This window comes from Allobosea sp. 05T438, assembly GCF_056396025.1.
In genome coordinates this window covers 51,335-164,701 of record NZ_JBFTKQ010000002.1, presented here as the reverse complement: position 1 = coordinate 164,701, position 113,367 = coordinate 51,335, and the positions used below count along the sequence as shown (strand labels likewise).

The 113,367-nt window shown below is 66.0% G+C and carries 97 protein-coding genes, 1 tRNA gene and 1 riboswitch (1 of these 99 running past the window's edge); of the genes, 56 read left to right on the top strand and 42 right to left on the bottom strand.

Features of this window, described 5'->3' with window-relative positions; translation table 11 throughout:
* The 6 genes from selA to AC1DIN_RS04550 form a co-directional block, all read right to left on the bottom strand.
* A protein-coding gene (gene selA, locus AC1DIN_RS04575) for an L-seryl-tRNA(Sec) selenium transferase (protein ID WP_476808857.1) crosses the window boundary here: on the bottom strand, positions 1-590 show its beginning. 817 nt of this gene lie to the left of the window's left edge; 590 of the gene's 1,407 nt are visible here — the first part of the coding sequence; the start codon lies at positions 588-590; its stop codon lies beyond the left edge, outside the window.
* A 187-nt stretch (positions 591-777) separates the two neighbouring features.
* Entirely contained in the window at positions 778-1,695 is a 918-nt protein-coding gene (gene fdhE, locus AC1DIN_RS04570) for a formate dehydrogenase accessory protein FdhE (RefSeq protein WP_476808856.1), read from the bottom strand.
* A gap of 64 nt (positions 1,696-1,759) precedes the next feature.
* A complete protein-coding gene (locus tag AC1DIN_RS04565) occupies positions 1,760-2,455 on the bottom strand; it encodes a formate dehydrogenase subunit gamma (protein WP_441468480.1) in 696 nt (231 codons plus the stop codon).
* On the bottom strand, positions 2,439-3,359 hold the full coding sequence (gene fdxH / locus AC1DIN_RS04560) for a formate dehydrogenase subunit beta (RefSeq protein ID WP_476808855.1): 921 nt from the start codon (positions 3,357-3,359) through the stop codon (positions 2,439-2,441). The genes AC1DIN_RS04565 and fdxH overlap by 17 nt, the downstream gene beginning before the upstream one ends.
* 10 nt (positions 3,360-3,369) lie before the next feature.
* Positions 3,370-6,453, bottom strand: coding sequence for a formate dehydrogenase-N subunit alpha (gene fdnG, locus AC1DIN_RS04555; protein WP_476808854.1), 3,084 nt, complete (start codon positions 6,451-6,453; stop codon positions 3,370-3,372).
* A 430-nt stretch (positions 6,454-6,883) separates the two neighbouring features.
* Positions 6,884-7,915 (bottom strand): LacI family DNA-binding transcriptional regulator, encoded by a 1,032-nt coding sequence (locus tag AC1DIN_RS04550; RefSeq protein WP_476808853.1) that lies wholly within the window; start codon positions 7,913-7,915, stop codon positions 6,884-6,886.
* A 164-nt stretch (positions 7,916-8,079) separates the two neighbouring features.
* Between AC1DIN_RS04550 and AC1DIN_RS04545 the strand changes: the two genes are divergently transcribed.
* The 12 genes from AC1DIN_RS04545 to AC1DIN_RS04490 all read left to right on the top strand — a co-directional run bounded on the left by AC1DIN_RS04545 (position 8,080) and on the right by AC1DIN_RS04490 (position 21,345).
* Positions 8,080-9,357, top strand: a complete 1,278-nt coding sequence (locus AC1DIN_RS04545) for an ABC transporter substrate-binding protein (RefSeq protein ID WP_476808852.1) — start codon at positions 8,080-8,082, stop codon at positions 9,355-9,357.
* 5 nt (positions 9,358-9,362) lie between these two features.
* Positions 9,363-10,385: a carbohydrate ABC transporter permease gene (locus tag AC1DIN_RS04540; RefSeq protein ID WP_441468475.1), complete on the top strand. Its 1,023-nt coding sequence runs from the start codon at positions 9,363-9,365 to the stop codon at positions 10,383-10,385.
* A complete protein-coding gene (locus AC1DIN_RS04535; RefSeq protein ID WP_476808851.1) occupies positions 10,382-11,452 on the top strand; it encodes a carbohydrate ABC transporter permease in 1,071 nt (356 codons plus the stop codon). The genes AC1DIN_RS04540 and AC1DIN_RS04535 overlap by 4 nt, the downstream gene beginning before the upstream one ends.
* Before the next feature lie 16 nt (positions 11,453-11,468).
* Positions 11,469-12,536: an ABC transporter ATP-binding protein gene (locus AC1DIN_RS04530; protein WP_476808850.1), complete on the top strand. Its 1,068-nt coding sequence runs from the start codon at positions 11,469-11,471 to the stop codon at positions 12,534-12,536.
* 19 nt (positions 12,537-12,555) lie between these two features.
* Positions 12,556-14,853, top strand: coding sequence for a glycoside hydrolase family 31 protein (locus AC1DIN_RS04525; protein ID WP_476808849.1), 2,298 nt, complete (start codon positions 12,556-12,558; stop codon positions 14,851-14,853).
* Between the two features lie 422 nt (positions 14,854-15,275).
* On the top strand, positions 15,276-16,307 hold the full coding sequence (gene adhP / locus AC1DIN_RS04520) for an alcohol dehydrogenase AdhP (protein ID WP_476808848.1): 1,032 nt from the start codon (positions 15,276-15,278) through the stop codon (positions 16,305-16,307).
* Positions 16,308-16,657: 350 nt separating this feature from the next.
* On the top strand, positions 16,658-16,852 hold the full coding sequence (gene napE / locus AC1DIN_RS04515; protein ID WP_476808847.1) for a periplasmic nitrate reductase, NapE protein: 195 nt from the start codon (positions 16,658-16,660) through the stop codon (positions 16,850-16,852).
* A 9-nt stretch (positions 16,853-16,861) separates the two neighbouring features.
* On the top strand, positions 16,862-17,371 hold the full coding sequence (napF, locus tag AC1DIN_RS04510) for a ferredoxin-type protein NapF (protein WP_441468469.1): 510 nt from the start codon (positions 16,862-16,864) through the stop codon (positions 17,369-17,371).
* Complete coding sequence (locus AC1DIN_RS04505) at positions 17,364-17,651, top strand: chaperone NapD (RefSeq protein WP_441468468.1); 288 nt, start codon at positions 17,364-17,366, stop codon at positions 17,649-17,651. Before napF ends, AC1DIN_RS04505 begins: the two co-directional genes overlap by 8 nt.
* Positions 17,648-20,149, top strand: a complete 2,502-nt coding sequence (gene napA, locus AC1DIN_RS04500; protein ID WP_476808846.1) for a periplasmic nitrate reductase subunit alpha — start codon at positions 17,648-17,650, stop codon at positions 20,147-20,149. The genes AC1DIN_RS04505 and napA overlap by 4 nt, the downstream gene beginning before the upstream one ends.
* Positions 20,116-20,619 (top strand): nitrate reductase cytochrome c-type subunit, encoded by a 504-nt coding sequence (locus AC1DIN_RS04495; RefSeq protein ID WP_441468466.1) that lies wholly within the window; start codon positions 20,116-20,118, stop codon positions 20,617-20,619. Before napA ends, AC1DIN_RS04495 begins: the two co-directional genes overlap by 34 nt.
* Positions 20,620-20,631: 12 nt before the next feature.
* Positions 20,632-21,345 carry a cytochrome c3 family protein gene (locus AC1DIN_RS04490; protein ID WP_476808845.1) on the top strand — a complete coding sequence of 238 codons (714 nt, stop codon included), beginning with the start codon at positions 20,632-20,634 and terminating at the stop codon, positions 21,343-21,345.
* A gap of 139 nt (positions 21,346-21,484) precedes the next feature.
* On the opposite strand, the gene AC1DIN_RS04485 is transcribed toward AC1DIN_RS04490, so the two are convergent.
* Positions 21,485-21,733, bottom strand: a complete 249-nt coding sequence (locus AC1DIN_RS04485; protein ID WP_476808844.1) for a hypothetical protein — start codon at positions 21,731-21,733, stop codon at positions 21,485-21,487.
* A gap of 322 nt (positions 21,734-22,055) precedes the next feature.
* Here AC1DIN_RS04485 and AC1DIN_RS04480 point away from each other — a divergent pair, with 322 nt between their 5' ends.
* The 6 genes from AC1DIN_RS04480 to AC1DIN_RS04455 all read left to right on the top strand — a co-directional run bounded on the left by AC1DIN_RS04480 (position 22,056) and on the right by AC1DIN_RS04455 (position 26,849).
* Positions 22,056-24,425 (top strand): Orn/Lys/Arg family decarboxylase, encoded by a 2,370-nt coding sequence (locus tag AC1DIN_RS04480; protein ID WP_476808843.1) that lies wholly within the window; start codon positions 22,056-22,058, stop codon positions 24,423-24,425.
* A gap of 15 nt (positions 24,426-24,440) precedes the next feature.
* A complete protein-coding gene (locus tag AC1DIN_RS04475; protein ID WP_476808842.1) occupies positions 24,441-24,986 on the top strand; it encodes an N-acetyltransferase family protein in 546 nt (181 codons plus the stop codon).
* Between the two features lie 157 nt (positions 24,987-25,143).
* Complete coding sequence (locus AC1DIN_RS04470) at positions 25,144-25,440, top strand: TetR/AcrR family transcriptional regulator (protein WP_476808841.1); 297 nt, start codon at positions 25,144-25,146, stop codon at positions 25,438-25,440.
* 35 nt (positions 25,441-25,475) lie between these two features.
* Positions 25,476-25,928: a hypothetical protein gene (locus AC1DIN_RS04465; protein WP_476808840.1), complete on the top strand. Its 453-nt coding sequence runs from the start codon at positions 25,476-25,478 to the stop codon at positions 25,926-25,928.
* The gene (locus tag AC1DIN_RS04460; RefSeq protein ID WP_441468460.1) at positions 25,925-26,182 is read left to right on the top strand and encodes a hypothetical protein; all 258 of its coding nucleotides are present in this window, start codon (positions 25,925-25,927) and stop codon (positions 26,180-26,182) included. The genes AC1DIN_RS04465 and AC1DIN_RS04460 overlap by 4 nt, the downstream gene beginning before the upstream one ends.
* A gap of 25 nt (positions 26,183-26,207) precedes the next feature.
* Positions 26,208-26,849 carry a hypothetical protein gene (locus AC1DIN_RS04455; RefSeq protein WP_476808839.1) on the top strand — a complete coding sequence of 214 codons (642 nt, stop codon included), beginning with the start codon at positions 26,208-26,210 and terminating at the stop codon, positions 26,847-26,849.
* An 11-nt stretch (positions 26,850-26,860) separates the two neighbouring features.
* On the opposite strand, the gene AC1DIN_RS04450 is transcribed toward AC1DIN_RS04455, so the two are convergent.
* The 5 genes from AC1DIN_RS04450 to AC1DIN_RS04430 form a co-directional block, all read right to left on the bottom strand.
* Positions 26,861-28,939: a transglycosylase domain-containing protein gene (locus AC1DIN_RS04450; protein ID WP_476808838.1), complete on the bottom strand. Its 2,079-nt coding sequence runs from the start codon at positions 28,937-28,939 to the stop codon at positions 26,861-26,863.
* 309 nt (positions 28,940-29,248) lie between these two features.
* Entirely contained in the window at positions 29,249-29,575 is a 327-nt protein-coding gene (locus AC1DIN_RS04445; RefSeq protein ID WP_476808837.1) for a hypothetical protein, read from the bottom strand.
* A gap of 11 nt (positions 29,576-29,586) precedes the next feature.
* Positions 29,587-30,504, bottom strand: coding sequence for a 3-hydroxyacyl-CoA dehydrogenase NAD-binding domain-containing protein (locus AC1DIN_RS04440; protein ID WP_476808836.1), 918 nt, complete (start codon positions 30,502-30,504; stop codon positions 29,587-29,589).
* Between the two features lie 19 nt (positions 30,505-30,523).
* Positions 30,524-31,498: a Bug family tripartite tricarboxylate transporter substrate binding protein gene (locus AC1DIN_RS04435; protein WP_476808835.1), complete on the bottom strand. Its 975-nt coding sequence runs from the start codon at positions 31,496-31,498 to the stop codon at positions 30,524-30,526.
* Positions 31,499-31,575: 77 nt separating this feature from the next.
* Positions 31,576-33,249 (bottom strand): IlvD/Edd family dehydratase, encoded by a 1,674-nt coding sequence (locus AC1DIN_RS04430; protein ID WP_476809368.1) that lies wholly within the window; start codon positions 33,247-33,249, stop codon positions 31,576-31,578.
* A 116-nt stretch (positions 33,250-33,365) separates the two neighbouring features.
* On the opposite strand from AC1DIN_RS04430, the gene AC1DIN_RS04425 reads away from it, so the two are divergent.
* Positions 33,366-34,085: a GntR family transcriptional regulator gene (locus tag AC1DIN_RS04425; RefSeq protein ID WP_476808834.1), complete on the top strand. Its 720-nt coding sequence runs from the start codon at positions 33,366-33,368 to the stop codon at positions 34,083-34,085.
* A 325-nt stretch (positions 34,086-34,410) separates the two neighbouring features.
* On the opposite strand, the gene AC1DIN_RS04420 is transcribed toward AC1DIN_RS04425, so the two are convergent.
* On the bottom strand, positions 34,411-36,054 hold the full coding sequence (locus AC1DIN_RS04420; RefSeq protein WP_476808833.1) for an MFS transporter: 1,644 nt from the start codon (positions 36,052-36,054) through the stop codon (positions 34,411-34,413).
* Between the two features lie 685 nt (positions 36,055-36,739).
* Between AC1DIN_RS04420 and AC1DIN_RS04415 the strand changes: the two genes are divergently transcribed.
* From AC1DIN_RS04415 to AC1DIN_RS04390, 6 genes are all read left to right on the top strand, one after another.
* Positions 36,740-37,042 (top strand): hypothetical protein, encoded by a 303-nt coding sequence (locus AC1DIN_RS04415; RefSeq protein ID WP_476808832.1) that lies wholly within the window; start codon positions 36,740-36,742, stop codon positions 37,040-37,042.
* Between the two features lie 87 nt (positions 37,043-37,129).
* Positions 37,130-38,299 (top strand): beta-keto acid cleavage family enzyme, encoded by a 1,170-nt coding sequence (locus tag AC1DIN_RS04410; RefSeq protein ID WP_441468451.1) that lies wholly within the window; start codon positions 37,130-37,132, stop codon positions 38,297-38,299.
* A gap of 83 nt (positions 38,300-38,382) precedes the next feature.
* Entirely contained in the window at positions 38,383-38,772 is a 390-nt protein-coding gene (locus tag AC1DIN_RS04405; RefSeq protein ID WP_476765985.1) for a VOC family protein, read from the top strand.
* Positions 38,773-38,783: 11 nt separating this feature from the next.
* A complete protein-coding gene (locus AC1DIN_RS04400; RefSeq protein WP_476808831.1) occupies positions 38,784-39,518 on the top strand; it encodes a carboxymuconolactone decarboxylase family protein in 735 nt (244 codons plus the stop codon).
* Positions 39,519-39,534: 16 nt separating this feature from the next.
* Positions 39,535-40,122 carry a hypothetical protein gene (locus tag AC1DIN_RS04395; RefSeq protein ID WP_476808830.1) on the top strand — a complete coding sequence of 196 codons (588 nt, stop codon included), beginning with the start codon at positions 39,535-39,537 and terminating at the stop codon, positions 40,120-40,122.
* Positions 40,123-40,274: 152 nt separating this feature from the next.
* Positions 40,275-40,400, top strand: a complete 126-nt coding sequence (locus tag AC1DIN_RS04390) for a hypothetical protein (RefSeq protein WP_476808829.1) — start codon at positions 40,275-40,277, stop codon at positions 40,398-40,400.
* 21 nt (positions 40,401-40,421) lie between these two features.
* Here AC1DIN_RS04390 and AC1DIN_RS04385 read toward each other — a convergent pair whose 3' ends face one another.
* Positions 40,422-41,708, bottom strand: a complete 1,287-nt coding sequence (locus AC1DIN_RS04385; protein ID WP_476808828.1) for a hypothetical protein — start codon at positions 41,706-41,708, stop codon at positions 40,422-40,424.
* Positions 41,709-42,758: 1,050 nt separating this feature from the next.
* Positions 42,759-42,849 (bottom strand) — tRNA-Ser (locus AC1DIN_RS04380).
* Positions 42,850-43,046: 197 nt separating this feature from the next.
* Positions 43,047-43,148, top strand: a riboswitch (TPP riboswitch).
* Between the two features lie 77 nt (positions 43,149-43,225).
* Between AC1DIN_RS04380 and thiO the strand changes: the two genes are divergently transcribed.
* The 4 genes from thiO to AC1DIN_RS04360 are packed head-to-tail and all read left to right on the top strand — an operon-like array spanning position 43,226 to position 45,806.
* The gene (gene thiO, locus AC1DIN_RS04375; RefSeq protein WP_441468954.1) at positions 43,226-44,221 is read left to right on the top strand and encodes a glycine oxidase ThiO; all 996 of its coding nucleotides are present in this window, start codon (positions 43,226-43,228) and stop codon (positions 44,219-44,221) included.
* Positions 44,205-44,402 (top strand): sulfur carrier protein ThiS, encoded by a 198-nt coding sequence (gene thiS / locus AC1DIN_RS04370; protein WP_441468445.1) that lies wholly within the window; start codon positions 44,205-44,207, stop codon positions 44,400-44,402. Before thiO ends, thiS begins: the two co-directional genes overlap by 17 nt.
* Position 44,403: 1 nt before the next feature.
* The gene (locus AC1DIN_RS04365; RefSeq protein WP_476808827.1) at positions 44,404-45,174 is read left to right on the top strand and encodes a thiazole synthase; all 771 of its coding nucleotides are present in this window, start codon (positions 44,404-44,406) and stop codon (positions 45,172-45,174) included.
* A 14-nt stretch (positions 45,175-45,188) separates the two neighbouring features.
* Positions 45,189-45,806, top strand: coding sequence for a thiamine phosphate synthase (locus tag AC1DIN_RS04360; protein WP_476808826.1), 618 nt, complete (start codon positions 45,189-45,191; stop codon positions 45,804-45,806).
* A gap of 148 nt (positions 45,807-45,954) precedes the next feature.
* Here the strand turns inward: AC1DIN_RS04360 and AC1DIN_RS04355 are convergent, their stop codons facing one another.
* Together AC1DIN_RS04355 and AC1DIN_RS04350 are read right to left on the bottom strand one after the other, a co-directional pair.
* The gene (locus AC1DIN_RS04355; RefSeq protein ID WP_441468442.1) at positions 45,955-46,269 is read right to left on the bottom strand and encodes an Rdx family protein; all 315 of its coding nucleotides are present in this window, start codon (positions 46,267-46,269) and stop codon (positions 45,955-45,957) included.
* A 91-nt stretch (positions 46,270-46,360) separates the two neighbouring features.
* Positions 46,361-47,179, bottom strand: coding sequence for an IclR family transcriptional regulator (locus tag AC1DIN_RS04350; RefSeq protein WP_476808825.1), 819 nt, complete (start codon positions 47,177-47,179; stop codon positions 46,361-46,363).
* A gap of 171 nt (positions 47,180-47,350) precedes the next feature.
* Between AC1DIN_RS04350 and AC1DIN_RS04345 the strand changes: the two genes are divergently transcribed.
* The 7 genes from AC1DIN_RS04345 to AC1DIN_RS04315 are packed head-to-tail and all read left to right on the top strand — an operon-like array spanning position 47,351 to position 54,000.
* Positions 47,351-48,400, top strand: coding sequence for an ABC transporter ATP-binding protein (locus AC1DIN_RS04345; protein ID WP_476809367.1), 1,050 nt, complete (start codon positions 47,351-47,353; stop codon positions 48,398-48,400).
* Positions 48,397-49,251, top strand: coding sequence for an ABC transporter permease (locus AC1DIN_RS04340; protein WP_476808824.1), 855 nt, complete (start codon positions 48,397-48,399; stop codon positions 49,249-49,251). Before AC1DIN_RS04345 ends, AC1DIN_RS04340 begins: the two co-directional genes overlap by 4 nt.
* A 10-nt stretch (positions 49,252-49,261) precedes the next feature.
* On the top strand, positions 49,262-50,056 hold the full coding sequence (locus AC1DIN_RS04335) for an ABC transporter permease (RefSeq protein WP_476808823.1): 795 nt from the start codon (positions 49,262-49,264) through the stop codon (positions 50,054-50,056).
* 5 nt (positions 50,057-50,061) lie between these two features.
* Complete coding sequence (locus AC1DIN_RS04330; protein WP_476808822.1) at positions 50,062-50,367, top strand: (2Fe-2S)-binding protein; 306 nt, start codon at positions 50,062-50,064, stop codon at positions 50,365-50,367.
* A complete protein-coding gene (locus AC1DIN_RS04325) occupies positions 50,364-51,752 on the top strand; it encodes an FAD/NAD(P)-dependent oxidoreductase (protein ID WP_476808821.1) in 1,389 nt (462 codons plus the stop codon). Before AC1DIN_RS04330 ends, AC1DIN_RS04325 begins: the two co-directional genes overlap by 4 nt.
* The gene (locus AC1DIN_RS04320) at positions 51,749-52,951 is read left to right on the top strand and encodes an NAD(P)/FAD-dependent oxidoreductase (protein WP_476808820.1); all 1,203 of its coding nucleotides are present in this window, start codon (positions 51,749-51,751) and stop codon (positions 52,949-52,951) included. Before AC1DIN_RS04325 ends, AC1DIN_RS04320 begins: the two co-directional genes overlap by 4 nt.
* Entirely contained in the window at positions 52,948-54,000 is a 1,053-nt protein-coding gene (locus tag AC1DIN_RS04315; RefSeq protein WP_476808819.1) for an ABC transporter substrate-binding protein, read from the top strand. The genes AC1DIN_RS04320 and AC1DIN_RS04315 overlap by 4 nt, the downstream gene beginning before the upstream one ends.
* A gap of 254 nt (positions 54,001-54,254) precedes the next feature.
* Here the strand turns inward: AC1DIN_RS04315 and AC1DIN_RS04310 are convergent, their stop codons facing one another.
* Positions 54,255-55,748 carry a carboxypeptidase M32 gene (locus AC1DIN_RS04310; protein WP_476765988.1) on the bottom strand — a complete coding sequence of 498 codons (1,494 nt, stop codon included), beginning with the start codon at positions 55,746-55,748 and terminating at the stop codon, positions 54,255-54,257.
* A gap of 161 nt (positions 55,749-55,909) precedes the next feature.
* Positions 55,910-57,001 (bottom strand): NADH:flavin oxidoreductase/NADH oxidase, encoded by a 1,092-nt coding sequence (locus AC1DIN_RS04305; protein ID WP_476808818.1) that lies wholly within the window; start codon positions 56,999-57,001, stop codon positions 55,910-55,912.
* A gap of 224 nt (positions 57,002-57,225) precedes the next feature.
* Here AC1DIN_RS04305 and AC1DIN_RS04300 point away from each other — a divergent pair, with 224 nt between their 5' ends.
* From AC1DIN_RS04300 to AC1DIN_RS04290, 3 genes are read left to right on the top strand one after another with little or no spacing between them, the layout of a single operon-like run.
* Entirely contained in the window at positions 57,226-57,675 is a 450-nt protein-coding gene (locus tag AC1DIN_RS04300) for a MarR family winged helix-turn-helix transcriptional regulator (RefSeq protein WP_441468432.1), read from the top strand.
* A gap of 15 nt (positions 57,676-57,690) precedes the next feature.
* Complete coding sequence (locus AC1DIN_RS04295) at positions 57,691-58,881, top strand: efflux RND transporter periplasmic adaptor subunit (RefSeq protein WP_476808817.1); 1,191 nt, start codon at positions 57,691-57,693, stop codon at positions 58,879-58,881.
* Positions 58,878-62,012, top strand: coding sequence for an efflux RND transporter permease subunit (locus AC1DIN_RS04290; protein ID WP_476808816.1), 3,135 nt, complete (start codon positions 58,878-58,880; stop codon positions 62,010-62,012). The genes AC1DIN_RS04295 and AC1DIN_RS04290 overlap by 4 nt, the downstream gene beginning before the upstream one ends.
* A gap of 74 nt (positions 62,013-62,086) precedes the next feature.
* Here AC1DIN_RS04290 and AC1DIN_RS04285 read toward each other — a convergent pair whose 3' ends face one another.
* Positions 62,087-63,325: an aspartate kinase gene (locus AC1DIN_RS04285; RefSeq protein ID WP_476808815.1), complete on the bottom strand. Its 1,239-nt coding sequence runs from the start codon at positions 63,323-63,325 to the stop codon at positions 62,087-62,089.
* A 143-nt stretch (positions 63,326-63,468) separates the two neighbouring features.
* On the opposite strand from AC1DIN_RS04285, the gene ubiG reads away from it, so the two are divergent.
* On the top strand, positions 63,469-64,230 hold the full coding sequence (gene ubiG, locus AC1DIN_RS04280) for a bifunctional 2-polyprenyl-6-hydroxyphenol methylase/3-demethylubiquinol 3-O-methyltransferase UbiG (RefSeq protein ID WP_476808814.1): 762 nt from the start codon (positions 63,469-63,471) through the stop codon (positions 64,228-64,230).
* Here the strand turns inward: ubiG and AC1DIN_RS04275 are convergent.
* Complete coding sequence (locus AC1DIN_RS04275) at positions 64,227-64,688, bottom strand: MarR family winged helix-turn-helix transcriptional regulator (RefSeq protein WP_476808813.1); 462 nt, start codon at positions 64,686-64,688, stop codon at positions 64,227-64,229. The two genes, ubiG and AC1DIN_RS04275, sit on opposite strands and share 4 nt — an antisense overlap.
* 71 nt (positions 64,689-64,759) lie before the next feature.
* Between AC1DIN_RS04275 and AC1DIN_RS04270 the strand changes: the two genes are divergently transcribed.
* A complete protein-coding gene (locus AC1DIN_RS04270; protein WP_476808812.1) occupies positions 64,760-65,701 on the top strand; it encodes a PLP-dependent cysteine synthase family protein in 942 nt (313 codons plus the stop codon).
* A gap of 3 nt (positions 65,702-65,704) precedes the next feature.
* Here AC1DIN_RS04270 and AC1DIN_RS04265 read toward each other — a convergent pair whose 3' ends face one another.
* A complete protein-coding gene (locus AC1DIN_RS04265; protein ID WP_476808811.1) occupies positions 65,705-66,007 on the bottom strand; it encodes a hypothetical protein in 303 nt (100 codons plus the stop codon).
* A gap of 214 nt (positions 66,008-66,221) precedes the next feature.
* On the opposite strand from AC1DIN_RS04265, the gene ccrA reads away from it, so the two are divergent.
* The 5 genes from ccrA (at position 66,222) to AC1DIN_RS04240 (ending at position 71,846) form a co-directional block, all read left to right on the top strand.
* On the top strand, positions 66,222-67,493 hold the full coding sequence (gene ccrA / locus AC1DIN_RS04260; RefSeq protein WP_476808810.1) for a crotonyl-CoA carboxylase/reductase: 1,272 nt from the start codon (positions 66,222-66,224) through the stop codon (positions 67,491-67,493).
* 80 nt (positions 67,494-67,573) lie between these two features.
* Entirely contained in the window at positions 67,574-68,233 is a 660-nt protein-coding gene (locus tag AC1DIN_RS04255) for a glutathione S-transferase family protein (protein WP_476808809.1), read from the top strand.
* A gap of 96 nt (positions 68,234-68,329) precedes the next feature.
* The gene (locus tag AC1DIN_RS04250; protein WP_476808808.1) at positions 68,330-69,208 is read left to right on the top strand and encodes a DMT family transporter; all 879 of its coding nucleotides are present in this window, start codon (positions 68,330-68,332) and stop codon (positions 69,206-69,208) included.
* 94 nt (positions 69,209-69,302) lie between these two features.
* Complete coding sequence (locus tag AC1DIN_RS04245) at positions 69,303-70,991, top strand: acyl-CoA dehydrogenase family protein (RefSeq protein WP_476808807.1); 1,689 nt, start codon at positions 69,303-69,305, stop codon at positions 70,989-70,991.
* Between the two features lie 117 nt (positions 70,992-71,108).
* Positions 71,109-71,846: an SIMPL domain-containing protein gene (locus tag AC1DIN_RS04240; protein WP_476808806.1), complete on the top strand. Its 738-nt coding sequence runs from the start codon at positions 71,109-71,111 to the stop codon at positions 71,844-71,846.
* Between the two features lie 915 nt (positions 71,847-72,761).
* Here the strand turns inward: AC1DIN_RS04240 and AC1DIN_RS04235 are convergent.
* The 3 genes from AC1DIN_RS04235 to AC1DIN_RS04225 all read right to left on the bottom strand — a co-directional run bounded on the left by AC1DIN_RS04235 (position 72,762) and on the right by AC1DIN_RS04225 (position 77,884).
* Complete coding sequence (locus AC1DIN_RS04235; RefSeq protein WP_476808805.1) at positions 72,762-73,802, bottom strand: aspartate carbamoyltransferase; 1,041 nt, start codon at positions 73,800-73,802, stop codon at positions 72,762-72,764.
* Between the two features lie 42 nt (positions 73,803-73,844).
* Positions 73,845-75,788, bottom strand: a complete 1,944-nt coding sequence (locus AC1DIN_RS04230; RefSeq protein ID WP_476808804.1) for a putative bifunctional diguanylate cyclase/phosphodiesterase — start codon at positions 75,786-75,788, stop codon at positions 73,845-73,847.
* Between the two features lie 125 nt (positions 75,789-75,913).
* A complete protein-coding gene (locus tag AC1DIN_RS04225; protein ID WP_476808803.1) occupies positions 75,914-77,884 on the bottom strand; it encodes a bifunctional 2',3'-cyclic-nucleotide 2'-phosphodiesterase/3'-nucleotidase in 1,971 nt (656 codons plus the stop codon).
* 113 nt (positions 77,885-77,997) lie between these two features.
* Here AC1DIN_RS04225 and AC1DIN_RS04220 point away from each other — a divergent pair, with 113 nt between their 5' ends.
* On the top strand, positions 77,998-78,624 hold the full coding sequence (locus AC1DIN_RS04220; RefSeq protein ID WP_476808802.1) for a glutathione S-transferase family protein: 627 nt from the start codon (positions 77,998-78,000) through the stop codon (positions 78,622-78,624).
* A 10-nt stretch (positions 78,625-78,634) separates the two neighbouring features.
* Here the strand turns inward: AC1DIN_RS04220 and AC1DIN_RS04215 are convergent, their stop codons facing one another.
* Positions 78,635-79,780, bottom strand: a complete 1,146-nt coding sequence (locus AC1DIN_RS04215) for a CaiB/BaiF CoA transferase family protein (RefSeq protein WP_476808801.1) — start codon at positions 79,778-79,780, stop codon at positions 78,635-78,637.
* Between the two features lie 202 nt (positions 79,781-79,982).
* Here AC1DIN_RS04215 and AC1DIN_RS04210 point away from each other — a divergent pair, with 202 nt between their 5' ends.
* Positions 79,983-81,416 carry an aldehyde dehydrogenase family protein gene (locus AC1DIN_RS04210; protein ID WP_476808800.1) on the top strand — a complete coding sequence of 478 codons (1,434 nt, stop codon included), beginning with the start codon at positions 79,983-79,985 and terminating at the stop codon, positions 81,414-81,416.
* A gap of 153 nt (positions 81,417-81,569) precedes the next feature.
* Here AC1DIN_RS04210 and AC1DIN_RS04205 read toward each other — a convergent pair whose 3' ends face one another.
* Positions 81,570-82,097: an Lrp/AsnC family transcriptional regulator gene (locus tag AC1DIN_RS04205; RefSeq protein ID WP_441468414.1), complete on the bottom strand. Its 528-nt coding sequence runs from the start codon at positions 82,095-82,097 to the stop codon at positions 81,570-81,572.
* 48 nt (positions 82,098-82,145) lie between these two features.
* Between AC1DIN_RS04205 and AC1DIN_RS04200 the strand changes: the two genes are divergently transcribed.
* Positions 82,146-83,345 (top strand): MFS transporter, encoded by a 1,200-nt coding sequence (locus tag AC1DIN_RS04200; protein WP_476808799.1) that lies wholly within the window; start codon positions 82,146-82,148, stop codon positions 83,343-83,345.
* Here AC1DIN_RS04200 and AC1DIN_RS04195 read toward each other — a convergent pair.
* The 6 genes from AC1DIN_RS04195 to AC1DIN_RS04170 all read right to left on the bottom strand — a co-directional run bounded on the left by AC1DIN_RS04195 (position 83,335) and on the right by AC1DIN_RS04170 (position 89,379).
* On the bottom strand, positions 83,335-84,459 hold the full coding sequence (locus tag AC1DIN_RS04195) for a zinc-dependent alcohol dehydrogenase family protein (protein WP_476808798.1): 1,125 nt from the start codon (positions 84,457-84,459) through the stop codon (positions 83,335-83,337). The two genes, AC1DIN_RS04200 and AC1DIN_RS04195, sit on opposite strands and share 11 nt — an antisense overlap.
* A gap of 197 nt (positions 84,460-84,656) precedes the next feature.
* On the bottom strand, positions 84,657-85,394 hold the full coding sequence (locus AC1DIN_RS04190) for an ABC transporter ATP-binding protein (protein ID WP_476808797.1): 738 nt from the start codon (positions 85,392-85,394) through the stop codon (positions 84,657-84,659).
* Between the two features lie 100 nt (positions 85,395-85,494).
* Positions 85,495-86,238, bottom strand: coding sequence for an ABC transporter ATP-binding protein (locus AC1DIN_RS04185; RefSeq protein WP_476808796.1), 744 nt, complete (start codon positions 86,236-86,238; stop codon positions 85,495-85,497).
* The gene (locus AC1DIN_RS04180) at positions 86,235-87,242 is read right to left on the bottom strand and encodes a branched-chain amino acid ABC transporter permease (protein ID WP_476808795.1); all 1,008 of its coding nucleotides are present in this window, start codon (positions 87,240-87,242) and stop codon (positions 86,235-86,237) included. The genes AC1DIN_RS04185 and AC1DIN_RS04180 overlap by 4 nt, the downstream gene beginning before the upstream one ends.
* The gene (locus AC1DIN_RS04175; RefSeq protein ID WP_441468408.1) at positions 87,239-88,117 is read right to left on the bottom strand and encodes a branched-chain amino acid ABC transporter permease; all 879 of its coding nucleotides are present in this window, start codon (positions 88,115-88,117) and stop codon (positions 87,239-87,241) included. Before AC1DIN_RS04175 ends, AC1DIN_RS04180 begins: the two co-directional genes overlap by 4 nt.
* 125 nt (positions 88,118-88,242) lie before the next feature.
* Positions 88,243-89,379: an ABC transporter substrate-binding protein gene (locus AC1DIN_RS04170; protein WP_441468407.1), complete on the bottom strand. Its 1,137-nt coding sequence runs from the start codon at positions 89,377-89,379 to the stop codon at positions 88,243-88,245.
* 270 nt (positions 89,380-89,649) lie between these two features.
* Between AC1DIN_RS04170 and AC1DIN_RS04165 the strand changes: the two genes are divergently transcribed.
* Positions 89,650-90,915 carry an alkyl sulfatase dimerization domain-containing protein gene (locus AC1DIN_RS04165; protein ID WP_476808794.1) on the top strand — a complete coding sequence of 422 codons (1,266 nt, stop codon included), beginning with the start codon at positions 89,650-89,652 and terminating at the stop codon, positions 90,913-90,915.
* Positions 90,916-90,933: 18 nt separating this feature from the next.
* On the opposite strand, the gene AC1DIN_RS04160 is transcribed toward AC1DIN_RS04165, so the two are convergent.
* On the bottom strand, positions 90,934-91,458 hold the full coding sequence (locus AC1DIN_RS04160; RefSeq protein ID WP_441468405.1) for a DUF4142 domain-containing protein: 525 nt from the start codon (positions 91,456-91,458) through the stop codon (positions 90,934-90,936).
* Positions 91,459-91,589: 131 nt separating this feature from the next.
* On the opposite strand from AC1DIN_RS04160, the gene AC1DIN_RS04155 reads away from it, so the two are divergent.
* Entirely contained in the window at positions 91,590-92,345 is a 756-nt protein-coding gene (locus tag AC1DIN_RS04155; RefSeq protein WP_476808793.1) for a hypothetical protein, read from the top strand.
* Between the two features lie 52 nt (positions 92,346-92,397).
* On the opposite strand, the gene AC1DIN_RS04150 is transcribed toward AC1DIN_RS04155, so the two are convergent.
* The gene (locus tag AC1DIN_RS04150; RefSeq protein WP_476808792.1) at positions 92,398-93,666 is read right to left on the bottom strand and encodes a GGDEF domain-containing protein; all 1,269 of its coding nucleotides are present in this window, start codon (positions 93,664-93,666) and stop codon (positions 92,398-92,400) included.
* A 267-nt stretch (positions 93,667-93,933) separates the two neighbouring features.
* Between AC1DIN_RS04150 and AC1DIN_RS04145 the strand changes: the two genes are divergently transcribed.
* The 5 genes from AC1DIN_RS04145 to AC1DIN_RS04125 all read left to right on the top strand — a co-directional run bounded on the left by AC1DIN_RS04145 (position 93,934) and on the right by AC1DIN_RS04125 (position 105,591).
* The gene (locus AC1DIN_RS04145) at positions 93,934-95,946 is read left to right on the top strand and encodes an autotransporter assembly complex protein TamA (protein ID WP_476808791.1); all 2,013 of its coding nucleotides are present in this window, start codon (positions 93,934-93,936) and stop codon (positions 95,944-95,946) included.
* A complete protein-coding gene (locus AC1DIN_RS04140; RefSeq protein WP_476808790.1) occupies positions 95,946-100,388 on the top strand; it encodes a translocation/assembly module TamB domain-containing protein in 4,443 nt (1,480 codons plus the stop codon). The genes AC1DIN_RS04145 and AC1DIN_RS04140 overlap by 1 nt, the downstream gene beginning before the upstream one ends.
* Before the next feature lie 404 nt (positions 100,389-100,792).
* Complete coding sequence (locus AC1DIN_RS04135; protein ID WP_476808789.1) at positions 100,793-102,181, top strand: porin; 1,389 nt, start codon at positions 100,793-100,795, stop codon at positions 102,179-102,181.
* A 272-nt stretch (positions 102,182-102,453) separates the two neighbouring features.
* A complete protein-coding gene (locus AC1DIN_RS04130; RefSeq protein WP_476808788.1) occupies positions 102,454-104,808 on the top strand; it encodes an OmpA family protein in 2,355 nt (784 codons plus the stop codon).
* Positions 104,809-104,817: 9 nt separating this feature from the next.
* The gene (locus AC1DIN_RS04125) at positions 104,818-105,591 is read left to right on the top strand and encodes a hypothetical protein (RefSeq protein ID WP_476808787.1); all 774 of its coding nucleotides are present in this window, start codon (positions 104,818-104,820) and stop codon (positions 105,589-105,591) included.
* Between the two features lie 2 nt (positions 105,592-105,593).
* Here the strand turns inward: AC1DIN_RS04125 and AC1DIN_RS04120 are convergent, their stop codons facing one another.
* The 7 genes from AC1DIN_RS04120 to AC1DIN_RS04090 form a co-directional block, all read right to left on the bottom strand.
* Positions 105,594-106,487 (bottom strand): alpha/beta fold hydrolase, encoded by an 894-nt coding sequence (locus AC1DIN_RS04120; protein WP_476808786.1) that lies wholly within the window; start codon positions 106,485-106,487, stop codon positions 105,594-105,596.
* A gap of 78 nt (positions 106,488-106,565) precedes the next feature.
* Positions 106,566-106,994: a MarR family winged helix-turn-helix transcriptional regulator gene (locus AC1DIN_RS04115; RefSeq protein ID WP_441468396.1), complete on the bottom strand. Its 429-nt coding sequence runs from the start codon at positions 106,992-106,994 to the stop codon at positions 106,566-106,568.
* Between the two features lie 10 nt (positions 106,995-107,004).
* A complete protein-coding gene (locus tag AC1DIN_RS04110) occupies positions 107,005-108,300 on the bottom strand; it encodes an MFS transporter (RefSeq protein ID WP_476808785.1) in 1,296 nt (431 codons plus the stop codon).
* Positions 108,297-109,454, bottom strand: coding sequence for an amidohydrolase (locus tag AC1DIN_RS04105; protein WP_476808784.1), 1,158 nt, complete (start codon positions 109,452-109,454; stop codon positions 108,297-108,299). The genes AC1DIN_RS04110 and AC1DIN_RS04105 overlap by 4 nt, the downstream gene beginning before the upstream one ends.
* A gap of 256 nt (positions 109,455-109,710) precedes the next feature.
* Entirely contained in the window at positions 109,711-111,789 is a 2,079-nt protein-coding gene (locus AC1DIN_RS04100) for a lytic transglycosylase domain-containing protein (protein ID WP_476808783.1), read from the bottom strand.
* Positions 111,790-111,889: 100 nt separating this feature from the next.
* Positions 111,890-112,960 (bottom strand): tyrosine-type recombinase/integrase, encoded by a 1,071-nt coding sequence (locus tag AC1DIN_RS04095; protein ID WP_476808782.1) that lies wholly within the window; start codon positions 112,958-112,960, stop codon positions 111,890-111,892.
* A complete protein-coding gene (locus AC1DIN_RS04090) occupies positions 112,947-113,216 on the bottom strand; it encodes a hypothetical protein (RefSeq protein ID WP_476808781.1) in 270 nt (89 codons plus the stop codon). Before AC1DIN_RS04090 ends, AC1DIN_RS04095 begins: the two co-directional genes overlap by 14 nt.
* Between the last annotated feature and the right edge of the window lie 151 nt (positions 113,217-113,367).

Sequence of the window (113,367 nt, the reverse complement as noted above, 5' to 3'; positions counted from 1 at the left end):
GTCGTGCCGACCTCGCGCAGGATGGCGCCGGCGCGCGCCATGATGTCCGGCATGCGGAAGGCGCCGCCGATCTCGATCAACTCGCCGCGCGAGACGATGGCCTCGCGATCTCTGGCGAAGGTGTTGAGCACAAGMAGCACGGCCGATGCGTTGTTGTTGACGAGGACAGCGTCCTCCGCCCCGGTCAGCTCGCGGATGAGATCACGCACATGAGCGTCGCGCTCGCCGCGCTGGCCGGCCTCGATCTCGTATTCGAGATTGGTCGGAGCGCGCATCGCGGTGACGACGGCCTCGATCGCCTCCTCGGCCAGCAGGGCGCGGCCGAGATTGGTGTGCAGCACCGTGCCGGTCAGATTGATGACGGGGCGCTGGGAGGGGCGCCCGCGGTCCTCCAGCCAATCCAGCGCCATGCTGCCGACTTGCTCCACGGAGGGGGCTGAGGGGTCGCCGCCGGCACGCAATTGTTCCAGCACCAGTCGAGTGGCGCCGGTCGTCGCGGCCCGTCCATGGCGGGCGATGGCGAGCTCGCCCCCGGCACTGCGCAGCACAGTGTCGACCGATGGCGGGCGGAAGCGTTCGGGCTTGTTCATCAGGCTCCCTCCGGGAGACGCTTGATCACGCTGGTCGCCTTGCTCGGAAACACGCCCGTCATCCCGGGCTTGACCCGGGATCCATGCCAGAGCACTTCCAACAGAGGTTCAAGCATGGCTCCCGGATCGGCGCCGCTGGCGCGGCTTGTCCGGGATGACGGTGTGTTCCCATAAAAAAGCGGCAACTCTAGTACCCTAACAGGAACGGGTTCACCCCCGCGCGTCGCCAGCCGGCCTCGGTCACCAGCAGGTCGAGGCCGAGGCTCGCAACATCGTCCGCTACCGGCTCCAGCTCCATGTCCTTGCGCTGGTTCAGGATTTTCACATAGGTCCGGCATTCGTCGCAGGTCTCGGCCTTGATCGTGTCGGCGATGCCTTCGATCGCCTGATAGGCGATGCCCTTGGTCGAACCGCACGAAACACACTTCACACGGACATGGTTCCATTGCGTCGCGCAGAGCGAGCATTGGACATAGCGCACGCCCTCGATGTTGGCGTCGCCCGCCACCGTGCTGCTGACGGGCGGCCCACCGCAGCAGGGGCAGACGCCGTCGGCGACCGGCTGCGGCAGAACAGGGTCGAGTTGCGCGGCGCGCTGCGCGGCGACGATCTGCAAGGCGGCGGCGGCGAAGATGTGCTCGGCCACCGCCTCGACCGGGACGGCATCCGCGAGAACCGCCGCGAGCATCGCCCGCCGGCCTTCGTCGTCGGCTTGGCCGGCGCGATCAAGCGCGGCGCGGGCGAGATCGGGCATTGCGACGTCGGCGAGCTGCGTCACGAGATGCGCAAATGCCTCCGAGGCCGCGGGATCGTCGGCCAGCTCCTCGCGCGGCAGGATCGGCATGGCATGGCCGGCGCGCTGTCGCATCTGCGCCTGCGACGGCAGGGCAGGGGGCGGCAGCTCGCGCGCCAGCTTGTCCTGCACCTTCGACAAGGCGGAGAGGAAGAGGAGATAGGCTTCGAGCTGGTGCCCCGGAGCGAGTGCAGCGAAGCGCATGGCGCGCAGGCCGAACAGGTTTTCCGGCTTCGGCAATCTGACGAAGGGCGGTTTGTCGCGCTCGGCAATGCCGACATCTTCGAGGGCGAAGCCGGGATCCTCACTCATTCACTGTCCTCTCGAACCGCACGGGTCACGGGAGGCGGAGCGGCCGGGCCGCCCCGCGATCGAACTATTCGGCCGGGCCAGCACTATGGCCGCGCGGTGGGGTTTGGCGCTCGTCGATCACGCCCTCGCGCGCCTCCTGCCGCAGCCAGAGCCGGTGGTGGCGGAAAGCCCAGCCGCCCGTCACCTTGCCCTCCGTCATCGCGTTGATCGTACCGCGCACATAGAAGCCGGCATAGATATGGACGATGACGACGAGCAGCATGGCGATCGCCGCCAGCGCATGCAGGATATGGCCGAAGCGCTGCTGCTCGATGGTGAAGCTCGCGCCGAAATACTCGTACCAGATCATGAGCCCCGTGCCGAACAGGACAAGGATCAGGAGCGTCATCAGCCAGAAGACGATCTTCTGGGCGCCATTGTACTTGCCGACCTCGGGGACGTTCTCCTCCCTGCCCGACATGACCTCGCGGATATGGCCCATCCACCGCGTATCGGCCTTCGTCCAGAAATTGTATCTGACCATCTGGACGAAGAGGATCGCGAAGCTGGCGAGCAGCACGACGCCGATCCAGGGATGCAGCATCCGCGTCGCCGAGCCGCCGCCGAACAGGCTCGACAGGAAGAACAGCGCCGGATGGAACAGCGCGGCACCGCTGAGAGCGAGCAGGATCAGCGAGATCGCGGTGACCCAGTGATTGACGCGCACGCGGCCGGGGTAGCGGTCGACGGTCGTGCGCTCCTCTTCACGCCTCACGGCCACGGGCAGCCTCCTCGTCGATCAGATGCTCGGCCTCGCGATCCTCCGCGCGGCTGACATCGTTGCGTCGCGCCACCGTCGCATGGACGAAGGCGAAGGCGGCGGCGAAGCCCACCAACGCCATTCCGGCATATTTGGTCAGCCCCTTCCAGAGCTCGACCACCTGGCTGATCCGCGGGTTCGCCGGCAGGTTGGCGTAGAGCTGCGGCTGGTCGGCATGATGCAGCACATACATCACATGGGTGCCGCCGACGCCCGGCGGATCGTAGATGCCCGCGTTCCTGAAGCCGCGGGACTTGAGATCCGTCAGCCGCGTCTGCGCGTAGTCGAGCATCGCCTGCTTGGTGCCGAACACGATCGCGCCGGTGGGGCAGGCCTTGGCGCAGGCCGGCGCCTGGCCGACCGAGACCCGGTCCGAGCAGAGCGTGCATTTATAGGCCTTGTGGTCGGTCTGGCTGATGCGGGGGATGTTGAAGGGGCAGCCCTTCACGCAATAGCCGCAGCCGATGCAGTTCTCCGAGACGAAGTCGACGATGCCGTTGTTGTACTGCACGATCGCGCCGGGCGCGGGGCAGGCCTTGAGGCAGCCGGGATCGGCGCAGTGCATGCAGCCGTCCTTGCGGATCAGCCATTCGAGGTTGCCGCTCTCCGGGTTCTCCCATTCGGTGAAGCGCATCAGCGTCCAGGTGTTCGGCGTCAGATCGTGCGGGTTGTCGTAGACGCCCCGGTTGATGCCGATCTCCTCGCGCAGATTGTTCCACTCGAGGCAGGCCGCCTGGCACGCCTTGCAGCCGATGCACTTGGAGACGTCGATGAGCTTCGCCACCTCGATGTCGTGGCGGACATCCGGCGGCCTGAAGGTGGTCGCCGAGATGCGGGCGAAGTCCTGACTCTGCAATCCAGCCATGAGACTCTCCCTAGCTCGTCGCCGGTCCGTTGGACGGCTCGACATTCACCAGGAACGCCTTGAACTCGGGCGTATCGGTGTTGGCATCGCCGACGAACGGGGTGAGGCTGTTGGGACCGAAGCCCTTCCTGGCCGCACCGGTGAAGCCCCAGTGGAGCGGGATGCCGACCACGTGGACGGTCTTGCCGTCGCAGATCAGCGGCTTGATGCGCTTGGTCACCACCGCCTTGGCATAGACCGAGCCGCGGTTGGAGGAGACCTTCACCCAGCCGCCCTTCTGGATGTTCTTCTCGGCTGCCAGTTGTTCGCTGATCTCGACGAAGAACTCCGGCTGCAGCACCGCATTGACCCAGACATGCTTCGTCCAGAAGTGGAAGTGCTCGGTCAGGCGGTAGGACGTCGCCGCATAGGGGAACTTGTCCGAGGTTCCGAGCGCGGCGAGGTCTTCCTTGAAGATGCGCGCGACCGGATTGCCGCGGATCTTCGGCGCGGTCACGTTGACGACGGGGCTTTCGAACGGCTCGTAATGCGCCGGGAAGGGGCCGTCCCGCATCATCCCGCGGACGAACAGGCGGGCCGTTCCCTCGGGGTTCATGATGAACGGGCCGACATCCTGCGGCTTGGCCGTCGGCGCGATGTCAGGCACGTCGTAGCCGGTCCAGGCCGTGCCGTTCCATTCGATCAGCTTGCGCTTGGGATCCCAGGGCTTGCCGTCGATATCGGCCGAGGCGCGGTTGTAGAGGATGCGCCGGTTGGCCGGCCAGGAGAAGGCCCAATTGGAATAGGCGCCGGTATTGCCGGGATCGCTGGTGTCGCGCCGGGCCATCATGTTGCCCCGTTCGGTCCAGCTGCCCGAATAGATCCAACAACCGCAGGCTGTCGAACCGTCATCGCGCAACTGGCCGAAGGTATCGACCTGCTTGCCCTTCTCCAGCAGCACCTTGTTCGGATCGGCCGGGTCGGCGACGGTGGAAACGACGTAGCCGTTCAGCTCCTTGGCCATTTCGTCGGGCTGCGGGTCCTGCGGATCGCGATAGGGCCAGTGCAGATTGACGATCGGGTCGGGGAAGGCCCCGCCCTCGTTCTGGTAGAGCGCCCGCAGGCGCATGTGGAGCTGCGCCATGATCCAGGTATCGGCCTTGGCCTCGCCCGGAGGTTCCTGACCCGGCCAGTGCCATTGCAGCCAGCGGCCGGAATTGACCAGCGAGCCCTCGTCCTCGGCGAAGCAACTCGTCGGCAGTTCGAAGACCTCGGTCTGGATCGACTCGGGCTTGACATCGTTATGGACGCCTTCGTCTTTCCAGAAGCGCGATGTCTCCGTCTGCAGCGGGTCCATCACCACCAGGAATTTCAGCTTCGACAGAGACGCCGTGATCTTGCCGCGGTTGGGGGCGGACAAGAGCGGATTGAAACCCTGGCAGAAATAGCCGTTGACCTTGCCCTGATACATCAGGTCGAAGGTGCGCAGCATGTCGTAACCGGCCACGTCGAGCTTCGGCAGCCACTGATAGGAGAAATCGTTCTCCGCCGTCGCTGCCGGGCCCCACATCGACTTCAGGAAGCTCACCATGAACTTCCTGTAGTTCTGCCAGTAGCTCATCTGGTTGGGCCTGAGCGGCTTGAAGCCGCGCGTCGACATGTAGGTCGCGAAATCGGTCTCCCTGTCCTTCGGCAGGGTCAGATAGCCCGGGATGAGGTCCGACATCAGGCCGATATCGGTCAGACCCTGGATGTTGGAGTGGCCACGCAGCGCATTCATCCCGCCGCCGCGCACGCCGATATTGCCGAGCAGCAGCTGCACCATCGCCATCGAGCGGATGTTCTGCGAGCCCTTCGAGTGCTGCGTCCAGCCGAGCGCATACATAGACGTCATTGTCTTGTCGCGCGCCGAGCACTCCGAGATCATCTTGCAGATCGCCAGGTATTTGTCCCTTGGCGTGCCGCAGATGCGCTCGACCATCTCCGGCGTATAGACAGCGACGTGCTTCTTCAGGAGCTGATAGACGCAGCGCGGATGCTGCAACGTCTCGTCGACCTGCACATAACCGTCCGGGCCGAGCTCATACTCCCAGGTCGAGCGGTCGTAGTCGCGCTTGGCCTCGTCATAGCCGGTGAAGAGGCCGTCCTGATAGCTGAAGCCCTCCTTCACGATATAGGGGGCATTGGTGAACATGCGCACGTAGTCGTGCTGGATCTTGTCATTGTCGATCAGGTACTTCATCACCCCGAGCAGGAAGGCGATGTCGGTGCCTTGCCGGATCGGCGCATAGAAATCCGCGACCGAGGCCGTGCGCGTGAAGCGCGGATCGACGACGATCAGCTTTGCGCCGCGCTGAGCCTTGGCCTCAGTGACCCATTTGAAGCCGCAAGGGTGCGCTTCCGCGGCGTTGCCGCCCATAACGATGATGAGGTCGGTGTTCTTGATGTCCGTCCAGGAGTTCGTCATCGCACCGCGACCGAATGTTGGGGCCAGACTGGCCACCGTCGGTCCGTGTCAAACACGCGCCTGGTTGTCGAACGCCAAAACTCCGAGGCTTCGCACGACCTTGTAGGTCAGGAAGGCCGTTTCGTTGGTAGTCGCCGAAGCGGCCAGGAAGCCGGTGGTCAGCCAGCGGTTGACCGTCGCGCCGTCCTGGTTTTTGGCGACGAAGTTCTTGTCGCGGTCGTCCTTCATCAGCCGCGCGATGCGGTCGAGCGCCTCGCCCCAGCTGATCTGCTTGAACTCGCGCTGGCCGGGCCCGCGATATTGCGGGAATTTGGTGCGCGTCTCGGAATGGACGAAGTCGAGGAGGGCGGACCCCTTCGGGCATAGCGTGCCGCGATTGGTCGGGTGGTCCGGGTCGCCCTCGATATGGATGATGGCCGGGTGAGCGTTCTTGGAGTTGTCACCCAGGCTGTACATGATCACGCCGCAGGCGACGGAACAGTACGGACAGGTATTTCGCGTTTCCGTGGTGCGCGCCAGCTTGAAGGGCCGCACGGCCTGGGCAAGTGCCTCCTCGGCACCCCCGAACCCCAGCGCGGCGACGGCAGAACCGCCCAAACCCACGCCTGCGGCTTTCAGGAACTGGCGGCGCGAGAGCTCATGCAGCATCTCAACCTCCCAGGCGAACAAGAGCGTCTTGTTCCTCTTTGGAATAGTGAAACTCTGCCCTGAGGGCGTCAAGCTGCCCATCCGCTGGGCAAAGAGGTGCGGAGTTAGACTTTAGGTGTACGTCTTCGTCGCCCGAGAGAGCCGGCTGGAGGGCGGCGTGCGGTCGCCGCTTTCATGGACGGCGCGTATCGCTTCAAAAGCCGCGTGGGCGATCCGATAATCCGTCATATTAGAGATGGTTAGCAGGCGTGCCGCGCTCTTTCGCGGCTCGGAAGCGAGGTGCTCTCCGCGAATGGACTGAGACCGAAGCGATCGAAGGGCAGGAGGATGCGCCGGGCGCGGCACGCGACATGACGCGATCGTGACTGCGGACGCGGCTCGCTGGAGCCTCGCGCTATGTCGGACCCCGCGATGGGCGGACCCTGTGGAATCAGGCGCTGAGCCGCTCGATCATCGGTGGCGGGTCATGAGGCACATTGACTTCCTGCGTCGCTGCGCCGCTCCACAATGATCTGAGCTGCGCGACGACGTACTGGCCGAAATGCTCGTAGGGGATGCGGATCGAGGTCAGCCAGGGCGCGATCCAGCGATTGATCGCGTTGCCGTCGATGCCGATCAGCGCGCAGCGCTCGGGAATGGCGACGGCGCTTTCTGCCGCCAGGCGATAGGCGCCATAGGCGATCATGTCGCTGACGCAGAGGGCGCTGTCCGGCCAGCCGCCGGCCGCGACCATATTCCGCGCGGCGGCATAGCCGATCTCGATATGCGACAGGCCGGGCGCGCTCGCGCGGCGGATACGATCGCCCGGAAACCCGCGCGCGATGAGCCTGTCGACGAAGCCGTCGGCGCGCTCGGCTGTGCTGGAGGCGTTCTCGGCGGCCATCAGCACGGCCGTGCTGTCGATGCCCTGCGCGAGGAGGTGATCGGCTGCGTCCGCTCCGGCGGCGCGGTTGTCGATGCCCACATACGCCCCGCCGCCCAGCGGGTTGCGCCGCGCCACGAACACCATCGGATCGCCGCGCTTCAACGCATCGGCAAGGCCGGGGCTGCGTACCGCACTGACCATGACGTAGCCGGCGACGAACTGGTCGCGCATCGCGCGCAGGTAGTCGTCCTGCAGGTCGGCCCTGTCATGCGTGTCGCAAAGGATCATGACGAAGCCGGCGTCACGCAGCGCGGCCTCCGTCGAGACTGCGATCGCCGCCATGGCGGGGTTGTCGAGATTGGGCGCGAGCATCGCCACGACGCGGCTGGCCCGACGTTTGAGCGCTCGCCCGACCGGGTTTGGACGATAGCCCAGCCGGACGATCGCTTCCTCGACCCGCGCGATCGTATCGGCGGAGGCCCGGCCGGCCTTGCCGTTGACGATCCGCGAAACGGTTGCGACCGAGACGCCGGCGTCGCGTGCGACGGTCGCCAGCGAGGCCAGGCTCTGCTGCGGTCTTGCGGCCTTCGCCGTCATCGTTCTCCCCGGTCCCTTCGCGCGAAGCCGATGCCGGCTGGTGGGTATAAGCCGGCGCACGCAGCAATGGTGCGTGCTTCGCCCGTTGACAAGCAAGGCAAACGTTTGCCTTACTAGTTGTCAAGACGCTCATTGAGGCGTCGTCATTCAGGGATGGAACGCAGATGCAGAGGAAGCACTGGATTTCCGCGCTCGCGCTGACGGTTGGCCTCGTCGCCGGGAGCGGGGCCTTCGCCCAGACCACGGTGCGCATTGCCTGGTACTCCGACGGCAATGAGGGCGAGGTCGTTTCCGATCTGCTGAAGCGCTTCGAGGCTGAGAACAAGGACATCAAGGTCGTCCTCGATCAGGTGCCCTACAAGGCGATCACCGAGAACCTGCCGGTCCAGCTCGCCTCGGGGCAGGGCCCGGACATTGCCCGCGTCGTCGATCTCGGCGGCATCGCCCGCTATGCGCTGGATATGCGTCCCTATCTCAAGGACGCCTCCTATTGGGAGAAGAATTTCGGGCCGTTCCTGCCCTGGATGCGCCCTGAGGGCGATTCCAGCGCGATCACCGGCTTCATGACGCAGCTCACCGTCACCGGTCCCTTCGTCAACAAGACCCTATTCGAGCAGGCCGGCATCGCCATGCCCGGCGCCAAGGCGACCTGGGAGGAGTGGGGCAAGGCGGCGAAGGCCGTGGCCGACAAGGTGCAGGCGCCGTTCCCGCTCGCCATGGACCGCTCGGGCCATCGCTTCTTCTCGGTTGCCGTCTCGGAAGGCGCCAAGGTCTTCGACGACAAGGGCGAGCCCGCCGTGGTCGACGAAGGTTTCAAGCGCGCCGCCAAGCTGGTCTATGACTGGCACAACAACGGCGTGATGAAGAAGGAGCTCTGGGGCTCGGTCTCCGGCACCGCCTATCGCGGCGCTAATGACGAGTTCAAGAACGCCCAGGTGGTGATGTACCACTCCGGTTCCTGGCAGATCGCCCAATTCGAGAAGACGGTCGGCGATGCCTTCGACTGGGTCGCGGTTCCCTCGCCCTGCGGCGCGGGCAACTGCTCGGGCATGCCCGGCGGTGCCGGCCTCGTCGCGATCAAGACGACCAAGAGCCCGGAAGCCGTCGCCAAGGTGATGGATTATCTCGCGAGCGAGCCGGTGCTGAGCGAATTCTATGCCCGCTCGCTCTTCGTTCCCGGCCATCTCGGCATTGCCGCCAAGGGGCTCGACTACAAAGATGCCAAGCCGCAGGCGAAGGCCGCGCTCAAGGTCTTCTCGGATCAGGTCGCGCAGCTCTCGCCGGTCGCCTACAAGCTGCAGGGCTACGTCAACAACCGCGTGATCTTCAACGCGACGATCAGCCGCCTCGGCCAGGCGATCTCGGGTGAGGGCACGCTCGACGAGGCCTTCAAGCGGATCGAATCCGACATCGCCCAGCAGATCGCCGAGCGCAAGAAGTAAGACGGATGGCCTCCGCCGATACCAACCCGCGCCGCGAGGGCGCGGGCGCCGCCGGCGCTCTCGCCGCGCCGCTCGCGTTGCTCATGCGTTTCGTCGACTGGCCGATGCGGGCGCTCCAGCGCCTGATCGGCGAGCGGCGGATGGCCTATGTCTTCATCCTGCCCAATCTCGTCTTCTTCTCGCTCTTCGTCTTCCTGCCGCTCGTCATCAACTTCATCTTCTCGGTGACGGGCGGGGCAGGCCTCTTCCCGACCGAGCGGCCTTTCGTCGGGGCGCAGCAATACGCCTATCTCTTCGACTGCGGCTCCTTCGTCGACCCGTCGTCCTGCCGCGAGGATCATTTCTGGCGCGGCGTCTACAACACCGCCCGCTTCACCGCCTTCCAGGTCACGGCGATGGTGCTGTTCTCGCTGCTGACGGCCGTCGTCCTGAACATGAAGATCAGGGCGCGCGGCTTCTTCCGGGCCGTCTACTTCTTTCCGGTGCTGCTCTCGCCTGTGGTGGTGGCGCTGACCTGGAAATGGATCCTCCAGCGCGACGGCCTGCTCAATGCCGGCATCACCTCGCTCGGGGGCGAGCGCATCCTCTTCCTGGTCGATCCGAGCTGGGCGATGTTCTGGATCGTCTTCGTCTCGGTCTGGGCCCATATGGGCTTCTACACGCTGATCCTGCTCGCCGGTCTGCAAGCCATCCCCGCCGATCTCTACGAGGCGGCCGAGATGGACGCCACGCCGCGCTGGCGCATGTTCTGGCGCATCACCTTGCCGCTGCTCTGGCCCAACATGATCGTCGTGATCGTGCTGGCGCTGATCAAGGGCGTACAGACCTTCGACGAGGTCTTCGTGCTCACCGGCGGCGGGCCGGGCACGGCGACGCTGATGATCGTGCACTACATCTACGAGACGGCCTTCGCCAATCAGGTCCAGAATTTCGGCCTGGCGGCAGCAGCCTCCGTGGTGCTCGGCGTCGTTCTCTTCGCGCTGACGCTGGCCCAGCTCGCGGCGAGCCGCCGCAAGGGGGCCGCATGAGCCAGGCTGTTCACACCAACAGGGCCGTCGCCATGATGACCGCCCGCCGCAAGCCCGGCCGCTGGCATTGGACCGATATCGCGGCATACGCCTATCTCGCGCTTGGCGTCGTGTTGATGTTCGGGCCGGTGCTCTGGCTCGGCATGTCTTCCTTCAAGACGCAGGCCGGCCTGCTCGAATTCCCGCCCTCGCTGCTGCCGATGTCGCAGAAGGAAGTAGTGGTGCCGGGCCAGTCCCAGAAGCTGCCGCTCTTCGAGGTCGAGATGCCCGATGGCAGCAAGCGCGTGTTGGCGCAGGTGCGCCGCATCGGCATCCAGGCGCAGATGGTCGACCCGGCCAATCCGGGCGAGACCATCCGCGTGCCGATCGACAAGCGCACGCCGGTGCGGGAGTTCAAGCTCGCCACCGAGAACTATACCGAGCCGCTGGAGCGCTTTGCCTTCACGCGCTTTCTCTGGAATTCGGTCTTCGTCACGCTGGTCGCGACGATCATCACGCTGATCATCAACTCGATGGCGGCCTATGCGCTGTCGATCTATGAGTTTCGCGGCAAGACGGCGGTGATGCTGATGGTGATCGGCACGCTGATGATCCCGATCACGATCATCCTCGTGCCGGTCTATCTGGTCATCACCAAGCTCGGCCTCGTCAACTCGCTCTGGGCGGTGATCCTGCCCGGCGCGGCGACGCCCACCGGCGTCTTTCTGCTGCGCCAGTACATGCTCACCCTGCCGCGCGACCTGATCGAGGCTGCGCGCATGGACAAGGCCTCGGAGTGGCAGATCTACTGGCGCATCGTCATGCCGCTCGCCATGCCGGCGCTGGCCGTGCTCGCGATCTTCTCGATCATGTGGCGCTGGAACGAGTTCCTCTGGCCGCTCGCCGTGCTGACCAAGACCGAATCCTACACGCTGCAGATCGGCCTCAACGCCTTCCAGGGCGAGTTGCAGACGCAGTGGCACTACCTGCTGGCGATGACCGTGGTGACGCTGCTGCCGGTCGCGCTCGTCTTCGTCTTCCTGCAGCGCTTCATCACCACCGGCATCGCCAATACGGGCATGAAATGAGGGAAGTGAGTTCCGCATGGCCGAACTGAAGCTCGCCGCCGTTCGCAAGGCCTATGGCGCGACGACGGTGCTCCATGGCATCGACCTGCATGTCGCCGACGGCGAGTTCGTCGTCTTCGTCGGCCCTTCCGGCTGCGGGAAATCTACCTTGCTGCGTTCGATCGCCGGGCTGGAAGAGATCACCGGCGGCACGATCGCCATCGACGGCGCTAACGTCACCGGCTTGCCCGCCTCGGAGCGCGGGCTTGCGATGGTTTTCCAGTCCTATGCGCTCTATCCGCATATGACCGTCTACGCGAACATGGCCTTCGCGCTGGAGAATATGGGCTTCAAGCGCGACGAGATCGACAAGCGCGTCAGGCGCGCGGCCGAGATGCTGCGCCTCACCGACTATCTCGAGCGCAAGCCCAAGGCACTCTCCGGCGGCCAGCGCCAGCGCGTCGCCATCGGCCGGGCCATCGTGCGCGACCCGAAGATCTTCCTCTTCGACGAGCCGCTCTCGAACCTCGACGCCGAATTGCGCGTCGCCACCCGCAAGGAGCTCGCCGGGCTCCATGCCGAGCTTGGCGGCACCATGATCTATGTCACCCACGACCAGGTCGAGGCGATGACGCTGGCCGACCGTATCGTCGTGCTTCACGGCGGCAGGATCGAGCAGGTCGGCACGCCGCTCGAACTCTACAACCGCCCGGACAATCTCTTCGTCGCCGGCTTCATCGGCTCGCCGCGCATGAACCTCCTGCCCGGGCGCGTCACCGCTGCCGGCAAGGTCGCGTTGGGCGAAGGTGGTCATGAAGTCGCCTGCGCCACAGGCGATCTCGCGGCCGGATCGAAGATCACGCTGGGMATCCGGCCGGAGCATCTGGCGCTGGCGCCGGAAGGGCAGGGGCTGCCGCTGGCCGTCGATCTGGTCGAGCGGCTCGGCGGCGAGAGCTACCTCTACGGCGCGAGTGCAGGCCTGCCCCAGATCACGCTCCGGCTGGACGGCCAGAGCGAGCATCAGCGCGGCCATACGGTCCCGCTCGCCTTCCCGCAGCAGAGCCTGCACCTGTTCGACGAAGCCGGCCGGGCGATCCGACCCTAAGACTCCGAGAGAGATCCCTATGAAAGCCCTCACGCAAGGCCGCTATCTCGGCCGCGATGGCGAAGCCGCCCTGTTCGATGTCGGGCTCGGCCATACGCTCGCCGTGCGTATCCTCGAAGGCGATATCGGCCGCGTGACGCTGAAGCCGCAGGACGGCTACCGGCTCGACCGCGGCTGGTCGATCGCGCCCGGCGGGTTGGAGCCGGCCTATGAGGGCCGTCCGCGCGACAGCCTTGCCGGCTTCGCATGCCCGAAGGCGAGTGTCAGCGAGAGCGGCGGCGCGGTCACGTTGTCCGCCGGCGGTCTGACGGCCGAGGTCACGCTCTCCCCCTTCGGCATCGCCTGGCGCCGCGACGGCGAGGACAAGCCCTTCCTGCAGGACCGCACGACGCAGGCCTATCTGGTCTCGCCGCGCACCGGCGCGGTCGCGCATTTCATGGCGCGCGATTACGCGGAGCGTCATTACGGCCTCGGCGACAAGGCCGGCCCGCTCGACCGCACCGGCCGGCGCTTTGCCATCGACGCGGTCGACCCCTGCGGCTTCGACGCGGAATTGTCCGACCCGCTCTACAAGATGCTGCCGTTCTTCATCGTCGACGGGCCGGCTGGCGCGCACGGCATCTTCTACGACAATCTCTCGACCGGCAGCGTCGATCTCGGCTGCACACTCGACAACTACCACGGCCTGTTCCGCTCCTGGAAAGGCGACGACGGCGACCTCGACTATTACGTCATGGCGGGCCCGACCGTGCCGGACGTGGTCAGGCGCTTCTCCTGGCTGACCGGCGGGCAGGCCTTCGCGCCGCTCTGGTCCTTCGGCTTCGGCGTGACCTCGATGGCGATTGCCGATGCCCCGGACGCCGATGCCCGCATCAGCGATTTCATCGGCAAACTGGAGACGCATCGCATCCCCTGCGACAGCTTCCATTTCGGCTCGGGCTACACCCAGATCGGCCATCGCCGCTACGCCTTCAACTGGAACCGCGACAAGTTCCCGGATCCGAAGGCGACGATGCAGCGGCTGAACGATGCCGGCATCTTCACGGTCGCGAACCTTAAGCCCTGCCTGCTCGACGACCATCCGCGCCTGCAGGAGGCGCTCGACGACGGCTTTCTGGTCAAGGACGGCAAGACCGGCGAGCCCGCCGTCGCCCAGTTCTGGGACGGGCTCGGCTTCCACCTCGACTATACCAATCCGAAGGGCCGCGCCTGGTGGCGCAACGGCATCGAGACTGCGCTGCTCGACTACGGCTTCACCACCGTCTGGAACGACAACAACGAATACGAGATCTGGGACGAGGATGCCGTCTGTGACGGCGACGGGACCCCATTCCGGCAGGCTTTGGCGCGCCCGGCGCAACCGCTGCTGATGACCAAGCTCTCCTATGAGGCGCAGGCCGATCGTCAGCCCGGCAAGCGGCAATATGCGATCACGCGCGGGGGCTGCGCCGGCATCTCGCGCTACGCCCAGACCTGGTCGGGCGACAACGAGACCGCCTGGAAGACGCTGCGCTACAACCTGACGCAGGGGCTCAACATGAGCCTGTCGGGCATGTTCAGCATCGGCCACGATGTCGGCGGCTTCCATGGCCCGACGCCCGGCCCTGAGCTCTTTGTGCGGTTTAACGAGTTCTGCAGCCTGTGGCCGCGCATGGTCATGAACTCCTGGAACGATGACGGCGTCGTCAACCTGCCGTGGATGTACCCGGAGATGGTGCCGCAGGTGCGCGAGGCGATTTCGCTGCGCTATCGACTGATGCCCTATCTCTACACGCTGATGTGGCGCGCCAGCCGCGACGGCACTCCGGCCATCCGCCCGCTGCTCTGGGATTTCCCGCAGGACGCGCAGGCGGTCAAGACCGACGACGCCTTCATGCTGGGGCCGGACGTGCTGGTCGCGCCGGTGCTGGCGGAGGGCGCTCGCGAGCGCAGCGTTTACCTGCCCGCGCATCCGGGTGGTTGGTACGACTGGCACGAGGGCAAGCATTTCGCCGGCGGCGCCTTCGTCACGGTCGCGGCGCCGCTCGGGCGCCTGCCGGTCTTCGTCCGGGCCGGCGCGCTGATCCCGCTCGGCAACCCCGAAGGCATCGACGGCCAGCGCGAACTCCTCGTCTGCGGCGTGGTCGAGGGCGCCTCCGGCGAGCTTTACGAGGATGATGGCGAGACCAGCGACTGGCGCGGCGCCGGCGCGACAATCATGCGCTTCAACGTGCGCGGCGGCGAGATCGAGATCCATCAGGAAGGCCAGACGGAGCCTCAGTTCGATCGTATCGCGATCCGGCACATCGGTACCGACGGCACCGGTTCCGGCGCCTGAAGCCTTGGGAAATGCCAAGCCCTCCCGCCTGACCTTCGTCAGGCGGGAGGGCTTGTTTTTTGGCCTGCCCGCAACAGGCCCGCCGGTGGAGCGGAATTTGACGCCTTCCCGGTTTCGGCTAGCCTGTTGCCGAAATGGCTTGCGCGCGTCATGCCGCAGACGTGAATTCATGCTTGACGACGCACGGCCGAGGTCTGGTCCGTTTGATGTCGGTCAATGGCGGCCCGGCCGCGTGCTGATATCCATCAGGGCAACCCGATTGTCCGCATTCATTTCTGAATAGCATTTGAGGATTTCTCGATCGGGCCGCAGCCGCGCTGAAGACTCCACATTCGCACCGAGTTCCCGCGGCTAACCGGGCCGTTTGATCGCAGGCGGGCATGCCTGCATCAGCGGAGTCGCATCGAAGGAGATGACGGATCATGGCGAAGACGATGAAGGCCGCCGTTGTGCGGATGTTCGGCAAACCGCTGACGATCGAGGAAGTGCCGGTGCCCGAGCCCGGCCCCGGCGCCATTCAGGTCGCGATCCAGGCATCGGGCGTCTGTCATACCGATCTCCATGCGGCCGAAGGCGACTGGCCGGTCAAGCCGAACCCGCCTTTCATTCCGGGACATGAGGGCGTCGGCTACGTCTCGGCCGTTGGCGCAGGCGTAAAGCATGTGAAGGAGGGGGATCGTGTCGGCGTGCCCTGGCTCTACACCGCCTGCGGCCATTGCCGGCACTGCCTCGGCGGCTGGGAGACACTCTGCGAGAGCCAGCAGAACACAGGCTACTCGGTCAATGGTGGGTTCGCCGAATACGTCATCGCCGATCCCAACTATGTCGGCCATCTGCCGGACAATATCTCCTTCACCGAGATCGCGCCGGTGCTCTGCGCGGGCGTCACGGTCTACAAGGGGCTCAAGGTCACCGATACCAAGCCCGGCGACTGGGTCGCGATCTCCGGCATCGGCGGCCTCGGCCATATGGCGGTGCAATACGCCAGGGCGATGGGACTCAACGTCGCCGCGATCGACGTCGACGACGCCAAGCTCGCCCTCGCGCGGCGCCTCGGCGCCACCGTCACCGTCAATGCGCGCAACGAGGACCCCGGCACCGTGATCCGTCGCGAGACCGGCGGCGGCGCGCAGGGAGTGTTGGTGACTGCGGTGAGCCCCAAGGCCTTCGAGCAGGCGATCGGCGCGGTGGCGCGCGGCGGCACCGTCTCGCTGAACGGCTTGCCGCCCGGCGGCTTCCCGCTCGACATCTTCGGCATGGTGCTCAACGGCATCACCGTGCGCGGGTCGATCGTCGGCACGCGGCTAGACCTGCAGGAATCGCTTGATTTCGCCGCCGCGGGCAAGGTGAAGGCCACGATCGCCACGGCAAGGCTCGAGGAGATCAACGATATCTTCGACCGGATGCACAAGGGCCAGATCGAAGGGCGCATCGTGCTCGACATGACGAGCTGATCGCGGGGACGGCCCGGTCCCAGGCCGAGCGGTCCACGCTTGGCCTGATGCAATCGATAGAACGGCGCAACCCGTCCATGCAGGCGCCGTTTGAGCCCGATCTGACCGCCGACAAGACGAGGTGTCTTGTCGGTGGAATGAGATATATTTCGTGCAAGCAAGAAAAGCGCCAAGCAATCCGCGTCATCTCCGTCGCGAAGACGTCTTTGCGCTAGATCAAGGCCCTGAGGCGGGTGCGTTCTTCGTCAACGAAGACAGTAGACAAGCACGATCATTTCAGTTTCTCTATTGTCGATCTCAAATCTGGTGGCGGTGCGATTTGTGAACGCCCGCACGCGAAGGGAGGAGAGATGACGACTGAGACCGCAGGGGCGAGCGACCGGAAGACCGCTCCGGAAGTGCCGACGAGACGAGCCGAGTTGTTGGCTTTCCTGACGCTGGCTGTCTTTATCTGGCCGATCGTCGCGGTCGGCGTCGTCGGCGGCTACGGCTTCCTCGTCTGGATGTTTCAGCTCCTTGTCGGTCCGCCCGGACCTCCGCATTGAGGCCAGGCCATGGAACGCACCGCCATTGATCGCGGGCGCCGCAACTTCCTGACCGGCCGGCGCCTCTCATTGCCCGACAGAGTTCGCCCACCGTGGTCCCGCGCCGCGTCGATCGCTGCGGCCTGTACCGGCTGCGGCGCCTGCGTGCCTGCCTGCCCGCAGCACATCATCGCGCTCGACGAATCCGGCCGGGCCGCCCTCGATTTCAGGGGAGGCGAGTGCAGCTTCTGCGGTGCCTGTGCTGAGGCCTGCCCCGAACCGGTCTTCGACCGCGCCATTTCCGCCTTTGAGCATGTGGCCGTGATCGGGCCGGAATGCTTCGCCGGCCGTGGCATCGTCTGCCAGAGCTGCGGGGATGCCTGCCCTGAGGCCGCGATCCGTTTCCGGCCGCGCCTGGGCGGGCCGGCCTTGCCGGAACTGGCTGCCGATCGCTGCAGCGGCTGCGGCTCCTGCGTCGCGGCCTGTCCCGCCTCGGCCATCGGCGTGAATGCGCGCCCGCCGGAGACTGCCCATGGCTGAACCCTCCCGCCCCCGCTTCCATCACATTTCGAGCGCCGTCGTCTCGGCCTTGCCGGCGCGAGTCGATGAGGTGCTCGCCCGTATCGGCGAGATGCCGGAGACCGAGGTGCACCGCGTCGAGAACGGCAAGATCGTGATCGTCCTGGAAGGCGCGAGCACCGGCGTGATCGGCGACCGGCTGGCCACCATCAGCCTGCTGGACGGCGTGCTTTCGGCCAACATGGTGTTCGAGCAGATCGAAGACCTCGAGACCCTCGACGACCCTGGAGTAGACCCATGACCCTGTCCCGTCGCGAGATGCTGAAGGCGCAGGCGGCCGGCGTCGCCGTGCTCGCCGCCAATATGAGCGTTCCGGCGCAGGCCCAACCGGTCACGGGCGGCGTCGATACCCTGCAGATCCAATGGTCGAAGGCGCCGTGCCGCTTCTGCGGCACCGGCTGCGGCGTCATGGTCGGTGTCAAGGAAGGGCGCGTCATCGCCACCCATGGCGACATGAAGGCCGAGGTCAATCGCGGCCTCAACTGCGTCAAGGGCTATTTCCTCTCCAAGATCATGTATGGCGGCGACCGGCTGACCCAGCCGCTGCTGCGCAAGAAGAACGGCGTCTATGCCAAGGACGGCGAGTTCACGCCGGTTTCCTGGGAGGAGGCCTTCGACACCATGGCCACCAAGGCCAAGGAGACGCTCAAGGCCAAGGGGCCGACCGCGCTCGGCATGTTCGGTTCCGGCCAGTGGACGATCTGGGAGGGTTATGCCGCGACCAAGCTGATGCGGGCCGGCTTCCGCTCCAACAACCTCGATCCCAACGCCCGCCACTGCATGGCATCTGCCGCCTACGCGTTCATGCGCACCTTCGGCATGGACGAGCCGATGGGGGTCTATGACGACATCGAGGCGACCGACGCCTTCGTGCTCTGGGGCTCGAACATGGCGGAGATGCACCCGATCCTGTGGACGCGGGTGACCGATCGCCGCCTCGGCCAGCCGCATGTCAAGGTCGCGGTGCTCTCGACCTATACCCACCGCAGCTCGGACCTCGCCGACATTCCGATCGTCTTCAAGCCGGGCACGGATCTGGCGATCCTGAACTACATCGCCAACCACATCATCTCGACCGGGCGGGTGAACAAGGACTTCGTCGGTAAGCACACCACCTTCGTGAAGGCTGCGACCGAGATCGGTTATGGCTTGCGCCCCGACGACCCGCGTGAGGTCAAGGCGAGGAAGGCGGCAGACGTGGCCGCGACGTCGCCGATCGACTTCGAGGCCTATGCCGCCTTCGTGAAGGACTACACGCTGGAGAAGGTCTCGGCCCTGACCGGCGTCGAGCCCGGCTTTCTGCAGCAACTGGCCGAGCTCTATGCCGATCCCAAGCGTAAGGTCGTCTCGTTCTGGACCATGGGCTTCAACCAGCATGTGCGCGGCGTCTGGGCGAACCAGCTCGTCTACAACCTGCATCTGCTGACCGGGAAGATCTCCGAGCCCGGCAACAGCCCGTTCTCGCTCACCGGCCAGCCCTCGGCCTGCGGCACGGCGCGCGAGGTCGGCACCTTCGCCCATCGCCTGCCGGCGGACATGACGGTGGTCAATCCCGAGCATCGCAAGCATGCCGAGGAAATCTGGCGGGTGCCGGCCGGAACCATTCCGGAAAAGCCCGGCTACCACGCGGTCGAGCAGGACCGCATGCTCAAGGACGGCAAGCTCAATTTCTATTGGATTCAGGTCAACAACAACCTGCAGGCGGCGCCGAACAGCAGCAACGAAACCTTCGTCGGCTACCGCAACCCCGAAAATTTCATCGTGGTGTCAGACGCCTATCCGACTGTAACCGGCATGGCCGCCGACCTGATCCTGCCGACCGCGATGTGGGTCGAGAAGGAGGGGGCTTACGGCAACGCTGAACGGCGGACGCATTTCTGGCATCAGCTCGTCAAGGCGCCCGGCGACGCCCGCTCCGATCTCTGGCAATTGATGGAGTTCTCGAAGCGCTTCACCACGGACGAGGTCTGGCCGGCGGAACTGCTCGACGCCAACCCCAACTTCCACGGCAAGACGCTGTTCGACGTGCTCTACCGCAATGGAAATGTGGACCGCTACGCAGCGGAAGAGATCGATCCGGCCTATGACAACGTCGAGGCCAGGCATTTCGGCTTCTACGTCCAGAAGGGCCTGTTCGAGGAATACGCCACCTTCGGCCGCGGCCATGGCCACGACCTCGCACCCTTCGATACCTATCATCAGGTACGCGGGCTGCGCTGGCCGGTCGTCGACGGCAAGGAAACGCTCTGGCGCTACCGCGAGGGGAGCGATCCCTACGTGACACCCGGCAAGGGCGTCGAGTTCTACGGCAACAAGGACGGGAAGGCCCGCATCATCGCGGCGCCCTACGAGCCGCCGGCGGAATCGCCTGATGGCGAGTACGATCTCTGGCTGGTCACCGGCCGCGTGCTGGAGCACTGGCACTCCGGCTCGATGACCATGCGCGTGCCGGAGCTCTTCAAGGCCTTCCCGGGCGCGCGCTGCTTCATGCACCCCGAAGACGCCCGCAAGCGCGGGCTCAACCAGGGCGCCGAGATCACGGTGATCTCGCGCCGGGGCGAGATGCGCACCCGCGTCGAGACACGCGGGCGCAACCGCATGCCGCCAGGCGTGGTCTTCGTGCCCTGGTTCGACGCCAGCCAGCTCATCAACAAGACGACGCTCGACGCCACCGATCCCATCTCCAAGCAGACGGATTTCAAGAAATGCGCGGTCAAGATCGTTCCGGTCTCGGGCTGATGCGCTCGCGGACACTTCTCGGGGCCGCCATGGCGGCGTGCCTCGTCCTCGCCTTCGGCGCCGCCTCCTCGCAGGAGGGCGGTCCGATCAAGATCATCCCGCGCCTCACCGGCGTCGTCCCGCAGCTCTCGCTGCAGCCGATTCCGCCGCTCGACCGGCCGATCGTCGACGATATCCGGCGCATGCGGAACTGGCCGGAGCAGCCGCCGGTGATCCCGCATGCCATCGACGGCTACCAGCTCACCCTCCACACGAACCGCTGCATGGAGTGTCACAAGCGCGAGTTCACCGAGGGGTCGGGCGCGCCGATGATCAGCGTCACCCATTTCCAGGATCGCGACGGCCAGGTGCTCTCGGACGTGACGCCGCGGCGCTATTTCTGCACCGCCTGCCATGTCCAGCAGACCGATGCCCGCCCGCTGGTGCCAAACCTGTTCCAGGACGCGAACGCCATTGGCGGCAAGCGGTAACGAGGCGCCGACATGGGAAAGCTCAAGACGCTGTTCCTTCGCCTGTGGGGCTGGGTCGTCTGGTTCTGGCACATCGTCAGCCGGCCGAGCGCCTATCTGCCGCTCGGCTTCCTGACCCTCGGCGGCTTTGTCGGCGGCGTGCTGTTCTGGGGCGGCTTCAACACCGCGCTGGAGATCACCAACACCGAGAAGTTCTGCACCTCCTGTCACGAGATGCGCGACAACGTCTATCAGGAGCTGCAGTCGACGGTGCATTTCTCGAACCGCTCGGGCGTGCGCGCGACCTGCCCGGACTGCCATGTGCCGCATAACTGGACGGACAAGATCGCTCGCAAGATGCAGGCCTCCAAGGAGGTCTGGGGCAAGATCTTCGGCACGATCTCGACGCGCGAGAAGTTCCTCAATCACCGGCTCGAGCTCGCCAAGCACGAATGGGCGCGGCTCAAGGCGAACGACTCGCTCGAATGCCGCAACTGCCATTCCTCGGTCGCGATGGACTTCACCAAGCAGACGCGCCGGGCGGCCGAGATCCACAGCCGCTTCCTGATCACCGGCGAGAAGACCTGCATCGACTGCCACAAGGGCATCGCCCATCTGCTGCCGGATATGACCGGCATCGAGCCGGGCTGGAAGGACGCGCCGGAGCTGCAGGGCAAGGGCAGCGCCTCCTGGCACGGGCCTGAACGGGCCGTGCGGACCTATCTGGCGGAGATCGAGAAGCACTGAGCCGAGCGGCGCCTTCGCGGCTGCCCGCAGCGGTCGTGGCGGCGGTCGGGCATGTGTTCGTCCCACGCAGTGCAGATCACCATGGCGGCGAAGGCCGCCATGGCAAGGACGCGAAAACCGCGCCGGGCGCGGCACGGTCTCATCCGCCGATGGCAACCTTGATCCCGCCGAAGGCGCCGAAGCCGGGAACCAGGAAGCCGACCGGGTTCTCCCAGCGCTTGTCGAAGAGGTCGTCGATCCGCCCGAACACGGCAACCTTGTCGGTCGGCGTCCATGTCGTGGTCGCGCTCGCCTTGTGGCGCGGCCGGCGCAGCAGTTCCTGCCGCGCGATCTCGTCCTTGGCGAGGGTGAAGGTGTAGTCGGCCCAGATGCGGAACTGCGGCGACACCTCCGGCGCGGGGGCAAAACTCCGCCCGCACCGCGCTCCCTTTTGATCCCGTGAGGGAACCGTCGCAGCGAGGATCAGGGCGGAAAACTGGCGCGGTCAAACCGGGTTGGCACGCTGCGGCGACAGCAGGCCATCATCTGCTACAGTCGCCGGCGAGGCGGGATGGGCGCCAGCCGACGTTCTGGCCAACGGTGCGCATCATTGGCTTGCCTTCCCGGGGAGGGGCGGGGGCACCGGGGTCTCACGGATGCAGCCGCATCGTTGGTCGCCGGATTGTCGCAAGACTCGCTCAGTGTCGTAAGTTCACGCCAGCGGAGACGGCATGGATTATTTCAGGCGCTTCACCTTTCTGTTCGCGACGCCGAACTTCGATGCCGAGGATCTCGAAGGGATCCGCTTCAACCAGATCATCGAGGAGATCGAGCGATCGGGCTTCGAGGTCGTCAAGGCGCGCAAGCTCGAAGATGCCGAGATCGCGGTCCAGACCGATGCCGCCATCGGCTGCATGGTGGTCGATTGGGGCAAGAAGGGCCTTGAGGGCAAGACCGCGGCGCTGATCAATCTGATGCGCCGTCGCGGCCTCGACTTCCCGATCATCCTGCTCATCCGCCGCAAGCGCTTTGAGGACGTGCCGGTCGAGGTGCTCGATTTCATCGACGGCTACATCTTCCTCTCGGAGGAGACCCCGCCCTTCATCGCCAAGAGCCTGATCAGCCGCCTGAAGCAATATGCCGAGACGCTGAAGACGCCGTTCTTCGGCGCGCTCGTCGATTATGCCGAGGAAGGCAACCATCTCTGGACCTGCCCCGGGCATAATGGCGGCGTCTTCTACAGCCGCAGCCCGATCGGTCGCGTCTTCATGGAGCATCTCGGCGAAGCTGTGTTCCGCGACGACCTCGACAATTCGGTGCTCGATCTCGGCGACCTCCTGACCCATGAGGGCCCGGCCCTGAAGGCGCAGAAGGAAGCGGCGCAGATTTTCGGGGCGGAGAAGACCTATTTCGTCCTGAACGGCACCTCGACCTCCAACAAGGTTGCGCTCGCCGCGCTGGTCTCGGACGGCGACCTCGTGCTGTTCGACCGCAACAACCACAAGGCGGCCCATCATGGCGCGCTGCTGATCGCCGGCGGCATCCCGGTCTACATCCCGACCGCGCGCAATGCCTGGGGGCTGATCGGCCCGATGCTCTGGGAGAGCTTCGACGAGAACGCGCTGCGCGAGCGCATCCGCACCAATCCGCTGGTCAAGGACCCCGACGCCTGGAAGAGACCGCGCCCTTTCCGCGTCGCCGTGGTCGAGCAGTGCACCTATGACGGCACGATCCACAGCGCGCAGATGATCCTCGATCGGATCGGCCATCTCTGCGATTACATCCTCTTCGACGAAGCCTGGGCCGGCTTCATGAAATTCCATCCGCTCTATGCCGGGCGCTTCGCCATGGGCCTGTCCGGCCTTGGCCAGGACTCGCCCGGCATCATCGCGACCCAGTCGACGCACAAGCAGCTCGCGAGTTTCAGCCAGGCTTCCCAGATCCACATGAAGGATCGGCACATCAGGGGCCAGAAGCGGCGCGTCGAGCACCGCCGCTTCAACGAGAGCTTCATGCAATATGCCTCGACGTCACCCTTCTACCCGCTCTTCGCCTCGCTCGACGTCGGCGCGCAGATGATGAAGGGCCGTTCCGGCGAGGTGCTCTGGGACGATACGATCCGGCTCGGCATCGAGCTCCGCAAGAAGATCCGAGCCGTGCGGCGCGAATTCGAGGAGAAGGAAATCCGGCCAGAGCGGCGCTGGTTCTTCGAGCCCTTCGTGCCGGACCGGGTCCGCATCGCCGACGCCTCGCGCGAGGGCGCCGTGCATGACGTCGCCTGGGAAATGGTCGCGACCGATCAGCTCGCGAGCAATCCGGCCTATTGGGAGCTCGCGCCGGATGCGAGCTGGCACGGCTTCACGCAGATGGAGCCGGGCTTCGCGATGACCGACCCCAACAAGCTGACCTTGTTGACGCCCGGCTTCGACCGCGAGACCGGGGCCTATGCCGAGCACGGCATTCCCGCACCGGTCGTCGCCCAGTTCCTGCGCGAGAACCGGATCGTCGCCGAGAAGAACGACCTCAATTCGTTGCTCTTCCTGCTGACGCCCGGCGTCGAAGCCAGCAAGGCCGGCACGCTGATCAGCGGTCTCGTCGCCTTCAAGAAGCTGCATGACGACAATGCCCTGCTGGAAGACGCGATCCCCGAATTCTATCGGCGTCGCCCGGGCCGCTATGGCGGCGTGCGGCTGCGCGACCTGTGCGGCGAGATGCACCGCTTCTTCCGGGATCATGACGTCAGCGGGCTGCAGAACCGGCAGTTCTCCCCCGAACACCTGCCTGAGATGGCGCTGTCGCCGCATGACGCGGCACGCTGCCTCGTGCGCAACGAAGTCGACTATCTGCCGATCGATGCCATCGATGGGCGCATCGCGGTGACGCCATTCGTCGTCTACCCACCCGGGATTGCCGCCATCGTGCCGGGCGAGCGGCTGACCGGGCGAGCCAAGCCGATGGTAGACTATCTCAAGATGTTCGAGGCCTGCTTCAACGCCTTCCCCGGCTTCGAGGTCGAAATCCAGGGCGTCTATCGCGAGATCGACTCGGCCGGGCGGGTGCGGCTCTACACCTATGTCGTCAGCGAGCAGGCGCAGGGCTGAAGGCATCGACGACTCATGGCGAGCGAACCGTCGATTGTCATCCGCCCTTCTCGCGACGACGATGTCGAGCCCATGCTGGCGATCTACCGCCGGCATATCCGCCGCGGCATCGAGGCCGGTGTCGAGGACGCCGGCACGCCGCAGCCGGATGATCTGCGCGACCGGCGCAAGAACCTCCGCAATCGGCGGCTGCCGCATCTGGTCGCGACACGCGCCGGGGAGGTGGTGGGCTATGCCTATGTCGTCCAGTTCCGCAAGCGGCCGGCTTATCGCTTCACCGTCAAGCATTCGATCTACGTCCACCACGAACATCTCGGTAGCGGCATTGGCCGGCTGCTGATCCAGGTCTTGATCGATGCCTGTGCGGCGGCGGGCTTTCGCCAGATGATCGGCTACATCGACGCGGAAAACGTTGCGTCGTTGGCGTTGCACGAGCGCTTCGACTTCGCGCGAGTGGGCCTGCTGCCGGGGGTCGCTTACCGCTATGGTCGGTGGTCCGACAGTGTCCTGGTTCAAAGGTCGCTCGGTGCGGGCGCCACGCAGCCTGTCCTGTCGGGCTGAGCCTGGCGCCCGGTACTGGCATTATCGCCTACGCCGCCGGAAGCAACGAACGCGATCACCGACATTTGGCAGGCCAGCCCGGAACGTCCGCCTTGGCGCGGCGCTGCCGAGCCGCGTGCTGCGTGGCTCCAGTGCGTTCTTATGCGATAGGTCACATGTGGCTCGCCGCAGCAGCGAGCATCCTGGACGCGGATTGCGGTTCCCGGGAAAATCGGGGCAAGAAGACGATACGCTGAATCGTCAGATCGCCGCGATCGCGAACTTTGAGGATCTGGCGGACAACCGGGCAATCTGGATGGTCACACGCGCAGAGCTCGTATCACGGCTGGAACAGGCGTTCCTGGACCATGGCTACGCGCATCTGACGATGATCACCATCGCGGACACCTTCGATGTCACGCGGCGCACGCTCTATAATTATTTCAGCAGCAGGAAGAAGCGTTTCGATTTCTGATCGAGCATGCCAATGCGAATGCCGTCGCGGCCGGCATGGCGGCAGGGCGCGCTGCACTCGCGGAAGGGCAGGGGGCAGTCGAGATTCTCGCATCCCTTCTCGACGTTCGCGACGGCAACACCCGTCGCCGGCTGGCTAGATCGCCCCATGCGATCGAGATCAATGATCAGGCATTTAGACGCTGCCGAGACATCATGGTCGGTTCCGCCGTTGCCTTTCAGGCCAAGTTGGCTGCGTTAATCGTGGAGCTCGAGCAGCAAGGCATTCTTCGCGTCAGGAGCGGCGTGAGTCCCGAAGACCTCGCACAACGGCTGGCCGACGGCGCGCGTGGCACCAATCAAAGCCTGGCGCCGATCGCTCCGGACCAACTGCATTTGCGTTACCGGGGCCTATCCCGGCATGAGTTTGTCGAGGCATCGCTGGCCCATCGACTGGCCAGCCGCAACACGGCGACGGCCTTTTTGCGGAGGCGCTGCAATACGGCGTGATCCAGCCGACCGGAGCTGCCGGCGGCAACTCGGAACTGGTAGAGCCTGGCCCCTCGACGCTGTGGGCGCTGACCGAGTGGTACGCCTTGCACCTTGCGGCGCTCGATGCGCTCGACGGCTGCGGCCGTGTCGAGCGCCTGCGACGGACCGACCTGATGCGGCTCGCGGAGATGGAGCCGCTGGTCGCCGATGGCCTGCTAGCCTGCGAACTGATCCGCGTCCCAGCACCAATCTGTATTCGCTTCGGTGGATGACGGCGGCAGCGTGATGGATCGACTCATGGTCGGGCTGAGCGTCGATGCCTCATCCACCGAGGAGCGGGCGATGACGAACGTGACCTCGGTCTCCACGCTGGCCCGGCCGCTCAATCTGTCGCGGACCCATACGGGAAGGACGCTGGCGGCGGCCGCTGCGCTCGGCGGATTGGGCTGGAGCGGCGCGCGCGGGCGCTCCCCGATCTGGCTTTCAAGGAGCTTTCGCGCGCAGTACGCGCAGGTTCAGGCTGCGAAGCTCGCGATCATCGGCGCGGCATTCGACGCAGTCGAGGGAGTGCCTGATCCCAATCACGCCGCCGGCCACTATGATGGTGCCGGATATGGTTCGCGGCCACTGGAGCGAACCGGCATGCTGAAGAAATTGGAAGAGGCTGCCCCTTCTCCGGGGAGGCCTTCGGAGACCACGATTGCCGCTCGTCTCGACGCGCTGCCATTCTGTCGGCTTAGACTGGCGATCTTCGCCGTTGCCACGCTATGGCCGATCAGCCGTGCCGCTCGGTCCGTCGCTGCCGATTGTGAACATGCCGCCTGTCGGACCGCCGACACCCCCTGGTGCGAATGTCCGCTTCTGAGCGAGGCACAAGAGTCCGCTCCTGGCGCAGCCTGGACGCGGCTCGTGGAAACAATGAGTTTGGCTCCGGGCTGAATGATTGAGCCTCAGAGCCCGAACAGCCTCTCGAAGAAGTTCTTCTGGCGCTTGGCGCGCTGCCGCGGTTGGCCGCTGCCGTTTTCGCCTGCATTGGCGTAGCGCGGATCCCGTCCGGCGCCGGCCACGCCCGCCAGGGCGACCGGCTTCTGGTCCTTGAGGGCGATTTTCATGAAATTGTGCCAGATGTCGGTCGGCAGGTTGCCGCCGGACACGCCATTGGTGGGCGTGCTGTCATCGTTGCCCAGCCATACGCCGGCAACCAGATTGCCGGTGTAACCCACGAACCAGGCGTCCTTGTAGTCGTTGGTGGTGCCGGTCTTGCCAGCCATCGGCCAGCCGGGCATCCGCGCCCTTTGGGCCGTGCCGATGACGAAGATGTTGTGCATCATCTCGTTCATCATGGCATCGGTGCTTGGATCGATGACTTGCTCCAGATCGCCCGAAGCCGGGCGGCTGAAGACGAGCTTGCCATCCGCGGTCTTCACCTCGGTGATCACGTAGGGCACGGCCGCGAGGCCCCCGTTGGCGAAGGTGGCATAGGCGCCGACGAGCTCGAGCGGCGTGACCTCGGAGGTGCCGAGCGCGATCGAGGGGGCGGCCTGGAGCGGCGAGGTGATGCCGAGGCGCTGCGCCGTTTGCACGACCGCGTTGGGACCGACCTCCATATTGAGCTTCACCGCCACTGTGTTGAGGGAGAGCGCGAGAGCCCTGCGCAGGGTGATCGGCCCACGATAGCCCCGGTCATAATTTTCCGGCTTCCAGCCGTTGATGTTGACCGGTGAATCCGTGCGCACGGTGTCGGGGCGAAGCCCCCGTTCAAGGGCCGTCAGATAGACAAAGGGCTTGAAGGACGAGCCCGGCTGGCGGCGGGCGGAGGTCGCCCTGTTGAACTGGCTCGCCTCGTAGTCGCGGCCACCCACGAGCGCTGTCACGGCCCCGTCCGGCCGCATCGCCACGAAGGCGCCCTGGCTCACATTGAACTTCGGGCCCTTCGCGTTGAGCTCGTCCACCAGCACCCGCTCGGCCGCCGCCTGCAGGGATGGCTCGAGGGTGGTCGAGACCACGACGTCGGAGTCGATGGTGCCGACGACGGCGTCGAGCACGTCCATCACGTAGTCAGCGGCATAATTGGCCGAGCCGGCTCCTTTTGGAGGCATGAGCTCGGCCGGTGCATCGAGAGCCGTCCGGGCCATGTCGGGCGTGATGAAGCCGAGCTCCTTCATCGCCGCGATCACGCGTTCGGCGCGGGCCCGCGCGGCCTCGCGGTTGCGGCTCGGGGCCAGGCGCGACGGCGACTGGACGAGGCCGGCGAGCATGGCGGCTTCCGGCAGCGAGACGTTGCGGGCCGACTTGCCGTAATAGCGCTGGGCCGCGGCCTCGACACCGTAGGCACCGGCGCCGAAATAGACCCGGTTGAGATAGAGTTCCAGAATCTGGTCCTTGCTGTAGCTACGCTCCAGCCAGAGCGACAGGATCGCTTCCTGGATCTTGCGCGAGACCGTGCGCTCCTGGGTCAGGAACAGGTTCTTCGCGAGCTGCTGGGTAAGCGTCGAGCCGCCCTGGAGGCCGCCGTCATGGGTCAGGTTGCGGTGGGCCGCACGGACGAGGCCCATCAGGTCGATGCCCCAATGGTCGTAGAAGCGCCGGTCCTCGATGGCGACGAAAGCCTGGGGCAGGGAGGGCGGCAGCTCCCCGAGGGAGACCTCGCGGCCGCCCGTCTCGCCGCGATTGGCCAGAAACGAGCCGTCATGCGCCAGGATGGCGATGTTCGGGGGCCTTTTCGGCACCGTGAGCTGACTGAGCGGAGGGAGCTGCAAGGCGTAGTAGGCGACGACGCCGCAAAGGCCGATCAGGCCAGCCAGACAGAGCGCGAGCCCGGCATATGCCAGCCTTCTCAGGAGCGAGCCGGCCCCCGCAGGCCGGGCCGCTCCGGGTTGGCGAGACGCGTCATCGCTGGTTTCAGAGGCCGGCCCGTGAGCCGCGGCCCCACCCTCGCGATCCTCGGAGGCGGGGCGAGAAACGAGCTCCTGAGCTGCCGTCGCCAGCGCGTCGACAGCGGGCTCGCGCCGGTCACCTTCGTTCGCCACCTGTGGTCAGCCCCCATTCCGTGCAGCCGGTGCAATCGGGTGCTTCTGGCATCGGCTCTTGGCACAACTAAGACCAGGGGCGGACATGCATGTCAGGCTGGAGATCGGGAGGGCGACGGCGCTCCATCCTCGAAAGGGGGCCGCCGGCTCATCCGCGCCCCGGAGCGAAACTCAGCGCATGTTCCACAGCACGGATCGCTCCTGCCGGCCATCTCCTCGAGCTCGCCGGTCAGTGACGCCAGCGACGGAGCGAAAGTCACGACCAGGCCGATGCGGTCGCCTGCTGCCAACGCCTCCGTGAAGGCGGATTCATTGAGCCGCAACGCGGGAATCGGCAGCGCGCTCGACCGCATCGATTGCCGGGCCGAAAGCCGAGCAGGTGAACAGTATCGCCTTGGCCGGCCCGGCCGTGCCCTCGGTCGCAGCGGCATAGCGTCCGAGCGTCAGGAAGCGCTCGGTCATCGCCTCGTCTAGACTGCCGCGGGCTGCGAGATCGGTCGCGAGCGAGGTATCGAGCAGGTCGAAGATTTTCGCTTTTGGCCAGTGCGCAGCGAAGGCGGCCCGCGCCGGCAGCACGGATTCCTCGAGCGCATGCAGGAGCGCGATGCGCGGGGCGGCTTCGATCGTTTCGACCATGGCAGATCCTGTCAGTCGCTGACCGGCGTGCGCGCCTTCAGGAGGGCGAGCAATCCTTCGTCGCGGCGCAGCTCCAATTCGGCGATGGTGCGATCGCCTGCCTCTTCCGCGACGCCGGCGACGATCTTCGCCTGAACATCCGCGTCGAGCGACGGATTCCCGAGCGATTGCCAGCGCCGGACCTGGCTCGGCCCGAGATGGGCGAGGTAGCCGGCGATGCCGCCTTCGCCGCCGCCGAGGTGATAGGTCATATGCGGCCCCATCAGGGCCCAGCGCAAACCGGGCCCATTGCAGAGCGCCGCATCGATGTCGGCGACGCTGGCGACGCCCTGCTCGACCAGATGCACGGCCTCGCGATAGAGCGCCGAGGCCAGCCGGTTGGCGATATGGCCCGGCATTTCCCGGTTGAGCACGACAGGGCGTCGGCCGAGCGCGCGATAGAAGTTCGTCGCGCCGGCGACCACCTCGGGATCGGCCCCGACGATCTCGACCAGCGGCACGAGATGCGGCGGGTTGAACGGGTGCGCCACGACGATCCGCTCCGGCCGGGCGCAATCGGCGACGATGGCGCTGCGGACCAATGCCGAGGTTGAACTGGCAATGATCGCTCCGGGCGGAAGCAAGGCGTCGATCTCGGCGAGGAGCTTGCGCTTTACTGCCTCGTTCTCCGGCCCGTTCTCCTGGACAAAGCTGGCGCCCTTCAGCGCCATCGCAAGGTCGGTGGAGAAGCTGACGGAGCCGCTTCCAGTCAATCCCAACTCGGTCAGCTGCGCCCGCGCCCGCTTGATATAGGACAGGAAGCGTGCCTCGGCCTCGGGATTGGGGTCATAGGCCGAGATCGTCACGCCATAGGCGCTGGCGAGCGCCGCCCAACTGGCGCCGATCATGCCGGCGCCGACGATGGCGAAGTGCTGGACGGTGTCGCTCATGAGCTTTGGTTCCGGACTGTCATTCGGCCTTGATGCCGCTCGTCTTGATCAGATCGTCCCATTTCGCGATCTCGCTGTCGATCAACCTGGAGGCCTCCGCAGGCGTGCTGGGCTTCGGATCGACGCCCTGCAGCGCCAGCGCCTCCTTCAGCTTCTGGCTCTTGAGCGCCTTGTTGAGCTCAGTGTTGAGCTTGTCCAGGATCGGCTGCGGCGTGCCGGTCGGCGCGAGCAAGCCGAACCAGGATGAGACCTCGAAGCCTTCGAGCCCCTGTGAGATCGCGGTCGGCACATTCGGCATGAAAGGCGAGTTCTCGTGGCCTGTGGTCGCGATCGCCTTCAGCGAACCGGCATTCACATGCTGCAGCACCGCGGGAATCGTGTCGAACATGATCTTGACCTGCCCCGCGACCATGTCGGTCATGGCCGGCCCGGAGCCGCGATATGGCACCACTGGCATCTTCGTGCCGGCCTTGAGGTTGAACAGCTCGCCCGAGAGATGCTGCGGCGAACCCTGTCCCGAGGAGGCGTAGGAATAGCCGTCCGGACTGGCCTTGATCAGCGCGATCAGCTCCGGGACCGTCTTGGCGGGAACCGACGGATGGACGACGAGCGCCAGCCCGACATTGCCGGCCAGGCCGACCGGCACGAGGTCCTTCCTGAGGTCGAAGCCGGGCTTCGCCTGCAGGCTCATATTGATCGAGTGGCTGGTGAGGGCGCCCAGCAGCAGGGTGTAGCCATCCGGCTGGGCGCGCGCGACCGCGGCCGCGCCGACGCTGCCGCCGGCACCTGCGCGGTTCTCCACGACGAGGCGCTGGCCGAGGGTGTTCGACATTTCCTCTGCGACGACGCGTCCGATGATGTCCGTCGCGCCGCCGGGCGCATAGGGGACGACTAGCATGATCGGCTTCTGCGGATAGCTCTGGGCGAAAGTCGCGGCGGGGAAGGCCAGCGAAAAGCTGGCGAGCGCGCCGATCAGGTGGCGACGGTCGAACATGGGATTTCCTCCTGGAATGGGCATGCGGACTGGTTGGTTCCAGCCTCGGCGGGACGTGTTGGGCGTGGTGTGACCGATCAGCAGAAGTCGAAGTCGCAGCCTTCGTCGGCCTGCAGCACCGTCGTGAGATAGAGGTGGCGGTAGCCGCGGGATTCCTCCGCCAGATGTGCCGGCGGCCGCCATTCGCTCTTTCGGCGTTCCCGCTCGGCATCGTCAACGAGCAGCGCGATCTCGCGGGCCTCGACATCGAGCCGGATCATATCGCCGTCGCGGACAAGCCCGAGCGGGCCACCGACGGCCGATTCCGGCGTGATGTGCAGCACGATCGTGCCGAAGGCGGTGCCGCTCATGCGGGCATCCGAGATGCGGACCATGTCCTTGACGCCGGCCTGAGCCAGCTTCTTGGGGATCGGGATATAGCCTGCCTCCGGCATGCCGGGTGCGCCCTTTGGACCGGCATTGGTCAGCACGAGGACGTCGTCCGCCTTCACATCGAGGTCCGGATCGTCCATGCGCCGGACCATATCCTCGACCGAGGCGAAGACGACCGCGCGACCGGTATGCTTGAGCAGAGCAGGCGAGGCGGCCGATTGCTTGATCACGGCTCCGCCGGGCGCGAGGTTGCCGCGCAACACCGCCATGCCCCCGGTCGGCTTCACCGGGCACGCGGCGGTGCGGATTATGCTTTGGTTGGGCACGTCCTCGGCTGCGTCGGCGACCTCTCCGATGGTGCGGCCGTCGATGGTCGGGGCCGAACGGTCGAGATGGTCACCAAGCTCCTTCATCAGCTTGGGCACGCCGCCGGCCCAATGGAAATGCTCCATGTAGTGGTCGCCTGAAGGCTTGAGGTCGATCAGCACCGGCACCTTGCGGCCGATCGCATCGAACTCCGCGAGATCGATCGAAAGACCGGCCCGGCGCGCGATCGCAGCCAGATGCACGAGACCGTTGGTCGAACCGCCGATGGCCTGCAGGACTGTCAATGCATTTCGGAAGGCGGTTTCGGTCAGGATCTCGCTCGGCTTCGGCCCGCCCTTGGCGAGCCTGACCGCCTCGCGCCCGCTCGCCTCGGCGGCGCGGATGCGGTCGGCATGGGTGGCGGGGATCGTGCCGGAACCGGGCAGGGCGATGCCGAGCGCCTCGACGAGGCAGCCCATCGTGCTGGCCGTACCCATCACCATGCAGGTGCCCTGCGTCGGCGCGAGACGGCCGCTCAGCACTTCGATCTCGGCCGCGTCTATCTGCCCCGCCCGATGCTGGCCCCAGAGCCGCCGGCAATCGGTGCAGGCGCCAAGGATCTCGCCCTTGTGATGGCCGACGAGCATCGGACCCGTGATGAGCTGGATCGCGGGGATATCGGCGCTGACGGCACCCATGAGCTGAGCCGGCACAGTCTTGTCGCAGCCCCCGATCAGCACGACGGAATCGCAGGGCTGGGCCCGGATCATCTCCTCGGTGTCGATGGCCATGAGATTGCGCAGGAACATCGAGGTCGGGTTCGCGAAGGATTCGTGGATGGAGATCGTCGGGAACTCCATCGGCAGGCCACCAGCCAGCATGACGCCGCGCTTCACCGCTTCGATCAGCCGCGGCACGTTGCCATGGCAGGGATTGAAGTCGCTGAAGGTGTTGGTGATGCCGATGATCGGCCGGTCGAGCGCATCATCCGAGAATCCTGCCGCCTTGATGAAGGCCTTGCGCAGGAACAGCGAGAAGCCGGGGTCGCCATAGGTCGCGAGATTGCGGCGCATGCCGCGTTCAGCCGGCCATGAGGATGAAGTATCGTCGTCGCGCTTCGTCATGGCGTTATGCGAAGCAGGTTGTTGCCATGATTGTCAACAATTGTGTTGAGGGGTTATAATCTGGCATGCGGACGACCACGTTGAAGCTTCAGACGACCGATCGCGTTCGTGGCATTGCCGCGACGCTGGAAGAGGAGATCGTGCTCGGCTGGCTGATGCCCCGCGAGCGGTTGGTCGAGGAAGACCTGGCAGAGCGGCTCGATGTGAAGCGCCATGTCGTGCGCGAGGCTTTGGCCGAGCTCGAGCGTGTAGGACTCGTCGAGCGCGTGCCGAATCGCGGCGCCTTCGTGAAACTGCTCGAGCCGCTGGAGGTACGGCAGATCTATTCGGTGCGAGAGGCGCTGGAGACGCTCGCTGCCGAACAGATTCCCTTGCCTGCACCCGACCGGCTACTGACACAGCTGCAGCAAATTCAGGATGCTCACAGTGCAGCCGTCTCCTCCGGCGACGCTCGCGCTGCTTTCCGCGCCAACATGATCTTCCACGAAGCCCTCTTCGCCGCTTGCGGCAATCCCCATCTCGTTGAACTGATCCAGGCCATGGCTCAGAAGGTCCATGGCGCGCGTTCGATCACCGCTGCGAGCGCGGAGTATCTGGCGCTCGCTCGCGATGAGCATCTCGGAATGATCGAAGCTATCAAGGCTGGAGATCGGGCTGGTTTGGTCGCGCTTTGCCGCAAGCACCTCGGACCGTCGCGAGATGCCTATATCGCAGCAGTTGAGCCGCGTTTCGCGCGCTCAAACGCGTTCAAAGAGGACTGCCCCTTAACTGCCACCAGGAAATAGTCAGGATCTGCCGCCGGAAACCGGTTGTAGCACGACGCTTCGACTGCCCAAGATCAATGGCTCTGTCAGGGCCGGCATTGTTCGAGCCGGTGTGCAGACTGGCAACTGGCGCGCGCCCTGGGTGCAATCGCTTATCGTACCAGACTGAGTTGGCCGGGCGCTTGCCTTTTGCGCGCCTGCAAGGGTGGCGTTCAGCGTCGGACTTGGCGATGCGGTCGGGCGGGACCGTGCCAGAAGCGGACCTTTGCGCCGACTTGGAAAGCGGAAATTCGGATCCAGACAGTGGCACGGCTGAACTGACCGATTGCGGGCAAAAGCGCGATGTTCAGCTGTGGTATGTGTCAGGCGGGAAAACACCGGCCTTTCGCGGCGTGGCGGTGGGCCGCTCGATCGAGAGTGTCACTTCCGGCGCCTCATGCCCGATGTGCAGATCGATCAAGCTCGCATTCAATGCTCTGTCGGTGGCGGTTTGGCGGAAGTTGAAGCGCAGATAATCGTTCCAGGTGGGCGTGCGGAACGTCTCAGTCCACACGGCGGTGTCGTGCAGGTTGCGCGTCAGGATCCACCGCCGTGCCCCGTTGCGACCTTGGGCCCGGCGGCGCTGCAGCATCAACGCGAGAAAGGGCTCTACCTGATCGGCGGCGATCCGATATTCGATCTTGATCGCGATCGGCCCGCTGCGCGGCTTCAGGTCTAGGCTGATCACGGGCGCCTCGAAGTGATCGGGCGTCGAAACATCAGCGTCCTTGCGTTGATGGATGGGCAGAATCAAACCGAGGATGGCAACGCCAAGAGAGGCCGCCGTCGAGGCCTGCAAGGCGAGGCTTAGGGAATAGCTCTCAGTCACCATCCCCCAGAGCCAGCTCCCGACTGCGAGCCCGCATGAGGTGAGAGCGTAGTAGAGCGAAATCGTCCGACCGACGACCCAGCGCGGGCTCGCCCATTGAACGCTGATGCTCAGGCCCGACCATCCCAAAACCCACCCGGCCCCCCCGAGCATGAGCGCAATGGCGGCGACGGCCGCGGTTTGCGTCAGCGAAAGGCTGATCGTGCAGGTCGCGCAGGCGACGCAAGCCAACTTCAACATCTGTTCGTCTGACAGTTTTCGCCTGAGCGTCGTTGAGGTCAGGCCCGCCAGCAGCGCCCCGGCGCCAAAGCCGGCCATGAGAACCCCATAGGCAACCGCCCCCTGTTTCAGCTGATCGCGAACCACCAGTGGAAGAAGGGCGAGGATTGCGATGCCCGCGAGCCCGAACAGAAATCCGCGCGCGAGCGCCGTCTTGATCTCGGACGACAGCGACGTGAAGCGAATGCCGTCGGTGATCGCTGTCAGCATCGCTTCGGGCGGCAGTCTCGATACCGGCACCTTCCATTTGGACCGCCAGACCACGACCAGCGGCGCGAAATGGCCGAGGGTGTACAGGCAAAAGGCGGTCAGGGGGCCGAAGGTCGCGAGAATGATGCCGCCGAGCGCCGGCCCCACGCTGCGCACGGTGTTGAACCCGACCGATGTCAGCGTCACCGCCGCGGCAAGGTCCTTTCGATCGACGATATCGCCTACTGATGCCTGCCAGGCCGGGTCGTTGAAGGCGATGCAGCATCCCGCGAGAAAGCTGAAGAACAGGATGATCCAGGGATTGATCAATCCGACCGCCACGAGGACCGTCAGTGTGGCGGCGGTCAGGGCCATGAGGGAGCGCGCGATCAGCATCACTCTGCGGCGATTGAAATTGTCGACGATGGCGCCGGCAAAAATCGATAGGATGAATGCGGGCAGGTTTGTCGCGGCCTGAACCAGTGCGACCATCACGCTGGACGGTGTGATGGTCGCCATCAGCCAACTCATGGCGATGGTCTGGATCAGCCATCCCAATCCCGAGATCAGCCCGGCAAGCCAGATCGCCCGGAAAGTGACATTGTTGAGCGGCGCAAACGGCCCAGTTCCTGCCGCGGGCTTTCGCACATCCATAACCGGCTTATTTCCGACGTCTGTTGATGGGGCGCCGGTTAATTCCGAGCGTGACGCTGAATTCTTATGTCACGACCTCTGTTTGGGAAGCGTCATTTCCGTCTCCGGCTCATTACCGGAAAGCGGAGGTTGAGAAAGCTTAAAGGCGCCCCGCGGCAGACGTCTCGGGTAAGACAATCTTGCCAGCCTCGCGCCACGAGCGAACTCCAACCCTCTGCCCGCAACCGGACCTCGACAGAGCCGCCGCATCTCGACCGAAAACGAACTGGGTCATAGCTCCATTGAGCGCGATCTTTCCGGAGTGACTCGCGGCGGTGCTCCACCGCCAACATCCGTCGCGTAGGCAAAATACGATTTGCGCTGTCCGTTGACGGGCAAACTTGGTCGCGGTCTAGACTCCCCACGTCGTCATGTCAGCTGAGTGAGCGGCGCGGGGCGTCGCGCGCTCACGTCGTCCTGGCCGCAGACCGTTTGGCGCGGGCTTGGAGGTATTCCTGAGCCAATCAGCAACGCCTTTCGCAATTGCCGGATTTTTACCGATCGTCTCGGGTGAGTTAGAGCCCCTCGCTCAGACTGTCCCGGCGGTGTGACCCCCGTGTCTTCTGCGTAGGTTACGCAGATTCCAGACTGACCTGTCTATGGTCCGCCTCGAAGCAAGAACGACGCGATGACAGGATCGGCGTCGATGTCCAACGAAGAAGACAGGAAGGCGGGCAAGTCAGCCGTGCTGCAGCGGTTCCCGACGGAGCGCCGGGCTATCGAGCAGCTCGCGGCGCGGAGTGAGGACTTTTGCGACATGTGCGAGGAGCTTGTCGAGGCGGAGCTGGCACTGCGCGCGGCCCAGATGATGCCGGCGGAAATTCGCGGTGAAAGAACGGCGGAATGGGTCGCCCAGATCGAGAGGCTCTCGGCCGAAATCGGCAGGGCCCTCAGGACCGCCAACGTCATCCCGATCGGTCGGGTCAACCGGCCGAAAACTCACTCCTGAGCATAGGATTCCGATGGGATCGGGCCGATCCCGCGCGAGTTTCGGGGCCGCGAGGGGCACGGAGAGTTAAACCGAGGGAGAGCAGGCATGTACTATACCGACAACTCGATACTGCCCGAGAACATGGCGCCGCTGATCATCACGGCGGCGCCCTATGGGCCTGCGTGGCTGCCGGGCGACGCGAGCGACATCCCCCTGACCTGGGACGAGCAGGTCCAGGCCGCCGTCGACTGCTACGAAGCCGGCGCCACTATGCTGCACTTCCACGTTCGCAACCCGGCCACCGGCTTGGGGTCGACGAACTTCGACGACTATAACTACCTGCTGAAGCGGGTGAAGGAAGCCGTGCCGGATATGATCATCCAGGTCGGCGGCTCGATCTCGTTCGCACCGCACACGGCCGACGCCAAGGCGAAGTGGCTCGACTACGACACCCGCCATATGCTCACGGAGTTAGACCCGAAGCCGGAGTATGTGACGGTGTCGACCGGCACCACGCTCTGGGACATCGCGTCGATGTTCTCCAAGGACGACATCAAAGGGACGCATATGGACGATCCCAAAGTGCTGGCGGCCTGGGCCGGCATGGTAGTGGATTCAACCCCAGAATTTTACGTCGAACACCTCAAGCGCCTTCGGAAGAATGGCATCCAGCCTTACTTTGTCCCCGCTCATGTCCACCAGTGGGAGCTCATCGAGCGGTTGATCCGCGCGGGCATCTATATGGGGCCGCTGAACATGGCGCTGTGCGCGTACGGCGGTGGAACGTTGGGCCGAAATCCGTTCGATCTGATGCACTTCCTGCAACGCTTGCCGCAGGGTTCTGTCAATACCTTCTGGTCGAGCATGCGCGGACTGATCTCGATCTCGGCGATGTCCATGGTGCTCGGCCAGCATGTCCGGGTCGGTAACGAGGACAATCTCTGGGGCGCCGATCGCACCCGCAAGACCACGGTGGAGCAAGTTCAGGGCGTGGTGCGCCTGTGCAAGGAGTTCGGCCGTAAGGTTGCGACGGCCGAAGAGGCGCGCAAGATCATGAAGGTCGGCACTTGGTACAATAGCGTTGAAGAGACGCTGCGAAACAACGACATGCCGCCCAATCCCACCGAGTTCAACCCGGGCTTTCTGACCTGGCCGACCGACGGAAAGATCAAGCCGGCTGTCCTCGGCGGCGACTCGCATCCGATCGCCGCTTGCATGATCGCGCCAGCGCCCGTCCGGGCCGCGCAGGCGCAACTGAAGATCGCGACGGCGTAACCGCCTGCTGTCCATGCACCTATACGGGGGCCTGCGCTTCGGCGCGGGCCACTCGTTCCAAAACGAGCGCAGGAGCGGAATGCGTGACTGGCCAGATAACCCACTTTGAAATCTACGGCGACGAGCCGGAGAAGCTCTCCAAGTTCTACGGCGCACTCTTCGGTTGGCGAATGGAACAGGTCGAAGGCCTGGACTATTGGCGCATCCATTTGGACCCGGCCGACATCGACAGCGTGGGAGGCGGGCTCACCTACCAGCCGAAAGCCGACCCGAAGGGCTGGCTGCAGTTCGTGAATGTCGAGTCGATCGACGATTCGCTGGCCCTCGCCGAGCAAATGGGGGCAAAAGTCGTGAGGCCTAAGACCGCAGTACCGCGAACGGCATGGGTCGCCGTTCTCGCCGATCCGTCGGGAAACATGTTCGCGGTCTGGCAGCCCGATGCCAAGGCCTTCCCGATGCCGGAACCCGATTGAAGGATGTTCAAATGGAAAGGCATCGGCAAGACGACGGCTCGCTCGGGCCGTGGGAGAGCGACGCCCTCAAACAACTCGAGACATGGGATCCTCGCTGGGCGCATGCTTGTCAGGCGATGAGTACAAATGCCTGGGGCGGCGCGGTTCTTCCACGCAGGTTCGTCGAGTTGATTGCCGTCGGGATCAATGCGGCCTGCACAAATCTCGATAGGGAGGGCACCCGCCGTCACATCAGCGCCGCCCTCGACGCGGGCGCCACGCGTGACGAACTCCTGACGGTCATCAAGATGGCGACCGTGATGTCGATTCACTCCTGCAGCCTGGGCGCCCCGATTCTGCTCGATGAAATGAAGGCGTCGGGCAAGCATTCGGCGGAACGGCCTCCGGTCGCGACGCCCGCATGCGACAGGATGAAGAACATCGGCCAGTGGAACGAAGCCTGGAATCCCTTTTTTGAGCTCGATCCACGATGGACCGACGAGTTCATGGCGACGGGCGCCGGAATCTACGGCAGCGGGATTTTCAGTTCGAAGGAGATGGAGCTTCTCAGCATCGCCTTCGATGCATCGTTCACGCACATGTATGCGCCGGGCACGCGTCGGCACATCAAGGCGGCCTTGGCGCTGGGAGCAACGGCCGAGGAAATCATGGAGGTTCTGAAGCTATGCACAGCCCAGGGCGTGCAGGCCTGCAACCTCGCGATTCCGATACTGGCCGAGGAAATGGCGAATCGTTCGAGCAGCTGAAGCGGGGATGCAGGCGATGACAGAAGCTGACCCCGGGGAGCGAGATGTCGCCGACATCGCAGATGCCACGACCGCGCCGAAAGACCGGGCACACAAACTGCGGGCGCGCGTCCTCGACGAGGCAAGACGGTTCGTCGTACTGTTCCTGTACCTATGGATATTGTTCGGACTCTTCGTGCTGAACGAGCGGATCATTCTCCGCGAACACGAAATCAGTTTTGCGTCACAGGGCTTTGCAGTATTCAACGCGTTCATCCTCGCGAAAGTCATGCTTGTCCTGGAGGATCTCAATTTAAGCAGATGGCTCGATCGGTGGCCTCTGATCTATCCGATCCTGCATGACTCCTTCCTGTTCTCGATTTTGTTCGTAGCCTTCCACGTTCTTGAAGAGATCATCATTGGCCTGTTCAAGGGCGAATCCGCCATCACCAGCGTTCCGGCGATTGGCGGAGGAGGAATGGCCGGCGTCCTGTGTGTCGCCGTGATCCTGTTCTTCGCTCTCATCCCGTTCTTCGCATTCCGGAACTTCAATCGCGTGCTCGGTCAAGGCCGAATCGAAGCGATGCTGTTCAAGACGGTGGTTCGGGACTCAGCCGATTCTTAGTGTTGCTGGTGGCCGTTTTCCGGACTGACATCCCTGCTCACATTCCTGGTCCGACGAAGGTGGATTCGGTTCGCCCCGTGCCATGGCGCGCGTCGAGCCAGCGGGGTTTGGCGTCCGTACCGATCGGGCTGTTGCCAGCCGGTTGCTTTACCATGGCGAAGGGCGCGATCTTCGGGCTGGAAACCACCGCGATCCCCGTCGGCGTCCTGCTGTATCCGCTGCAACACAGGATCTATCCCGCGCGCCTCGTCTTGGGAGGAGCGGTGTCGGGCCGCTGAACTTCTGGGCGCTTGCTTCGGCTAGTTGGATTTCGGCCGGTCCTCGCCGGGCGGCGCGATGCCGGCCTTGCTCAAGGACTGCATGAAACGATCGATGTCCTCCCGCCGGACGACCCGCAGCGCCACCTCTGATCGAAGGTTGGCGATGAGCCGAGGCGCATGGACCTCCATCCACGTCCGTTCGCGCGCGGCCTCGGTGGTTTGACCCGCCTCGCCGTAGATCGCAGCAGCGATCATATGATAATTGGGGTTCTCCGGCGCAGGCGTCTTGGTGATCCACATCGCGGCCTCCCGCAAGCCTCCCTTGAAATAGCTGCAGAGTGCGAGGCCCGACTCGTAGTAGGCAAGCGGCCCGGGATTTCGCTTTCGAGCTTCGTTCATGAGCGCGCAGCCGCGTGCCCAGTTACCGGCCAGCGAGAGGCGGTAGCCGTACTCGCCGACAAGCTCTGTATCGTTGGGGTTGAGGCCAAGGGCCTGCTCGCCGATCTTCAGGGCGGCCTCGACTTCGCCGTGGAAATACAAGGCGAACATCTGGGCCTGGAGGGCGCGAATGTTTTCCGGATCGAGTTCCACGGCACGGCGCGCGGCTTCGAGCGCCCTGTCGATCGAAGCCGGAGACGACGACGGGTCGATCGGGTAGCGAAAGCGGATTTCGTCGACATAGGCTTGCGAGAGAAGCGCCCAGGCCGTCGCATAGTTCGGAAAGCGCCGCACCGCATCTTCAAGGCATTTGCGGACCGATGGATGCTTTTTGCCGTCGAGGCTGGCGCGATAGGCGTAGTAGGTCAGCGTGCAGGCATAGGCCTGCCAATCGTCCGGCGCGTTCTGAGGCCGCTGGGATGCGTCGGCCAGATAGATCACCCCATAGGGCTGCCCGAGCGGTGTTGCGACCTGCCGGGCGATGTCGGTCACGGTTGCGATGAGCTTCGAGGCCTGCAGATCGCCGGTGTAGCTGTTTGCCCAGATCACCGAGTTATCGACACGGTTGAGGACACGGGCGCGAAGCCGGAACTCGTTGTCGGTGACGTTGATGTCGCCCGCGAGGACATAGCGCGGATCGGAGGCCGAGGACCGGGCCGAGGACGCGCCGGCATAATCGCGCGGGTCGCCTACCACCGTCACGATGTCCTTGAACTTGGCGATCTGCTCGATGACCTCTTGCGTCAAGCCGCGCGCGATAGCTTGGGAGTTACCCGCATTAGTCAGGTCGTCGAAAGGTCTCACCAGCAATCGGGGCAGGGCCGGAGCCTCCAGGCGATCAATGCTGGCCCGGTTCACCGCCAGCCAGGACAGGGTTGCAAGTGCCACCAGGCAAGCGATCCCGACGGGGAGCGCGCGCGGCAAACGACCCCGCCTGACCACCGGGACGGGGCTCGTCGACGATGGCCGCACGTCGAATTTGGGGACATAGCTGCCTTTCGGGATCGATATGACGATCTCATCCGAAACCCCGGCGGTGACATAGAAGAGTTTCAACGCGCGCCGAAGATGCCCAGCCTCAATGCGGACGACCGGGTCGGAGTGCGCGTCGAACAAGGCATCCCGCCCGAAGACCTCGACCGCGATCGCATACGCCTTAATGCGGTCGGCGCGGCCCGCGATAGCCTCCTCGACAACATAGTCCAGAAATTTCCGCGACCGCTCCGTCGCATCGAAATCCGGGCTTTTCAGGATGCGACCAAGCTGAGCCCTGACGCTTTCAGCTTGGGGAATGCCGGCGGCCCCCGTTTCGCACGGTGTGTCTGCGGCCGAAGCAACCGGTGAGGAACCCAGGATACTCCGCGCTCGCATGATACTCCTCCCGCGAGGACACGCGCTCGAATACTAAATATTATAGCCTAGTATGGGATTTTCGGCCGGACATACAAGTCGATCGACGTTCGCGCCAAAGGCGCGGGTCACGACGCTGCATCTCCGGCGACAGCCGCTGGTCGAAGCAATCCGCAGCTCGCCGACGCTCGCCCACTGCGGCAACAGATCTACTTCTGCTTCGCCAATGCGGTCTGGAATTCAACCGCCTTTGGTATGATTGGCCAGGCCCGGAAGCGGGACGTTGCCGAAGTGAAACGCCCTTAAGCAGACATCTCAGACGTCGGCAAGCGGCCGACCCCGCTTGTCAGGCGCCTCGTGGCGAATGTCTCACTTGGGGCGCCACCAGACCACGAAGGCAAACCTGTGAATGTCTGGCTCGGGGCGGCAGCCAGAGTCTGCTTATGGCGCGAACCGGAGCGCATTGCTCAATGAATGATCGCACCTCGCGCCACCCAGGTGACTTGCGAGCGAGAGGGAGTGTTTGGGTATCCGCAACTTCCGGTCCCCGATTTCTCAATTAAATCATCTGCTTAGTGCAGATAGAAGTGGCGGAGACGGAGGGATTCGAACCCTCGATACCCTTGTGGGGTATGCTCATTTAGCAAACGAGTGCCTTCAGCCTCTCGGCCACGTCTCCGGCGAGAGGCTCTATGCCTGATTGCAGAGGCCTTTGACAAGCCTCGCCGATAACTTCCTTCGTACGACCTGTGCATTCGCGCGAACGCGGCGCTCGACCACTCCCGTGTGAAGGGAGTGCTCGAGAGGTAAGAGGCCGCCGCAACGGAGCCCTGCGCCGGCCTGGCTTGCTCCCCGGCGGCGCTGCCACTAAATTGCTGTTGTCCGTTGGGGTGCCGAAAGGCTGAGAGGCGTGGCTTGCGCCAACCCATCGCACCTGATCCGGGTAATGCCGGCGAAGGGAACGGTCTTCGGCTCGCAGACAAGTTGCTCGCGCCTCAGGCCGCTGCCTTCCCGGGAGCAGGGAAAGCATGACGGCAGCACGTCCTCAGTCAGGCCTGACAGTCGCGGTGGTCGGCGCCGGCGTCGTCGGTCTCGCCTGCGCCACCGAACTGCTGGCGCGCGGCGCTGACGTCACCGTGCATGAACGCGGCCCGCGCGTCGGGGCCGAGGCCTGCTCCTGGTATGCTGGCGGCATGCTCGCGCCCTGGTGCGAGGGCGAGAGCGCCGAGGAGCCGGTGATCCGGCTAGGGCAGCAGGCAGCCGACTGGTGGGAGCGTCATGCCGGCGGCGTCGTCCGCAAGGGCACGCTCGTCGTCGCGCCAAGCCGGGATCGGTCGGAGCTGCGCCGCTTCGGCCAGCGAACCAGCCATTTCGAGGATATCGACGGCGAGGCCATCGCCGGGCTGGAGACCGATCTCGCCGGGCGATTCTCGCGCGGTCTGTTCTTCTCTGGGGAGGCGCATCTCGATCCCCGACAGGCGATCGCCGCTCTGGGCGAGCGGCTGGTCGCGAACGGCGCCGTCATCCATTTCGACAGTGCGGTCGAACCGGCCGATCTCGATGCCGATATCGTCCTCGACTGCCGCGGGCTGGCTGCGCGCGATGTCCTGCCGGAACTGCGCGGCGTCAAGGGTGAGATGCTGCTGCTCCGGAGCGACGATATCAGCCTGTCGCGGCCGGTTCGTCTGCTGCACCCGCGTATCCCGCTTTACATCGTGCCGCGTGCCGACGGGCTCTTCATGGTCGGTGCGACGATGATCGAGAGCGGGGAGCGCAGCCGCATCTCGGCCCGCGCCATGCTGGAGCTGCTCGGCGCGGCCTATGCGCTGCATCCAGCCTTCGGCGAGGCGGAGGTGGTCGAGATCGGTACCGATGCCCGCCCGGCCTTTCCCGACAACCTGCCGCGGCTGACACGCCGCGGGCGGGTGATCCACGTCAACGGACTCTACCGCCACGGTTTCCTGCTCAGCCCCGCGATGGCGTGGATGGCGGCGGAAGCCGTGTCCAATCCGCAATCCAGACCGGAGATGCTGCATGACCTTGCTGCTTAACGGCGCGCCGCAGGAAATCGCCGCGAAGACGCTGGCGGAGGCGCTGGCCGAGCTCGGCTATGGCGGCCGCATCGTCGCGACGGCGGTGAACGGCGAGTTCGTGCCGGCGCGCAAGCGGGCCGAGATGCCTTTGAACGATGGCGACCGCATCGAGGTCGTCGCGCCGATGCAGGGAGGCTGAGATGGCGTCCTTCTATGGTTTCGAGCCGCAGAATCCGCTTTTCCTCGGTACAGCGCAGTATCCGTCTCCCGCGATCCTGGCCGAGGCGGTGAAGCGCTCGGGCGCCGAGGTCGTCACCGTCTCGCTGCGGCGGGAATCGGCCGGCGGCGCCGGGCAGGCGTTCTGGGCGCTGATCCGCGAGCTCGGCGTCAAGGTTCTGCCGAACACGGCGGGCTGTCACACCGTCAAGGAAGCGGTGACCACCGCACAGATGGCGCGCGAGGTCTTCGGCACCGACTGGATCAAGCTCGAGGTGATCGGCGAGGACGACACGCTGCAGCCGGATGTGATCGCGTTGGTCGAGGCCGCCCGCATCCTCGCCGATGACGGCTTCAAGGTCTTTCCCTACACCACGGAGGATCTCGTCATCGGCGGGCGGCTGCTCGATGCCGGCTGCGAGGTGCTGATGCCCTGGGGCGCACCGATCGGGTCGGGCAGGGGGCTCAACAACCCCTATGGCCTGCGCAGCATGCGTCAGCATTTCCCTGACATTCCGCTCGTCGTCGATGCCGGTATCGGCCTGCCTTCACATGCCGCACAGGCGATGGAGATGGGCTATGACGGCATCCTGCTCAACACCGCCGTCGCCAAGGCGGGCGACCCCGCGGCGATGGCGGAGGCCTTCGCGCTCGCCATCCGCGCCGGCCGCCAGGCCTTCGCCGCGCAGCCGATCGAGGCGCGCGACATGGCCGCTCCCTCCACCCCCGTCATGGGCAAAGCCTTCCTGGCCTGAAAGACTCGTCCCGCATGAAGCTCGATCCGTTCTACCCCATCTTCGACAGCGCCGATTGGCTGGAGCGGATGCTGCCGCTCGGCGTCAAGCTGGTCCAGTTGCGCGTCAAGGACCGCCCCGAGGCCGAGGTCGCACGCGAAATCGCCCGGGCGAGGACGCTCTGCGCGGCGGCCGGCTGTGTGCTCGTCGTCAACGACTACTGGAAGCTCGCCATCGCCGAGGGCTGCGATTTCATCCATCTCGGCCAGGAGGATCTCGACGACGCCGATCTCGGCGCGATCCGCAAGGCGGGGCTCAAGCTCGGCGTCAGCAGCCATGACGAAGCCGAGCTGGAGCGGGCGCTGGCGACGGAGCCGGACTATGTCGCGCTCGGTCCGGTCTATCCGACGATCCTGAAGCAGATGCGCTTCGGGCCGCAGGGGCTGGAGCGGCTCGGCGAGTGGAAGCGCCGTATCGGCGACCTGCCGCTGGTCGGCATCGGCGGCATCTCGCTGGAGCGGGCGCCTGGCGTCTTCGAGGCCGGTGCCGACATCGTCGCGGCGGTGACCGACATCACGCTGAACGCCGATCCTGAGGGGAGGCTGAAGGCCTGGGTCGCGGCGACGCGTGAGCGCCTGTCGCCCGGGTCCTGAACGCTGTCATCCCGGACAAGCGGCAAAGCCGCGCTGATCCGGGATCCATGCCTGAACCTGTGCCGGAGGCGTTCCGGCATGGATCCCGGGTCTCCGGTTCGCTGCGCCCGGGATGACCACCGATCATGTCGATGGTGAAGGGAGAGCTTCAGCTCTCGGCTTCCGCCGGCATCGTATGGCCGTCGACATGGCCGAGGCTGCGCTCGGGGTCGAGCCGGTCGCGCACGCGCTGCTTCAGCACCTTGGAATCCGGGAAGCCGCCATCGGTCTTGCGGTCCCAGATCAGCTCGCCGTCATAGGTAATCTGGAAGATGCCGCCGGTGCGCGGGATCAGCGCGACCTCACCGAGATCCTGCCCGAAGGTCGAGAGCAGCTCCTGGCCGAGCCAGGCCGAGCGCAGCATCCAGTTGCACATCGAGCAATAGGTGATGGCGATACGGGGAGCGGGCTTGGTTTCGGTCATGATCGGCCACCGTTGAAAGGGATGTTCGCCTCGACATCCCGCTTCCGGTGCCGCGATGCAAGCCTGAAAGCGGCATGGCGGCTGCGCTTTGTCAGCCCGCCATGGTGCTCAGGCTGCGCGAGGGATAGCGCAGCGCGACATCGAAGGGGTTGAGCTTGGCGCCMAGAGCTTCCGCCTCGCTGCGCAGCATGGCGATGACGTTGGGCAGCCGGTCCTCGCGCAGCCGCTCGGCCAGCGTGCCGACGCTGAGCGCCGCGACCACGCGGCCCCGCGCATCGAAGACCGGCACGGCGACACCGGCCATCCCTGCGATGAGCCCGGTATTGAGGTTGACCCAGCCCTGCTCACGCGCCGTCGCCATAGCGCTGCGCAGCGCGGCTTCGTCGAGGAAGCCGCGGTCGAGCAGGCGGGGCATGTTGAAGCGGATCACCGCCTCACGCTCGTCCTCCGGCAGATGGGCCAGCATGGCGAGGCTGCCCTGGCCGATGCCCAGCGGCACCTTGCCGCCGATATCGCCGGTGAAGGAGCGGATCGGGAAGGGCCCCTCGATCCTGTCGAGGCAGACGGCGTCATAGCCGTTGCGGACCAGCAGGAAGATCGTGTCGCTGAGCGTCGCGGAGAGCCGCAGCAGGGCGGGGCGGGCCAGCTCGCGCAGGCCGCCTGCCTGCCCGGCGCGGGCCGCGATGACGAAGAAGTCGAGCGCCAGCCGGTAGCGCTTGCCGCCGGCTGCCTGCTCGACGAAGCCTTCGGCCATCAGGTCGCGCAGCGCGCGATGTGCGGTGGGCTGGCCGCAGCCGGCAGTCTCGGCGATGTCCTTCAGCCGCATGCCACCACCATCGCCCTCCGAGAGGATGCGCAATAGCCCAAGCGCGCGGCGAAGCGAGGAGACGGGTTCGTCGACAGGTTGCATGCGAGAAAATCAAACGTCAGATGGCGATTAAAATTCTGCATAGAGAAATTATGTCAACAAAAATTCTCTAATGCGGAATTGAAGATTGACGAATTTGTGTCGTCTCCCTTTGCTTGCGCCATCGCAGTCCGGCTTTTCCGGCCACCGGAAAGCCTGCCGATCGAGGTGTTCATGGGCTTCCTGACGCTGCAATCGCTGAGCAAGGTCTTCGGCGACTTCACCGCCGTCAGGGATGTCGATCTCAGCGTCGCCAAGGGTGAGTTCGTCTCGCTGCTCGGCCCCTCCGGCTGCGGCAAGACGACGACACTGCAGATGATCGCGGGGCTGGTCGAGCCGACCAAGGGCACCATTACCCTCGATGGGCGCGACATCACCCGCGAGAAGCCCAGCCGCCGCGGCCTCGGCATCGTGTTTCAGAGCTATGCGCTCTTTCCGCATATGACGGTGGCTGAGAACGTCGCCTTCGGCCTGGAGATGCGCAAGGTCGCCAGGGCCGAGCGCGACCGGCGTGTGAAGGAGATCCTCGGCCTCGTCCATCTCGCGCCTTTTGCCGAGCGCTATCCGCGTCAGCTCTCCGGCGGCCAGCGCCAGCGCGTCGCCATCGCCCGCGCCCTCGTCATCGCGCCACCGGTGCTGCTGCTCGACGAGCCGCTCTCAAACCTCGATGCTAAGCTGCGCGAGGAGATGCAGTTCGAACTGCGCCGCATCCAGCGCAGCGTCGGCACCACCACGATCATGGTCACGCACGACCAGGCCGAGGCGCTCTCGATCAGCGACCGCGTGGTGGTGATGGAGCAGGGGCGCATGACCCAGATCGACGCGCCCTATCGGCTCTACGAGAGGCCGGCGACCGCCTTCATCTCCTCCTTCGTCGGCAAGATGAACCGCATCGAGGCCGTCTGGCGCGGCGGCCGGGCCGAGGCGGGCGGCGTCGCGCTGCCGAGCGAGGCGGCGAGCCTGCCCGAAGGTTCTGCGGCCGTCCTGACGCTGCGGCCCGAGAAGATCCTTCTCAAGCCCGCCGGCCAGGGGTTGCTCGACGGACGCGTGGCCAGCCGTTTCTTCCTCGGCAGCTACTGGCTCTTCAACATCGAGACGCCGGTCGGGATGATCCTGGTCTCGGCGCCGAACCAGGGCGGTGAGCCGGCCGGCGAAGGCGAGGGCGTCGCCCTCGACTGGCAGGCGGACAGCGCCGTGGTCACGACTGCGGGAGCGGTGGCATGAGCGGGCAGCGCACGCTGACGCCCTGGCTGCTCGTCTCGCCGGCGACGCTGCTTTTCCTCGGGCTCGTGGTCCTCCCGCTCATCCTGACGGTGATCCTGTCCTTCCATGCCTATGATCACACCTCCGGCATCCAGAACAGCTTCACCCTCAAGCACTATCTGACCGTCGCATCCGACGATTATTATCTCACGATCTTCTGGCGCACGCTGCGGCTCGCTGCGCTGACCACGCTGATCTGCGCTCTGATCGGCGCACCCGAAGCCTATGTGCTGGCCCGCATGGGCGACCCCTGGCGCTCGGTCTTCCTGCTTGTGATCATCGGCCCGCTGCTCGTCTCGGTGGTGGTCCGCGCCTTCGGCTGGAGCATGCTGCTCGGCTCCGCCGGTCTGCTGAACCAGGCCCTGCAGGCTCTGGGCCTGAGCCCGGTCCGGCTGCTCTACACCGAGACTGCGATCGTGATCGCGCTCGTCCACGTCATGCTGCCTTTCATGGTCATCCCGGTCTGGACGGCGCTGCAGAAGCTCGACCCGATGGTCGAGGCGGCAGCCTGGAGCCTCGGTGCCTCGCGCTTCACGGCGCTGCGCCGGATCGTGCTGCCGCAAGTGTCGCTCGGCATGCTCTCCGGTAGCCTGATCGTCTTCGGTCTTTCGGCTAGCGCCTTCGCCATTCCCGGCCTGCTCGGCGGCCGGCGCCTCAAGATGGCGGCGACGCTGGTCTATGACGAATACATGTCCGAGTTGAACTGGCCGCTGGGCGCCGCGATCGCGATCATCGTGCTCCTCGCCAACCTCATCATCATGCTGGGCTACAATCGTCTCGTCGAGACGCGCGCCCGCCGGGCTCTGGGCTGAGGGGCACGCCATGCACAAAAACGGCCCCGTCGCGCTCCTCTTCCACGGCCTCGTCGTCGCCTTCGTGCTGGCGCCGCTCGTCGTGGTCTGCCTCGTCGCCTTCACGCCCGAGAACACGCTCTCCATCCCGACGACCAGCTTCTCGCTGCGCTGGTTCCGGGCGATCTTCGCCCACCCCGATTTCGTGCCGTCCTTCTACAACAGCCTCTGGCTGGCGACGCTGGCCGCGACGCTTTCCGTCGCGCTCGCCGTGCCCGCCGCGCTCGCGATCGACCGCTACGATTTCCCCGGCCGCGATGCGTTGAACGGGCTATTTCTTTCGCCGCTGATCATCCCGCATCTGGTGCTGGGCGTCGCCTTCCTGCGCCTCTTTGCGCTGATCGGTGCGACCGGCTCCTTCGCCTGGCTGGTCGTCACCCATGTCATCGTCGTCACGCCCTATGTGATGCGCCTGGTCATGGCGGCGCTTTCGGGCATGGACCGCAGCGCCGAGCAGGCGGCGATGACGCTCGGCGCCTCGCACTGGACGGTGTTTCGCCGCATCACGGCGCCGATGATCCTGCCCGGCATCACCGGCGGCTGGCTGCTCGCCTTCATCAACAGCTTCGACGAACTGACCATGTCGATCTTCGTCACCTCGCCGCAGACGGTGACGCTGCCAGTGCGGATGTACATGTACGCGACGGAGTCGATCGATCCGATGATGGCAGCGGTCTCGGCCCTCATGATCGCGCTGACGGCAGGCGCCATGCTGGTGCTCGACCGCGCCTTCGGGCTCGACAAGATCCTCGTCGGCCAGAAGTGACCGCCATGTCCTCGAACCAGAAGCCGCTGCTTCATCGCATCGTCCGCAAGGACCACCCCGCCATCGCCTTCACGCTTGATGGCGTGCCCTGCGAGGGCCGCACCGGCGATACCCTTCTCAGTGCAATCCTGAACCGCACCGACAGCCTGCGCCGCACCGAATTCACCGGTGAGCCGCGCGCCGGCTTCTGCCAGATGGGCGCTTGCCAGGATTGCTGGGTCATGACCGAGACKGGCGAGCGTCTGCGCGCCTGCACGACGCCCCTAGTCCCCGGCATGCGGATCGTGACGACGCTCGGGAGGGTGGCATGACCAAGCGTCCGCAGCCGTTGATCGTCGGCGCCGGACCGGCCGGCATCCGCGCCGCCGAGGCGCTCGTCGCTGCCGGCCTGCGCCCGCTGGTGGTGGATGAGGCGCCGGCCTGTGGCGGGCAGATCTATCGCCAGCGCCTTGTGCAGGATGGCCGCTCGACCAAGGACCTCTATGGGTCCGAGGCGGGCAAGGCCGAACGCCTGCACGCGGCCTTCGCCGCGCTGGGCGGCCGCATCGACTACTGGCCGCAGGCGCTGCTCTGGAACCTGCGCGACGGCAGCGCCGACATCGCAGTTGGCGGCGCGACCCGCCGTGCCGAATACGATGGGCTTGTCCTCGCGACCGGTGCGACCGACCGCGTCCTGCCGGTCCCCGGCTGGACGCTCCCCGGCGTCTTCACGCTCGGCGGTTCCCAGATCGCGCTCAAGGCCCAGGGCTGCGCCATCGGCAGCCGCGTCGTCTTCGCCGGCTCCGGCCCGCTGCTCTATCTCGTCGCCTGGCAGTACATGAAGGCGGGCGTCGAGGTTGCGGCAGTGCTGGACGCCGCTTCCAGTTCCGCCAAGCTCAATCTGATCAAGGCCCTGCCGCTCGATCCCGGCATCGTGCTGCGGGGAATGCGCTTCGTTGCCGAGCTGCGTCTGCGTGGCATAGCCATCCGCACCGGCATTGAGGGGCTGCGCATCGAAGGCGATGGCAGGGTCTCCGGCGTGGCCTGGCGCGAGGGCGGCCGCGAGCGGCGTCTTGCCTGCGACGGCGTCGGCTACGGCCTTGCGCTCCGTTCCGAAACGCAGCTCGCCGATCTCGCCGGCTGTGCCTTCCGCTTCAACGAGCGCGACCGCGCCTGGCTGCCGATGCGGGACGCCGCCGGCCGTGCCTCCGTTCCGGGCGTCTATCTTGCCGGCGACGGCGCCGGCATCGCCGGAGCCGATGCGGCGGAGCGGGCTGGCGAGCGCGCCGCGCTGGCGCTTCTCGAAGATCGCAGTCTGGCTTTCGACAAGGCACGCGCCTCTGCGCTCGAAGCCGAGCTTGCCCGCATCGGCCGGCTGCGCGACGTGCTCGAAGCCGCCTTTCCCTTCCCGGCCCACTGGGCGGGGGCGATCGACGACGCCACTATGCTCTGCCGCTGCGAGGAGATCACGGCCGGGGCGGTGCGCGAGGCCTCAGCCCATTTTGATATCAGCGAGATCAACCGGCTGAAGGCGGTGAGCCGCGTCGGCATGGGGCGCTGCCAGGGGCGGATGTGCGCTGCCGCCTCCGCCGAGGTGCTGGCTGCTGCGACGGGCAAGCCGATCGATGCCGTCGGCAGGCCGAGGGCACAGGCGCCGGTGAAGCCGATCCCACTCGCCTTGCAACTGACGGCGGATCGGCCGGAGGCCGCAGAATGAGCCGGCATTTCGACATCGATGTCGCCATCGTCGGCGGCGGCCTGGTCGGCTCCTCCGCAGCGCTGGCGCTGCGCAATATGGGCTTCAGCGTCGTACTGCTCGACAAGGGCTTCTGCGGCGCGCAGGCCAGCGGCGTGAACTATGGCGGCGTGCGTCGGCAAGGCCGTCCGCGCGAGCAATTGCCGCTGTCGCAGCGGGCGCATGCCGTCTGGCCGCGTCTCAAGGAATTGATCGGCATCGGTGGCGAGTTTCTGCGTTCCGGCCATCTCAAGCTTGCCCGCAGCGAGGCCGATATGGCCGCGCTCGAGTCCTACGCCGCCGAGGTCGCCGATCAAGGCCTCGGCCTCGAGCTCATGGGCCATAACGGGCTGCGCGAGCGCTTTCCATGGATCGACGGCAGCATCCTCGGCGCCTCTCTCTGCGCCGGTGACGGCCACGCCAATCCGCGCCTCGTCTCGGCCGCCTTCGCCAGCGCCGCTCGGCGTGCCGGTGCGCATGTGCTGGAGAACACGCCGGTCACCGGCATCGCGCGCAACGGCGAGGGCTTCGCGCTGGAGGCTGGAGAGGGCGTCAGCCTGACGGCCAGCATCGTCGTCAACAGCGCCGGCGCCTGGGCGGATCGCTTCGCCGCCGATTTCGGCGAGCCTGTGCCGCTCTCGCGCATCTACCCCTCGATGATCGTCACCGAGCCGCTGCCGCCGGTGATGACCGTCAACATCGGCATGGAGGGCGGAGGCATCTACGCCCGGCAGGTCGAGCGCGGTAATTGCGTCGTCGGCGGCGAGCGCGCCCTGCCGCTCGAAAATGCCGATTTCTCGCGTCCGCGCGGGGAGGGTGCGCTCGCGATCATGAACCGCACGGCAGAGGTCTTCCCGGCGCTGCGCCATGCCCAGGCGATCCGCTTCTGGTCCGGCACCGAGGCGTCCATGCCCGACCGAAACCCGGTCATCGGCTTCAGCGGTACGACGCCCGGCCTGATCCACGCCTTCGGCTTCACCGGCGCCGGCTTCCAGATCGCGCCCGGCGTCGGCGAGGTGCTGGCCGAGCTCGTCCGCGACGGTCGCACGTCCACGCCGATCGAAGCGTTTTCCATCGCCCGTTTCAGCCGGCCTTCCGGGCCGGAGGGTCAGGACCGCACCAGCCACGGCTCGGGTGCGCGTTCGCAGTCAGAGCCGCAAAGCAGGGGAGCCCACTCATGATCACTCGTCGCACCGCATTGGCCGGCACCGTCGCCGCGCTCGCGCTGACCGCCGCCGGCAGCGCCTTCGCCCAGACCAAGACGCTCTATGTCGGCATGAACGGCGGCAATTTCGAGCGCACCTTCACCCAGGCCGTCTTCCCGGAGTTCGAGAAGGCCAACAACGTCAAGATCGTGGTGGTGCCCGGCACGTCCTCGGACATCCTCGCCAAGGCGACTGCGGCCAAGGACAAGCCGCAGATGCACATCATGTTCCTCGACGACGGCGTGATGGTCCGCGCCATCGGCGCCGGCCTCTGCGAGAAGCTCAAGGACAGCCCGGAGATCGCCCAGGTTGACAAGGGCGCCCGCATGAAGGGCGACATGGCCGTCGGCATCGACATGGGCATGACCGGCCTCGCCTATAACAAGAAGATGTTCGACGAGAAGGGCTGGGCGGCGCCGACCTCCTGGATGGACCTCGCCGATCCCAAGTTCAAGGACAAGGTCGTCTTCCAGTCGGCCTCGGCCTCGTCCTTCGGCCTGCATGCCTTCCTGATGTTCAACCGCATCCAGGGTGGCACCGAGGCCAATGTCGAGCCGGGCTTCGGCAAGTTCCGCGACACCATCGGCAAGAACGTGCTCGAGTTCATCCCGAACTCGGCCAAGATCTCCGAGATGGTCCAGACCGGCGAGGCTGCGATCTTCCCGCTGACCCCGACCGCCGTCGCCACGCTCAAGGAGAAGGGCATCCCGGTCGAGTACGCCCAGCCGAAGGAAGGCTCGGTGGTGCTGATGGTCGCGCAATGCGTCATCGCCAACAATTCGGAGCCGGAGCTGGCGCAGAAGCTCGCCGCCTACCTGCTCTCGCCCGAGGCGCAGTCGAAGGCCCTGGCTGCGGGCAACGTCGTGCCCTCGAACCCGAAGGCCAAGGCCGAGACGGCCGAGGCCGAGAAGAAGCTCGAGGCCTTCCACAACAACATGAAGACGGCGGTGGTGCTGGATTGGGACGCGATCAACGCCAAGCGCCCGGAATGGAACAGCCGCTGGAACAAGATGATCGAGCGTTGAGCCGCTTGCTCCTCCGATAGGAAAACGGCCGGTCCGTGAGGACCGGCCGTTTTCGTTTGAGGCATTCGCGTGGCGCTTCAGCCGAGTCGGTCAAATAGCTGACGAGAATCGAGAAACTCCCATCCTGCCTGCGAGCGTCATTCTCGGGCGGAGCGAAGCGAAGACCCGGGAATCCCTTGCCGGAGGAGGCTCGGGAGCCCGCATGTCACGAGATGCTCGGGTCAAGCCCGAGCATGACGGAAACGTCGCGGCCGTTACACCTCTTCAACATAGCGGCGGCGCAGATGCGCCTTGAACACGGAGGCATCGAGCGGCCGGCCGGTCGCTTCCGTGAGCAGATCGTCGGTCGAAAGCAGCGAGCCCTTGCCGTGGATGTTGGCGCGCAGCCAGCCGACCAGCGGGCTGAAATCCCCCTTGCCGATGCCCGGCAGGATAGCGGGCTCGGACCGGCAGGCCGCGTCGAATATCTGGGCCGCGGTCATCGCGCCGAGCGTATAGGTCGGGAAATAGCCCCAGCCGCCGGACGGCCAATGGATGTCCTGCAGGCAGCCGACCCGGTCGTCCGGGACGGTGACGCCGAGCAGGGATTTCATCCCGGCGTTCCAGGCCGCGGGCAGTTCTGCGAGCGGCATCTCGTCGGCGACCAGCGCCTTTTCCAGCCGGTAGCGCAGGATGACATGGGCCGGATACGTCACCTCGTCGGCATCGACGCGGATGAAGCCGGGCTCGACGCGGGTATAGCGGCGCCACATCGCTTCGCTTTCCCAGGCCGGGCCATGACCCCCAAAACTCTCCCGCATCAGCGGCGCGGCGAAGGCGAGGAACTGGCGCGAGCGGCAGGCCTGCATCTCCATCAGCAGGGACTGGCTCTCATGCACGCTCATGCCGCGCGCTGCGCCGACCGGCTGGTTGAGGTAGCCCTGCGGCCGGCCTTGCTCATAAAGCGCGTGGCCGGTCTCGTGCAGGACGCCCATCAGGGCCTTGGTGAAATCGGCCTCGTCGTAGCGCGTGGTGATGCGGACATCGTTGTCGGCGCCGCCGCAGAAGGGGTGGGTAGAAATGTCGAGCCGGCCGCGCCCGAAGTCATAGCCCAGTGCTGCCATCAGCCTCAGGCCCAACGCGCGCTGCGTCTCCGTCGGGAAGGGGCCCTCGAGCGCCGACAGCGCCGGCCGGCGCGCCTGCACGGCCATCACTTCCTCGGCGAAGCCGGGGAGGAAGGCGGCGAGATCGTCGAACAGCGCGTCGATCTTGGCCGCGCTGCCGCCCGGCTCATAGTCGTTGAGGAGGGCGTCATAGGGCGAAAGCCCGAGTTTCTCGCCCTTGGCCTTGCCGATCTGCCGTTGCAGGTTCAGCACCTCGGCGAGATAGGGCAGCAGGCCGGCAAAATCGGAATCGGCCCGCGCCTGGCGCCAGCGCATCTCGCAGGCTGAGATCGCCTTGCTCGACGCCTCGACGAGATCGGCGGGCAGGGCGGTGTCGACCGTCCAGACGCGCCGGATCTCGCGCAGATTGGCCTTCTCCCAGGCGCCGAGGCCGTTGTCGCTGTCGGCATCCGTGAGCCAATCGCCGATACGGGTGTCGGTCGCCAGGCCGTGGCGCATGACATGCAGCAGCGCCATGCTCTCGGCCCGCGTCTCGGCGGCGCCCTTCGGCATCATCGTGTCGTTGTCCCATTGCAGGATGCCGATGGCGTTGGAGAGCGCGGCGATGCGGCCGAAATGGGCGGTGAGGTCGGAATAGGCGGTCATGGGAGGTATCTCCGGGCCTTCGTGTCTTATGCGCGGCCATCCCGGACGAAGCGAAGCGCAGATCCGGGATCCATGCCTGAGCGCCGTTCGGCGTCGTTCCGGCATGGACCCCGGGTCTCCCTGCGGTCGCCCGGGGTGACGAGGGAACGAGTGTTGCGAATTCAGGCGAACAGCTTGGAATACTGCCGCGGCTGCGAGCGCAGGTACTGGTCCGGCGCCTTGACGCTGGCGCCCAGTTCCGCTGCGGCGTGCCAGGGCCAGCGCGGATCGTAGAGGATGCCGCGCGCCAGCCCGACGAGATCGGCCTCGCCCGTGCCGATGATGGCCTCGGCCTGCTCCGGTTCCGTGATCAGGCCGACAGCGATCGTGGGGAGCCCCGTAGCCTCCTTCACGGCCCGCGCCAGCGGGACCTGGTAGCTTGGGCCGAGCGGGATCTTTTGGGCCGTGGACAGGCCGCCGCTCGAGACGTGGATGAAATCGATGCCGCGGGCTTTGGCCGCGTGGGAGAAGGCGATGCTCTGCGCGACATCCCAGCCGCCTTCGACCCAGTCGGTGCCGGAAATGCGGAAGCCCAACGGGAAGCCCGCCGGTACCACCGAGCGCACCGCTTCGTAGACTTCGAGAGGGAAGCGCATGCGGTTTTCGAGAGAGCCGCCATACTCGTCGTCGCGCTTGTTCGAGAGCGGCGAGAGGAATTGATGCATCAGGTAGCCATGGGCGCCGTGCAACTCGATCGCCGCCAGCCCGAGCCGGACGCTCCGCCGCGCCGAATCCGCGAAAGCCTCGATGAGACGGGCGATGTCATCGCGGGTGAGGGCGCGCGGCGGACGCGGATAGGTCTCGAAGCCGACCGCCGAGGGCGCATGCACATTCCAGCCGCCCTCGTCGAGGCCGAGCTGACCGCCGCCCTTCCAGGGCTGCGCCACCGAGGCCTTGCGGCCGGCATGGCCGAGCTGGATCGCGATCGGCATGTCCGACCAGGAGCGGGCCGCCTCCAGCGCCTTGCCCAGCGCGGCCTCCGTCTCGTCCGACCACAGGCCGACATCGAAGGGGCTGATGCGCCCGTCGGGCTCGACGGCCGTCGCCTCGATGATGAGCAGCGCCGCACCGGAAAGCGCGAGATGGCCGAGATGGATGGTGTGCCAGTCCGTCGCGCAGCCGTCCTTGGCTGAATATTGGCACATGGGCGCGATGACGATGCGATTGGCGAGCGTGAGGCTGCCGAGCTGGTAGGGGCTGAAGAGCTGGCTCATGTCGGAAAGGCTTCTCAATGAGGGAAGGTTCGGAAGGCAGTCTAGAAGCGCTTTCCCCCACGAGGCCAGAGCGGGCCGTGCACATCAGATGTGCGCCACGCTGCGGCGGCGCTCACGATTCCGCGTTCGGCATTGTGCGACCGCGAAACCGCCGTAATCTGACATACTATAAGCAGGCTTATGTTTGGAGATTCTGTATGAAGCGACCCCTCCGGCGGGAATTCATGTTCCAGCTCGTTGAAACGTCTCGGCTGTTGCGGACTTATGTTGATCAGCGGGCCCGGCAGCACGGCACGACGCGAGCGCAGTGGGGCGTGATGTCTCGGTTGCGGCGGCAGGAGGGGCTGAACCAGGCCGCGCTGGCCGAGCAGATGGATCTGCAGCCGATTTCGCTCGCAAGACTGCTGGACCGGCTGCAGGGCCAGAACCTGATCGAGCGCCGGGAGGACCCGGCCGACAGACGCGCCTATCGGCTCTACCTGACCCCGGAGGGCCGGGCACTGGTGGACGACCTGGATGAGGTGCGTACCGCGATTGCTCAGGAGGTGCTTGGCGGGGTTGAGGAAAGGTCGATCCTCTCCGCGTTGGATACGCTGGCCACGATCCGCGAGCAGACCCGCGCCCAGCGGGAAGACAAGACGCAGATGCCGGCTTCCGCCGGCCAGACCGCCTGAACGAGTGGAGCGAACATGAAGCGTTCAGGTTTTGTCACCGGGCTGATGCTCGTCGCGGTCGCGGCCGCGGGCGTCTGGTATTGGCGCTCGCACGGCGCGGAAAACGCGCAGGCGACGCGCGGGCGGGGAGATGGCGCGCCCGTCGCGGTCGCGTCCGCTGCGGCGGTCCAGGTCGATTTCCCGGTGCGCAAGCGCGCTATCGGCTTCGTCGAAACCCCGGCGAGCGTCCTCGTGCGCTCGCGTATCGACAGCCAGATCATGCAGTTGCACGTCACCGACGGGCAGTTCGTCAAGACCGGTGATCTGCTCTTCACCCTCGACGATCGCGACATCAAGGCTCAGATCGCCAAGGATGAGGCGATGCTGGCGCGCGACGAGGCGACCCATACGCGCAACCTCGCCGATCTCGATCGCTACAAGCAGCTCTTCACTCGCAATGCCGGCACACAGGCGCAGGTCGACCAGGCAACCGCCGACGAGCGCAGCTCGGCGGCCAGCATCCAGGGTGACCACGCCACCCTGGACGCGGACCGGTTGAAGCTGAGCTACACGCGGATCATGGCGCCCATCGACGGCCGTATCGGCGCCGTCCAGGTCACGCCGGGCAATCTCGTCAACGCCGCCAACAACAGCAGCGGCACTGGCCTGCTGACCATCACCCAGATGAAGCCGCTGCGCGTATCCTTCGCCATGCCGGAGCATGAGCTGCCGACCCTGCAGGCTGCGCTCGCGGCCGCCAAGCCCATAGCGGTGACGGCCCGCGTGCCGAATACCGGCCGCCCGCCGGCGCAAGGCAGGCTCAACTTCGTCGATTCGACCGTCGACATGACATCGGGAACGATCACGGCCAAGGCGGCCTTCGCCAATGACGATCTCACCCTCTGGCCCGGTCAGTATGTCGATGTCGAGATTATCCCGGAAACGCTGATGGGCGTCACCGTGATTCCGACGGTCGCGGTCCAGACCGGGCAGAAGGGCCAGTATGCCTTCGTGGTGAAGCCTGACTCGACCGTCGATCTGCGTCAGATCAAGGTCGCGCTGACCGACGGCGACAAGACGGCGGTGTCAGAGGGGATCGCTGCGGGGGAGCGGGTCGTCATCGATGGCCAGATGCGGCTGAACCAGGGCACGCGGGTGCGTGAGCGCGGCGCGACCAGCGAGAAGCCGCCGGCGAGCACGCCGGTGGCCGAGGGCGCGCGCTCATGAGCATTTCCTCCTTCTGCATCAAGCACCCCGTTGCCACCATCCTGATGTCGGTCTCGCTGGTGCTGGCGGGGCTGTTCGCTTGGCGCTTCCTGCCGGTCGCGGCGCTGCCGCGCGCCGAGTTTCCGGTCATCAACGTATCCGCGCAGCTTCCCGGCGCCTCGCCGGACACCATGGCGACCTCGATCGCGACGCCGCTGGTCAAGCAGTTCGGCACCATCGCCGGCATCGACTCCATCTCGACCACGAACTCGCAGGGCGCGACCTCGATCGCCATCCAGTTCGTGCTGAACCGCGACATCGACGCGGCTGCAGCCGACGTGCAGGCAGCGATCACCCGCACCCTGCGGCAATTGCCGATCGAGATGACGACGCCGCCGAGCTATCGCAAGGTCAATCCCGCCGACGCGCCGATCATCCTGATGGCGCTTAAGAGCGATGTCGTGCCGCTGTCGCAGCTGGACGCCTTCGCGCAGCAGGTCATCTCGCCGGCGCTGTCCACGGTCGAAGGCGTCGCCCAGGTGCTGATCTGGGGCAGCCAGAAATACGCGGTGCGTATCCAGATCGACCCGACCGCTCTGGCGGCGCGCGGCATCGGTCTCGATGAGCTGCAACTTGCGATCACGGCCGCCAATGCCAACACGCCGGTCGGCACCCTCCAGAACACGGCCCAGCAGCTCACCATCCAGGCGCAGACCCAACTCGCCAACGCCGCCCAGTTCTCCAACGTCATCATCGCGACGCGCTCCGGCAAGCCGGTCAGGCTTGGCGACGTCGCCAAGGTGATCGACTCCGTCGAGAACACCCAGACCCGCAGCACCTATGACGGCATGCCGGCGATCGTGCTGGCGGTGCAGCGTCAGCCCGACGCCAACACCGTCGAAGTCGTCGACCGCGTCAAGGCGATGATCCCGACCTTCCAGGACCAATTGCCGGCCGCCGCCGCGCTCTCCCTGCTCAACGACCGCTCGACCTCGATCCGCCAGGCGGTGGAGGATGTGCAGTTCACGCTGCTGCTCACCGTCGCGCTCGTGATCATGGTGATCTTCGTCTTCCTGCGCCGGGTCGCCGCGACCTTCATCCCGGCGGTGGCGGTGCCGATCTCGATCATCGCGACGCTGGCCGCGATGTACATGCTCGACTTCTCGATCGACAACATCTCGCTGCTGGGCCTCACGCTCTCTGTCGGCCTGGTTGTCGACGACGCCATCGTCATGCTGGAGAACATCGTCCGGCATATGGAGGAGGATGGGCTCTCGGCCTATGAGGCGTCGTTGAAGGGCGCCAGCGAGATCGGCTTCACCATTATCTCCATCTCGCTTTCGCTGGTCGCGGTCTTCATCCCGGTGCTGCTCATGGGCGGCGTGATCGGCCGCATCTTCAACGAGTTCGCGGTGGTGGTGACGGTCTCGATCCTGGCCTCCGCCTTCGTCTCGCTGACGCTGACCCCGATGCTGTGCTCGCGCCTGCTTTCGGGCTACTCCGAGCATCATGAGGAGAACGCACTCGGCCGCTGGCTGGAGAAGGGCTTCGATGCGGTGTTGTCAGGCTATGATCGGGGGCTGAAATTCTGCCTGCGCTTCCAGCCGCTGATGCTGCTTGCTTTCTTTCTCACCATGGCCGGCACCGTCTGGCTGCTGCAGACGACGCCGAAGGGCTTCTTCCCGCAGGAGGATATCGGCCAGCTCCAAGTCTCGACGGAAGCCCGGCAGGACATCTCCTTCGACGCGATGCTGAAGCTGCAGTCCACGGTTGCCGACATCTTCCGCAAGTCGCCCTATGTCGCGCATGTCGCCTCGTCGGTCGGCGGCAATGGCGGCGGCGGCAGCGCGCTGAACTCCGGGCGCCTCTTCGTCGAGTTGAAGCCGCTGGACGAGCGCCCCAAGCTGCAGGAGGTCCTTGCCTCGCTGCGCCGCGACCTTGGCCAGGTGGCGGGCATCAACACCTACATGGTTCCAGTCCAGAATCTGAACATCGGTGCGCGCGCCTCGAAGAGCCAGTACCAGCTCGTGGTTCAGGGGCTCGATCAGGCGCTGATGAATGACTGGGCTCTGCGGCTCGCCGACGCGATGAGCCGCGATCGTGGGACCTTCGCCGACGTCACCACCGATCTGCAGAACAACGCCCTGCAGGCGACGCTCACGATTGACCGCGACAAGGCCAATGCGCTGGGTATCGGTGCAGACATCCTGCGTTCGACCCTCTATTCGGGCTTCGGCGTCCGGCAGGTCTCGACGATCTACACCACCGGTGACAACTACAATGTCGTCGTCGAGTTCAATCCCAACGAGCACTGGACGCCCGAGCACCTGAACGCCATTCGGGTGCGCGCCAAGAACGGCACATTGGTCCCGCTCGGCGCCGTCGCGCGGGTCGAACGGACGGCCGGCCCGCTCACGGTCAACCAGCTCGGCCAGCTCCCCGCCGTGACGATTTCCTACAATCTGCCGGCTGGCGTGGCGCTCGGCGACAGCGTCAACCGCATCGACACGCTCAAGGAGCAGATCGGCTTGCCGAAGTCGCTCTCGACGACGCTCGCCGGCACTGCCAAGACCTTCCAGGATTCATTGGCCAACCAGGGGCTGCTGATCGCGGGCGCGATCCTGACGATCTACATCGTGCTCGGCATTCTCTACGAGAGCTTCATTCACCCGCTTACGATCCTGACCGGCCTGCCTTCGGCCGCGATCGGCGCGCTCGGGGCGCTCAGGCTCTTCGACATGGACCTCTCGGTCATTGCCATCATCGGCCTCCTCATGCTGATCGGCATCGTCAAGAAGAACGCGATCATGATGATCGACGTTGCCCTCGTGCTGCTGCGCGAAGGTGCGTCGGCGCAGGACGCGATCCACCGGGCCTGCCTCATGCGCTTTCGGCCGATCCTGATGACCACACTGGCCGCGCTGATGGGCACGCTGCCGATCGCGCTGGGCGCCGGCGCGAGCGCCGAGCTGCGCCAGCCGCTCGGCATCGCGGTCGTCGGCGGCCTGATGATCTCGCAGGTATTGACGCTGTTCATCACGCCGGTCCTGTTCCTCTACATGGACAGGCTGTCGAACGGACTCCTCCGCCTCGGCGGCTGGCTGCGCGGCAGCAAGCAGGAATCGGCGCACGTCACACATCCGGCGGAGTGAGGTCGGATCAAAAGAAAACGCCGCCGGCTTCCCGTGAAGCCGGCGGCGTTTTTTTAGGTCGTTTTCCGGAAGGCTCAGGCCGCGTCGAGACCGTAGAGCGAGTGCAGCGTGCGCACCGCGAGCTCGGTATAGGCCGCATCGATCAGCACCGAGAACTTGATCTCGGAAGTGGTGATGGCGCGGATGTTGATGCCCTTCTCGGCGAGTGCCCGGAAGGCGCGGGCGGCGACACCTGCGTGAGAGCGCATCCCGACGCCGATCGCGGAGATCTTCACGACGTCGGCCGCGCCCTGGATCTCCTGATAGGCGATCACGTCGTGCTTGTTCTCGAGCAGCGTCTTGGCGCGCTCGTAATCGGCGGTCGGCACGGTGAAGGTGATGTCGGTCGTCGCCTGGTCGTCCGAGACGACCTGGATGATCATGTCGACATTGATGTTGGCGTCGGCGAGCGGGCCGAAGATCGCCGCGGCGACGCCGGGCTTGTCGGCCACGCGCCGGAGCGTGATCTGGGCTTCGTCCCGGGAGAAGGCGATGCCGGTGACGATCTGCTGTTCCACGATGTCGTCCTCGTCGCAGATGAGGGTGCCAGGATTGGGGTTTTCGGGGTCGTCGAAGGAGGAGCGCACATAGGTCGGCACGCGATGGACCATCGCGATCTCGACCGAGCGCACCTGCAGCACCTTGGAGCCGAGCGAGGCCATTTCGAGCATTTCCTCGAAGGAGACCTTGTCCATGCGCTTGGCCTTCGGCACCACGCGCGGATCGGTGGTGTAGACGCCGTCGACATCGGTGTAGATGTCGCAGCGATCGGCCTTCAGGCCGGCGGCGAGCGCCACTGCGCTGGTGTCGGAGCCGCCACGGCCGAGCGTGACGATGCGGCGGCTCTCGGCATGCACGCCCTGGAAGCCGGAGCAGACCGCAACCTCGCGGTTGCGGTCGAAGCCGGCGATGATGCCGGCGCCGTCGACATCGACGATGCGGGCCGAACCATGCGCGTCCGAGCCGTAGATCGGGATCTGCCAGCCCTGCCAGGAGCGGGCCGGAATGCCCATTTCCTTGAGCACGATCGCCATCAGGCCGGAGGTGACCTGCTCGCCCGAGGCGACGACGGTGTCGTACTCCGCCTGGTCGTAGAGCTGTGCCGCTTCCTTGCACCAGCCGACGAGTTCGTTGGTCTTCCCCGACATCGCCGAGACGACGATCGCGACCTCGTTGCCCGCTTCGAACTCACGTTTGACGTGGCGCGCCGCGTTCTTGATGCGCTCGATATTGGCGACAGAGGTGCCGCCGAATTTCATCACCAGACGGGCCATGACGGTCTTTGGGCTCTCGATAGCTGTCCCCGGCCGAAGAAGCCGGGTCGAAACGTCGCCCTCGCACTGGCGGCGGGGCGGGTGTAGATGACGGTCGGCAGGCGCGGTGTCAATGTGGCATCGCATAAAGGAAGGATCGGTTCATGGCGGCTGCGGCTGAGCGGACAGGCTCGACGATCGATCCGGCCGAAGTCGCGCGTTTCGATGCGATCGCGCGCGAGTGGTGGGATCCGAAGGGGCCCATGGCCGTCCTGCACAAGTTCAACCCGGTGCGCCTCGCCTATGTCCGCGACGAAGCCTGCGCGCATTTCGGGCGTGATCCCAAGCAGATGCGGGCGCTTGCCGGCCTGAGCCTGGTCGATATTGGCTGCGGCGGCGGCGTGCTGTCGGAGCCGCTGGCTCGGCTCGGCGCGGAGGTGACCGGGCTCGACCCTGCGCCGACCAATGTCAGCGTCGCGCGCGCCCATGCCGAGAAGAGCGGCCTGGCCATCGACTATCGCGAGGAGACGATCGAGTCGGTCGTCGCGTCCGGCAAGCGCTTCGACATCGTGCTGGCGATGGAGGTCGTCGAGCATGTCGCCGATGTCGAGGCCTTCGTCGCGGCCTGCTGCGCGGCGGTGAAGCCCGACGGTCTGCTCATCATGGCGACGATCAATCGTACGCTGAAATCCTATGCGCTCGCCATTGTCGGCGCCGAATATGTGCTGCGCTGGCTGCCGAAGGGCACGCATGACTGGGAGAAGTTCGTGACACCGGGCGAACTCGGCGGCGCCATCGAAGGCAACGGCTTCACGCTTGGAACGCGGACCGGTGTGGTCTTCAATCCGCTGACCGGTCGCTGGAGCGCGGCTCGCGATATGGATGTGAACTACATGCTCGCCGCCAGCCGCGGCGGCGCGGTCTAGCTTTCGCTCTCCGGCTCGGCGAGCGTCCCGTTTGCCGCCGCCAGCCGCTGAATGAGATCGGCCGGCAGCGCTTCCGCCACGCGCTGCTGCACCGCCTGCCAGGCCGGCAGCGCCGCCTGGAGCCGCCGGGCTCCCTCTTCCGTCAGCCAGACCGAGCGGCGGCGCAGATCCTTTTCGACCGCTGCGATCTCGATGAGGCCGTCGCGCTCCAAGGCTCGCAAATTCCGCGAAAGCGTGGAGGGATCGAGTCCCGCCTGCTCGGCGAGTGCTGCCATCCGGTCGTCTTCATTCGTTGCGACCACGGCCATCAGGCCGAGCTGTGCGACGCTCAGCCCGTTATCCCTGAGCGCTTCGTCGTAGATTTGCGTAACCCGTCGCGCTGCCTGCCGAATGGTCACCCCGGCGCAGCTCGCAGCGAGCCTGCGCACCTCCTCACGAAATCCGCGTTGTCGCTGCATGGCGAATCTTAATTTACGTGCAGATGCAATGATTGCATATACATGCAATGTGGGATTTCGAGGATTTCGCGATGCCGACGCCGTCTGCCGACATTTTGAGCCGCATCGGCGGCACAGCCTTGCTGACCTTGCGCCGCATCGTTCCCCCGAACGGCGCTCGGCTACTGCTGAAGCTCGAAAGCGAGAACCCGACAGGCTCGATGAAGGACCGCATGGCGCTCGCCATGATCGAGGCGGCCGAAGCCGATGGGCGGCTCCGGCCGGGCGGCAGCGTCGTCGAATACACCGGCGGGAGCACAGGCGTTTCGCTTGCGCAGGTCTGCGCGGCGAAGGGTTACCGGTTGCACATCGTGACGTCCGACGCCTTCGCACGCGAAAAGCTCAACCATATGCGCTTGCTCGGCGCGGAACTGACGATCATCCCGAGCGAGTCCGGCCGTATGACCGAGAAGCTGACGCGGGAAATGATCGAGGCCGCCCGGATCATTGCGGCGGAGACTGGCGCCTTCTGGACCGATCAGATGCGCAACATCGACCAGTTCGCCGCTTATGACCGGTTCGCCGACGAAATCTGGGAGCAGACCGGCGGCCGGATCGACGGCTTCGTGCAGAGCGTTGGCACGGCGGCCTCGCTGCGCGGAACCGGGGAGGCTCTGCGTCGCCTTGCCCCGTCCATCGCGCTTGTCGCGGTCGAGCCGGCGGAATCGGCGGTGCTATCGGGCGGGCCCACCGGCGCCCATAAGATCGACGGCATCGGCGCCGGCTATGTGGTGCCGCTCTGGCGGACCGACCTCGTCGATGCGATCGAGGCCGTCTCGACGGACGAGGCGAGGGCGATGGCTCTGCGGCTGGCGCGGGAGGAGGGTCTGTTCGCTGGCACCTCGACCGGCGGCAACGTCGTCGCGGCGCTGCGCCTGGCGAAGCGGCTCGGGCCGGGCGCGACCATCGTCTCCGTCATGTGCGACACCGGCATGAAGTATCTGAACAGCTTCGCCGCGGCGCTGCCGGATTGATGCTTACGGCCTGAACACGGCAGCAGCGACAAGCAGGACGAGGCCCGATGCGAGTGCGATCGCTGCCCGCAGGGCATTGGGATCCATGCGCGTCGGGAACCCGAAGCGATGCCACAGCCAGGCGCCGGCAAAGCCGCCGACAAGGATCAGCCCGGCGTTGAACAGCGCGCCGAAGCCGGCATTTCCGAGCAGCAAGTCGGAAATCCAGCCGAACAGGAGCACGGTGAGGACGAGCATCGTGACGATGAGGATGACGGAAAGCAGCGGCAGATCAGGCAGGCCGACCATCATTAGCAGACTGCGCATGGGTTCCTCTCCTGGCCGCGCCACACCGAAGATCGCCTGGAAGGGTGAAGAAAGCGCAAGCGCCCTGGCAGGCCGGCGTCGGGGGAGAATTTTGCGCCGCAGTGTAATTCCTTAGATCAATGGCGCAGCGCAGCATATGGTGCATGATCGGCACCCACATCCGCTGGACCCGCCCAGGCTCGGTCAAGGACGGATGAGAGCAGGGAGGACGACCATGTCGCAATCGCAGGCCGCTGTGAAGCCGCTCAAGGATCTCTACGAGCTCGACGAATTGCCGCCGCTCGGCCATGTCCCCGAAAGGATGTACGCCTGGGCCATACGGCGTGAACGCCACGGGCCGCCGCAGGAGAGCTTCCAGGTCGAGGTCGTGCCGACCTGGACGATCGGCGAGGAGGAGGTGCTGCTCCTCGTGATGGCGGGCGGTGTCAACTACAACGGCATCTGGGCCGGCCTCGGCCAGCCGATCTCGCCCTTCGACGTCCACAAGGCACCGTTCCACGTCGCCGGTTCGGACTGCGCCGGCATCGTCTGGGCCGTCGGCTCCAAGGTGAAGCGCTGGAAGGTCGGCGACGAGGTCATCGTCCACTGCAACCAGGACGATGGCGACGATGAGGAGTGCAATGGCGGCKACCCGATGTTCTCGCCCTCCCAGCGCATCTGGGGCTACGAGACGCCGGACGGCTCCTTCGCCCAGTTCTGCCGGGTGCAGTCGCGCCAGCTCATGCAGAAGCCGCGGCACCTCGCCTGGGAGGAGGCTGCCTGCTACACGCTGACGCTGGCCACCGCCTATCGCATGCTCTTCGGCCACGCTCCGCACGCCATCAAGCCCGGCGACAACGTCCTCGTCTGGGGCGCCTCAGGCGGCCTCGGCGTTTTCGGCGTGCAGCTCTGCGCGGCGTCGGGCGCCAACGCCATCGGCGTGATCTCCGACGAGACCAAGCGCGACTATGTACTGGGCCTCGGCGCCAAGGGCGTGATCAACCGCAAGGACTTCAACTGCTGGGGCCAGATGCCCAAGGTCAATTCGCCCGAATACGCCGAATGGACCAAGGAGGCGCGCAAGTTCGGCAAGGCGATCTGGGACATCACCGGCAAGAAGGATGTCGACATCGTCTTCGAGCATCCGGGCGAGGCGACCTTCCCGGTCTCCTGCCTCGTCGCCAAGCGCGGCGGCATGGTTGTGTTCTGCGCCGGCACCTCCGGCTTCAACATCACCTTCGACGCCCGCTATGTCTGGATGCGGCAGAAGCGCGTCCAGGGCTCGCATTTCGCTCATCTCAAGCAGGCGAGCGCGGCCAACCAGTTCGTGATCGACCGCCGCATCGACCCCTGCATGTCCGAGGTCTTCCCCTGGGACAAGATCCCGCTCGCTCACCACAAGATGTGGAAGAACGAGCACGCGCCAGGTAACATGTCCGTACTGGTCTACGCGCCGCGCACGGGCTTGCGCACCTATGAGGACGTGGCGGAGGCGCTGGGAGGATAGCGTGGCCGCATATCTGGTTGCAAAACGAGATCGGTTTCACTAGAGACTGCTTGCGAAAAGCAAGCGGTCTGGAGGAAGCCATGGCGTTGACCCTATATGCCCATCCGTTCTCGTCCTACAGCCAGAAGGTACTGATCGCGCTTTATGAGAACGGGACGCCCTTTACCTATCGGGTGCTCGGCCCGGATGATCCGGAGGCGGGGGCGGAATGGGTTGGCCTGTGGCCGTTGAAGCGCTTTCCGGTTCTCGTCGATCGCGGAGAGACGCTCGTCGAGTCCAGTGTCATCATCGAGCATCTCGCCCTCCGTCATCCGGGCCCCGTCCGGCTTTTGCCGGATGATCCCAAGGCCGCGCTCGCGGCGCGGATGATGGATCGCTTCTTCGACAACTACGTGATGACGCCGATGCAGAAGATCGTCCTCGATCATCTGCGGCCGGCCGGGGAGCGCGATCCCTACGGCGTTGCGCAGGCGCGCGAGCAGCTTGACGACGCCTATCGCTGGCTCGACGGGGCGATGGCCGAGCGCGAATGGGCTTGCGGCGAGGATTTCACCCTGGCCGATTGCGCGGCGGCACCGGCGCTATTCTATGCCGACTGGGTCCACGAGATCGACACTGCCTTCGGCCATGTCCGCGCCTATCGCGCCCGCCTCCTGGCCCGGCCCTCGTTCGCGCAGGCGGTCGACGAGGCCAGGCCCTACCGCAAGCTCTTCCCGCCGGGCGCTCCGGACCGGGACTGACAGACGGTCCCGGCATGGCCTGGCGGCGCTGACGGCCTGTCGCGACCGGCGGAACCGGGCTAGAGACGGCTGTTTCCGATTGCCTTGCGGGTTCCCATGCCGCCCCTGCTTTTGCGCGCGATGCCGCTGCTCTTCACCTTCCTGTGGTCGACAGGCTGGGTGGTGGCTGGCTATTCGGCCCGCTATGCCGACGCCCTGACTTTCCTTGTCGTTCGCTTCGCCACCGCCGCAGCTCTCCTGACCGCGATCGCGCTCACCACCAGCGCGCCCTGGCCACGCGGGCGGCGCGCGGTGCTGGACATCGCCATCACCGGCATCCTGCTGCACGGCATCTATCTCGCCGGCGTCTGGTGGGCGGTGCGCCACGGCCTGCCGGCGGCCATCTCCGGGCTGATCGCGGGATTGCAGCCGATCCTGACGGCGCTGTTTGCACCGGTCCTGGTGGGCGAGCGGATCTCCGGCATGCGCTGGCTCGGCATCGCCTGCGGGTTCCTCGGCATCGCGCTGGTGCTGCAGCCGCAGCTCGCCGGAGTCGAGCCGGTCGCTCTCTGGGGTGTGCTCGCGCCGATGCTGATCAATGTCGGCGGCATGTTCGCGGTGACGTTCGGCTCCTTCTACCAGAAGGCGCGGATCGTCTCCGGCGACCTGCGCACGATGACCGCGATCCAGTACACCGCGGCAGCGCTGGTCGTGCTGCCCTTCGCCTTCCTGTTCGAGCCGATGCGGATCGAATGGAACCTGACCATGCTGCTGGTCCTCGCCTGGTCGGTGATCGTGCTCTCGATCGGCAGCATCTGGCTCTATCTGTTCATGATCCGCCGCGGCGAGGTCTCGCGCATCGCGACCTTCCTCTATCTCGTGCCGGCGTTGGTCGCGGTCGAGGCCTGGATGCTCTTCGGCGAGACGCTGACCCCGCTCCAGATCGGCGGCATGGCGGTCACCGTCCTGGGCGTTGCGCTCGCCAGCCGGAAATAGGCAGCGGTCATATCGGCCGCCTCCGCAAAAAGGAGGATTTCGGTTTCGCTGGAACTCCTCTTATGCTGCGTCGCAACAAAGGGAGGCCGAAACCATGAGCGCAAATACCGCCGTCAAATCTGAGAATCAGGCCGATGCGGTCGCGCTGATCGCCGCTGCCCTGCCGGGCTTCGAGGCGCTGTTCGCGGATGCTGTCGCCGCGGTGCGGCAGAAGGTGCTCGTCGACGGCCGGGTTTCGTCGGCACGGCTCGAGGCGKAGCAGCACGCCGCCCATGGCCTGTCCTGGCTCGCGACCTATGTCACGGCGCTGCGGGAGCTCAAGGCCTATGGCGAGCGCCTGCAGGCTGAAGCGCGCTACGGCGCCGTCGAGGACTATGCGCTGCGGATCGGCGCCGGCGAATACGCCGCCCAGATCTTCGGTGGCATCCCGATGAGCCAGGGCGAGATCGTGCGCCTGTCGGCGCTCGGCCTCCCGCAGAAGGCTGTTTCAGCCGCCCGCTCCGATGCGGCGGAGGCGTTGATCGCTGAGGGCAACACGCCGGAGAACCGCGCCCGCTTCGTTGCGCTGTTCAGCCAGAGCGACGGCTCCGCCAGCGTCGGCGATCCCGGCCTCGACGAGACGCTGGAGGCGATCCGCTCCGAGATGCGCCGCTTCTGCGCCGCCGAGGTCACGCCCCATGCCCATGAATGGCATCTCGCCAACGAATACATCCCGCTGCCCGTCGTCGAGCAGATGGCCGAGCTCGGCGTCTTCGGCCTGACCATCCCCGAGGAGTTCGGCGGCATGGGGCTGTCGAAGGTCTCGATGTGCGTCGTCTCCGAAGAATTGTCGCGCGGCTATATCGGTGTCGGCTCGCTCGGCACCCGTTCGGAGATCGCGGCCGAACTCATCCTCTGCGGTGGCACGTCCGAGCAGAAGGAGAAGTGGCTGCCGAAGATCGCCTCCGGCGAAGTTCTACCGACCGCTGTTTTCACCGAGCCCAACACCGGCTCCGATCTCGCTTCGCTGCGCACCAAGGCGGTGCGGGAAGGCGAGGGGGCGGAGGCCGTCTGGAAGGTCTACGGCAACAAGACCTGGATCACCCATCCCGTCCGCGCCGACATCATGACGCTGCTCGTCCGCACCGATCCGTCGGAGCCCGGCTACAAGGGCCTCTCGATGCTGATCGCCGAGAAGCCACGCGGCACCGATGAAGACCCGTTCCCCGTCGCGGGCCTCACCGGCGGCGAGATCGAAGTGCTCGGCTATCGCGGCATGAAGGAATACGAGCTCGCCTTCGACGGCTTCGCGGTCAAGGGTGAGAATTTGCTCGGCGGCGTGCCGGGGCAAGGCTTCAAGCAACTCATGCAAACCTTCGAGGCGGCGCGCATCCAGACCGCAGCGCGCGCCATCGGCGTCGCGCAGTCGGCCTTTGATCTCGGGTTGCGCTACGCCCAGGAACGCATCCAGTTCGGCAAGCCGCTGATCGCCTTCCCGCGTGTCGCCGACAAGCTCGCCATGATGGCGGCCGAGATCCTGATCGCGCGCCAGCTCACCTATTTCGCCGCCCGCGAAAAGGATGCCGAGCGGCGTTGCGATCTCGAGGCCGGCATGGCCAAGCTGCTGGGCGCCCGGGTTGCCTGGGCGGCGGCCGACAACGCGCTCCAGATCCATGGCGGCAACGGCTTCGCGCTGGAATATCCGGTGAGCCGCGTGCTCTGCGACGCCCGCATCCTCAACATCTTCGAGGGCGCTGCTGAGATTCAGGCGCAGGTGATCGCGCGCCGGCTCGTGGAGGAATAGGCCACGCTCAAGCCGCGGCCGGACATCCAGTCGGGCCGTACCGTGATAATTTCGACAAGATGTGCCTGCTCGGTTGATGCGCCGGCCGATGGAGGCCGGACTGAATCGGGAGTCATCATGTCGAACCGCCTTGCCTTCGCTCTGGCCGGAACCGTGCTTGTCGGCGCCGCCGCATGGCTCTCCGCCCCTGCGATGGCTCAGCAGAATCCCGCCGGCCAGCAGCCGCCGCGCATCAGTGTGACCGGAGAGGGCGAGGTTGGCGTTGCGCCGGACATGGCGATCCTCAATCTGACCGTGCTGCGCGAGGGCGAGACAGCGCGCGCCGCGCTCACCGCCAATAGCGATGCGCTGAAGCAGGTGCTGGCGGCGCTCAAGGAGGCGGGTATCGCCGAGCGCGACCTGCAGACCTCGGGCCTGAGCATCCAGCCGCGCTTCGCTCAGCCCGGCAAGGAGCGCAATGTCGAGCCGAAGATCACAGGCTACACCGTCAGCAATGGCCTGACGGTTCGCGTTCGCAAGCTGGCCGATGCCGGCGCTATCCTCGACAAGGCCGTGAGCCTGGGCGTCAACCAGGGCGGCGGCATCGTCTTCGTGAAGGACGATCTCAAGCCGACGCTGACCGAGGCGCGCAAGCTCGCGGTCGCCGACGCCATCGCGCGGGCCAAGACGCTTGCCGAGGCGGCCGACATCAAGCTCGGCCGGATCCTGACGATCGAGGAGCAGTCGAGCCTGCCGCGTCCGATGCCCTATGGCGGGCCGATGAAGATGGCGGCGAGCGACGCCTTCGTGCCGCTGGCGGCCGGAGAGAACAGCTATCGCACGCAGGTCAACGTGGTCTTCGAGATCGCGAACTGATCCGCGCCAGCTGGCCCGGCATGTCGCCCGCGGGGTGCCGGGCCTCCTTGCCGGCCGGCTGTGGCAGGCTGGCGACGATGACGCCGCACAGGACGACAAGGCCCGGCAGGAGCAGATCCATCGGCGGCAGCTCGGCCAGCATCAGATAGGCCGCCAGCGCGATCAGCGGCACGCGCAGCGTATCTGCGCTGCACAGCTGGAGCGGCGTGCCATGGCGCGAGGCATTGGCCAGCGCCGCCTGCGAGACGAAGCCGCCGACGATCAGCGCCAGCACCGCCCCGCCGATCACCGCCAGCTCCGGCGCGGGGAAGGCGAGCCGATAGGGTTGGGGGGGCGGTGACCACTGCTCCGGTACGAAGAACCAGAGCAGCAAGTAGAGCGGCAGCTGGATCGCATGCATCAGGAACACGATCGACAAGGTGCTGCGGCGCGCGGCGAGGCCCGCCAGCATCAGGTTGGTGGTGGTCAGGACGGCGACGGCTGCGAGCGCGATTGCGATGTCGCTGTTGGGAACGGCGTTCAGCTTCAGCACAAGTAGCCCGACGCCGATCGCGAGAAGCGCCAGGCCAAGCGCGGGGACGACACCTGGCCTCCGGCGCAGCGTCAGGAACACCAGCACCCCCGCGAAGAGCGGGCCGGTGAACTCGACGGTGGTGACCAGCGCCAGCGGCAGGTGTGACAGGCTCCAGATCAGCGCCAGCGAACCAGCCAGGTGCAGCACGCTGCGGATGATGTCGTCGCGCGGCTGCGAAGGCAGGAAGCCCCGGCGCTGTCCGCTGCCGCTCGCCCAGGCAACCGCACCGGCGATGGCGAGGCTGCCGATCGAGCGCAGCAGGCCGATTTCGATGATGGTGAGATAGCCCGCGAGAAGGCGGATCGAGACGGCGATGGCGAGATAGGAGGCCAGATAGGCGCTTATCCACCCGAAGAACGCCGGAAACTCTCGGCCTGGCCGGTCCAGGGAATGCCCAGCAGCATGCGCTCCAGGATGGCCATCCGCATCGGTACCGAAAGCTGAACCTGGCGGAAATAGCCTGCGTTCGGAAGGCTGTCGCATGAGCTGTCGAGCTCCGAGAAGCGCGGAAGGGGGTTGAGGATCAGGGTGTCAGAGCGGGCGTCCAGGATCTTGCGGGCGTTGAGGGTGAAGAGCTCGCTTTCCTTTTCCTTGTCGACGGCCTCGGTGCCGAGCGAGGCATGAGCGAATTTGCTCATGTCCTGCATCTGGATGCTGAGAACGTCGTGGTCGAGCGTGTGGCGGATGTCGTGGACGATGCCGACGGCGGTGCCGAGGTCGGCCAGCACGGTCATCGCCTCGCGCATCACCGGATTGATCGGCACATCGGGCAGGCAGCACAGGGTGAAGCGTTTCGGCGGGCATACCCGGAGCATCTTGACGAAGGAGACGGCGAAACGCGCCCGCGTATCGCTCGACAGGGCAATGCTGAGCGTCTCGACCGCGCCGCGCATCTGCCGGATCGAAAAGATATCGACCAGAGCCTGGCTCGGATGCTCGTCGGCGCCGTTGCCGGCATTGATGACGGGCAGATAGCTCAGCCGCCCGACGCGATAGGGCATGTCCTCCAGATGCGAACGGACCACGAGCAGGTCGCTGTAGAGCTCGACGGTCCGGATGTGGTCCTCGATGGATTCACCCGTGCTGTTGCCGATGCGGCTGCGGTCCGTGTCGTAGGCGTCGATCGACTGGTGGCCGAGCCGGGCCGCCGCCGCCTGGAAGCCGAGCCGCGTGCGCGTGCTGCGCTGGTCGAACAGGGTGGCGATGACCTTCGGGCGTCGGCGCGGCGCCGGCGGCTGATCCGGGAAGGGAAGTCCGGCCTTCTCCATCTCTTCCTCGCGCAGATGCCGCTCGGCGCGTTCGATGATGTCGTCGAGGTCGAAACGCGAAACGGCATCGGCACTCAGCAGATCCTTCCCGCTCGGATAGTTCGGGCGCTGCATCCAAGGCCTCCGGCTCGCGCGGACGTCTGCGACCGGAGCGTTTCAGGCAACCTGGCTGAAGCGAACCGACTTGCGCCAGCCGGAGCGTGAGCGCGCTGCCCTCGTCCGTCCCGTCGCTACACGAGTACCGATCATGGGCAGCAATTCCTCCGCTGTCATCGGCCGAGCGAAAACAAACCCCTGAATGCCATGGACGGCGTATTGTTTGATGATATCGAGCTGCTCCCGCGTTTCGACGCCTTCGACGATCAAGCGTAATTCCAGGTCGTGGGCGAGCTGGGTGATGACGTTCATCAGCGAATCGGCCTTTCGCGAGGTGCCGATTTCCTGCGTGAACGCCTGGTCGATCTTGATCGTATCGATCGGCAGATGCGCCAGATAGCTCAGCGAGGAATAGCCGGTGCCGAAATCGTCGAGCGCGATCCGAACGCCGAGCTTCCGCAGCGCGACCAGCCGGGAGACGACGTGCTCGGGGTCGTGGATCAGCGAACTCTCGGTGATCTCGATCGTGAGCCGTGCCGGCTCGATGCCGCTCATCCGGATCAGCGCCTCGACCGTGCCGACGAGATCGTGGCCGCTGTCGAACTGACGTGCCGAGACATTGACGCTGACACCGACGCTGCGCGGCCATGACAGCGCCGTCCGTATGGCCTCCCCGAGCGCCCAGGAGCCGAGCACCGTGATGAGGCCCGTCCGCTCGGCCAGAGGAATGAAGATCTCGGGGGTTACCGTGCCGCGACGAGGATGATTCCAGCGCAGGAGAGCCTCGACGAGTGTCGCCGAGCCTGAGCGCGGATTGTAGATCGGCTGGAAATTCAGCTCGAACTCGCCGCGCCGCAGCCCTTCCCGCAGCTCCGTTTCGAGCGCCAGACTGTCTTCACGCTCGTCGCGAATGGCGGCGGTATACGTGACGAAGCGGTTCCTGCCGTCGAGCTTGGCGCGGTAGAGTGCGATGTCGACGCATTTCAGCGCCTCCTCGATCGAGGGCGCACAACCGGCCGGCGCGATACCCATGCTGGCCGTCGCCGTGACGTGTCGCCCGCCGATGAAGCGCTGGCTCGCGAGCAGCATGACGAGCCGGGCCGCCAGCGCCGTCGCGCCATCGGCGCTGCGCGTGGTCGCGACCATGAATTCGTCGCCGCCGGTGCGGGCTGCGATGTCGCTGGGTCCGAGTTCCGCAAACAGCGTTTCGCTCACCGCCTTCAGCAGCGCGTCGCCGACATCGTGGCCGAGGCTGTCGTTGATGCCCTTGAAGCGATCGATATCGATCGAGATCAGCGTCACGGGACAACCGGACGCCGCCAGGGCCCGGATCTCGCGCATGAAACCTCGGCGGTTGTAGAGGCTGGTGATCGTGTCGTTGACGGCGAGATGCTCCAGCTCGCGCGTCGAGCGCAGCCGGGCGAGGAAGATCCGATGGATCACTTGCGCGCTGGAGAATGTCAGGACGGCGGTCAGCGCCACCGACAGTGCGATGACGAGATAGGCGGGGTCCTTCGTCCAGAGCAGGGCCAGCGTGAACGGCGTCGCCGCCGCGAGAACCTGCACGCGCGTGATCACCGGCCGCGAGCTGTTGCGTCCCGATATGCCGGCGAGGTAGCCGATCGTCTGGGCAACCGCGAGCACTGCGACAGGTTCGTGGGTGTAGCGCAGGACCGCGTAGCCGCCGAACGCCGCGATCAATGCGGCCGTCGACCAGGCACCAGCCATTGCGAGCTTCTCGAGGCGGTCGATATCGCCGACGCTGGCGGATGCGAGATGGATGGACTTGTAGTGATGGTGCGAGACGTGGCGGAAGCAGCCGATCGCAACCATCGTGGCGGCCATCGCGTAGAAAACGGCATCGTTGCCGGTCAAAAACCCGGCCGCGATCATGACCGCCGTGACGGTCACGGTGCCGATGAGAATCGTGCCCGGTGTCGCGTAAAGCGCTGCCACCAGTTCGGATTTCATCGCGATGTCGTTTTCATGAACATCAACGATCATGAGGAGCGCCCTGTCATCAGGTCCAAATGACCCAACGAACACTCCATTCTCGATAAAAACCTGTTAAGGAACGGTGTGTGATTTCTGAGGATTCGCCGATAATTTGTGCAAATTCCGCTTAATATTCAGGCTTTTGCTTCAAGTCGGTACTTCATGAAACCTTCTGCATTCTCGCCTGCGGGCTCGGCCTTCAGGCTCGCCGGCAGTTTGCCGGCCGCCGCCGGCGATGTCATGAATGTGACGTTGACGCCTGCTGGCAGCGGCGACAGCGACCAGTTGCCGTCCGCCTTCGGCTCGATCGCCTTTTTCCCGACGATGTGACGGACGATGACATCGCGGTTGAGGTCCGGTGCCTCCAGCACGATCGTCGTCCGCGTGCCCGGGAAATTGCCGCCGCCCGAGGCGCGGTAATTATTGGTGACGATGAGGAAGCTGGCTTGCTCGTCGATCGGCTGCCCGGCGAAGGCGAGGTCGAGGATGCGGCGCGCATTCGGCGCGACGAGCTTGCCGTCATTGTCGTAGCGTGAGGGCTGTGTGACGTCGATCCGATAGCTGACGCCATCGATGACGTCGAAGTTGAAAGCCGGGAAGCCGGGATTGATCAGCGGCTGTTCCTCGGCCTTCGCCGGATCGACTCGGTTGAAGATTCCGGCCGAGCGCTCCAGCCACTCGCGAACCTCTGCCCCGGTGACTTTCACGATCTGCACGGTATTCGGATAGAGGTAGATGTCGGCGATGTTCTTCAGCGCCAGCGGTCCGGCCGGGATGTCGGTGTAGAAGGACGGGCCGGCTCGTCCGCCCGATTTGAACGGAGCCGCCGCCGAAAGGATCGGCAGATCCTTCCAGCGCGTCTGGGCCATCAGCGGCTTGGCATAAGCGATCTGCGCCTCGGCGACGATCTGGATCGAAGGGTCGTCTGTCACCAGGGCGAAATAGGAGTTGATCGGTGATGCCGTGTTGCCGACCGGCTCGCGCATATAGGCGAGCGTCGCCTCGTGGTCGGCCTTGACGGTCGCCAGGATCGCCGGCTCGGCCGCGGCCTTGGGCACGATCTTGCGATCCGGCGCGCGCTCGTAGATCGGCTTCGCCTCGACCTTGAAGTCTGCGACCCTCCAGCGCTCCCCGCGCTTTTCCAGCTCGAGATCGACGATGCCGAGATGCGAGCCCCAGAAGCCCGGCTGGCAGGCGGGCTTGCCGTTGAGCGCGCCCTTGACGTTGTCGACGCCCGGAATGCCGTCGAAGGCCTTACCGCCCGGAAAGACCAGATGCTGGTGCCCGGTCAGGATGACGTCGATGCCCTCGATCTTTGAAAGGTGGAGCGCCGCGTTCTCCTCCATGCCGCGCCGCTCGCCTCCGGCGATGCCGGAATGGCAGAGGGCGATGACGAGATCGGGCTGGGCGTCGAGAAGGTCGGGCAGGTGCCTTTCGGCCGCATCGACGACGTCCGTCGCGGCGAGCCTGCCGTCGATGTTCGCCTTGTCCCATTGCATGATCTGCGGCGGCACGAAGCCGATCACGCCGATCTGGAGCACATGCCGGTTGCCGGCCTCATCCTCGAAGCTTTGCTCGAACAAGCGCCAGGCATCGACCAGCGCGCCGCCGCCGACGCGCTCGACATTGGCGCAGACCAGCGGGAACTCGGCCTTGGCCACGCCGTGATCGAGGAACTCCAGCCCGTAGTTGAATTCGTGGTTGCCGAGCGTGCCGCAGAGATAGGGCAGGGCGTTCATCGCGGCGAGCATCGGATGGGTCTCGCCGGCCCTCAGCCCCTTCTTGTAGGCGATGTAGTCTCCGAGCGAGGAGCCTTGCAGGAAATCTCCGTTGTCGAAGAGCAGGCTGTTCTTCGCCTCGGCCTGCGCCACCTTGATCAGGCTGGCGGTCTTGGCGAGGCCGACTGTGTCGTCAGGCCCGTCGCGGAAATAGTCATAAGGCACGACATTGACGTGGAGATCGGTGGTTTCGAGCACCCTCAGCTTGAGCCGCGCGGGCGTCTGGGCGGCTGCGGGCAGGGCGGCGCTCGCGACGATCGCGGCTCCGGCTTTCAGCGTCTCGCGCCGGTTGAGATGATGACCTCGCGCTCGACGACCCTGTGCCATGTCCTGCTCCCGCTTCGCGCAACGGAGGAGGACGGTAGCATTGCGGCAAGCCCATGACAGGGGAAAGATGCAGGCCCTGTCGCTGTTTCGGAACATGATGAACGAGGCCCGCCATGATCCTGATCGGCCAGTACGACTCGCCTTTCGTCCGCCGCGTCGGCATCGCGCTGGCGCTCTATGGTCTCGCCTTCGAGCATCGGCCCTGGTCAGTATTCGGTGAAGGAGACCGGGTCCGCGCCTTCAATCCGCTGATGCGGGTGCCCACGCTGGTGCTCGACGACGGTGAGGTCCTGTTCGACAGCGTCAGCATCATCGACTGCCTCGATGAACTCGCCGGGGAGGACCGCGCTCTTTGCCCGCGCGCCGGTCCGAGGCGTCGCCACATTCTCGCTGTCGTCGCGCTCGCCATGGGCGCAGCCGAGAAGGCCGTCAGCTTGTTCTACGAGTTGCGGCTTCACGAGGAGGTCTCGGCCGTCTGGGCGGATCGTTGCCGCTGCCAGATCCTCTCGGCGCTCGCTGCACTCGAGCGCGACCGCGCAGGCCGGACTTCTCCCTATTGGTTCGGCGGTTCGATGAGCCATGCCGACATCGCCGTCGCGGTCTCGCTTCGCTTCATCAGGGAGGCGCATCCGGGTTTCGTCGATGAGGCGGATGTGCCGGCGTTGGGAGCGCATGCTGCGGCGCTCGAAGCATCGCAGGTGTTTCGCGAGGTTTCCCAGCCCTTTGCCCCGCCCGCCTGAAAGCGGCGGGTCAGATGGCGCTCGCTGTGACGGCGCCCGCGAATTCCGCGCGCAACGCCGCATCGTGCTCGCCGAGCGCCGGAACCGGTCGCATCGCGACGCGCTTGCCGTCGACGAGGACCGGCGGTGCCAGCATCTCGACCGGACCGTTCGGCGTCGGCACCGGCACCGCTGTGGCCGCCGGATGCGCGATCAGGCCGCCCACGGTCGAAACCGTGCCGTAGGCGATAGCATGCCGGTCGAGCGCGGCGGAGACGTCCGCGAAGCGGCGCCGGCCGAGGCGGGTCTGCACCTCGCCGTCGAGCGCGGCGCGAGACCCGGCCCGGAGGACGTTGGAAGCATAGCGCGGATCGCTCGCAAGCTCAGGGCTCTCCAGCACGTCGCGGGCGAAAACGAGCCATTCCCGCTCGCTCTGGATCGAGATCAGCACCTCGCCGTCAAGGAGCTTGAACACGCCGTAAGGCGCGATCGAGGGGTGGGCGAGGCCGATGCGGAGCGGCTCGATCCCGCCATGCCGGCGGGTGATGTAGGGCACGTTCATCAGCTCCGCCAGCGTGTCGAAGAGCGACAGCGCGATCGCGGAACCCTCGCCGGTGCGGGCCCGCCGCAGCAGCGCCTCCAGGATGGCGGCATAGGCTGCCTGACCCGTGGCGATGTCGGCGATCGAGATGCCGATGCGCGAAGGGCCGGAATCGGCCGTGCCGGTGATCCCCGCGAGCCCGGACTCGGCCTGGATCAGGAGGTCGTAGGCCTTGCGCCGCTCATGCTGCGTGCCCGGCGCATAGCCTGAGATGTCGCAGGTGATCAGCCGTGGGTGACGCTGGCGGAGCGTGGCGCTGCCGAGGCCGAGCCGGTCGGCGGCACCCGGAGCGAGATTCTGGATGAAGATGTCGGCGGAGGCGATCATCGCCTCGACCAGCGCCAGATCCTCTGGCCGTCGCAGGTCGACGCGGCAGGATTCCTTGCCCCGGTTGATCCAGACGAAATAGGAGGATTGCCCCTTGGCGAAGCCGTCATAGCCGCGCGCGAAATCGCCCTCGGGCCGTTCGAGCTTGATCACGCGCGCCCCGGCATCCGCGAGCTTGCAGGTCGCGATGGGCGCGGCCACGGCCTGCTCCAGCGCGACCACAACGATTCCCTCGAGTGCCTGCGTCATTGCCGAACCAGACTCCATCCTTCGATTGCGCCGTGAGGAGACCGGCGCCTCGCGGCCCTGTCAAATCGGCCATCGCCGACCGGCCCTGCGCCGGTTGCGGGGTGCCTCGGCCTGCCGCGACTTGCGCCGGAGGTCGCCAACCGGCAGCCTGCGCCCGATTCCGCCGGGGCGGCGCCTTCGGCCAGAGCGATCGGGAACGAACATGAATCAACATTTCATCAATGGCCGCTATGTCGCTGGCCAGACGGGCGAAACCATCGCGAAGCTCAACCCGGCCACCGGCGAGGAATTCGCCCGCATCGCCTGCGGCAACGCCGCCGATATCGACGCCGCAGTCATTGCCGCTCGGGCCGCCTTCGACGGTGCCTGGGGCAGGCTGACGGCAGCCGAGCGCGGGCGCCTGATCTCGAAGCTCGCGCTCAAGGTGCAGGATCACTTCGACGAACTCGCCGGGCTGGAAGCCCGCGACACCGGCAAGCCCATGAGCCAGGCCCGCGCCGATATCGACGCCACCATCCGCTATTTCGAGTTCTATGGCGGCGCGGCCGACAAGGTGCACGGCCACGTCATCCCCTTCCTCAACGGCTACAGCGTCAGCGTCATTCACGAGCCGCACGGTGTCACCGGCCATATCCTGCCCTGGAACTATCCGGCGCAGATGATCGGCCGCTCGCTCACCGCCTCGCTCGCCATGGGCAATGCCGTGGTGCTCAAGCCGGCCGAGGATGCCTGCGCCACCGCGTTCCGCCTCGCCGAGCTCGCTAGCGAGGTCGGCTTCCCCGATGGCGCGATCAACATCGTTGCCGGCCGCGGCCATGAGGCGGGCGCCGCGCTCTCCTCGCATCACGGCATCGGCTTCATGTCCTTCACCGGCTCGCCCGAGGTCGGCAAGATGGTGCAGCACGCCTGCGCGGAGCATCTCATCCCCTGCACGCTGGAACTGGGCGGCAAGTCCCCCCAGATCGTCTTCGAGGACGCCGATCTCGACGCGCTGGTGCCGATTGCCTGCAAGGCGATCGTCCAGAACACCGGGCAGACCTGCTCGGCCGGCAGCCGCCTGCTGGTGCAGAAGTCGATCTATGACGGCGTCGTCTCTGCCGTCGCCAAGCAGTTCTCGAAGCTGCAGGCCGGCACGCCGGAGATGGACCTCGATTGCGGCCCGGTGATCAACGCCAAGCAGCGCGGCCGCGTCCAGAGCTTCATCGACCAGAGCCGCGAGGCCGGCATTCCGGTGATCGCGCAGGGGCAGATCGCGCAGGGCGTGCCGAATGGCGGCTTCTACGTCCAGCCGACGCTGTTCGGCCCCGTGCCGCGCGGCAACCGGCTGGAGCAGGACGAAGTCTTCGGCCCCGTCCTCGCCGCCTTCCCCTTCGACGACGAGGAGGATGCGATCAAAGCCGCCAACGGCACGGATTACGGCCTCGTCGCGGCGGTCTGGACCAAGGATGGCGGGCGCCAGCAGCGCGTCTCGAAGCGCGTCCGCGCCGGCCAGGTCTTCATCAACGGCTATGGTGCCGGCGGCGGGATCGAATTGCCCTTCGGCGGCACCGGCAAGAGCGGCCATGGTCGCGAGAAGGGCTTCATCGCGCTCGAGGAATTCGCGGTGACCAAGACCATCGTGCACAAGCACGGCTGAGGGAGTTCCACTCCTCACTGCATGTCATCCCGGACAAGCCGCCCCTGGCGGCGCCGATCCGGGATCCATGCCTGAACCTTCCTCGGAAGCGCTCAGGCATGGATCCCGGAGCTTTCTCCGCTCGCCCGGGATGACCGGCCTGGAGGAGGTGTTCTACTCAGCTGCAGACGGCTTCGGCCAGTTCGCCGTCACGCCGGGCTGCACCGGCCGTTCCAGATAGGTCGAGAGAACGACATAGCTCCGTGTCGCCTTGACACCGGGCGTGTCGTAGAGCCGCCCGAGCAACCCTTCGAGCGCGTGGGTGCTCTCGGTCCTGACCTTCAGCAGCATGCAGGTGTCGCCGGCGACGGAATGGATTTCTTCCACCTCCGGATGCTCGCGGATCGCCATCAGGGCGGGCGTCTTGCCCCAGCCGGTGGTGTCGACATGCACGAAGGCGAGCAGGGTCTTGCCGGTCGCCGCCGGCTCGATCAGCGCTGCGACCTGCCGGATCGCGCCCGATTGCTTCAGCCGCTTGATCCGCTCGTGAGCGGCCGGGGGCGAAAGCCCGACGCGCTCGCCGATGCGGGCATAGCTCTCCGTCGCATCCTCGACCAGAACGGCTAACAGCTTTCGGTCCATCGCATCGAGCGAGCGCTCCGTGGCGCGTTCGCGCCGAACGCCATCTGTTTTTTTATCCATCGCTCTGAATCCAATTGAACGCGAATGATGTTCGGCCATTCTGTTCTTATGCCGAATTTCAATCAACGCTCTTCTGGTGCAGCTTTGCCGACGGCTCGGATCCCGGCCGCGGCCTATGCGCTGTGTGTCTGCATCGCTGTCATCGGCTCGAATTCGCTCGTGCTCGGGCCGATCGCGCCGCAAGTGGCGGAGAGTTTCGGTCGCGAGACACCGGCCGTGATGACCGCCTCCGGCGCGTTCGGTATCGGCACCGCGCTTGCCGCCATCCTGCTGGGACGCCTGATCGACCGCTTCGGCGCGGGGCTGACGTTGCGCGTGGCGCTCGGCCTCTTCACCCTCGCGCTGGCTGCCAGCGCCGCCGCACCGGGCTTGCCAGTGCTGGTCGTCGCCCAGTTCGCGGCGGGTCTCGCCGCGGGCGTCGCGCTGCCATCGATCTACACGCTCGCGGCGGCGGTCGCGCCGGCCGGGCGCGAGAGCGACACGATCGGCATCGTGCTCTCGGGCTGGACGCTGAGCATGGTCGCGGGCGTCTCGCTGTCGGCGGTGATGGCCGATAGCGTCGGCTGGCGCTTCGTTTATGCGTTTGCCGCCGCTGCCGGTGCACTCGCGCTTCTGGTCGCGCAGGCGATGAAGCTGCAGGGTTTGCCTGCCTCGGCCAAGACGTCCTCTCCGCTCGCGGCGCTGCGCGTGCCCGGCGTGGTGCCGCTGCTGATCGCCTGCGCCGGCTTCATGGCGTCCTTCTACGGCGTCTACGCCTATATCGGCGACCATCTGCATCGCACGCTCGGTCTCTCGCTCAGCGCCAACGGCCTGCTCGCGCTGACCTATGGCCTCGGCTTCGGCGCGGCTGCTTTCCTCGACGGGCTGATCGACCGCTTCGATGCCGGGCGCTTCCTGCCGGCGATGTTCCTGGCGGTGGGGTGCGTCTATCTCGGCATCGGCGCGGCGAGCGGCAGCTATGTGTCGATGCTGGCAGCGGTCTTCCTCTGGGGCCTTGCCAACCATTTCGCGCTGAACGTGCTGATCATGCGCCTCGGCGCCCTCGATCCCGGTCGTCGCGGCGCCGTGATGGGCCTCAACAGCGGCGTGACCTATCTTGCGCTCTTCATCGGCACGGCCTCGTTCGGCTCGCTCTACACGGCGGCTGGTTTCGCCACCCTGCCGGTCGCGGCGGCGGGCCTGATGCTGCTGGCAGCGATCTCGGCCAGCCTGGCCCGATCCAACGCCCCGCGCCGCGTCACATCCTGACGATGTGCCGGATCGTCCGGCCTTCGTTCAGCGCATCGAAGCCCTCGTTGATCTCGTCGAGGCTGCCCGAACTGGTCCAGAGCTTGTCAACCGCCAGCCGCCCGCGCTGGTAGAGCTCGATGAAGCGCGGGATGTCGCGCGAGGGCACGCATGAGCCCACGTAAGATCCCTTCAGCGTCCGCTCCTCCGCGACCAGCCTCACCGGCGAGAGCGAGAGCGTATGGGCTGGGTTGGCGAGGCCGGCCGTCGTCGTCGTGCCGCCGCGTTTGGTGATCTGGTAGGCGAGGTCGAGCGCCTTGACGGAGCCCGCCATTTCCAGCCCGTGATCGACGCCGCCCTTCGTCGCCTGCTTGATCGTCTCGATGACGTCCGGAGCTGCAGCATTGAACGCATCGGTCGCGCCCAGCGCCAGCGCGAGATCGAGCTTGTCCTGCGCGAGATCGACGGCGACGACGCGCGAGGCGCCGCAGGCGATGGCGCCGAGCAGGGCCGAAAGCCCAACGCCGCCGAGCCCGACCACCGCGACCGTCTCGCCGGCCTTGATCCGCGCCGTGTTCACGGCCGCGCCGACCCCGGTCAGCACCGCGCAGCCGAACAGGGCGGCGATCTCATGCGGGATATCGGCCTCGACCTTGACCAGCGAGCGGCGCGAGATCACCGCATGCTCGGCAAAGGCGGAGACGCCGATATGGTGATGCACCGGTTGCCCATGGACCGAGAGCCTGCGACCGCCGCCCAGCATCTCACCACGCCCGTTGGCGGCGTTGCCGGGCTCGCACAGGGCGGGGCGCCCCTCGGCGCAGGGTGCGCAATGCCCGCAGGAGGGCACGAACACCATCACCACCCGGTCGCCGGGCTTGAGATCGTCTACGCCTTCGCCGGTCTCGACGACCTCTCCTGCCGCCTCATGGCCGAGCACCATCGGCACGGGGCGAGGGCGGTTGCCGTCGATGACCGAGAGATCGGAATGGCACAGGCCTGCGGCGCGGACCCTGACCAGCACCTCGTCGCGGCCGGGCGGGGCGAGGTCGAGCTCTTCGATCCGCAGCGGACGGCTTTGCGCATACGGAGCCGCAACCGGGCTCGCGTTCAGGACGGCGGCGCGAATCTTCATGGGCGCAGGCTCCGGTCTCGTGATCAGGCCCTATCCCGACAGGAGAGGGCAGCACTGTCAAAGGCGAGCCTCCTTCCCGTCATTGCGAGGAGCGAAAGCGACGAAGCAATCCAGGTGACTGGGTCAAACGGTTCAACCCGGTCTCCCTGGATTGCTTCGCTGCGCTCGCAATGACGGGGAGGGTGTTCGGGCGCAGCTCAGGCCACTTCGCTCAATGTCCCGCCGAGGAAGAGCTGGCCGATGCGCGGGTCGGACAGGATCTCCGCGGCCGGCCCCTGCATGCGCGTGCGGCCGAGTTCGAGCACCAGCCCCTCGTCGGAGATTTCCAGCGCCGAGCGGGCGTTCTGCTCGACCATCAGGATCGAGACGCCCTTGGCGCGCAGGTCCTTCAGGATGCCGAAGGTCTCCTGCACCATCAGCGGCGAAAGCCCGATCGAGGGCTCGTCGATCAGCACGAGCTTGGGGTCGAGCAGCAGGCCACGCACGATCTCGAGCTGCTTTTGCTCGCCACCGGAGAGTGTCGAGGCCTGCGCGTCGGCCTTGCGCCTGAGAGCCGGGAAGCGGTCGAGCGCCGCCTCCAGCCGCCGCGGCATGTCGGTGATCCCGGAGCCGGCTGCGACGGCGCCGAGCTCGATATTGTGACGTACCGAAAGCTCCGGGAAGATGTTGCGGCCCTGCGGGACATAGCAGATGCCGGCTTCAAGCAGCTTGCGTTGGTTCCAGCCGGTGATGTCCCGCCCGTCGAAGCGGATGCGGCCTTCGCGCAGCTTGAGCAGGCCGAAGATCGCCTTGAACACGGTCGATTTGCCGGCGCCGTTCGGCCCGATGACGGTGGTGATGGCGCCGCGCTTCACCGCAAAGCTGGTGCCGTTCAGGATGGTCATGGCGCCATAGCCGCTGACCACGCCGTCGAGTTCGAGGATGGGGGTGGTCATTTCTTGTCGCCCTCTTCCGCGTCATTCTCGGGCGAAGCGCTGCGCAGACCCGCGAATCTCTTGCCGGAGATGCCCGGGTCAAGCCCGAGCATGACGTTCCCTAGTGCCCCAGATAGGCTTCGATCACGGCCGGGTTGGCGCGGATTTCGGCCGGCGTGCCCTCGGCCAGCATCTTGCCTTCGGCCAGCACGATCACGCGCGAGCACAGGCTCATCACGAAGTCCATGTTGTGCTCGATCACCACGAAGGTCGCGCCCTGTTCGGCGTTGATGGCGCGCAGCCGCTCCTTCAGGTCGCCCAGCATGGTCAAGTTGACGCCGCCCGCCGGCTCGTCGAGCAGCACGAGGCGCGGCCCGGCCATGAAGGCCATCGCCGCGTCGAGCAGCTTCTGCTGGCCATAGGAGAGCCCGCCGGCCTTGGCCTCGGCGAGATGGCCGAGCTTGAAGAAGCCGATCATCTGCTCGGCCTTCTCCGACAAGCCAGCATCGCGCGCACCGAACAACCGGCCGAGCATCGAGCCCTGATGCTCCTGGCCGGCGAGGATCAGGTTCTCGCGCACCGACAGCTCGGGGAAGACTTGCAGCAGCTGGAAGGTGCGGCTGACGCCGAGCCGGTTGAGCGCGGAAGGGCGCATATTCGTGACATCCAGCCCGTCGAGCTTCACCGCGCCTTGCGTCGGTTCGAGCTGGCCGAGAATGCAGTTGAACAGGGTCGACTTGCCGCAGCCATTCGGCCCGATGATGCCGAGGATCTCGCCCTCCTTCACCGAAAAGGAGACGCCATCGACGGCCTTGATGCCACCGAAGGCCTTGTGCAGGTCGTGGACTTCCAGGACCGGGCTCATGGCGCCCCTCCCGTCTTGCGCCGCATTGCCGCCCAGCCGCGCTCGAGGAGACCGCTGACGCCCTGCGGGCAGACGATCAGCAGCGCCAGAACGATCGTCGCGAAGATGATGAGGTAGAGCGAGCCGGCGAAGCGCAGCCACTCGGGCAGCACGACGCCGAGCAGCGCGCCGACGAAGGGCCCGAAGAGATAGCCCGCGCCGCCCGCCACCACCATCAGCAGCAGGAACAGGCTCTGCGACAGCGAGAACGGGGAGGGGTCGATGAACTCGACCAGCGGTGCGTAGAGCGAACCGGCAAAGCCGCCATAGGCCGAGCCGATCGCGAAGGCGAGCAGCGTATAGGCGCGAGTATCGACGCCGAGGCTCGCGGCCCGGACCGGGTTCTCACGCAGAGCGGTGAAGGCGCGGCCCCAGGGGCTGCGGATCAGCCACCACAGCGCCAGTGACAGGATCAGCGTGACGACGACGACGAAGCGGTGGAATTCCAGCGCGCCGAACAGCTTGATGCCGAAGAACTCGGGCCGGTTGATGTTGGAGATGCCGAAGACGCCGCCGGTCAGCCATTGCTCGTTGCGCAGCACGAGCCAGATCAAGGTCGAGAAGGCGAGAGTCACGAAGGCGAGGTAATGCGTGCGCACGCGCAGCGCCGGGAAGCCGAGCAGGATGCCCACAGTGAAGGTCAACAGGCCCGAGAGGCCGAAGGCCGCGTACCAGCTCACCCCGTATTTCGTCGTCAGGATCGCGGTGGCATAGGCGCCGAGCCCCATGAACGCGGCCTGTGCCAGCGAGCTCTGGCCGGCATAGCCGAGCGTCAGGTTGAGCCCCATCACGCCGATGCTCATCACCAGCCAGAGCGAGAGCACATAGGTGCCGTAGCGGCCCATGCCGACCGGCGCGAACCAGAGGATGACGGCACCGAGGACGAGTGCGATCAGCGCAGCGTCGATCCGGCGGGCGGGGCGGCGCGGCGAAGCGGCGGAGGCTTGCAGGGCAGGGGCGCTCATATGCGGCGCTCCTCCTTGCGGCCCATCAGTCCCTCCGGTTTGATCAGGATGATGGCGACCAGCAGCACCAGCGGCACGGCCAGACGATACTGCGACGAGACATAAGCCGCGGCGAGCGAGTCCGCGACGCCGATCAGGAGGCCGCCGACGAGCGCGCCGCGCACCTGGTTGAAGCCGCCGACGATGGCGGCAATGAAGGCGAAGAGGCCGATGGTCTCGCCGTTCGAGAACTTCGCCAGATAGATCGGCGAGATCAGCAGCGAGGCGACGACGGCGAGCGCGGCGTTGAGCAGGAAGGTGAGCAGCACCATCCGCTCCACAGGGATCCCGAGGATGCGCGCAACCGTCGGGTTCTGCGCCGTCGCCTGCATCTGCCGGCCGAGTTTGGTGCCGCCGACGAACCATTGCAGCAGGCCGATGGCCGCGAAGGCGACGACGATGATGGCGACATGCTGCAGCGAGATCGATGCGCCCAGCAGGTTGATCATGTCCGTCGGCACAAGCGACGGGAAGCTCTGCGCTTCCGCCGAGAAGCCGTCCTTGGCGCCTTCCTTCATGATGATCGACAGCGCCATGGTGGCGATGGCGAGCGGCAGCACACCGTGCTTGATCATTGGGTCGACGACGACGAGCTTGAAGCCGGCGCCGAAGATCAGCAGGAAGACCGCGATGCCGATCAGGCCGCCGGCCCAGAGCGGCAGGCCGAAGAGCTTGACCGCGAGCAGGATCAGCACGGCCGGCAGCATGACGAATTCGCCCTGCGCGAAGTTGATCGTCTGCGAGGTCTGCCAGACCAGCGTGAAGCCGATCGCGGCGAGCGCGTAGATCGCACCCGTGGCGATGCCGGCGATGAGATAGGCGACGAATTCGGCCATGGCTGATTTTATCTCGGGCAACTGGCGTCACGGCCGGGCTTGACCCGGCCATTTCGGAAACCAGCCTTCTCGTCATGAGATTCCCGGGTCGGCGCTTCGCGTCGCCCGGGAATGACGTTCGGACTTTACGGGTTGATCTTCGGCAGGGTGGTGTTGATCACCTGCTTGCCGTTCACCACCTCGGCGAGGAAGCTCTCGCGGTCGAGATCGCCGTTCTGCTCGATGACGGTGTCGATCAGGATGCCGGGCTCCTCGCTCGCCTTGATGGTCGCGCCGCGAAGCGTGGCGGCCAGCCCCTTCGGGTCGAACTTCTTCTGCTTCTCGGTCGCCCATTTCACCATGAAGACGGCCATGTAGCCCTTGATGCCGTTATGGTCCGAGGAGAAGCCGTACTTCTCGCGATAGCGCTTGCCGAACTCCTGCAAGGCAGGGATCGGCGCATCCGTCGAGAGGCCGACATGGCCCTTGGCGCCGTTGGCGGCATCGCCCGCGAGCTCCAGAACCTTGGCGCCGAGCAGCGTCGTCTCGCCGATCATCGGCTTGGTGATGCCCTGCTGCTTGGCGGCGCGCAGGAAGCGGGCGCTCTCCTCCTCGTTCAGATAGACGAAGACGGCATCGGCATTGGCGTTCTTCACCTTGATCGCATCGGCGGTGAAATCGGCCTGGCCCTGCTCGGTCGAGACGTCGGCGGCGACCTTGATGCCGGCCTTCTCGAGCTCGGGCAGGATGGTGTCGCGCCCGCCCTTGCCGAAGTCGTTGTTGACCCAGACCAGGGCGATCGAACCGGCCTTGAGCGTGTCCTTCATGTATTTGGCGATCTTCGGCATCGCAGCCGCCTGGCTGATCGAGGTGCGGAAGATGTAGGGGTTGCCCTGCCGGGTGAAGCCCGCCGCCTCGCCGCCGACGATCTGGGCGACTTCGGCGCGCTGCGAGATCTGCATGGAAGCGCCGATCGGGCCGGAGAAGATCGGGCCGAGGATCGCGTAGGCGCCTTCGTCGATGCCACGCTGCACGGCGGCGCGGGTGTTCCCGGGGTTGGTCTGCGTGTCGTAATGGACGATCTCGACCTGCTTGCCGAGGATGCCGCCCTTCGCGTTGATGTCGGCGGCGGCCATATCGGCGCCGTTCTTCCAGTTGGTGCCGGCGGCGGCGCCCGCACCCGACAATTCGATGACGTCGACCAGCTTGACCTTGTCCTGCGCCTGTGCGGGCAGGCTGAGGGCGGCGCCGAGCGCGGCGGCCATGACCCAGAGCGATTTCATATCCACATTCCTCCCAAGCCGTTTTTTCTTCGCCGGCTCGTTCCATCGACGAGAGCGTCTCGCGTTGCTGGGCAGGGCGAGCCCTGACGCAGCGCAAGCATTCGCTTATTGCGCGGCTTTGGGCCGGGATGTCCAGAGGGGCGAAGCGCTGGCGACGCGAGCCGTCCGGTCTAGTGCGCCACTGACATCGGCTGGCGGCGATCCGTTTGATGAGGCCGCCGCGATATGTGACCTATACCGGCAAGGCAGCGGGATTGCGGAGATGTTCGAATGAATCAGGACGCGCTGTTCGAGCAGCTCTGGAATGGCAGCGCCGCGATGGAGAAATGGACCGCAGCGGTTTCGCACGGTGCCATCACCCATGTCGCGGAGAACATCATCACGGTCCACACGACCTATTTCTGCGGCAGCGTGACAGCGATACGGACCAGCGAGGGGCTGGTGCTGATTGACACTGCGAAGCCGGAGACGGCGCAGCAGACGCTCGATGTCGTGCGTTCCTGGGACGACTCCCCCATCCACACCGTCATCTTCACCCATGGCCATATCGACCATACCAGCGGCATCACCGTCATCGACGAGGAGGCCGACAGGCGCGGGCTTCCGCGCCCGCGGATCGTAGCTCACCGCAATGTCGCGCGGCGCATGCAGCGCTACGAGGACACCCACGGCTTCAACAGCCTCGTCCAGGGCCAGCAATTCGACAAACCGGGCTATGTCTATCCGATCGGCCAGCGGCGGCCGGACGAGGTCTATGACGACAGGCTGTTGCTGGCGATCGGCGGAGAGCGGATCGAACTCTTCCATGGCCGGGGCGAGACGGACGACGCCACCTTCGTCTGGTTGCCCGAGCGCCGGGTTCTGGCGAGTGGCGACTTTGTGATCTGGGTATTGCCCAATGCCGGCAATCCGCGAAAGGTCCAGCGCTATGCGGCCGAATGGGCCTCTGCCTTGCGGCGGATGGAGCAGCTCGCGCCGGTTGTCCTGATCCCCGGGCACGGGCCGGTGGTCTTCGGCGCGGAGCGGGCAGGGCAGATGCTCCGCGATGGTGCGGAGGCACTCGAGCATCTGGTGCGTGAGACGCTCGCGCTGCTGAACCGGGGCGCGACGCTCGACGAGATCCTGCACGGGGTCAAAGTACCGGAGGCGTATCTCGCGAAGCCCTATCTCCTCGCGAAATACGACGACCCGGAGTTCCTCGTCCGTGGCATCTATCACCTCTATGCGGGCTGGTTCGATGGCAATGCAGCGCATCTCAAACCGGCCCGAACCACAGACCTGGCATCGGAGCTGGCCCGGCTCGCCGGCGGTGCGGACAAATTGGCCGAGCGGGCTCTTGCTCTCGCCGGGCAGGGGCAGGCACGGCTGGCCGTCGAACTCGCCGAACTCGCTGGCGCCGCCGTGCCGGACGACGAGCAGATTCAGGCGATCCGGGCCGACGTGCTGCGGACGCTGATCGGGACGGAAAGCTCCTTGATGGGAAAGGCCTTCCTGGCAGTCTACGAGCGCGAGGCCGCCCGGCGGTCGAAGGCCTGAGGGCCAGGCCGGGCCGTTCTATGGCGCAGCCGGGAGTTCTCTCGCCTTCCGTTCGAGCTCGCGGAACACCGGCAGCGTCTGGGCGGCGAAACTCTTGAGTTCGGGGTCGGTACCCTCGCCGGCATAGCGTTCCATCAAGACGGTCGATTCGTGGTGCGCGCTGCGCTGGGCATCGACATAGGCCCTGTCGAAATCGGCGCCCTGCCTATCGGCGAGGTCGCGCAGCAGGTCGAGATGCTTGCCGTCCGGACGGTCGGGCAGGGCGATGTCGGAGCGCTTGGCGATGATGCGACGCAGGCTGCTCGTCGCCGCCGCCTGGTCATCCGCGAGGCGATGGGCGAAATCCTTGATCGCCGGGGAACTGCTCTTGTGCAGGGCGAGCGTCGCCGACTCCACGCCGAACATGTTGGCGACCGCTGTTTGCGTGACGAAGTCCTGCGCGGGAATTGCCTCCTGGGCACGAACGGCTCCGGTCGAGAGCAGGGCCAGCGCGGCCAGGCCGAGCACCGACGCCCCCGGAAAACGGTGATGCTTCGAAATCATGTTTCGGCAACCGGGAAGAAGGCCGCAGGTTCCATCGCATGGGTGCCTCACGGCCGCGCGCCTTGTCGCATTCCGGGCGCTGCGCTAGCAGGGCAAAGGCGCTTTGCCCTGCCGGACGCTGAGGGAACTCCATGCCGACCACTGTCGAGACTGTGCGCGATGCGCTCATAAGGGCCCGCCGCGAGCGCTCCTTGATCGAGACGGCGAGCCTGCCGATTCCCGAGACGCTTGCTGATGGTCATGTGACGCAGGCGGCAGTCGGCGGGGCACTCAACCTGCCGGAAGCCGGCTGGAAGGTCGGCATCGCCGAGGACGGCACGCCGGTCGCCGGCCTGATGCCCGGCCCCTACCTCGCAGCTGGCGACGTCCATGAGGGCGCGATAGGGGCCGAGCTGCGCGTCGAGATCGAACTTGCGCTCCGGCTAGCGCGCGACGTGCCTTTCCGTCCGGCCCAACCCTATTCGCGAGCCGAGCTGCTCGCCTGCTGCGACAAGGCCTATCTCGGCATCGAGATCGTCGAGAGCCGCCTCGCCAACTGGCACGGCAAGGTCGCCTTTCCGCTCTGGCTCGCCGACGCGATGGGCCATGGCGGCTATGTCCTCGGCCCGGAGGTCGACATCAAGACGCTCGATGACCTCACCGGTCTGGGCTGCTTCATCTCGCTCAACGGCGTGACGATCTATGATCAGCCCGCCGTCCACGGCAATGGCGATCCGATGGTGCCTTTCCTGGCCTGGGCCAATCGCCAGCAGGACAACCTCGGCAGCCTGCGCGCGGGGCAGATCATCACCACCGGCAGCCTCTGCGGCGGCGTGCTCTCGCCCGGCAAGGGCGAGGTCGTGACGAAGCTCTCGCCGCTGGCGACTGTTTCTCTGACGCTCCGGTAAGAAACGAGAGCGGCGGGCGCGCAGGCGGCCGCCGCATTCTCTTCGGCAGGCGCTAGGCCTCCTGCACCAGCGGCGCCGTCTCGTTGCCGACGACGCGGTCACGCCCCTGCCGCTTGGCTTCGTAGAGATGCACATCGGCATGGGCGACGAGGCCGCGAATATCCTTGGCATCGTCGGGGAAGGTGGCTACGCCGATGCTGATCGTCGGGGCCGCCGCAAATTCCTGCGCCAGGGTGCGGTGGACGGCGACCCTCATCCGCTCGGCGGAAGCCAGGGCCGCAGGATGCGACATGTTCTCGCAAAGCACGACGAATTCCTCGCCGCCATAGCGGAAGATGAGATCGTCGCCGCGGATTTCCGCGCGCAGGCAGTCCACGACGCGCCGGAGCACCTCGTCGCCGACAACATGGCCGTAGCGGTCGTTGATGCTCTTGAAATGATCGACATCGAGGATCGCGAGGCTGACGGGCCGTTGTGCCGCGATGCTGCGCGCCAGAATGGTCTGGCCGAGCGTCTCGAAGCGCTCCCGGGTCAGGGCGCCGGTCAGGGCGTCGCGGCCGCTCTTGCCGAGCAGTTCCTCGTATTTGTGCCGGTAGGTCAGCTTGTGGAAGATGTCCGAAAGCGGCTGCGGCGCGAGTTCCGGCGTCCGGCGTTCGAACAGGTTGAGATAGAGGCCCATCAGCATGGCATAGGTCGCGGCGGCGCCCATCTTGGCCACCCAGCCGCCGAACAGCGCGCCGAGCGGCGTGCCGGTCACCATATGCAGTCCAATGAAGAAGCCGACCTGATCGAAGGTCAGGATGATGGCCAGGCTCAGGCAGGAGCGCAGCACCAGCGATCGCGGCAGCAGCAGGCGCAGCCTCTCATAGAGCAGGATCAGCGCGATGGAATCGATGAAGAGCAGCGTCGTGCCCCAGACCATCAGCGCGCCCATCTGGTCGATCAGGACGAGGTCCGGATTGTAGCCGGGCAGCGTGACCGGTGGGCCGTAGAGCCGCAGGGTCGCCACCAGCGCGACCATCAGGAAATTGCCGATCAGCAGTCCGTAGATCGGCTGCCGCACCGTCTCGGCGTCTTCCCGGATGTAGAAGAGCAGGATGATTGCGAGCTTGCCCGAGAACAGCACGGTCGAACCCGGCGAGAGCAGGCCGAAGGGCAGCTCTATGAAGAAGACCGCGGCGAGATAGGTCTCCAGAAAGTGCATCACGCCGAGCGCGCATAGGAAGGCGCCGAGCCCCATCAGGTGGCGCAGCCGGAACAGCGCGGCCATGACGCCGAAATAGATCAGGGCTTGCGTGAACAGCAGGACGGTGCCGGGCATGCTGAGGGTCTATCGCAGTTCGTTCTAACGAGGGATCAACGGTGTTCAGCCCGATAGCGCACCCGGGAACGGTGGTGAGTTTCAGCTATTAACCTTCGGCCTCTTGAAAACCAATGCTTAGGCTTTTCACGACAGGCTCTTTCGAATCCGGCGGGCAGCCCGAAGGATTACAGATCCTTGAGCATTGCGCATGCTCGCTCCCGCCTTATGATGACGGCGGGTATCGGAGACGGTTTCGATTGTGTGGCGGCGTGGCTTGGAGGGTGGATGCGGTTGTGGCGTAGGGCAGGGCATGCTGTCGCGCTGAGCGGCGGCTGTGCGTTTGCCACACTGCTGGGCCTGCAGGCTGAATCCGCCCGGGCTTTCGACCTTTCGTCGCTGGACGTGTTCGGCCTCTTCACCAAGAAGGACGAGCCGCCGGCGGCGAGCGCGTCGAGCCTGCCCTACAAGCTCGACTTCGATCTCGGCGATGCTGAAAATGCCAAGACGCTGACGCGTACCCTGCAGGACGCTTCGCTGCTGTATCGGCTGCGCCAGGATGCGCCGCCCGATGGCGGGACGCTGGCGCGCCGCATGGCCGCCGATTTCAACCCGCTCGTCGACGCGCTCTGGTCGCAGGGCTATTTCAACGCCGACGTCGCCATGGTCGTCGACGGCGTTTCGCTGACGCTCGGGGTGGAGCCGAACGCGACGTTGATCCGGGCGCTGGAGGCGCATCGCAATCGCGATGCGGTGCCGATCACCATCAGGGTCCGGCCCGGCAAGGTCTTTGGCCTGCGCAAGATCGACGTGGTCGAGCGCGACGAGCCCGGCCCGCCCGCGATCGCAAACCCGCTCAAGGTCTCGAAGCTGAAGGAGGGCGAGCCCGCGACCTCGGCTGCGCTGCGTGGCGCACAGGCGGCGTTGGTCGACTATATGCGTGCTCAGTCGCGCCCGCTCGCCAAAATGGTCGAACTCAGGCCGGTCGTCGATCATGCCGCCGGCATCATGGACGTCACCTACGTCCTCGATCCCGGCCCTCTGGCCGGCTTCGGCGATATCACGATCGGCCAGACCGACGAGATTCCGCCCGCGGTCGTGCGATCCTTCATCTATCTCGAGCCCGGCGATCCCTATTCGCCCAAGGCGCTGGCCGACACGCGCCGCTCGATCGCGAAGATTCCCGCTGTCGGTTCCGTCCGCATTCGCGAGGGCGACAAGCTGGACCGTGCCGGCAACTTGCCGATCTTCGTCGACATCACCGAGCGGCCGAAGCGCCTGTTCGGGTTCTCGGCCCGCTATTCGACCATCGATGGCCCGACGGTGAAGACCTATTGGGAGCACCGCAATCTGTTCGGCGGGGCCGAGCGGCTGCGGCTCGAAGGCAGCATCTTCCTGGTGCCGCGCATTGACGGCACCAAGATCAGGAGCTTCGGGGATTTCGAGGAATCCGATATCGGCGGGCGCTTCGGCTTCAGTTTCCTCAAGCCGGCATTGGGCGGCAGCCGCTATGATTGGCTGCTCGACGGCTTCGCGACGCGCGAGCGCGTTGGCACCAGCCGCTATGGCGGCTACACCGCGCGCTACGCCAATGTCACCACCGCGATCATGCGTCGCTTCAGCGACACCTTCTCGGTCCAGGCCGGCCTCGAAGTGGAACGCGGCCAGACCAGCGACGTGCTCGGCCAGGTGACATACACGCTGGTCGGCATCCCGCTCTCGGTGAAATACGATTCGACCGACAGCCCGCTCGATCCGACGCGCGGCGTCCGGGCGGCTGCATCCTTTGCCGCCTATCCGGCCTTCCTCGGCTCGACCGTCGGCATCTACCAGACCAAGGCGGCCGTCTCCGCGTACTACGCGCTCGACGAAGATGCCCGCTATGTCCTGGCCGGCCGCATCGGCTTCGGCTCGGTCGCGGGCGCGAGCCTCAACGAAATTCCGGCAACGCGGCTCTTCTATGCCGGCGGCGGCGGCTCCGTGCGCGGTTACGCTTATCGCAGCATCGCGCCCTTGGGGCCGCTGAACCAGGTCATCGGCGGGCGGAGCCTGTTCGAGTTTTCGGCCGAGGCGCGCATCAAGATCACCGATACGATCGGCATCGTGCCCTTCTTCGATGCCGGAACGGCTTACGAGTCGACCTTCCCGGACGGGAAGCAGCCGTTGCAGATGGCCGCGGGCCTGGGCCTGCGCTATTACACCGGCATCGGCCCGATCCGCGTCGATGTCGCCGCGCCGCTCAATCCGCGCAAGGGCGACAAGCCAGTCGCGCTCTATGTCAGCATCGGGCAGGCCTTCTGATGCGCCGGCTCCTGACCCACCTCGCCGACATGAAGGCCCTCGTCCTGAGGAGCACCGCAAAGCGCGTCTCGAAGGGCACTCCCGCGGGCTCGGGAACCTCCTGGGCCAATCTTCGAGAAACCGCTTCGCGGCTCCTCAGGATGAGGGCTCGCAGGGTGGCGGGGCTTTTCGCCCTCCTTACGGCGGGCTTTCTCGTCTCCGCCCATTTCGGCGGTCTCGCGCAGAACGCCCAGAGCGACCGCGGCATCGTCGCCGATCTCATTTCCAAGGCGCTTTCCAGCGACACCAGCCAGGTCTCGATCGGCGAGGTCAATGGCGCGCTTTCTTCCGATGTCGAGATTCGCGACATCGTTCTCTCCGACCGCGACGGCGTCTGGCTGCGCCTCGATCGTGTCCGCCTGATCTGGACCCGCAGCGCCTTGCTGCTGCGCCGCCTCGATGTCGACCGCCTCGAGATCGGCAAGCTGGAACTCCTGCGCAGGCCCGCCCGGCAAACGGCCGGTGCTGCGCCGAGCAACGAGCCGATCCTGCCGGAGCTGCCGCTGAAGGTGATCCTGCGCGCCTTCCAACTCAACGAATTGGCTTTGGGCGAGCCGGTTCTCGGTGCCGCCGCGCGCCTCGGCGCGACCGGCTCGGCATCGCTGGGCCCACCGAGCGAAGGGCTCGACCTCAAATTCGAGGCGCGCCGCCTCGACATGGGCGGCACCTTCAACGTCAATCTCGCCTTCGTCCCGCAGACGACGCGCCTCCAGCTCGCTGCCAAGCTCGACGAGCCGGCCGGTGGATTGATCTCGAAGGTCGCGGGCCTGCCGGGCGAGCCGCCGGTCAAGCTCGATCTCAACGGCGACGGGCCACTCGATTCCTTCCGTTCGAACCTGACCTTCACCGCGGGGCCGACGATTGGCGCGGAGGGCTCGGCGACGCTCAACCGGGCCGGTGTCGAGCGCCAACTCGCGCTTGCGCTCGATGCGCGCATCGAAGGGCTGATGCCTGCGCCGGTTGCTCCCGTCTTTGCCGGTTCGACCCGCCTCGACGGCGCGGTCGGCTTCCGGGATGACGGCGGCGTCGACATCCGTAGTCTCGCCTTGGTCTCCGCGCTCGCGCGGCTGGACGTGCTCGGCCGCTACAACGCCGACAAGACGCTCGATATCCGCGTCAGCGCCGCCTCGCGTCCGAATGCCGATGGCCGGACTGTCGCCTCCGGCGCCGAGATCGGCAAACTGGCTTTCGACGCGACGATCCGCGGTCCTGTCGCCGGCCCGACCGTGGTCGCGACCCTGGATGCGCAGGACGCCAACATGCCGGCCGGCCGATTCGGCAAGGTCGGGCTGACCTTCAACGCGACGCCGACCGGCACCATCGGCGAGCCGGGCACCCGTATCGCGCTGACCTCCGACGGCGAAGCCAGCGGGATCGCGCTGACCGACAAGGCGCTGGCGCGGGCGGTGGGCGACAAAGTCACCTTCACGCTGCGCGGCACCGCGCAGGACGATGGCACCGCCGATTTCGAGACGTTGAAGCTGGCCCTCTCCGGCGTCGAGCTGGATTACAAGGGCAAGCTCGGCCAGGCGCGCGTGCTCGGCAAACTCAAGGCCGTCCTGCCTGATCTTTCGCGGCTCAGCGGACTTGCCGGGCGTCCACTCGGGGGGAGGGCGGAGGTCACCGCCGATCTCGACGCGACGCCGCGCCTCAACAACTACACCGCCACGCTCGACGGCAAGGCCGAGCGTCTCGCCACCGGCGCTGCCGTCGTGGACCGGTTGCTGGCGGGCAATCTCACCCTTGCCGGGCGCGTCAATGCGCTTGCTGGCGACTACACGGTGAACGGCCTGCGTGTGGCCGGGCAGCATGCCGCCTTCACCGCCGATGGTTCGCTCGGTCGGCAGCAATCCAGCTTGAAGCTGGCGCTTGCGCTGCCTGATCTCAAGCGCGCCGATCCGCGCCTCTCCGGTCGCGGCGACATCACTGCCGAGATCACCGGCCCGCAGAACAGACTCGATGCCACCGCGCGGATCGCCGTCGCAAACGCGACCGCTCTCGCCCGGCCGATCCCACGCCTGACGATCGATGCTGTCGTGAAGGACCTGCAGGGAGCGCTGAATGCCAGCGTCGCACTCAACGGTGAAGTCGATGCCAAGCCGGCGACCGGCCGGATCGAGCTCGCGCGCCAGCCCGACGACGGCTGGAACCTCTCGACACTCGACCTTTCGATCGGTTCGGTCCGGCTGAACGGCGGTCTCACGCTCGATCCGGGGAGCCGCGCCGCCGGCCGGCTGACGCTGGCCGCGCGCAATCTCGACGACCTTTCGGCGCTGGCGCTGGCCAAGCTGGGCGGCCAGCTCGATGCGGACATCGTCCTCGCTGCGCCAGAGGGGCGACAGGATGTCGACCTGACCGCGCGCGGCTCGCGTCTCGTCGGGCCGTCTGTCTCGATCGACAAGCTTGATGCCAAGCTCGGCGCCCGCGACATCTATGGCCGGCCGATGCTCGACGCGGCCGTGGCCATCGACCGCGCGGTCGCGGCCGGCGAGACGATCAGTGCCATCCGCTTCGACTCGAAAGGCGCATCCGACGCCAGCGCCTTCACGCTGAGCGCCAATGCACGCGGCTTTGCCCTGAAGGGCGCAGGCCGGCTGGTGCCCGGCGAACCGTTGAAGCTGGAGATTGCCTCATTCGATGCCCGCCGCGACGGCAGGGCGATTACGCTCGCCAACCCGGCTTCGCTGAGCTTCCCGGCCTCGGGCGTCGAAATCGCCAACCTAGCCCTGATGATCGACAAGGGCAGGGTGACGCTCGATGGCCGGGCCGGCGAGGCGCTCGATCTGCGCTTCACGGCCCGCGACGTGCCGCTCGCGGCCGCCCGCATCGCATCGCCCAATCTGAATCTCTCCGGCACCCTGAACGCCGAGGCGCAGGTCAAGGGCAAGCCGGGTGATCTCGCCGGCCCCTGGAAGCTGAGGATCGCCCAGCTCGTGACGCCCGAGACGCGTCAGGCCGGTTTGCCGCCGGTCGAGATCACGGGCGAGGGGGCTTTCAAGGGCGATGCAACCAGCGTTTCCGCCACGGTGAATGCCGGCCGGGGCGCCAGCCTGACATTGCGCGGGACCGCGCCTCTGAACGCGGCCGGACCGCTCGATCTGGCCGCGCAAGGCCGCGTCGACGCCGTGCTCGCCAATCCGATGCTGGCCGTGAACGGGCAACGTGTGACCGGCAGCGTCGCCGTGGACATGCGTGCCGGCGGCACGGCGTCCGTACCGCGCCTCAGCGGCAACGCTACCCTGTCGAACGGCAGCTTTACGGATGCGCTGCAGGGGATCCGGCTCAACAACATTGAGGCCCGCGTCGCGGCGAATGGCGACAATCTGACGATCGAACGCGCTTCGGCGCGTGCGCCCAATGGCGGCACGATCTCGGCCAGCGGCCAAGTCAAGGTGGACCCGGCTGCGGGCTTCCCGGGCAATATCCGCATCCGCGGCGACCGCGCCCAGCTCGTCTCCAGCGGGCTCGTCACCGCGGTTGCAGGGATGGATCTCGAGATCAGCGGCCCGCTGGCGCAGCGCCCCCGGATCGGCGGGCGGATCGATATCGCATCGCTCGAGGTCTCGGTTCCCGACCGGTTGCCGGCTTCGCTTCGGCCGGTCGATGGCATCAAGCACATCAATGCACGCGGGACCGCCGCCGCCAGGCTCGCCGCAGAGCGTCGGGCTCGGGAGGCGCGCGGCCGCGGGCGGGCAGCTCCCGCTTTCGATGCGACGCTTGCGCTGACGGTGTCGGCTCCCAGCCGCGTCTTCATCCGCGGGCGCGGCATCGATGCCGAACTCGGCGGCGAGATCCGCGTCGGCGGCACATCTTCCGCGCCGGTCCTCAATGGCGGCTTCGAATTGCGGCGCGGCCGCCTTAGCGTGCTCACGCAGCGCCTCGACTTCAGCCGCGGCAGACTCACTTTCGCAGGAGGGTTGATTCCCGAGCTGGATTTCGTCGCCGAGACCAGCGCGGGCGACGTGACGGCCAGGATCACCGTCAGCGGCCCGGCTGACCAGCCGAGCTTCGCCTTCACCTCGCAGCCCGAGCTGCCGCAGGATGAGGTGCTGTCGCGGCTGCTCTTTGCCCGCGCCTCCGGCTCGCTTTCCCCCTTCCAGGCGCTCCAGCTCGCCCAGGCTGCAGCCCAGTTCGCCGGCGGCGGCGGGGATGACACCTTCGAGCGGCTGCGCAAGTCGCTCGGCGTCGACAATCTCGATATCCAGATGGGCGCCGGTGGCCCGACCGTCGGCGCCTCGCGCTACATCAGCGACAACGTCTCCGTCGGCGTGAAGGTCGGGGCGAAGCCCGAGGACAGCGGTATCTCGGTCGGCGTCGACGTGACGAAGCGCTTGAAGCTCCAGGCTGAAACGGGAGCGGACGGCAGCGCGGCCGTCGGAATCGGCGCCGAGTGGGAATACTGATCGTCCGGCGCCGGGGAATCGCGCGAGCCAGGATTCGCAGCCGGAGCGGTTCCGGAGCTTCATGATTCCCCCTTGGATCTGTTCAAAACCGGCCTGCCGGCGCCCGCGGGGTTAATGGTTCGTAAATTTCGAGCCTCAAAGCGTGGCTCGTCTGCAACACCGGATTTCAAAGCATCCCATGCACAGCCCTTGGCGACTGATCCTGGTTGATCGGCGAGGGCGCTTTCGTATGGTGGAAATGCGTCGGGACGTTCCCGGTCGCTGTTTTTCGTCCTCGCCTCCGAAATAGGTCGGTGACGCGGGCGAAAGACCGGGAATAGGCAGGTTCTGCGATCAGGCTGAAAGTCTGGGGCGGGGGGCAGGCTGAAGCCCGAGGGTCTCGAAACTCTTTTGGAGGTTACCAAATGAAGCTCGTTAAGAGCCTCCTCCTCGGTTCCGCCGCCGGCATCGCCGCGGTCGCCGGGGCTCAGGCCGCCGATCTTCCCTCGCGGAAGGCCGCTCCGGTCGAGTACGTTCGCGTCTGCACTGCCTACGGTGCTGGCTTCTTCTACATCCCGGGCACTGACTCCTGCCTGCGCATCTCGGGCCGCGTTCGCGCCGAGTACGCCATCGGCACGCGTTACAGCGATTTCCAGGATGCTTACGGCACCCGCGCCCGTGGTCGTCTGAACGTCGACGTCCGCACGCAGACCGCCTACGGCACCCTGCGCACCTTCATCCGCTACGAGCTGACCAACAACACCGGCATCTACAACCAGGGCGCCGTCACCCCGTTCAACGTTGGTTCGACCGTCCCCGGCCTCGTCCGTGGCCCGTCGTCGACCTCGACCGGCTCGCTGGTCGACCTGGCGTTCGTGCAGTTCGGCCCGATCACCGCTGGTCGCGCTCAGTCGTTCTTCGACTTCTACGCTTCGGACCTGAACTTCGCTTCGATCCGTACGGCTGACTCGCGCGTCAACCTGTTGGCCTACACCGCGACCTTCGGTTCGGGCTTCTCGGCCACGATCTCGGCTGAAGACCGCACCTCGGGCACCTCGGGCCGCGAGCTCGCGGGCGCAATCTTCAACCCGCTCACCCCCGGCGTTGGCGGTATTGCCGTTACCGCTCAGGGTCAGAACTTCCCCGATCTCGTCGCCTCGCTGCGCGTCGATCAGGGTTGGGGCTCCGCTCAGCTGTCCGGTATGGTTGGTCAGCGTAGCTACGCCACCGCGACCAATATCACCGCGGTCAACGGCGATGAGATGGTCTGGGCCATCCAGGGCGGTGTGAAGATCAACCTGCCGATGCTCGCCGCTGGCGACGCTCTGTGGTTGCAGGCTGCCTATGCTGACGGCGCCCTCGGCTACCTCGGCTGGTCTCCGAACAGCCTCGGCCTCGGCCGCGTTGGCGCCCTCACGCTCGCCGATGCCTCGATCAACCCGATCACCGGCAACATCAACAACTCGACCGGCTGGTCGCTTGTTGCGGCGTTCCGCCACTTCTTCACCCCGACGATCCGCACCGAGATCAGCGCGTCGTACTCTGAGCTGAAGTTCAAGTACAACGACGTCAGCGCGACTGCGTTCAACGGTGTCTTCGCTCGTTCGGCTGACCCGAAGGAGTTCCTGCTCGCTGGCGCTCTGATCTGGTCGCCGGTCTCCGGTCTGGATATCGGTGTCGAAGTGCTCTACTCGCATCTCGACGTCAACTCGCCGGTCGGCGTCATCAGCAACAACAACGTCCGCAGCGGCGTGCTCGGCATCAAGTCCGACGACACCGTTGCTGGCCGCTTCCGCATCCAGCGCGACTTCTGATCGGTCTCCGATCTCAGTCGGAAGCCCCGGGGAAACCCGGGGCTTTTTTATTGCCTGTGGCTTGGGGAACGCTGCGGTTGACGGGCGTTCACGGCCCAGCTGGATCTGAGGGATGCACCGTTCGCGTCGGCGACCCGGACGGTTCGGTGCAAGCCGGCGGTTGAAACAAAAGCCTGCGGATCGTCAGGTAAATTATTGATAGAATGGACCGGTCGCGGTTGTCGGATGCCTGGGGCTGAGCATTGACCAGTGCAGGTGAAGGGGGGCGTGACATGTCGCAGCCGGCGCGCTGGTTCTGGGGTCTGATTCCACTGGTCCTGCTTTGGGGCGCCGGGAATGTCGGGCTCGACGCGGCCATCGAGCAGGATGTCGGCGAGCGCGCGGTGCGAGCCGTTGCCGCAGAGGCCGGTCAAGCCCCGGGCGCCCGTCCTATCGTGGCACAGGTGGAGGGCCGAGACGTCACGATTTCCGGGGAGGTCCTGTCGACCGACGGCGCCACCCGCGCCATGGCGCATCTGCGCGCCGAATTCGGCGTCCGCCGGGCGCTGGGCGGTCTGTCGCAGGTCGTTGCGCAGAAGCCCTATTCATGGTTCGCGGGCCGGCTCTCGGATAGCGTTACGCTCGGCGGCTTCGTCCCGGATATCGAGACGGCGACCGCCAATCTCGTTGCAGCAGGCGCTGCACTGCCCGGCCTGCGGATCGACGATCGTCAGACTATCGCATTCGGCGCGCCGGACGGCTTCGCGGCGATGACCGCTGCGATGATCGCCGAACTGCCGAAGCTGGCTTCCGGACGGATCGCGCTCGACGACAGCCGCTTCTGCATCGAGGGGAAGGCCGTGACACCCGATGCGTTCCGCGCTCTCGAGGCCGCTATGGTGCAGTTGGCCCGGCCCGGCTTCCAGGCAGTGAAGTGCGATCTGGAGCCTCCGACCGTCACGCCCTATCGCTGGAGCGCCGAGCACCGTGCCGACAATGAGCTCGTCCTGCGAGGATTCTATCCGAACGACGAGATTCACAGGCAGCTCCTCCAGGCGGTGCAGCGTGCCTTCGGGGCGGCGGTGGCGCTGCGCGATGAACTGCAGCCAGGAGACGGCGCGCCGTCCGCGTTCCTCGAGAAAATCGCCCGGGCCGCTGCGGACCTTGCCCGGCTTCGGGAAGGCAGAGCCGAGCTCAGCGGGGATGTCTATACGCTCTCCGGCAAGGGACCGGACAACTATGAGGCTTGCCAGGCACTGCGCCTGCAGATCGCACAGCTGGACGGCCCCGATTCGGTCGCGCGGGTCGAGATCGACTGTCCTCCGGAGCCGCCGCCGGCCCCTGTCGTCGTGCCGCCGCCCGAGGTGCCGGGCCCGATCCTGAAGGACGTGCTGCCGGCAGCTCCGGCACCCGCTCACCCCACCTCTGCTTCCACCGCACCCCTCGATTCCGGGCCCGCCACGCTACCGGCGACGCCTTCCGCTCCGGTCGCTGATCCGACAAGCGTGCAGCCAGCGACAACTCCGGTGCAGCTCGAATGGAACGCAAGACGCGCGGACGGGCGTGTCTCTCTCGGCGGAATTCTGCCGAGTGAAGCCGAGCGCGCCAATGTAACGGCCGTGGCGCGGCGCCTGTTCGGGGAAACGGCGCTCGACGACCGCATGAGGGTCGAGCCTGTACTGCACACCGAACTCGACATTCCGGCGTCGCTGTCCTTCGCGCTTGAGGTCCTGTCGAGGCTTAAGGCGGGATCGGTGACGATCCGCGACAAGGCCTTTGTCGTGGCCGGCGAGGTTGCGGACGCCGCGGCTCTCGGAGAGCTGCACGATCTCCTCGCCCGAGGTGGTCCGGCAGGGCTCACCATGGGGTCTCTGCCGGACAGCGTCGCGGTTCGGCCTTATCGGCTGGGGTTGTCGGCGGATCGTACCGGCCTGCGCCTGACCGGTTTTCTTCCTGACGAAATGACGCGTGCTGCTCTCCGTTCTCTCGTTGCCGATTCCCCGCTCAAGGATCGGCTCGATGATGGGGCGGTCGTCGTGCCGGGGGCGCCGGCCGGTTTCGGTGCTGCGGCGCGGGTTGTCCTCACCGATCTGCTCCGGCTGGATCTCGGCTCCGCTTCTGTCGAGGATGATCTCGTCAGCATCCGCGGACTGACCTGCCGCGAACTGATCAGGAGCGAGGTCGAGACCAGCGCCGCCTCTGGCCTGCCTCCGGGCTTCAAGGCCAATGTCGTGATCAGCCTGCGTCAGACCGGTTGCGTCGTCGACCCGCCGGCAAGCTGTCAGAACGATCTCGACGGCCTGACCACGCGCAACACTGTGCTGTTCGGGCAAGGAACCTCGGCCGTAGAACTCGACGCGACGACCGAGCGGGTGATCGGCGAGGCGACGGCGATCCTCAAGAAGTGCCCGGGCTCTCAGGTCACTATCGAGGGGCATGCCAATCGCGATGGCGAGTGGCGCGGCTTCGACAATATGGATCTGTCGCTTCGGCGGGCTCTGCGTGTGCGCGACGAACTTGCGCGGCGCGGGATTGATCCGGGGAAGCTCACGGTCAAGGCTTACGGCAGCACGCGTCCGATCGCGCCCTACGATAAGCAGGAAGCCAAGGCGATGAATCGCCGCGTCCAGTTCACAGTGGCGAAGTAGGAGGCGGACATGCTCTATCTCGCCAGCCAATTCGTCTGGTTCCTGCTCGCCGCCTTTGGCTTGGGGCTCGCCATGGGCTGGATCAGCCATGCTGGCGGTAAGGTCCGGCTGTGGAACGGTGCCTGGACCGTTGTCGCCGCGCTCTGGGCCGTCGGTGCAGCCTTGGCCTGGTTCCAATGGCTCAACGGTGCCGTCGCGACATGGGTGGAGACCGCTCTGCTGTTCATTGCTGCGTACTGGGCGGGCTGCGTCTGCGCCAGTTTGCTCCCCAGGCCGGCAGCTGTGAGCGCAGGTGAGGCTCCCGCGCGCAGAGCGCAGCCGTCCACAATCGCTGCGCAGGTGGAAAATCCGTCAAGAGCAGCTCGGGAGGTGCCCGCCGATGCGCTCCCGTCCGTAGAGAACGAAGCGGATTTGCCAGGCCGGCGGCCTACCGGTCAGGCAGCGGCTCGCGGCGGCAAAGCGGACGATCTGAAGCTGATCAAGGGCGTCGGCCGGCAGAACGAAGGCCGTTTGCACGGTCTTGGCATCTGGCATTTCGAGCAGATCGCGGTCTGGACGCCCGACAATATCGAATGGGTCGGCAGCTACCTGGCCTTTCCCGGTCGCATCGAGCGTGAAGACTGGGTTGGCCAGGCGAAGGTGCTGGCAACGGGGGCGGATACCGAGTTTGCCGCTCGCGCCAAGGCCGGACAGGTGGAGACGTCGCGCGACGACGGATCGTTCGGGCAGAGCAACGTCGCGGACATTTCTAGCGAAGCCAAGGCGGAACCGCCGAAACCCTGAATTCAGGCTGCTCGGCGCTCGGCCCGCACGATCAGCTTGCCGATGCGCCGGGCCATGTCCTTCGAGCCCAGTAGCGGGGCATGGCCTTGTCCGGGAACGCTGTAGACCTCGCAATCGGGATGGCGCTCGGCCATGTCCTGCAGGGTCTTCTCGGCCAGCAGATCGGAGTTCGCGCCGCGGATCGCGAGCAGCGGCACCGCTTTGAGCCCGTCGAAATAGGTCCAGAGTACCGGCAGCGGCGTTTCGAGATCGAGCTCCTCCAAAACCTTCATGAGCCTGGTATCGTAGTCTGGCTTGAGCGGGCCGTCGCGATCCGTCCAGGTGCGGCGGGCCATGATCTCCCATTCAGCCTCGCTGAGTGCCGGGAAGTGCTGATCGGAGAGCCGCTTCAGGATCTCGGCGCCTTCCGAGAAGCTGCGTGGCACCGGCAGCTTGCCGACATAGCCGCGGATGCGCAGCAGGCCGCGCGCGTCGATCACCGGGCCGACATCGTTGAGGACCGCGCCGCGAATAACGGCGGGACGTGCCGCCGCCAGCGCCATCGTCAGAAGCCCACCGCGCGAGGTGCCGATGAAGACCGCCTCATCGATGCCCATCGCGACCAGGACCTGCATGAGGTCGTCGAGTTCGATGCGGATATCGTAGTTCTTCCAGTTGCGGTCGTAGTCCGAGAGCCCGCGGCCGCGATAGTCCAGGGCGAGCACGCGCCGCGGCTTGGTTTCGTCCTGCGCGAGAGCCAATGCCAGCTCGTGGAAATCGGCCGCCGTGCGCGCGAAGCCCGGCAGGCAGACGACAGGCAGCGCGGTCGCTTCAAGCGGGCCATAGTCGCGCAAATGCAGCTTCAACCCGTCGCGGGCGCTGACGAAGCGGGAGGTGAAGGCGGTATCCGTGGTCATAAGGGACTCGAGGCGGAGGGCTGGAGGCACCTAACCACGCCGATGGCAGGGGTGGAAGCCGGGTTTCACGGCTAGCCGTCAGGCCGCTCCCCAACGCCGCAGTTTGGCGAGGCATCGGTTGAAGACATCGAGTTCTTCCGGCGTCAGTACGGACAGGAAATCGTGCTCCATCTCTTCGCCGAGCCTGTCCGCCTCCCGCCTGATGGCTTCGCCCTTCGGCGTGAGATGGAGGGAGACCTTCCGGGCATCGGCGCTTTCGAGCTGGCGGTGGACATGGCCTTCGTCCACCAGCTTGCGAAGATGCTTGGAGATCAGCGTCTGCTCGATGAAGGTCGCTTCCGAGAGTGCGCGGGACGACAGCCCCGGCGCGTCCCCGATGGCGCGGATCACACGCAGCTCGCGGATGTTGAGGCCGAGCTGTCCCTTGTAGACCTGCGACGCCTTCGCCATCGCGGTCTGGCTCAGCTGATCCAGCCGGAAGGTCAGGAAGGTGTCGCGCGGCGGCATCGTCAGCTCGTCAGCGCTTCTTGCTCTGCCGGCCCGCCAGCGTGAGCGCAATCAGAGAGAGCGCTGCGCAGGCCAGCAGATAGTAGGCCGGCACCAGGTCGGAGCCGGTCTTTGCCACCAGCCAGGTCAGCGTGAAGGGCGCCAGCCCGCCAAACAGCAGCACGACCACGTTGTAGGCGACCGACATCCCGGTCGAGCGGACATCCGTCGGGAACATGCCGGCGAGCAGGCCCGGGGTGGGCGCCCAGATCGCCGCGATCGGCAGCGCGCAGATCGCCTGGACCAGCAGCAGCCGCTCGAAGCTCGGTTCCGCCACGACATAGGCCAGCAGAGGATAGGAGAGCAGCGAGAAACTCAGCATGCCCAGAAGCCAGATGCGGCGCGGGCTCCAGCGGTCGGCGAGATGGCCCATGATCGGTACGAAGATGAACAGCAGGATGCCGCCGATGAGCGAACTCAGCATCGCGCTGGTGAAGGGCAGCTTCAGCTGCCGCACGACATAGCCGGGCAGGAAGATGAACCAGACATAATTCGAAGCGGTGCCGGGGATCATGAGGCCGAAGCAGCGCAGCAGGGCGTTGCGATGCTCGGCCAGCACGGCGTGGAACGGCGTGCGGCCGGCGTTGCTGCCGCCCTGCCTCTCGTATTCGGGAGATTCGTCGACGAAGCGGCGGATATAGAAGCCGAGCGGCGTGATCAGCGATCCCAGCAGGAAGGGAATGCGCCAGCCCCAGCTCTGCAGTGCCTCGGCCGTCAGCAGGGTTGCGAGCGCGTAGCCGGAGAAGGCGGCAAGCGCCAGAGCCAGCGCCTGCGAGCACATCTGGAAGCTGCCATAGGTCATCTTGCGGCCGGGCGGAGCGTATTCGACCAGCATCGCCGTGGCCGAGGCGAATTCGGCGCCAACCGAGATCCCCTGCAGGATGCGGGCGATGATGACGAGGATCGGCGCGAGGATGCCGATCGTCGCATAGCTCGGCGTCAGGCCGATCAGCACGGTCGAGAACCCCATGATCAGGATCATCACCGTCAGGATCGGCTTGCGGCCGAAGCGATCGGCATAGGTCGAGAGCAGCACGCCGCCGACCGGCCGCACCAGGAAGGAGATCGCGAAGGTCGCTGCCGTCAACAGCGCCGAGACCAGCGGGTCCGAGCTCGGGAAGAAGACCTGGGAGATGATGGTGGCGAAGAAGCCGTAGACGAGGAAGTCATACCATTCGAGGCCGTTGCCGATCACCGAGGAGATCACGGCGCGGCGGACCATTGCGGGGGAGCGCGCTTGTCCGGCTTGGATAGCCGCGGCGGTCATGCGCTGGTTCCTTGCGTCTGACGCTCGACGATCCGGCACAGAATGCTGGCGCCGATCGGGAGCAGGCGGTCGTCGAAATCGAAGGTCGGGTGGTGGCACATCGCGCCGGGCTGGCCGAGAAAGATGTAGGCGCCGGGCCACTGACGCAGCATCAGCGCGAAGTCGTCGGAGAAGGGCAGGGGCGTCAGGTCGGTCCTAACCTTCGCCTCGCCGAGAACAACTCCGGCGGCTGCAGCCGCGGTGGCTGCCGCGCGTGGGTCGTTGAGGCAGGGCGGACAGCTCGCCTTCTTCGTGCAGGTGATCGTGCAGCCCGACATCTCCGCGAAACCGCGGCAGATCGCGTCGAGCTTCTCGACGATAGCGGCCTCCGTCGCCGGGTCATAGGTGCGGATCGTGCCGCTGAGTTCAGCTGAGGCCGGGATGATGTTGGCCGCGGTGCCAGCGCAGAGACGGCCCAGGCTGATGACGGCGGGCTCCATTGGGTCGACATGGCGCCCGACGATCGAGGAGATCTCGTTCGCGAGCCGCGCCGCGACCTGGAGCGGATCGACCGTGGTATGGGGCGCCGCGCCATGACCGCCGACGCCGTCGATCCGGATCTCGAAGACCGTCGTTCCGCTCAGCGTCGGACCGGGGCGGACTGCGGCCGTGCCTTCCTCATAGAGCGGGATGGTGTGCAGCGCGTAGACTTCCGAGCAGGGGAAACGCTCGAACAGCCCGTCGGCGATCATGCGCTCGGCGCCCTGGCCGATCTCTTCGGCCGGCTGGAAGATCAGATGCACCTTGCCGCGCTTGGGAGGATTGGCCGCAATCTGACGCGCGGCCGCCAGCAGCATCACCGTATGTCCGTCATGGCCGCAGCCATGGAATTGGCCCTCAGTGCTCGAGCGATAGTCGAGCCCCGTCTCCTCACCCATCGGCAGCGCGTCCATGTCGGCGCGCAGTCCGATGGTCGGCCCCTCCGCCGCGCCCTTGATGACGCCGACGAGGCCGGTGCCGCCCAGTCCGCGATGAACCTCGACGCCGAAGGAGGAGAGCGTCTGCGCGACGAAGTCCGATGTCCGGAACTCCTGGAAGGCGATCTCGGGATGGGCGTGAAGGTCGCGGCGCCAAGCCTGAAGCGTCGGCGCGAAATCGGCAATGTCCTGCAGCATCGAAGTTCCTCCGCTGAAGGCAATGGGTATTTGAAAGTTTCAAATATTGCAACGTTCAGATAATATCATTGCCGTGCCGGCAAATCTCGGGCGCGAACGAGACATACCGCACGGAACCGCGTCGTCATCCCGGGCGCAGCGAAGCGGAGACCCGGGATCCATGCCGGCGCGTTTGCCGGAAAGGCTCAGGCGTGGATCCCGGATCGGCGCGGCGTCGCCGCTTGTCCGGGATGACACAGTTCCGGCGCTGCAAGACTCAGTCTCGCTTGCCGCCGCGCTTCAGGTCATAGTCGATGAGGTAGGCCGTGCGCTGGTTCAGCCGCTCGCGATAGACCTGCAAATTCTCCATCACGCGCTGGACGTAGTTGCGCGTCTCGGAGAAGGGAATGCGCTCGACCCAGTCGACGGCATCGACCTCAGGGTCGCGTGGATCACCATAGGCAGCGATCCATTTCTTCACGTTGGGAGAGCCGGCATTGTAGGCCGCGAAGGTGAGGATGTAGGAGCCGCGCCACTCCTTCAGCAGGTCGTTGAGATGGGCCGCGCCCATCTGTGCCGCATAGAGCGGGTCCTGCCCGAGCTTCTGCCAGTCGAAGGGCAGGCCGGCGCGCCGCGCCGTCTCGCGCGCGGTCGCAGGCATCATCTGCATCAGCCCACGTGCCCCGGCATGGGACATGGCGGCGGGGTCGAAGGCGCTTTCCTGCCGGGCGATGGCGTGGACGATGGCGCGCTCCATCGGATCTCCGAGCACGTCGAACTCCGGGATGCCGTTGACCGGATAGGCAGCCATGTCGAGCGGGAAACCGCGCTGCAGCGCCGCCTTGCCGATGCCGACGAGCGCGCGGGCATCCGTCTCGCGCTGGGCGATGGCCGCAATCGCTTCCAGCGCTTCGGTGGTGTGCAGGCGCTGTGCCAGATCGTTCAGCATCAGCGTGGCGAGGTCGCGCTCGCCGATGCGGTAGAGCAGCCGCACGCCATGATGGCCGGGCAACCCCTCGAGGGCCGCAGCGGAGCTGCTCCGGAGCGGCAAGCGGTCCAGCCCCAGCTTCGCCCGTGCGAGCTGGCCGTAATAGGCGACAGGCTGCTCGGCCGCCTTGCCGAAGGCCGCTTTCGCTTCCTCGGCTTGGCCCAACTCCTCATAGGCGCGGCCCCGCCAATAGGCGGCGCGTGCCACCGAGATCGGCGTTTCGCCGATGGCGCCTGCCGCATCGAAATGCTTCAGCGCCACATCCGGCTTCTTCAGGAAGCGGAGTGCGATGAAGCCGGCGTGCCACTCGGCTTCGATGCGCTGGGCCGGGTCCTCGGCACCATGGCCGGCCGCGACTTCATAGGCTTTCGCCGGCTGGCCGGCGTCGAGGAGCTTGCGGGAAGTGATGCGCCGCTCCTCCCACCAGCCGTCACCGTCTCCGAGCAGCGCTGGGTCGCGCGGGACGTTGGCGAGAGCCTTCGCGGCATCGTCGAGCTTGTCGCCACGGCGCGCTTGCTGTGCCTGCAGGAAGGCGAAGGAGACGTCGCTGCGGACGGAGGCCGGCACGGCCGCGATCTGCTTCTCGGAGATCGGCCGGCGCGCTCCGGCGCTGGCAAGCCGCGCCCTCGCCAACACGACATAATCGGCCGAGACGCGGGCAGCATTGCGCAAAGCCGCCGCGTCGTTGTCCTTGAACAGAAAGCGCTCGGTACGCAGGCGATGGTCGTCCTTCGTCAGCGCCGTCTCGAATTCCTTGAGGACGATCTTCTCCAGTGCTTGCCCGAACGGGTCCTTGCGCCAGCTCTGGCGCACGAGAGCCACGGCCTCTTCGGTTCGTCCCTCGTCCTTGAGTGCGAGCGCAAGCGCGATCCGCCCGGCCGGCGACACCGGCTGCTGGCCGTGAAAGAACGCACGGACGACGAGCGGGCTCTTCTTCTCGGCGATCAGCGCCTCTTCGGCGCGGCGTCGAAAACGGGTCGTTGCGGGATAGTTCGGATGCTCGCGCAGAAAGGCGTCGATGCGCGTGAACGATACGGTTCCTGCATTGGCATGGATCGCCACCCATTCGAGCAGCGTGCGGACGGCGCGGTCCTCGATCCGCGCTGCAAGCTCATCGCCGTCACCGAGCGCGCCGCGGCGATAGGCGGCGACGGCACCTTTCACGGCGTCCAGATTGATTGCATCCTCGGCGCGCAGGGCGGAGGGTGGATAGGGCAGCAGTGCGCCCGTGGTCTCGACGTCGCCGATCATGGCGAGCTTGCGCTGACTCGCCAGCATGCCGTCATCGCCCGCCTGTGTCGTCGAGGCGGAGAGCAACGCAGGCAACAGCAGGCCGACTAGTCTCCTCGCGGCAGCAGGCGAGGCCATGGCGGGTCTCCATCCTGGGGCAGGCATCGGGGAATGATGGTCGCGGAAGGGGGTTTATGAAGGCTTAACCACGCCATTCCAAAAACTCCCAATGTGGCAATCACTTGGCCGTTTGGTTTTCAATCTCGGCCGATTTGCTTTTCAGCCGCTCGTTCTCAGCCCGTTCTCTCTTCTCGATCGTGGCCTCGCCAAGCAGCTTCTGGTCGATCTTTTTCGAGTACCGGCTGACCATTCCAATCGACATGCCGATGTCGTTCGCGATCTCCTGGTGCGTCATTCCGTCCATGCGGCGATCGCACACAGCCATGGCCCTCAGATCGTGGATAGAGCAGCCGGCGGCCGGCTTCCCTTCGTCAGTCGCAAGCCATGCCTTCCAGGCCGCCCACAGCGTCTTAGCCGTCATCCGGCGTCCGATGGAGCTGGTGATGTAGGGCACGAGCATCTCGACGCCCAGACCGTCGATCGCCTCGTGGTCGGAGGCCTTGAGTGGAACCCAGTGCTTCTTCCCGCCGAGCTTTTGGATCGCGAGGTTCATTCCGCCTTCGCGCTTATCGGCCGGCCGCATCTTGCAGAGATCGCCGGCGCGTTGGCCCGTCGCCCGGCCAATGACGGCCATATGCCGGAAGGTCTTCGGAGCGCTCTGGACGACGTAGGCATAGACCGCCTCCGGCCACGGCTCGGCGCCTTCCTCATCATATTTGATCGCCGCCACCTCGCGCGCCGGGTTTGACTTCGCGAACTCCCGCGGAACGCCCCACTTGAACAGGAGCCGTGCGATCTGAACCGTCTGGTTTGCGACTGAGGGCGATTCCGAGAGGTGGTCGCGGAGAGCCAGCACCATGGCGGGTGTGACATCCGCGGCCAGCTTCTTCCCCCAAGCGAGAGCGATCGTGTCGAGGCGAAACTGATAGAGACGCTGCGAATTCGGCTTGAGCCCTGTCCACTCCGACGACAGCTTGTATTTCGCGATCATGTCGTCGACGGTCTTCTCCTTCACCTTCACGACGGGCCCAGAGCTCAACTCCTTCACTCGCGCCCAGAACTCAGGCGTGTCGGGCTCGGGCAGGCGAACAAGCGGGCCGTTATCCTTTTGGCCACGGTTCCGCTGGAAGTAGTAATAGGCCTGGCCTTTCCGGCCATTGATCTTGAAGACGTGCTTAGGCAGCGGCACGGCGGCGTGCCTTCGGCTTCGGGACATGTGCTAGGCTCTCCATTGTCACCTCGGATACTCGTTCGTCTGCCGGATCTCCGGCAAGATGAGACTCCAAGGATGGCCAATGCCATCGCACGATCTGCCCGCGGTCGATCTTGGCCGGCGGGATGAAGCCAGCGCGCAGCCAGGTGTCGAAGGTGTCGACGCTGATCTCGAGCATCGCCGCGGCCGTCTGCCGACTGACGAAGATCGGGCTGATATCTGCGCGCGCCATCTTATGCCCTCCTCAGGGCGTTGCCGGAGGAGACCATGCGAAAGCCGTCTTCGAATTCGAGGCCCACGGAATTCATCGTGCCGCGGGCAAAGACGCGGCAACGCTGGCCCTTCCGGCCGCAGCGATCCCACCGATAGATATAGGGGAATGT

Excerpts from the sequence above, each read along its gene's own strand:
- fdhE (WP_476808856.1), bottom strand. The coding sequence starts at position 1,695 with ATGAGTGAGGATCCCGGCTTCGCCCTCGAAGATGTCGGCATTGCCGAG.
- fdxH (WP_476808855.1), bottom strand. The coding sequence starts at position 3,359 with ATGGCTGGATTGCAGAGTCAGGACTTCGCCCGCATCTCGGCGACCACC.
- AC1DIN_RS04550 (WP_476808853.1), bottom strand. The coding sequence starts at position 7,915 with ATGACGGCGAAGGCCGCAAGACCGCAGCAGAGCCTGGCCTCGCTGGCG.
- AC1DIN_RS04545 (WP_476808852.1), top strand. The coding sequence starts at position 8,080 with ATGCAGAGGAAGCACTGGATTTCCGCGCTCGCGCTGACGGTTGGCCTC.
- AC1DIN_RS04540 (WP_441468475.1), top strand. The coding sequence starts at position 9,363 with ATGGCCTCCGCCGATACCAACCCGCGCCGCGAGGGCGCGGGCGCCGCC.
- AC1DIN_RS04535 (WP_476808851.1), top strand. The coding sequence starts at position 10,382 with ATGAGCCAGGCTGTTCACACCAACAGGGCCGTCGCCATGATGACCGCC.
- AC1DIN_RS04525 (WP_476808849.1), top strand. The coding sequence starts at position 12,556 with ATGAAAGCCCTCACGCAAGGCCGCTATCTCGGCCGCGATGGCGAAGCC.
- adhP (WP_476808848.1), top strand. The coding sequence starts at position 15,276 with ATGGCGAAGACGATGAAGGCCGCCGTTGTGCGGATGTTCGGCAAACCG.
- napE (WP_476808847.1), top strand. The coding sequence starts at position 16,658 with ATGACGACTGAGACCGCAGGGGCGAGCGACCGGAAGACCGCTCCGGAA.
- napF (WP_441468469.1), top strand. The coding sequence starts at position 16,862 with ATGGAACGCACCGCCATTGATCGCGGGCGCCGCAACTTCCTGACCGGC.
- AC1DIN_RS04505 (WP_441468468.1), top strand. The coding sequence starts at position 17,364 with ATGGCTGAACCCTCCCGCCCCCGCTTCCATCACATTTCGAGCGCCGTC.
- napA (WP_476808846.1), top strand. The coding sequence starts at position 17,648 with ATGACCCTGTCCCGTCGCGAGATGCTGAAGGCGCAGGCGGCCGGCGTC.
- AC1DIN_RS04495 (WP_441468466.1), top strand. The coding sequence starts at position 20,116 with ATGCGCGGTCAAGATCGTTCCGGTCTCGGGCTGATGCGCTCGCGGACA.
- AC1DIN_RS04490 (WP_476808845.1), top strand. The coding sequence starts at position 20,632 with ATGGGAAAGCTCAAGACGCTGTTCCTTCGCCTGTGGGGCTGGGTCGTC.
- AC1DIN_RS04480 (WP_476808843.1), top strand. The coding sequence starts at position 22,056 with ATGGATTATTTCAGGCGCTTCACCTTTCTGTTCGCGACGCCGAACTTC.
- AC1DIN_RS04475 (WP_476808842.1), top strand. The coding sequence starts at position 24,441 with ATGGCGAGCGAACCGTCGATTGTCATCCGCCCTTCTCGCGACGACGAT.
- AC1DIN_RS04465 (WP_476808840.1), top strand. The coding sequence starts at position 25,476 with ATGGCGGCAGGGCGCGCTGCACTCGCGGAAGGGCAGGGGGCAGTCGAG.
- AC1DIN_RS04455 (WP_476808839.1), top strand. The coding sequence starts at position 26,208 with ATGGTCGGGCTGAGCGTCGATGCCTCATCCACCGAGGAGCGGGCGATG.
- AC1DIN_RS04445 (WP_476808837.1), bottom strand. The coding sequence starts at position 29,575 with ATGGTCGAAACGATCGAAGCCGCCCCGCGCATCGCGCTCCTGCATGCG.
- AC1DIN_RS04440 (WP_476808836.1), bottom strand. The coding sequence starts at position 30,504 with ATGAGCGACACCGTCCAGCACTTCGCCATCGTCGGCGCCGGCATGATC.
- AC1DIN_RS04435 (WP_476808835.1), bottom strand. The coding sequence starts at position 31,498 with ATGTTCGACCGTCGCCACCTGATCGGCGCGCTCGCCAGCTTTTCGCTG.
- AC1DIN_RS04430 (WP_476809368.1), bottom strand. The coding sequence starts at position 33,249 with ATGCGCCGCAATCTCGCGACCTATGGCGACCCCGGCTTCTCGCTGTTC.
- AC1DIN_RS04425 (WP_476808834.1), top strand. The coding sequence starts at position 33,366 with ATGCGGACGACCACGTTGAAGCTTCAGACGACCGATCGCGTTCGTGGC.
- AC1DIN_RS04420 (WP_476808833.1), bottom strand. The coding sequence starts at position 36,054 with ATGGATGTGCGAAAGCCCGCGGCAGGAACTGGGCCGTTTGCGCCGCTC.
- AC1DIN_RS04415 (WP_476808832.1), top strand. The coding sequence starts at position 36,740 with ATGTCCAACGAAGAAGACAGGAAGGCGGGCAAGTCAGCCGTGCTGCAG.
- AC1DIN_RS04410 (WP_441468451.1), top strand. The coding sequence starts at position 37,130 with ATGTACTATACCGACAACTCGATACTGCCCGAGAACATGGCGCCGCTG.
- AC1DIN_RS04400 (WP_476808831.1), top strand. The coding sequence starts at position 38,784 with ATGGAAAGGCATCGGCAAGACGACGGCTCGCTCGGGCCGTGGGAGAGC.
- AC1DIN_RS04395 (WP_476808830.1), top strand. The coding sequence starts at position 39,535 with ATGACAGAAGCTGACCCCGGGGAGCGAGATGTCGCCGACATCGCAGAT.
- AC1DIN_RS04390 (WP_476808829.1), top strand. The coding sequence starts at position 40,275 with ATGGCGAAGGGCGCGATCTTCGGGCTGGAAACCACCGCGATCCCCGTC.
- thiS (WP_441468445.1), top strand. The coding sequence starts at position 44,205 with ATGACCTTGCTGCTTAACGGCGCGCCGCAGGAAATCGCCGCGAAGACG.
- AC1DIN_RS04365 (WP_476808827.1), top strand. The coding sequence starts at position 44,404 with ATGGCGTCCTTCTATGGTTTCGAGCCGCAGAATCCGCTTTTCCTCGGT.
- AC1DIN_RS04360 (WP_476808826.1), top strand. The coding sequence starts at position 45,189 with ATGAAGCTCGATCCGTTCTACCCCATCTTCGACAGCGCCGATTGGCTG.
- AC1DIN_RS04355 (WP_441468442.1), bottom strand. The coding sequence starts at position 46,269 with ATGACCGAAACCAAGCCCGCTCCCCGTATCGCCATCACCTATTGCTCG.
- AC1DIN_RS04345 (WP_476809367.1), top strand. The coding sequence starts at position 47,351 with ATGGGCTTCCTGACGCTGCAATCGCTGAGCAAGGTCTTCGGCGACTTC.
- AC1DIN_RS04340 (WP_476808824.1), top strand. The coding sequence starts at position 48,397 with ATGAGCGGGCAGCGCACGCTGACGCCCTGGCTGCTCGTCTCGCCGGCG.
- AC1DIN_RS04335 (WP_476808823.1), top strand. The coding sequence starts at position 49,262 with ATGCACAAAAACGGCCCCGTCGCGCTCCTCTTCCACGGCCTCGTCGTC.
- AC1DIN_RS04325 (WP_476808821.1), top strand. The coding sequence starts at position 50,364 with ATGACCAAGCGTCCGCAGCCGTTGATCGTCGGCGCCGGACCGGCCGGC.
- AC1DIN_RS04320 (WP_476808820.1), top strand. The coding sequence starts at position 51,749 with ATGAGCCGGCATTTCGACATCGATGTCGCCATCGTCGGCGGCGGCCTG.
- AC1DIN_RS04315 (WP_476808819.1), top strand. The coding sequence starts at position 52,948 with ATGATCACTCGTCGCACCGCATTGGCCGGCACCGTCGCCGCGCTCGCG.
- AC1DIN_RS04310 (WP_476765988.1), bottom strand. The coding sequence starts at position 55,748 with ATGACCGCCTATTCCGACCTCACCGCCCATTTCGGCCGCATCGCCGCG.
- AC1DIN_RS04305 (WP_476808818.1), bottom strand. The coding sequence starts at position 57,001 with ATGAGCCAGCTCTTCAGCCCCTACCAGCTCGGCAGCCTCACGCTCGCC.
- AC1DIN_RS04300 (WP_441468432.1), top strand. The coding sequence starts at position 57,226 with ATGTTCCAGCTCGTTGAAACGTCTCGGCTGTTGCGGACTTATGTTGAT.
- AC1DIN_RS04295 (WP_476808817.1), top strand. The coding sequence starts at position 57,691 with ATGAAGCGTTCAGGTTTTGTCACCGGGCTGATGCTCGTCGCGGTCGCG.
- AC1DIN_RS04290 (WP_476808816.1), top strand. The coding sequence starts at position 58,878 with ATGAGCATTTCCTCCTTCTGCATCAAGCACCCCGTTGCCACCATCCTG.
- AC1DIN_RS04285 (WP_476808815.1), bottom strand. The coding sequence starts at position 63,325 with ATGGCCCGTCTGGTGATGAAATTCGGCGGCACCTCTGTCGCCAATATC.
- ubiG (WP_476808814.1), top strand. The coding sequence starts at position 63,469 with ATGGCGGCTGCGGCTGAGCGGACAGGCTCGACGATCGATCCGGCCGAA.
- AC1DIN_RS04275 (WP_476808813.1), bottom strand. The coding sequence starts at position 64,688 with ATGCAGCGACAACGCGGATTTCGTGAGGAGGTGCGCAGGCTCGCTGCG.
- AC1DIN_RS04270 (WP_476808812.1), top strand. The coding sequence starts at position 64,760 with ATGCCGACGCCGTCTGCCGACATTTTGAGCCGCATCGGCGGCACAGCC.
- AC1DIN_RS04265 (WP_476808811.1), bottom strand. The coding sequence starts at position 66,007 with ATGCGCAGTCTGCTAATGATGGTCGGCCTGCCTGATCTGCCGCTGCTT.
- AC1DIN_RS04255 (WP_476808809.1), top strand. The coding sequence starts at position 67,574 with ATGGCGTTGACCCTATATGCCCATCCGTTCTCGTCCTACAGCCAGAAG.
- AC1DIN_RS04250 (WP_476808808.1), top strand. The coding sequence starts at position 68,330 with ATGCCGCCCCTGCTTTTGCGCGCGATGCCGCTGCTCTTCACCTTCCTG.
- AC1DIN_RS04240 (WP_476808806.1), top strand. The coding sequence starts at position 71,109 with ATGTCGAACCGCCTTGCCTTCGCTCTGGCCGGAACCGTGCTTGTCGGC.
- AC1DIN_RS04235 (WP_476808805.1), bottom strand. The coding sequence starts at position 73,802 with ATGCAGCGCCCGAACTATCCGAGCGGGAAGGATCTGCTGAGTGCCGAT.
- AC1DIN_RS04230 (WP_476808804.1), bottom strand. The coding sequence starts at position 75,788 with ATGATCGTTGATGTTCATGAAAACGACATCGCGATGAAATCCGAACTG.
- AC1DIN_RS04225 (WP_476808803.1), bottom strand. The coding sequence starts at position 77,884 with ATGGCACAGGGTCGTCGAGCGCGAGGTCATCATCTCAACCGGCGCGAG.
- AC1DIN_RS04220 (WP_476808802.1), top strand. The coding sequence starts at position 77,998 with ATGATCCTGATCGGCCAGTACGACTCGCCTTTCGTCCGCCGCGTCGGC.
- AC1DIN_RS04215 (WP_476808801.1), bottom strand. The coding sequence starts at position 79,780 with ATGACGCAGGCACTCGAGGGAATCGTTGTGGTCGCGCTGGAGCAGGCC.
- AC1DIN_RS04210 (WP_476808800.1), top strand. The coding sequence starts at position 79,983 with ATGAATCAACATTTCATCAATGGCCGCTATGTCGCTGGCCAGACGGGC.
- AC1DIN_RS04205 (WP_441468414.1), bottom strand. The coding sequence starts at position 82,097 with ATGGATAAAAAAACAGATGGCGTTCGGCGCGAACGCGCCACGGAGCGC.
- AC1DIN_RS04200 (WP_476808799.1), top strand. The coding sequence starts at position 82,146 with ATGCCGAATTTCAATCAACGCTCTTCTGGTGCAGCTTTGCCGACGGCT.
- AC1DIN_RS04195 (WP_476808798.1), bottom strand. The coding sequence starts at position 84,459 with ATGAAGATTCGCGCCGCCGTCCTGAACGCGAGCCCGGTTGCGGCTCCG.
- AC1DIN_RS04190 (WP_476808797.1), bottom strand. The coding sequence starts at position 85,394 with ATGACCACCCCCATCCTCGAACTCGACGGCGTGGTCAGCGGCTATGGC.
- AC1DIN_RS04185 (WP_476808796.1), bottom strand. The coding sequence starts at position 86,238 with ATGAGCCCGGTCCTGGAAGTCCACGACCTGCACAAGGCCTTCGGTGGC.
- AC1DIN_RS04180 (WP_476808795.1), bottom strand. The coding sequence starts at position 87,242 with ATGAGCGCCCCTGCCCTGCAAGCCTCCGCCGCTTCGCCGCGCCGCCCC.
- AC1DIN_RS04175 (WP_441468408.1), bottom strand. The coding sequence starts at position 88,117 with ATGGCCGAATTCGTCGCCTATCTCATCGCCGGCATCGCCACGGGTGCG.
- AC1DIN_RS04170 (WP_441468407.1), bottom strand. The coding sequence starts at position 89,379 with ATGAAATCGCTCTGGGTCATGGCCGCCGCGCTCGGCGCCGCCCTCAGC.
- AC1DIN_RS04165 (WP_476808794.1), top strand. The coding sequence starts at position 89,650 with ATGAATCAGGACGCGCTGTTCGAGCAGCTCTGGAATGGCAGCGCCGCG.
- AC1DIN_RS04160 (WP_441468405.1), bottom strand. The coding sequence starts at position 91,458 with ATGATTTCGAAGCATCACCGTTTTCCGGGGGCGTCGGTGCTCGGCCTG.
- AC1DIN_RS04155 (WP_476808793.1), top strand. The coding sequence starts at position 91,590 with ATGCCGACCACTGTCGAGACTGTGCGCGATGCGCTCATAAGGGCCCGC.
- AC1DIN_RS04150 (WP_476808792.1), bottom strand. The coding sequence starts at position 93,666 with ATGCCCGGCACCGTCCTGCTGTTCACGCAAGCCCTGATCTATTTCGGC.
- AC1DIN_RS04145 (WP_476808791.1), top strand. The coding sequence starts at position 93,934 with ATGCGGTTGTGGCGTAGGGCAGGGCATGCTGTCGCGCTGAGCGGCGGC.
- AC1DIN_RS04140 (WP_476808790.1), top strand. The coding sequence starts at position 95,946 with ATGCGCCGGCTCCTGACCCACCTCGCCGACATGAAGGCCCTCGTCCTG.
- AC1DIN_RS04135 (WP_476808789.1), top strand. The coding sequence starts at position 100,793 with ATGAAGCTCGTTAAGAGCCTCCTCCTCGGTTCCGCCGCCGGCATCGCC.
- AC1DIN_RS04130 (WP_476808788.1), top strand. The coding sequence starts at position 102,454 with ATGTCGCAGCCGGCGCGCTGGTTCTGGGGTCTGATTCCACTGGTCCTG.
- AC1DIN_RS04125 (WP_476808787.1), top strand. The coding sequence starts at position 104,818 with ATGCTCTATCTCGCCAGCCAATTCGTCTGGTTCCTGCTCGCCGCCTTT.
- AC1DIN_RS04120 (WP_476808786.1), bottom strand. The coding sequence starts at position 106,487 with ATGACCACGGATACCGCCTTCACCTCCCGCTTCGTCAGCGCCCGCGAC.
- AC1DIN_RS04115 (WP_441468396.1), bottom strand. The coding sequence starts at position 106,994 with ATGCCGCCGCGCGACACCTTCCTGACCTTCCGGCTGGATCAGCTGAGC.
- AC1DIN_RS04110 (WP_476808785.1), bottom strand. The coding sequence starts at position 108,300 with ATGACCGCCGCGGCTATCCAAGCCGGACAAGCGCGCTCCCCCGCAATG.
- AC1DIN_RS04105 (WP_476808784.1), bottom strand. The coding sequence starts at position 109,454 with ATGCTGCAGGACATTGCCGATTTCGCGCCGACGCTTCAGGCTTGGCGC.
- AC1DIN_RS04100 (WP_476808783.1), bottom strand. The coding sequence starts at position 111,789 with ATGGCCTCGCCTGCTGCCGCGAGGAGACTAGTCGGCCTGCTGTTGCCT.
- AC1DIN_RS04090 (WP_476808781.1), bottom strand. The coding sequence starts at position 113,216 with ATGGCGCGCGCAGATATCAGCCCGATCTTCGTCAGTCGGCAGACGGCC.